The following is a 114,076-nucleotide window of genomic DNA, read 5'->3' as shown; positions in this document are numbered from 1 at the left end:
ATCCACGCGGCGAGGAAGAGCGCGAAACCGCCGTTGCCTGCCCGGGTCGACATCGCCGAGGCCATCATCAGCAGCAACGTCACCACCAGCACGATCAGCGCTCCGACCACGAAGGCCGTGGTCAGGTCGCCCCCGCGGCCGGACGGCCAGGGCAGCATGTTCATGCGATAGGTCACGAAGCCGGGCACCTTCCGGCTGTCGATGCTCGAGTGCTCCTTCAGGATCTGGTAGGCGCCGAACGAGGTGGCCACGGCGAGCAGGGTCGCGACCACCGCTGCGATGATCGCTGCCGGGAAGCCACCGGAACCTCGATCCGTCGGGACCATCGGCGCGCCATACGACTGGGCCTGCGGGGGCGGCCGGTAACCGCCACCGGCCGGTGGATAGGCACCCGCCTGTTGCGGCGGACGACCCGGGTCCTGTGGACCGGGCGCCGGGCGCGCGCCCTGCGCAAAGGGACCGGCCGAGGGAGCACCACCTGCCGGTGCGTCGAAGACAGCGGTGTCGTCGCGCCCACCCCGACGGGGCTCCGGGCCGGCGGAGCCACCCTGGTCCGGGGACGAGTAACGGTCCCCGTCCCGGCGGATCTCCTGTGTGCGGTCGTTCTCGTCGTCGGTCATCGTTCGCCTTCCGCGTGTTCGGCGTCGTTCGGCTTCAGCTGGAAACGGGCCAGGGTCAAACCCATCAGGTGGGCCGCCACCGGCGCAACATGGTCGACGCCCCCGGGACTGCTGTCACTCCCGCCGGTCGGTGAGTTGCCACGCGTCCTCGCTGTCGCCGGTGTCGCCGTCCGCCGCGGCGTCATACGGCTGCTCCGCCGCAGGCGGGTCGTCGCCACGCAACAGCGCAAGCGTCGTCGGCAGGTCGTCGGGCTTGACCAGCACGTCGCGCGCCTTCGAGCCTTCGGACGGGCCGACGATGCCGCGGCTCTCCATCAGGTCCATCAGCCGGCCCGCCTTGGCGAAGCCGACTCGCAGCTTGCGCTGCAGCATCGACGTGGACCCGAACTGGCTGTTGACAACGAGCTCGGCGGCCTGCAACAGCAGATCGAGGTCGTCGCCGATGTCCTCGTCGATGTCCTTCTTCGGAGCCGTGACAGCCACGTCGTCGCGGTAGTTGGGCTTCAGCTGCCCCTTGACGTGGGCGACGACCTCCTGCACCTCGGTCTCGGTGACCCAGGCGCCCTGCACACGCATCGGCTTGGAAGCACCCATCGGCAGGAACAGCGCGTCCCCCTGGCCGATCAGCTTCTCGGCACCGGGCTGGTCGAGCACGACCCGGGAGTCGGCCAGCGACGAGGTCGCGAACGCCAGCCGGCTGGGCACGTTGGCCTTGATCAGACCGGTGACGACGTCCACCGAGGGTCGCTGCGTGGCCAGCACCAGGTGGATGCCGGCGGCTCGGGCGAGCTGGGTGATGCGCACGATCGATTCCTCGACGTCGCGCGGCGCGACCATCATCAGGTCGGCGAGCTCGTCGACGATCACCAGCAGGTAGGGGTAGGTCTGCATGACCCGCTCCGAACCCGGAGGCGGTGTCACCTTGCCGGCGCGCACCGCTTTGTTGAAGTCGTCGACGTGCTTGAAGCCGAAGGCGGCCAGGTCGTCATACCGGGTGTCCATCTCACGGACGACCCACTGCAAGGCCTCCGCGGCCTTCTTCGGGTTGGTGATGATCGGCGTGATCAGGTGCGGAATGCCTTCGTAGCCGGTCAGTTCGACGCGCTTGGGGTCGACCAGCACCATCCGCACCTCATCCGGTGTGGACCGCATCATGATCGAGGTGATCATCGAGTTGACGAAGGACGACTTGCCGGCGCCGGTCGCACCGGCCACCAGCAGGTGCGGCATCTTGGCCAGGTTGGCGACGACGTAACCGCCCTCGACGTCCTTGCCGACGCCCATCACCATCGGATGCTCGTTGCCACGCGCCGCACCGCTGCGCAGCACGTCGCCCAGGCTGACCTTCTCGCGGTCGGTGTTGGGGATCTCGATACCGATCGCCGACTTGCCCGGGATCGGCGACAGGATGCGCACATCGGCCGACGCGACGGCATACGCGATGTTCTTGGACAGTGCGGTGACCCGCTCGACCTTGGTGCCCTGGCCGAGCTCCACCTCGTAGCGCGTGACCGTCGGGCCACGGCTGAATCCGGTCACCTGGGCGTCGACGCCGAAGGAGTTCATGGTGTCGGTGAGTGCTTCGACGACCCGGTCGTTGGCGGCCGACCGCGCCTTCGGCGGCGTGCCCGGCTTCAGCAACTCGTTGCCCGGCAGTGTGTAGGTGACGTCGCCCGCCAGCTGGAGTTGCTCGACCCGCTGCGGCAGCGGTGTGGTCGGCGGCGCCTGCAGGCCCGGCGCGACGGCGATCGACTCCGGTGGCGTGCCGGTCGTGCCGGGCAGCGGCATCGCGGACGTGTCGCCCGGTGTGCCGCGGCTCTTCGTGGCGTTCGCCGACGAGTCGCCCGCGCCGTCCGCGTTGACGTCGTAGACCTTTCCGTCGCTCGGACCGTCCTTGCTCGGGTCTTTCTCACCGGGGCGCAAGACGCGTCCGCCCTTGGTCCGACGCGGCACGACCGTCGCCGCCTGCTCGAAGGGCTCGTCGCCGTCCAGGGCCGGATCGTTGCTGTCGTCCTTGGTGGCCTTGCGGCGGCGCTTGCGCTTGCCACCGTCGATCTGGTCGCCGTGCAGGTCCTGCGCGACGGCGTCGACGGTGTCGTCGTCCTCGTCATACGACCCGCCGTGCTCGAAGAGCCGGACACGCAGCATCGCCAGGCGCTCGGGGATCATCGTCACTGGCGTCGCGGTCATCACCAACACGCTGAAGAAGCCCAGGATCAGCAGCAGAGCCATCGCACCGATGGTGTGCACCGCAGCGACCAACGGGCTGCTGGCCAGGAAGCCGATGATGCCGCCGGCACCGCGCAGCGCGTCGGTGTCGCTCGGCTGGGGTATGTCCTTGGCGATGCTCGTGACGCCGCAGACCGCGATCGCGAAGAGCGCGAGCCCGACCATCACCCGGTTGGTCCCCTGGTCGCCGCGCGGCGAGCGCATCAGGTGCACCCCGATCAGGACGAGCACCAGCGGGAGCACGAGAGCGCCGAGACCGAACGTGCCGGCGACGATCGCGTGTATGACGTCACCCGCCGTCCCGGTCAGCCCCCACCATTCACGGGCGGCGATGACGACTGCTGCGGCGATCAGTGCGAAGCCGAGACCGTCGCGACGCAACTCCGGCTCGAGGTCCCGGGCGGAGTGCCCGACCCGGCGGGCGGCACCACCCGCGACGTGCGCGACACCCATCCAGGTGCCGCGAGCGGCACGCAGCGGGAACGGCAGCCCGCCACCGGCCGGCTTGCCGCCGGCCCGCGCCTTCGCACCCGTCGCCTTTTTGGCGGGCGGGCGGGTCGAGGTGCGCCCGGACGCGGGACGGGAGCGCGAACCGGTCGCCTTCGTCCCGGTCTTGCTCCGGGACGCGCGCGCGGTCGTTGTCGACGTAGACGGACGGGTAGCCACGAAAACACCGTACGCGAGAGTCACTCCAGCCCCAGGTGAAACACGCCGCCGGCGCCGCGACACGCCGGTCGGCGACGTTCCAGAAAGCGGACGGTGCTGGCCCACGGCTGCGAGGTTCCGTTACGCTTGCGGGCAGGTCATGAGTCTCAGCGACAAGCCCCGGCTTGCTGAGCGGCAACCCTCCACCGCGGTGGGGTGCTCCGGGTGACGACCGGGCCGTCGCGACAACGCGTCGGCAAGCGCGGATCGGCTCAGCACGTGCCCTCGTCGATCCCTGATCGGCCAAGGAGCGCCAGTTGAGCACCATCAGCATCGACACTCAGATCGACTCCCCGCAGGACAACACACGCACCCGGCGGCGCATCGTGCCCACAGTCGCAGGCAGCCACCGTCGCACCACAACGGACGGCCTGCCGACCACGGTCTCCGCGGACCTCGGCGTGCCGACCGTGCACCGCACGGTCACCGACTACGCGAACTTCGACCACGGCGCGACCACCCCGGCGCTGACCGCCGTCGCGGAGGCGGCCGAGCGCGCCCAGCGTCGCTACGGTTCCGTGCATCGTGGTGCGGGCTACGCCAGCCGCGTCACCACCGGCTGGTTCGAGGCCGCGCGGGACGAGGTCGCGAATTTCGTCGGTGCGCGCCCCGACGACGAGGTCATCTTCACCCGCAACACCACGGACGCGCTGCGGCTGCTGGCGCATTGTCTGCCGGAAGGCACCCAGGTCTTCGCCTGGGAGTCGGCGCACCACGCCGCCCTCCTCCCCTGGCGCGACGCCGGCACCACCCGGCTCCCGGTGCCGAACAGCGCACAACACGCCATCGAGTTGCTGCGCAGCGCTCTCGCGCAGTCCCCCGCAGGCGACCGGCTGGTCGTCATCACCGGTGCATGCAACGTCACCGGCGAGATCTGGCCGGTGGCCGAGCTCGTCGCCGTGGCGAAGGAGTTCGGGGCACGAACGGTCCTGGACGGCGCTCAGTACGCGCCGCACGTGGCGATCGACCTCGCAGCACTCGACGTCGACTGGATCGCGTTCTCCGGACACAAGCTCTATGCCCCGTATGGCGCAGGAGTGCTCGCCGGACGCAGCGACTGGCTGGATGCTGCCGGTCCCTACCTGCCGGCGGGTGGCGCCACAGCCCGGGTCTCGCACGACGGCACCCGGTGGCAGACCGGCCCGGCGCGCCACGAGGGCGGCACACCGAACGCGGTGGGCGCGATCGCGATCGCTGCGGCCTGCGCCACGCTGCGGGCGTACCGCGCGAGCATCGGTGCGCACGAGTCACACCTCTACTCGAGGTTGAGGTCCGGCCTGGCCGCGATCGACGGCGTACGGGTCGTCGAGGTCCTCGGCGACCGGCCGAACGTCGGTGTCGTCACGTTCACGGTCGATGGCTATGACCCGTCGCTGGTCTCGCAGGTACTCGCCGACGAGGACGCCATCGCCGTCCGGGACGGTCGCTTCTGCGCGCACCTGCTGTGCGACGCGGCGGTCGGGGTCGGCGCGTCCGCGGTACGTGCGAGCCTCGGCCTGGCGACCACGGGCGAGCACGTCGACCGTCTCGTCGCCGCCGTACGACGGCTCGTCGAGCACGGCCCGGCGCTGTCCTACGTGCACACCGACGAGGGCTGGTCCGCCCCCGCCGATCCGCGGGACCTCAGCGAACCACTCCCCTGGTGACTGCTGGCTTCCATTTCCTGCTTCCAACTTCTCGCTTTCAAATCCTGGCTCCGCGTCCTCGCTCCGCGCTACTCGGCCCGCTGCATCCGCAGCCGCGCCCAGTAGCCGAGGTGATCGGTGCCCGCGATGGGCACCGTCCCGTCGGCGACCACGGCGAACCCGCGGCTCAACACGTGGTCCAGCTGCACGAACGGTGGCAACCAGGTGCCGTGCGGCCAGGTGCGCTGCCAGCCGGACCCGGTCGCCCGGCTGCTGTCGGTCAGTCCGTCGGCGAGTTTCCGGTAGCCGGGCATCGCCGATGACGCGTTGAAGTCGCCGGCCAGCACCAGTCGCTGATCGTCAGGAAGTCGATCGCGCCAGGCAGTCAGCGACCGCAGCGCGGACCGCCAGTCGCCGACGATGTCCGGCAACGGCGCCGGCGTGTGCACGGCACGCAGCCGATAGTCGCCCTGCGCAGTCACCACCTGTATGTCGGGACTGCCGGCGAACCGGCCGGCCGAGTGCTCCGCCACGAGCCGGACCCGATGAGTGCTGCGCACCAGTGTCCCCGTGAGGCCCGGTCCCGCGCTGCCCGCCTGGTGCGGCAGCAGGTCGTCCAGTCCGTGCCGGCGCAGCGCCCGCAACTCGCTCGGTGTGCACTCCTCGAGCACCAGCGTGTCGACCCGGCGCTCGCGGGCGGCCGCGACGACCCGTGCCGGGTCGGCGTGTCCGTACTCGAGGTTGATCGTCATCACGACCTCGTCGTGCGGCCCGGCCGCCACGGTGTCACTGTGCAGCGACGTCATACCGAGCACGAGGGGTGGGACGGCCACGAGCAGCGCGCAGAGTCCCAGCACGCGATAGCGCAGCGCCGCGACCAGCACGAACATAGCCACCGCCGCCATACCGATGACGGGGAAGAACGCCTGCACGATAGGCACCTGCCAGGTCGCGTCCAGCCACCGCACCGCCACGCCCAGACCGATCAATACCTGCAGCACGACGAGCACCCACCAGGTCGCAGTCCTCGCCTCGATCCGCCGGCGGAGGCGTCTGTCTGAACGGTCTTGTGGCACAGGCGCATTCTCACCTACGCCGCCGGTGCGACGACCACGCGATCGGCGTGACTGGTGTGACGCAAGCAACACGATTTCGTGTGACCCTCGCGACACTTCCAAAAAAAGTCACGAAATGGTCACGTTCGACTTGGAAATCGCGTCCGGACCACGTACCTTCGACGTTCGGTGGTTGAAATTTCGTCCCCCTGGCGAAGAACCTTCCATCAACGAAAACGCGCAACCCAGCACGTTTTCGCCTGCCTGTGGACCGCTGCGCACAACCTCGTTGGGCGGCCACCAAGATCCGGGATGGTCCCGGAGGCACAACGAGGATGGGGAACCCATTTCGGTCGCGACAGCGGCCTTGGGGTGAGAGCAGGCCAAAAACGGCTTGCCGGGCACCTGACAGCCCGACCCGACAGCTAACCCCGTATGCGCACGTCAGGAGAGGAATCAATGGACCTCAGCAAGAACACTCAGACCAAGACCCGCATCGTCGGCATCGGGGTTGCCGCCGCTGCAGCTCTGGCCGCTGCCGGCGTCGCCACCGCTGGTGACGCACACGCCGCGTCGGTTTCCACCTGGGACCGCGTCGCCGCCTGCGAGAGCGGTGGCAACTGGGCGATCAACACCGGTAACGGTTTCTACGGTGGCCTGCAGTTCACCCACTCGACCTGGATCGCTTACGGCGGTGGCGCTTACGCCTCGAACGCCAACCTGGCGAGCAAGTCGGCCCAGATCTCGGTCGCCGAGAAGGTGCTCGCTTCGCAGGGCCCCGGCGCTTGGCCGGTCTGCTCGGTGCGTGCGGGTCTGACCCGCGGTGGCGGTTCGCCGAACGTGAACCCGGCCCCGGCCCCCAAGCCGGCCCCGCAGAAGACCTACCAGGCTCCGAAGAAGACCTACACCGCGCCGAAGGTGTCGCGTTCCAACGAGCGCGCGCAGGCGCCCAAGCAGACCTACACCGCTCCGAAGAAGACCTACACGGCGCCCAAGAAGGTCTACACCGCGCCGAAGGTCGCCCTCTCGGGCAAGACCGTCACCGTCAAGTCCGGTGACACCCTGAGCGAGCTCGCCCAGACCTACCAGGTCAAGGGCGGCTGGCAGGCGCTGTTCGCGGCCAACAAGGGCACCGTGAACAACGCCAACCTGATCTTCGTCGGCCAGCACCTGAACCTGCCGGCCTGATCTGATCGTCCGTCAGCAGCCTCACGGCGCTGACAACCCCGGAAGCCCCGGTCCACCATCTGGTGGGCCGGGGCTTCCGTCATACCCGCCGAGATATGAGTTGTTGTCGCCTCCGGTGCGTCAGAACGGCAGCGACTCACATCTCGGCGATGCTGCTCGTATGACGAAGTCCGCTCCTCCGAGAATCGAGATGTTGTGGGAGCCGGACAACCCGGGGACGGTGCTGGCCGAGCGGTTCGACTTCGCCGACGCCGCAGCCGCGGCCGACTGGGTGTCCCGCACCGTCGAACAACACTGGGGCATCCAGGCCGGGCCCTGCGAGCGCATCACCATGAGCTTCAACAACGCACTGGTCTGGTTCCACACGCCGCACGGGCGCCGGGTCGCCAAGTGGTCGATCGCGACGCATCGATTCGACCGCCTTGCCGCACTCGCGGAGATGACCGCGTGGCTGGATCGGCGCGGACAGCCCGTCTCCGCACCGGCCCAAACGCTCGACGGTCGACATCAGGTTGAGGTCGACGGCGTCTCGCTCGGCCTGCAACGGGAGATCGACGGAGAGTTGCTGGACGTCACGTCGCCGGACCAGGTACGAGCCGCCGGAGCCGTGCTCGCCCGGTTGCACGAGGCGCTGTCGTCATACCCCGACGGTCAACGTCTCACGGAGCTCACGCCCCCGGCGGAGACGTTGGACAAACAGATCAGCGACTGGCTCGGGTCGGACCACCCGCGGGCACCCCGGAAGGCAGTTGACGTCCTACGGCAACGGCTGGCGGTCGCGCCCGCGGATCCGCTTCCGACCCAGCTCGTGCACGGCGACTTCCGCGCAGCGAACGTCCTGGTCACCGGATCGACGGTAACCGCCGTCCTGGACTTCGAGGAGGCGTGCCCCGAGCACCGCATCGCGGAGCTTGCCCGCTCGGCGGTGCTGTTGGGTACGAAGTTCGACGACTGGGGCCCGGTCACGGCCGAGGTGCGCGCCGAGTTCCTCGCCGGCTATCAGTCGGTATGTCGCCTGACGCCGGCCGAAGCCGCCTGGTGGGACACGCTCGTGCTGTGGATCTCGCTCGCGATGATCCCGGACGGCGACGACCCCACCGGCTGGGGCGACGCGGCACGGCAGGCGCTGGAATTGCCAGCCGTCACGACCGGCGCCGAATAGATCCCTACTGTCGTCACTATGTCGCCGGAAACGGCCGATTCGAGCGAGAAAGTGACGACAGTAGCGAGGTGTTCGCCGTCCTTACGCGTCGATGACGATGGGGATGATCATCGGCCGGCGACGCAACTTGCCGCCGACGAAGCCACCGACGGCACGCCGGATCACCTGTTGCAGCTGGTAGGTGTCGCTGATGCCCTTCTCGCGGGCCTCCTCGAGCGCCGCCTCCAGCTTGGGGCGCACCTTGTCGAAGACCTCGTCGTCCTCGGCGAAGCCACGGGTCTGGATCTCCGGGCCACTGACAATCTTGCCGGTGTCGGCGTCGCGGACCACGATGATCGTCACGAAGCCCTCGTCGCGCAGGATCCGGCGGTCCTTGAGCATCGTCTCGTCGGTGGTGCCGACGAGGGACCCGTCGACATACACATAGCCGCACGGCACTGCACCGACGATGCGGGCGCGTCCGTCGACCAGGTCGACCACGACGCCGTCCTCGGCGAGCAGCACCCGCTCGGCGGGCACGCCGGTCGCCACCGCGAGATCGCCGTTGGCGACCAGGTGACGCCATTCGCCGTGGATCGGCATGACGTTGCGCGGCCGCACGATGTTGTAGCAGTAGAGCAACTCGCCGGCGCTGGCGTGCCCGGAGACGTGCACCAGCGCGTTCCCCTTGTGTATGACGCTCGCGCCGCGCCGCATCAGGCCGTTGATGACCCGATAGACGGCGTTCTCGTTGCCCGGGATGAGGGACGACGCCATCAGCACCGTGTCGCCCGGACCGATCTCGATGGTGTTGTGATCGCCGGCCGCCATACGGGACAGCGCAGCCATCGGCTCACCCTGCGAGCCGGTCGACACCAGCACGATCTGGTTGTCTGCGAACTTGTCGATCTTCTTCAGATCGACGAGGACCCGGTCGGGCACGTGCAGGTAGCCCAGCTCGGCTGCTATGCCCATGTTGCGCAGCATCGAGCGGCCGACGAACGCGACCTTGCGGCCGTGCGCTGCGGCGGCGTCCAGCACCTGCTGCACGCGGTGCACGTGCGAGGAGAAGCAGGCCACGATGATCCGGCGCTCGGCCTGCTGGAAGACCCGCTCGATCGCCGGTGCGATGTTGCGCTCCGGTGTGGTGAAACCAGGGACCTCGGCGTTGGTGGAGTCGGTGAGGAAGAGGTCGACGCCCTCCTCCCCCGCCTTGGCGAAGGCACGCAGGTCGGTGATCCGGCCGTCCAGCGGCAGCTGGTCCATCTTGAAGTCGCCGGTGATCAGCAGGTTGCCGCCACCGGTCTTGACGAAGACCGCGAGCGCGTCCGGGATGGAGTGGTTGACAGCGATGAAGTCACAGTCGAACGCCCCGAGCTTCTCGTTGCCGCCCTCCTTCACCGCCAGGGTGTAGGGCTTGATCCGGTGTTCCTTGAGTTTGGCCTCGATCAGCGCAAGCGTCAGGGTGGATCCGACCAGTGGGATGTCCGGCTTCAGGCGCAGCAGGTAGGGCACGGCGCCGATGTGGTCCTCGTGGCCGTGCGTCAGCACGATCGCCTCGATGTCGTCGAGGCGATCGGCGATGTAGTCGAAGTCGGGCAGGATCAGGTCGACGCCCGGGTGGTCCTCGGGGAAGAGCACGCCGCAGTCGACGACGAGCAGTCTCCCGTCATACTCCACGACCGTCATGTTGCGGCCGACCTCGCCGAGCCCGCCCAGCGGGACTACCCGCACACCGCCCTTGGGCAGTGCCGGGGGCTCTTCGAGTTCGGGATGGGGATGGCTCACATCAGTCCTTGCGTCGTCAGTGCATCGCGCAGGATCGCGCGGTGCTCTTCGGGTGCCGGCACCAATGGGAGCCGGCAGAAGTCGGAGTCGATCACGCCCATGAGGCGCAGTGCGGCCTTGGCCTGGATGGTGCCCTGGGTGACGTTCATGACGGCGGCGACCAGCGGCGCCAGCTCGTGGTTGATCGCCCGGGCAGCCGGCAGGTCGGCGGCGGTCACGGCCTTCAGCAGCGCGACGAGCTTGGCGCTGGCCACGTTGCCCACGGTGCTGACCATGCCGGTCGCACCGAGGGCCAGCCAGGGCAGGTTGAGGGCGTCGTCGCCGGAATACCAGAGCAGTCCGGTCTCGAGGATCAGTGGTGCGCTCATCGCCAGGTCGCCCTTGGCGTCCTTGAGCGCCTTGATGTTGGGCACCTCGGCCAGCGCGCGGATGGTGTCGGGGGCCAGCGCGGTGGCGGTGCGTCCGGGTATGTCGTAGGCCATCGCCGGCAGGTCCGTGGCTGCGGCGACGGTGCGGTAGTGCTCGAGCACTCCGGCCTGCGGCGGCTTGTTGTAGTAGGGGGTGACGATGAGCGCGGCCTGCGCGCCGGCGGCGGCCATGTTGCGCGCCGCTGCGACGGAGTGCGCGGTGTCGTTGGTGCCGACGCCCGCCATCACGACCGCGCGGTCCCCCACCGCTTCGGCGACCGCGCGCACCAGGTCGTTGTTCTCCTGGTCGGTCGTGGTCGCGGACTCACCGGTCGTGCCGTTGACGAGGATGCCGTCGTTCCCCTGGTCAACGAGGTGCGTCGCGAGCTTCTGGGCACCGTCCAGGTCGAGCGAGCCGTCGTCATGCATCGGCGTGACCATCGCCGTGATCATCGTGCCGAAGGGGTTGCCGGAGGGGTGCGTCATGTCGTCAAGGCTAGCGGCGTGCAGGGGTCGCGTGCGGGGGCCTTCCGTGTGGCGATCACTCGCGGCGTACCGGCGGCATCCGGCCCGGAAATGAGTAATCGCGTCGTCACCCGCTCGGGGGTCCGGGTGACGACGCGATCAACGGTTACATCGTGCTTCCCGGGAAAGTGTTACAACCGTCCAATGTGATCTGGATCACATTCTGTAACGACCGTCCACGTGGTAACTCCTGCAGGTCGTGACAGGCGGCCACAGCCGCGTCATCACGGGGCCGTTCGGCGCTCGCCGTCGGAGCCCGCTGATAGCGTCTGACGGTGTGAAGCAGTACCTCGACCTCCTCGACCGGGTCATCGCCGAAGGCACTCGCAAGGACGACCGCACGGGCACCGGCACGTTGTCGGTCTTCGGGCACCAGATGCGCTTCGACCTGACCGCCGGCTTCCCGGCGCTGACCACCAAGAAGCTGCACCTGCGCTCGATAATCGGTGAGTTGCTGTGGTTCCTGCGCGGCGACACCAACGTGCAGTGGCTGCACGACCGCAAGATCTCCATCTGGGACGAGTGGGCCGACGACAACGGCGACCTCGGTCCGGTCTACGGCCACCAGTGGCGGTCGTGGCCCACGCCGGACGGCGGGTCCATCGACCAGATCACCCGGCTCGTCGATGGTCTGCGCACCAATCCCGATTCCCGGCGCCACATCGTCTCCGCCTGGAACGTCGCGGACGTCGACGACATGGCGTTGCCGCCCTGCCACACGATGTTCCAGTTCTACGTCGGCGCCGAGACCGCGGACGGGCGCCGGTCGCTGTCCTGCCAGCTCTACCAGCGGTCGGCCGACATCTTCCTCGGTGTGCCGTTCAACATCGCGTCCTACGCGCTGCTGACCGCGATGGTCGCGCAGGTGACCGATCTGGTGCCCGGTGAGTTCGTGCACACCATGGGCGACGCGCATCTCTATCTCAATCACCTCGACCAGGCGCGGCTGCAGCTGACCCGGGAGCCGGGACCGCTGCCGACGCTGCGGCTCAACCCGCAGATCCGCGACCTCGACGCCTTCGACCTGCCGGACATCAGGCTCGAGGACTACGTGGCAGCTCCCTCCATCAAGGCGCCGATCGCCGTATGAGCACCCCACGAAGTTTCTCTCCCGCTCCGGCACCCCGCGAAGTTCCTCCCCCGCTCCGCTCCTCCGGATACTTCGTGGGGACCCGGCCGCTCCTCCGAATACTTCGCGGGGACCGCGCATGACGATTTCTTTCATCGCCGCCGTCGCGCGCAACGGCGTCGTCGGTCGGGACGGGAAGATGCCGTGGCGGGTTCCGGGCGAGCAGAAGGGTTTCAAGGCGGCGACCATGGGCCACCCGATGGTGATGGGCCGCCGCACCTTCGAGTCGCACGGCCTGCTGCCCGGGCGTCGGCACATCGTGCTGACCCGCGACCCGGACTGGTCCGCCGACGGCGTGGAGGTCGCGCGCTCGGTCGACGAGACGCTCTTCCTGGTCGGTGATCAGGACTTCTTCGTCACCGGTGGCGCTCAGGTGTGGGCGCTCTTCGCGCCATACGCCGACCGGATGGTGCTGTCGGAGATCCCGCTGGAGCCCGAGGGTGACACCTACTTCCCGGGCTGGCCGCTCACCGACTCCCCCACCTGGCGGGAGGCGGCACGCGAGCCGCACGACGGCTGGACGGTGCTGACCTACGAGCGGCGCAAGCCGCGTGCGCAGGTCGAGGTCGGTCCGCGCATCGCCGGGTCCGCCGAGGCAGGCGCGACCGAGATCAAGGCCGGCGCCAGCTGCGCCATCGGCGACGGCGAGCGGCTGTTGCTGACCCGCCGCGAGGACAACGGGCTGTGGTGCCTGCCCGGCGGCGGCGCGGAGGTCGGTGAGACGTGGTCCGAGGCCGCCGTCCGCGAGGCGCGTGAGGAGACCGGCCTGCAGGTCGCCGTCGACTCGGTCCTGTCGGCATACAGCAATCCGGACGTCGTGATCGTCTACCCCGACGGGCGCCGGCGGGCGATCTTCGGAGTGTGCTTCCGGGCCCACGTCATCGACGGCACTGCGGGCACGTCCGACGAGGTCACCGAGTCCGCGTGGTTCACCAAGGTCGAGGCCGCCCGGTTGCCGATCATTCCGGCGCACCGGCCGCTGGTGCGGGCGTTTTTCGAAAACGACTCCGCTACAACGATTTTCGACTAGCTGCCGGGCGCCTGGACGGGCATCGACTCCTGGAAGAACTCCTCGTGGTGCACCGTCGCCGGGTCGGCGCCGTCCGCGACCACGGCCGCGCGCACGTCATGCACCATGCCGATCGGGCCGCACAGGAACCACTCGTCCACCTCGGACACCGCGACCCCGGAGCGCCGCAGGATCTGCCGCACCTTCGCGCCGTCGATCCTGCCGTTGAGCAGCGGATCCGTCGCCGAGGTGGCACGGGAGAACACCTCGATCAGGTCGAAGCGCGCCGAGCAGTTGTCGGCGAGCCACTCCAGTTCCTTGCGGAACATCGTGGTCTCCGCGGTGCGGTTGCCGAAGATGAGCGTGACCTGGGAGCCCGGCTCCTCCTCGAGCACGGTGCGCACCAGCGAGATGACCGGTGTGATGCCGGAGCCGGCGGCGATCGCGACCAGCTCGCGCTCGGTGTCCACGGTCGGGCAGGTGAAGTCGCCCAGCGGTGCCAGCACCTCGATCCGGTCGCCGGGCTGCACCACGCGGTTGAGCCAGACCGACATCGCGCCGCCGTCGACCTCGTTCGAGGCGATCCGCAGTTGGCCGCTCGCTGCGGCTTGGGCGCGCGACATACAGATGGAGTAGGAGCGGCGCACGTCCACCCCGTCGATCTCGGCACGCAACGTCAGGTGCTGGCCCGGCTCGAAGCGGAAGGTGTCGCGCAGTTCCTCCGGGATGTCGAAGGTGATCGCGACGGCACGCTCGGTCAGCCGCTGGATGCCGGCGACGGTCAGCGGATGGAACTGCGGGCGGCGATGCCGCTCTCCGGAGGACTTCAACAGACTCACAACGAGGGAAGCCTCTCAGATCGAACGGGTATGCCGGTCAGGCACCCACCGTAGGGCCGCCGCGGCCCGGTCCGGCGAGGATGAAAAGCTGACCGGATGAACTCCCCCACCAGCGATGCCGGGGTGCGCACCGCCCGACCGAACGACGTCCCCGCCGTGGCGCACGTCCAGGCGGCTGTATGGCGTGCCACCTACGGACCGCTGGTCGACAGCGAGGTCCGCGACGCCTTCAAACCGGCGGCGTTCGAGCCCGCCTGGCGGCAGTCGCTGCGCAATCCGCCGACGCCGTTGCACCGGCTGCTCGTGGCGACCGAGGGCGACACCGTCGTCGGTTTCGCGGCCATCGGTCCCTGCGAGAGTGCCGAGGAGCCCGCCGAGGCGTCCGAGCCGTCAGAGCCGACGACCCGCACCGGCGAGATCTTCACCTTCGGGGTCAGCCCGGATCGGCGTGGCGCGGGCAACGGCTCGCGGCTGCTCAATGCCGCCGTCGACACCCTCCGTGCCGGTGACTTCGCGGCCGTGACGATGTGGGTGCTCGCCGACGACGAGCAGACTCGAACTTTCGTCGCGGCAGCCGGACTGCAACCCGATGGCGCCTGGCGTGACCGCGTCGTCGCAGCCGACGGACGCACCGCACGCGAGGTGCGGCTGGCAGCGTCGCTGACCGACCCGGACGCCGCCACGGCTCCATGACAGATGAGGCCGCTCGCCAGGCCGACGACATACCGCCGACCCCCGGCCAGCAGTCGAAAGCCGTTGCCCGTAAAGGGATCTGGGTCGGCATCGCTACTGGCGCCTACGGCATCAGTTATGGCGCGCTCGCGGTCGCTGCCGGGCTCAGCTTCTGGCAGGCGGTCGCGCTGTCGCTGCTGCTGTTCAGCGGCGGCTCGCAGTTCGCACTCGTCGGTGTGCTCGGTGCGGGCGGATCCGGGGCCAGTGCGATCGGCACGTCGACGCTGCTCGGCCTGCGCAACGGCTTCTACGGACTGCAGGTCAGCAAGCTGCTGCAGGTGACCGGCTGGCGACGCGCAGCCGCGGCCCACTTGACGATCGACGAGTCCACCGCCGTGTCGATCACGCAGCCCGATCGCGCGCTGTCACGGGTGGGGTTCTGGTGGACCGGACTGTCGGTCTTCGTCCTGTGGGGCCTGATGTCCGCGGTCGGCGCCGCGCTCGGCAATGCCATGGGCGACCCGGCGCGGTTCGGTCTGGACGCCGCGGCCCCCGCGGCTTTCTGTGCGCTGGTGTGGTCCCGGTTGCAGACCCGTCGCTCCCAACTCGTCGCGGTCGCCGCCGGACTCATCGCACTGGCCGTCGCGCCGCACACGGCCTCCGGCATACCCGTGCTGGTGGCCGCCCTCGCGGCCGTCGTCGCGGGTTTCCTGCCGGACCGCAACGTCACCACCGCCGAGGAAATCTAGATGAGTCTCTGGACCACGGTGCTGCTGGCCAGCGCGCTCTCCTTCGCCACCAAGTTCGCCGGGTATGTCGTGCCGCAGTCCGTGCTGGACCATCCGCTGACCGACCGGGTGATGCACTACCTGCCCGTCGCGCTGCTGGCGGCTCTCATCGCGGTGCAGACGTTCACCGCGGACCACGGCTCGCTCATCCTGGACGCACGGGCGGCCGGGCTCGCCGTCGCCATCGGCTGCCTCCTGCTGCGGGCCCCGTTCCTGGTCGTCGTCGTGGCCGCCGCTGCCACTGCGGCACTGCTGCGAGCAGCCGGCATCGGCTGACGTTCTACGGTGGAGGCGTGACGAACCACTCGGAGACGCAGCCCGCCTGGATCGACCTCGACGGAGTCGCGAACATGCGCGATCTCGGCGGCCTGCCGGCAGCGGACGGCCACGAGGTGCAGCCGTGCAGGTTGGTGCGTTCGGACAATCTGCAGGATCTCACCGAGGCCGACATACAGGCTCTCGTGCACGAGCACGGCGTCACCGACATCGTCGACCTGCGCAGCGACGTCGAGTTGCGCATCACCGGGCCCGGCCCGCTCCGGGAGATCGACACCGTTACGCATCACCACCACTCGCTCTTCCCCGACGACAAGGACATCGACGCGCGCGACGTGCTGGTGCTGCCCTGGCACAACGCCGAGGAGCCCGAGCGCAACGAGAACCCCCGGGCCAGCCACTACCTCGGCTATCTCGACCGGCGTCCGGACTCGGTGGCCGCCGCACTGGACGTCATCGCGACCAGCGAGGGCGCGACCGTGGTGCACTGCGCGGCGGGCAAGGACCGGACCGGCACGGTCGTCGCGATGGCGTTGTCGGTGGCCGGCGTGCCGCGCGAGGCGATCATCGCCGACTACGCCGCCAGCACCGAGCGCACCGAGCGGATCGTCCGGCGACTGGAGCAACTGCCCGGCTATTCCGACAACCTGCGCGGTGTCCCCATGACCGCGCACCACTCCCGCCCGGAGACGATCGCCCGGGTGCTCGAGGCGATCGACGCCGACTACGGTTCGGTGGCCGGCTGGCTGCGATCCGTCGGCTGGTCGGAGAGCCGGATCAAGGGACTTCGCGCCAAACTCGTCGACTGAATCCTGCCCGCTGCGCGTCACCGAGGCGCGCGAGGAGTCCTGACGACGTCCAGGAACCGGCCGAAGAACGCGCGCCACGTGCTCTCCAGTTCGTCACCGTGCTGTTGCGCGGTCCGCTTCACGTCCGCCGCGTCGAAGCCGAGGTCACGCAGTTTGTCGTCGTTCCACGTGCCGACGCGCTCGGCGCTGGACTCGGGATGCCACTGGGTCGCCCAGGCCCGGTCCCCGAGCCGGAACGCCTGATTGCGGCACCGCTCGCTCGACATCAGCAGCCGCGCGCCGTCGGGCAATGCGGTGATCTGGTCGCGGTGGCTCTCGATGCCGAACGTCGGTGCGGAGAACTCCCGGAAGAGCTCGTCGTCCGCCGCGTCCGGCTGCGGCACGAGTTCGGTGACGCCCTTCTCCGGCATACCGAAGTCGCCTTCGACACGTCCTCCGCCGACGTGGGCGAGGAGCTGGGCGCCCAGGCAGATGCCGAGCACCGGCACCTGACGGTCGATGCAGTCGCGCACGAGCGCCCGCTCGGCAGGCAACCACGGCTTCTCCTCGTCGACGTCCGGCAGGAAGCCGCCGCCAAGCATCACCACGGCATCCAATTGGTCTACGGCAGAAGGGATCTGGTCGCCCTCGTCGGCCTTGATCAGGTCGATCTCGACGCCCTCGCTCGCGGCCCAGTCGAGGATCCGGCCCGGCCCGCTGTCGGGATCGTTGCGGATGACGGTCAGGGTCACGGACTCGCTCGAGGTCGTCATACGACCAGCCAAGCACAGTGTGCGGGAGGATTCAGTCCAGGCCCAGGAAGTGCTCGAGTCCGATGGTCAGGCCTGGGTGTTCGGGTATGGCGCGCACGCCCGCCAACACGCCGGGCATGAAGCTGACGCGGTCGAAGGAATCGTGCCGGATCGTCAGCGCCTCACCTGTTGCGCCGAACGACACCTCCTGGTGCGCGACGCGTCCGGGCAGCCGCTGTGCATGCACGCGGATGCCACCGACCTCGGCGCCTCGTGCTCCGTCCGGGTCGCTGGTCGTGGCATCCGGGACGGGACCGAGACCGGCCGCTGCCCGTGCGGCGGCGATGATCTCGGCGGTGCGCGCCGCGGTGCCTGAGGGTGCATCGACCTTGCCGGGGTGGTGGGTCTCCACGATCTCGACCGACTCGTAGAAACGCGCTGCCTGCCGGGCGAACGACATCATCAGCAGGGCGCCGATCGCGAAGTTGGGCGCGATGAGCACACCGACCGAATCATGTGCGGCCAGAGTGTCTTTGAGCGTCTCGAGCCGTTCAGCGGTCCAGCCCGTGGTGCCGACCACGGCGTGCACGCCCCGCTCGACGCAGTGTGCGACGTTGGCCGGCGAGGAGTCCGGCACGGTGAAGTCCACCGCCACCTGCGCTCCCCCCAGGTCCCCGAGGTCGTCGCCGGCGTCATACCGCCCGACGAGGGTGAGGTCGGGCGCATCCTCGATCGCGGCGCACGTGGTGGCGCCCATACGACCGGCAGCTCCGATGACGGCGACGGCAAGCGATGTGGTCACGCGGCCAGGGTAGACGCCTCCTCGAGCGTCCGTCCGGACCTGTCCATGCAGCGATCAGCGACGGTGACCATCTTGCATACCGCTGCTATGTTGTTAGTTACCTCGGCTAATGACTTCGGGCCGAGGGATGAACCGACCGCATCGAAATCCACCCGAAAGCCCGTATCCGACGTGACCGAAGCTTCCACCCCTGACCAGGGCACGCAGCGCACCCGCGGCCCACGCCGCCGGTTCGAGGCCGACCATCCCCGCTACAAGTGGGTCGCGCTGTCCAACACGACGCTCGGCGTGCTGATGGCGACGATCAACTCCTCGATCGTGATCATCTCGTTGCCCGCGATCTTCCGCGGGATCGACCTGGATCCCCTCGGCGCCGGGAACATCAGCTACCTGCTCTGGACCCTGATGGGCTACCTCGTGGTGTCGGCGGTGCTCGTCGTCACGCTCGGACGGCTGGGTGACATGTTCGGCCGGGTCAAGATCTACAACCTCGGTTTCGTGGTCTTCACCGTCGCCTCGATCCTGCTGTCGCTCGATCCGGCCGACGGCGGGACCGGTGCGATGTGGATCATCATCTGGCGCATCGTGCAAGGAGTGGGCGGCGCGATGCTGATGGCCAACTCGACCGCGATCCTGACCGACGCCTTCCCTGCCACCCAGCGCGGTATGGCGCTCGGCATCAACCAGGTCTCGGCGATCGCCGGCTCGTTCCTGGGGCTGATCATCGGCGGCGTGCTGTCCGAGTGGCACTGGCGGGCGATCTTCTGGGTGAGCGTGCCGATCGGGCTACTGGGCACGGTCTGGGCATACAAGTCGTTGCACGAGCTCGGCACCAAACGCGGCGGCCGCCTCGACCTGCCGGGCAACATCTCCTTCGCCGTCGGGGTGACCGCGATCCTCGTGGCGATCACCTACGGCATCCAGCCGTATGGCGGGCACACCATGGGCTGGACCTCCCCATGGGTCCTCGCCGGTCTCATCGGCGGCACGGTCGTGCTGATCGCGTTCTGCATCATCGAGACCAAGGTCGCCGAGCCGATGTTCGCGATGCGCCTCTTCCGGATCAAGGCGTTCAGCGCGGGCAACTTCGCCGGACTGCTGGCGTCCATCGGCCGCGGCGGCATGCAGTTCATGCTGATCATCTGGCTGCAGGGCATCTGGCTCCCCCTGCACGGTTACCGCTACGAGTCGACGCCGCTGTGGGCGGGCATCTTCCTGGTGCCGCTGACGATCGGTTTCCTGATCGCCGGCCCGGTCTGTGGCTTCCTGTCCGACCGCTTCGGCGCCCGCGCCTTCGCCAGCGGCGGACTGCTGATCACGGCCGCGACATTCGTCGGGTTCCTGCTGATACCAGTCAATTTCGACTACTGGATCTTCGCCGTGCTGCTCTTCGTCAATGGCGTCGGTTCGGGGATGTTCTCCGCGCCGAACACGACAGCCATCATGAACTCCGTGCCCGCGAACGAGCGCGGCGCCGCCTCAGGTATGCGCGCCACGTTCTTCAACTCCGGCACGTCGCTGTCGATCGGCATCTTCTTCTCACTGATGATCGCCGGACTCGCGCAGAACCTGCCCGACGCGATGCGGTCCGGCCTGATCTCCCAGCAGGTGCCGACCGGTGTCGCCGGCCAGGTCGCCGGCCTGCCGCCGGTGGGCTCCATGTTCGCCGCGTTCCTCGGTTACAACCCGATCGAGAGCCTGCTCGGTCCGACCGGCACGTTGGACAAGATCCCGGCCTCCAACGCCTCGACGCTGACCGGCAAGGAGTTCTTCCCGCACCTGCTGTCGGGGCCGTTCCACGACGGCCTGGTGGTGGTGTTCACCGCCGCCGCAGCCATGATGGTCGTCGCAGCGGTCGCCAGCGTGATGCGTGGCAGCAAGTACATCCACGACGACCTCGCCGAGCAGGCATCAGAAGACTCCGGATCTTCAGCTGACGTTGCGGTTACCCGGTGATACTTCTCAGGTGACCGGTCTCGCCCCTGAACCCTTCGGCGTCTCACGCTGGTTGATGGCGTGGCGCTTCGACATCGTCGGTGTCCTGATCGCGCTGCTGTTGCTCGGCGGCTACCTATGGTTGCTGGTCGCGGCTCGACAGCGGGGCGTGCGCTGGCCGTGGTGGCGGGTGGCGGCATACCTCGTGATGGGCGTGGGGACGCTCGTCTACGTGACCTGCGGCGTCGTCGGGGTCTATCGGCAGACGTTCCTGTGGATGTTCGCCGCCCAGGTCGCAGTGCTCGGCACGGTCACGCCGATGGGTCTCGCGCTCGGCGATCCGCTACGCCTGCTCACCGCCGCGCGCGGAACCGACACCGTCGTCCATCGCGCGATCCGAACCCGGGTCGTCCGGGTGCTCACGTTCCCGGTGGTCAGCTTCCTGCTCGACCTCGTCGGCATCCTCGCGGTCTTCTTCACTCCGTATGGCGCCCACGCCGTCCGCTCCCAACTGATCGGCACCCTGCTGATCCTGCAGCTGCTCATCGTCGGGCTCCTCTACGTGCTGCCCACCCTCGGCGACGATCTGCTGCCGGCGTGGGCCACTCCCCCGGTCCGTGCCTTCCTGGCGTTCCTCGACGGCGTCGCCGACGCCGTCCCGGGCGTCCTCGTCATGACCGCGAACTCCCTTCTGCTGCCCCACTTTCCGGGCTTCTCCCACGCGGCTGACGCGTTGCGCGGCGGGTTGAGTCACACGATGGACCAGAAGTATGCCGGTGGTGCGTTGCTGGCCGTCGCGGAGTCGATCGGCATACCGATGATCGCGGCCGTCTTCATCGAGTGGTTGCGCAGTGACGCGGCCGAGGCACGAGCCACCGATGCCGAGTTGGACCGGGCGGAGGCATTGCGAGCGACCGGCGCCGGTGCCGGCCAGGAGTCGGCTCCCGCAGCGCCCGACAGCGGACCTCCGGACGGTGCCGCCACCGAGAAGCCGTGGTGGCTCACCGATCCCCGGCTGGCGGACCGCTTCGGCAACCGCGACGATTGAGGTATGCCGGACGCTGAACTGCTCGACACCTGGATCGCCGACGTGGCCGCCCTCGCGCCGACCGCGGACCGTGAGCAGGTGCGCCGCGAGGGCAGCGCCCTGCTGGCCAGATGGAGTGAACCGCACCGGAGCTACCACACCGCGCAGCACCTGCGCGAGATGCTGTCCGCGGTGGACCGGCTCGGTGCCACGGCCGGCGTCGCCGAGCGAGACCGTCGTGTCGCCCACGTCGCTGCCTGGCTGCACGACGCGGTGTATGACGTGCAGGCTCCGCCCGGGGACAGCGAACGCGAGAGTGCGCAGTTGGCGCGAGACCTGTTGGCATCGTTTGGCGTTGACGGCAACGCCATACGGACTGTCGTCGAGCTGATCCTGTTGACCATCGAGCACGGTACCGATGTGCCGGGACCGCTGGCCGACGCCTTCACCGATGCCGACCTGGCGATCCTCGCCGCGCCGGCGGGGCGGTTCGACGAATACTGCGCGCAGGTGCGCGCCGAGTACGCGCACGTGCCCGATGCCGCATACGCGACCGGGCGCAGCGATATCCTCACCGTGTTCGTCGACCGCGCCGAGGTCTACCGCACAGCGTTCGCGCGCGACGCGTGGACCGCAGCGGCGCGCGCGAACATCCGGCGCGAGATCGACCGGTTGGCGCGGTGATTCAGTGCTTGGGCGGGATCAGGTAGCCGCCGCCGACACCGAGCCGGTGGTGAGCGCATCGACAACGAGTGGGACCGCGTTGGCTGCAGACTGACGTTGTGCTTTCGCCAGGGCAGGCGCACTCTTGCTCTCAGCGGGGAGCCTTTCGGAGTCGATGGCACCGATGCTCGCGTCCAGACACCAGCCCTGCGCACTCTTCACGAAGACCGATGCGGTCGCTTGTGGGTCCTTCGCCTGCTTCGTCGCCGTGCCCTTGTTGACCGCAAGCAGCCACGGGCCGGTGCCATCCGAGCTCTTGACCGGGTTTCCATATGCCCGAAGCACTTTGGAACTCTTTGTCGGCTGTTCTTTGACTCTCGACTTGTTGAATGCCGCCTTCTTCGTGCCGTAGATCTCACCCGCCAACACCGGTCCCGAGTCGACGGGTGTCCCGGGCACACCTACGTCGATGCCGAGCGGGAGGTATGGCTCCGCTCGGCATCGGCGAAACGTCAGATCAGCCGGCGGTGTGCTGATCCGCCACGTCCAGTGCGGCGTCGATGATGTCCAAACCGGCGGTCAACTCGTCCTCGCTGATCGTGCAGGGCGGAACGACGTGCGTCCGATTCATGTGCGTGAACGGCCACAGGCCTTCCTTCTTGCACGCGGCCGCGAACGCACCCATCGGCGCTGCTGCCTCGCCGGAGGCATTGAACGGCACGAGCGGCTCACGGGTCTGCCTGTCCTTCACCAGCTCGATCGCCCAGAACATGCCGAGGCCACGCACCTCACCGACACTCGCGTGCTTGTCCTTGAGCTGCTGCAATCGCGGCTCGACGACGGTCTCGCCGAGCTTGCGGACGTTGTCCAGGATGCCTTCGTCCTCGAACGCCTTCATCGAGGCGACCGCGGCCGCACAACCGAGTGGGTGACCGGAGTAAGTGAGCCCGCCCGGGTAGGGCCGGTCGGCGAACCGCTCGTAGGTGCGCGGACCGAGGATCACCCCACCGAGCGGGACGTAACCGGAGTTGACGCCCTTGGCGAAGGTGATCAGGTCCGGCACGACGTCCCAGTGCTGTATGGCGAACCACTCACCACATCGACCGAAGCCCGCCATCACCTCGTCGGCGATGAGCAATATGCCGTATTCATCACACAATTCACGCACGCCCTGCAGGTAGCCCGGCGGCGGGACGAGGATGCCGTTGGTGCCGACCACCGACTCCTGGATGATGGCGGCGATCGTGTCCGGCCCCTGCAACTGCACGACGTCGCGCAGGTGCTGCAAGGCACGCTCGGACTCCTGCTCCTCGGAGTCGCTGTGGAACGCCGAGCGATAGGCGTAAGGACCGAAGAAATGCGCCACCGACTGTCCGGTGGACTCGTTCGCCCAACGACGCGGGTCGCCGGTGAGCGCGATCGCGCCGCCGGTCGCGCCGTGGTAACTGCGGTATGCCGACAGCACGGTCGGCCGACCGGTCTGCAGGCGCGCCATCCGGATGGCGTGCTCGTTGGCGTCGGCGCCGCCGTTGGTGAAGAACACCCGATCGAGGTCACCGGGCGCGCGCTCGGCGATCATCCGCGCGGCCTCGCCGCGGACGTCGCTGCCCAGCGCGGGGGCGATCGTGGCCAGTCGGGCCGCCTGCTCCTGGATCGCCTGCACGACCTTGGGATGCCCGTGCCCGATATTCAGGTTGACCAGCTGCGAGGAGAAGTCCAGATAGCGTTTGCCCTCATAATCCCAGAAGTACGAACCGGATCCGCCGGCGATCGGGATCGCATCGACGTGAGCCTGCGCGCTCCAGGAGTGGAAGACATGCGCGCGGTCGTCCGCGCGGACCTGATCGGCCGCTGCTGTGTCGAGGTCGCCAGCCATCTCAGTGGTCCGAGTTGGTCGGGAAGCCGAGGTCGATCTTAGAGCTGCCCGGGTCGGGCCAGCGGCTGGTGACGACCTTGCGACGGGTGCAGAAGTTGATCCCTTCCGGGCCGTACATGTGGGTGTCGCCGAAGAGCGAGGCCTTCCACCCGCCGAAGGAGTAGTAACCGACCGGCACCGGGATCGGCACGTTGACCCCGATCATGCCGACCTGCACATCGCGCTGGAAGCTGCGCACCGCACCGCCGTCACGGGTGAAAATGGCTGTGCCATTTGCGAATTTGTGACTGTTGATCAGGTCGAGGCCTTGGTCGAAGGTGTCCACCCGCACGATCGCCAGCACCGGGCCGAAGATCTCGTCCGTGTAGGCGACGTTCTCCGGACTCACGTCGTCCAGCAGTGTGCAACCGAGGAAGAAGCCATCCTCGCTACGGCCGGTCCGGCCGTCAACGACGACCTTCGCGCCCTCCTTCTCACCGCGGTCGATGTAGTCGATCACCTTGTCGCGGTGTGCCGCGGTGATCAGCGGGCCCATCTCTGAGCCCTCCTTGTCACCCGGACCGATCTGCAGGGAGGGGAGCCGCTCCTTGATCGCGTCGATCAACGGATCGGCGACGGCGCCGACGGCGACGATGACCGAGATCGCCATACAGCGCTCGCCCGCAGCGCCGTATGCCGCTGAAACCGCTGCATCCGCAGCGACATCCAGGTCCGCGTCGGGCAGGACCATCATGTGGTTCTTGGCGCCGCCAAGCGCCTGGACGCGCTTGCCGGCCTTGGTGCCGGTCTCGTAGATGTACTGCGCGATCGGCGTCGAGCCGACGAAGCTGATCGCATCGACCTGGGGGTGCTGCAGCAGACCGTCGACCGCGACCTTGTCACCCTGCAGCACGGTGAAGACACCGTCCGGCAAGCCGGCCTGACGCCACAGGTCGGCGAGCAGGAGCGAGACCGACGGGTCCTTCTCGCTCGGCTTGAGGATGAAGGCGTTGCCGCAGGCGATGGCGTTGGAGCACATCCACAACGGCACCATCAGCGGGAAGTTGAAGGGGGTGATGCCGGCGATGACGCCGACCGGCTGGCGGATCGAGTAGACGTCGACGCCGGTGGACGCCTGCTCCGAGAATTCGCCCTTCATCAAATTCGCTACACCACAGGCGTATTCGACGTTTTCCAGGCCGCGGGCAACCTCACCGGCGGCGTCGGAGAGAACCTTGCCGTGCTCGGAGGTGACGAGGGCCGCCAACTCGTCGGTGTGGGCGGCGAGCAGTTCGCGGAAGGCGAAGAGCACCTTGGTCCGAGCGGCGAGAGAGGTGTGACTCCAGGAGTCGGCCGCTGCGCGCGCCGAAGCGACGGCCGCATCGACATCGGCGGGAGTCGCGAGCGCCAGCTCAGCGGTCTGCTCTCCCGTGGCGGGGTTGAAGACGGGTGCGGTCTTGGTCGAGGCCCCGGCCGTGAGGCCGCCCTCGATCCAGTGCTGTACGTGTGCCATGCGTCGCACATTACGTGCCAGACATTGCCCAGACAATAGTGATTATGTAATGTCACATAAGTGATCAACGAGCTGGCGCAACGACTGTCCGAACCGACTGCTCGCGGGTTGGCGGACGCCGTGGCGCGAGCCGTCGCGGCCGGATCACTGGACCCGGGCATGCGGCTACCACCGATCCGTTCGGTCGCCGAGGGGCTGCAGCTCTCGCCGACCACCGTCAGCTCGGCGTGGGCGACGTTGCGGCGAGCCGGGACGATCCGCACCGAGGGACGGCACGGCTCGTTCATCGCCGAACCGTCCGGCCCGCTCTCGAGCGGCCGCTACCGTCGGGCGATCGGCCGTCCCGTCGACTTCGCCCTCGACCTGTCGACCGGTGTCCCGGATCCGCACCTGCTCCCCTCGTGGGGCGATTCGTTGCGCGCCCTCGGCGACAGTTCTTCGCCGCACAGTTACCTGGACGACCCGGTGGTGCCGGAGCTGGCGGACGTCATACGCACCACGTGGCCGGGCTTGCCGGAACGGCTGACGATCGTCGACGGTGCGACCGATGCCATGGCCGCGATCCTGCAACTGCTCGGCAGCTACGGCACCCGCGTTGCCATCGAAAACCCCGCATTTCCACCGTTCCTCGACCTTCTGGAGAGCGGCGGCATGCATCCGGTGCCAGTGGCGCTCGACGAGCACGGGCTGGTCCCGCAGAGCCTCGCGGCCGCACTGGCCGGCGGAGCTGAACTGGTGGTGTTGCAGCCGCGCGGGCAGAACCCGACCGGGGTGTCGCTCGGCCCTCAGCGCGCTCAGGAGCTCGCCGCGGTCATCGCCCCGACGACCGTACTGGTCGTCGAGGACGACTCGTTGGACGGCATCGCCGGCTCCGATCTGGTCAGCCTGAGCAGCCTGCTGCCGGATCGCGTGCTGCACATCCGCAGCTTCTCCAAGGCCTACGGCCCCGACCTCCGGCTCGCCGCCGTCGGCGGTCCGGAGCGACTGATCCGGGCGCTGGAGGAGCGTCGGCAACTGGGTCAGGGCTGGTCCAGCCGGTTGTTGCAGCGGTTGCTGCTGGCACTGCTCACCGACCCGTCGTGCCAGCAGGAGGTCGGGGCTGCTCGGGCGGCATACACCTCACGGCGCAGCCGGCTGGCCGACGCACTGCGGTCACACGACGTGGTCGTCGGCGGCGACGACGGCATCAACATCTGGGTGCCGGTCCTCAACGAGGTCTCGGCGCTGCAGAGTCTGGCGGCCAGTGGCATCGGCGCCGCGCCGGGCTCGCCCTTCCAACTGGGGATCGACCCGGCCCGACCCGCTCCGCACATCCGGGTCACGGCCGGTCTGGTGGCCGACGAGCTCGAGCACGTCGCGAACGCGCTGGCCGTCGCGGCACATGTCGGCGGATCGATCGGCCGCTAAACCCCACGAAGTTTCTCCCCCGCTGCGCACCTGCACCCACCGAAGTTCTCCTCCGCTTCGCTCCCCCGATACTTCGTCGGGGCCCGCTCCTCCGAATACTTCGCGGGGACCCCGAGCATCACGTCAGGATGTCGCTGGCATGCCTCAGCCGCGGATCCGGTCCCGGCTGCGATCCCGGCGCCAGCCCGCCGCGGCCACCAGCGACGCGGCCATCGCCCACGCGAGAACCACGGCGAGGTCGAGCAGCGGCCGCCCTGGATCGCGGACACCGAAGTCGGCCGCCTGTGCCGGCGTCGCGATGGCGCCCCAGGCGAGATTGCCCCAGTGCGAGGTGGGCAGGTAGGTCGAGAGCGCGGCGACCGGACCGGGCAACGCATCGACCGGTGTCATGAACCCGGAGGTGTAGGACAACGGCAGGAAGACCAGGTTGCCGATGACCCCGGCGGCGCCCGGTCGCACCCAGTAGGCGAGCGCGAAGCCGAAGGGTGCGAGGCACAACGTCCCGAGGAGGATGACCAGCCACAGCCTGAGCAGGTGGGTCATCGGCACGCCGGCCCCGACGATGCGCGCGATGATCGAGTTGCCGACCAACACCGCTGTGGCAGCTGCGCATCCGAGCAACACCTTGCCCCCGAAGAAGGACCACAACGGCATAGCCGATGCACGCAGCCTGCGGATCCAACCCATTCCGCGCTGCTCGGCCGCCGCGACCCCGACGGCGAAGATGGACAGGTTGACCACTCCGAAACAGGTGAAGGACGCCATCAGCATCGCCGCGACCGGGACGCCGCCGTCGAGGTCACCCCGGATGGTCGTGCCGAAGAGCACGAACAGCACCATCGGCATCGTGATGAGCGCGATGAACCAACCGCTGCGCCAGCCGCCGCGCCACTCCGCGCGGAAGATCGCGAAGGCTGCGGAGAAGCCCAGCGGCATACGGGGCTCGACGATGGTGGGCTCCGGTTTCGTGGAGATGCTCATGCTGCGGGCTCCTGAGTGAGGGTGAGGAAGGCCGACTCGAGGTCGGCGTCCGCCACGGTGAGGTCTCGTACCTGGTGGCCTGCGGAGAAGAGTGCACCGAGCAACCCTTCGGCATCAGCGGTCAGTAGCTCGAGCCGGCCGTCCGACGAGGACGAAACCTCCGTGACACCAAGGAAGTTCGCCACCCACGCGGCTGGGGCGTCGGTAGTCAGCTGCATCCTGCTGACACCGACGCGGCGAACGATCTCCTGCGTCGACGCATCGGCGATCTTGCGTCCGTGGTGCAGGACCACGACTCGGTCGGCCACTTCCTGCGCCTCACGCAGATCATGGGTCGCCAGCACGATCGCCCGATCCTGCGCTGCCAGGTCGCGGATGGTCCGCAACAGTCGGCGGCGCCCGGCCACGTCGAGAGCCGCCGTCGGCTCGTCGAGGACGAGGAGATCCGGTGAGCCGGTCAGCGCGAGAGCCAGCGAAAGTCGTTGTCGCTCACCGCCGGACAGCTCCCCCACCCTCCGACCGGCCTTGTCGCTGAGCTCGACCAGAGCGAGCAGTTCAGCGAGCGGGGTGGCCTGTGGGTAGAGGTGCTGGGTCAGCTGGACGGTCTCGGCGACGGTGAGGCCGACCGGGCCAGTAGTGTCCTGCAGCATCGCGCCCATCCGGGCTCGAGCGCGGCGCGCCGTCGGCGGCATACCGAACGCACGAACCGTGCCGGCGGAGGGATCGCGCAGGCCGAGCAGCATGTCCAGCAAGGTCGACTTGCCGGCGCCGTTCGGACCGAGCAACGCGACGATCTCGCCGGGTCGCAGGATCAGGTCAACGGAATCCACAGCGACCGTGCCGCGGAACGTGCGTGTCACGTCGGTGAATCGAGCGATTTCTTCCATAGCACCGAGCGTGCTGTGGTGCGCCCGTCGTCGGCAGTGTCAGCAGGCATGACCGTGACCCATGACCTTCGGCACGGTTACCCCATACGCCGAAAGGACAGGCGATGACCGAGGGGACAGGCGATCTGGGCCGAATTCGGCCCAGATCGCCTGTCCTCTCGACAAACGGATGTCCTCTCGGCGAAGGGGTGCCGTGAAGGAGATCAGATGACGCCTTGGGCGACCATCGCGTCCGCGACCTTGATGTATGCCGCGAGGTTGGCGCCTGTCACGTAATCGCCCGGGCGACCGACCGCCTCCGCCTGCGTCACGCATGTCTCGTGGATGCTGCGCATGATCTCCTGCAGCCGCTCCTCGGTCTGGGCGAAGCTCCAGGAGTCGCGGCTGGCGTTCTGCTGCATCTCCAGGGCACTTGTCGCCACACCGCCGGCGTTGGCGGCCTTGCCCGGCGCGAAGAGCACACCGGCATCCCGCAGGATCGCTGTGCCCGCGGGGGTCGTCGGCATGTTGGCGCCCTCGGCGACGAGTCGAACACCGTTTGCCACCAACGATTTCGCACCGGCTTCGTCGAGTTCGTTCTGCGTCGCGCAGGGCAGTGCCACGTCGCACGGAACGTCCCAGATCGACCCGTTGGAGACGAACCGTGCCCGGTCGCCCATCTTGTCGACATACTCCGAGACCCGCCCGCGGCGGACCTCCTTGATCTCCTGCAGGACCTCGAGGTCGACGCCCTGCTCGTCGACGACATACCCGCTGGAGTCGGAGACGGCGACGACCTTGCCGCCGAGCTGATGGACCTTCTCGACCGCGTAGAGCGCGACGTTGCCGGTGCCCGAGACGACGACCCGCATGCCGTCGAGCGACGAGCCCTCCGCGGCGAGCATCTCCTGGGCGAAGAAGACCGTGCCGTAACCGGTGGCCTCGGTCCGTACCTGCGAACCGCCCCAGGACAGCCCCTTGCCGGTGAGCACACCGGACTCGTAGCGGTTGGTGATGCGCTTGTACTGCCCGAAGAGGTAGCCGATCTCGCGGCCACCGACGCCGATGTCACCGGCCGGCACGTCGGTGTATTCACCCACGTGCCGGTAGAGCTCGGTCATGAACGACTGGCAGAAGCGCATGACCTCGACGTCGCTGCAGCCCTTCGGGTCGAAGTCCGAGCCGCCTTTGCCGCCGCCGATCGGCATACCGGTCAGGGCGTTCTTGAAGATCTGCTCGAAGCCGAGGAATTTCACGATCGACAGGTTGACGCTGGGGTGGAAACGCAGCCCGCCCTTGTAGGGGCCGAGCGCCGAGTTGAACTCGACGCGGAAGCCGCGGTTGACCCGCACCTCGCCGCTGTCGTCGACCCATGGCACGCGGAAGATGATCTGCCGCTCCGGCTCGCAGATGCGCTGCAGGATCGACCACTGCGTGTAGTGCGAGTGCTTGTCGGCGAGCGGCGTGAGGCTCTCCATGACCTCGTGCACGGCCTGCTGGAACTCCGCCTCGCCAGCGTTGCGGGCGAGCACGTCGTCGAACATCGGCTTGAAGGAAGGATGCAAGGAACTCACGGGACCGCACTCTAGAACTTCCCAGGAACATGTGCTGGTGGTGTCCACCAGCCGTCATCGTGACCATCGGCACGGTTGCAGCGGTCCGGCGCACCCTAAGGTCGAGCTGTGCGCATGATCCAGCGACTGCAGTTCGTCAATGGCATGATCGCCATCGCGATCTTCGCGGTGGTGCCGCTCTTCCTGGGCGGTCTGCCGGCGCTCGCCGCACCGTTCCGGGTCGTCTACTGGACGTGCGTCGTGCTGGTCGTCGTGATCTTCGTCCTGGTGGCCGGCTCACCCATCGCCTTCGGGCGGACGCCCCGCACCTATCTGCTGGTCGGTGCGTTCGTCGTGGCGGCATACGTCGGCGCGGCGCTCGGCTCGACATACGGCTTCAGCCTCATGCTGCTGGCCGTCGCGACCGCCGTCTGGGCCAATTTCGTGCCGCTGCGCGTCTCGATCGCGACGATCGCGGTGCTGCTGCCGGCCAGCACGGCCCTGATGGCGCTGGTCAACGGGCAGGCCTCGCTCCTTGCCTGCACCTGGTATGCCGTGCTCACCCTCATCGTCGACGCGTTCGTGCTGATCGGCGTCGAACAGACCGCGGTCGTCCAACGCGCCAACCTGGAGGCCGAGCGCGCCAACCGGGCGCTGCGCGAAGCCCAGGCGCGACTGCGCGAGCAGAGCGCCGCCGAGGAGCGGCTGCGCATCGCACGGGAGTTGCACGACGTCGTCGGTCACCAACTCGCCGGTCTCACGCTCACCCTCGAGACCGCCCGGCACCTGCCCGCGGAACAGGCGCAGCCCTATCTGGACAACGCACAACGCACCGGCAAGGAGTTGCTGGCCCAGGTGCGCAGCGTCGTGAGCGAGCTGCGCGACGGCGGGTCGAGCGGGGCAGCCTCGCCGAGGGCGTTGGCCGACAACTGGCCGGGCATGCAGGTGGAGGTCAGCGACGACGCCGTTCTGGACCACGTGCCCGACGCGCTGCGCCATGCGTGTGTGCGGCTGGTGCAGGAGTCACTCACCAACGCCGCCAGACACGGGGCGGCCACCCAGGCATGGGTTGCCTTGGAGCGGGCCGACGGCGCCTTGTCCGTCGTGGTCCGTGACAACGGTCGAGGCGCCGACACCACGGTGGAGGGCAACGGATTGCGTGGCATGCGAGAGCGTTTCACCGCACTTGGCGGTTCGGTCGTATGGCGCGGCGTGCCCGGTGGCGGATTCGTCGTGCAGGCGTCGGCTCCGGTGGGAGACAATGCGGCGTCCGGCGAACGCGCGATCGAGGAGCAGGTATGACGACAGCCGATCGCATCCGGGTGCTCGTGGTGGACGACCAGACCATCGTCCGCGACGGCATCGTCGGGCTGCTCCGGTTGAGCGAACGGATCGACGTGATCGGTTCGGCGGCGGACGGCCGGAAAGCGTTGGACGCACTGGATATCGAGCGCCCTGACGTCATATTGCTGGACCTGCGGATGCCGGTGCTGGACGGCATCGCGGTGCTGCGCGAGTTGGGCCTTCGCGAGGATCCGCCGCCGTGTCTGGTGCTGACGACGTTCCAGGACGACGAGCAGGTGTTGCAGGCGCTGCGGGCCGGGGCGCGCGGCTATCTGCTCAAGGACGTGTCGCTGGACGACCTCGTCGCGGCAGTCGAGATCGTCGCCGCCGGGGGATCGATGGTGGCGTCCTCGGTGACCCAGCGACTGCTGGACCGGCTCGGGTCGGCGGACACAGCCGTTGCGCCGGTCGATCTGCCGGTGCACATCGAACTCACGACCCGGGAGCGCGAGGTGCTGCGCATGCTGGTCGGCGGTTTCTCCAACAAGGAGATCGCCTCCGCCATGCACCTCGCGCCCGGCACCGTCAAGAACCACGTGTCAACGGTGCTGGCCAAGCTGGGCGTGCGTGACCGCACCCGGGCGGTGCTGCGCGCGCTCGAGTTGGACCTGGTGTGAGCGCGATACAGCCGGCGGTGAAGGATGTCGAGCGGCTCGCGCGTTCCGCGGCTGACTGGCTTCTCACCGCAGTGCCCGGTGACCACGCGGATCTGTCGCTGTACCAAGGGGTTTCGGGTGTCGTGCTCGCCTTGCACGAAGCTCGCACCCACTTCGGCGACGATCGGTATGACGCGGCGGTGGAACGTGGTCTCGACGAGCTGGCCGTCGCAGTCGACTCGGTCGACGATGCGTCCCTCTACTTCGGGCTCGCCGGTATGGCGTTCTGCCTACATCGGCTCGGCCGTATCGGCACAGCCGGTCGTGCGTTGGCGCGGATCCGTGCGTCCTTCGACGGAGAGCGCTGGAACACGATGTTCGAGCTGCTGATGGGCAACGCCGGGATCGGCCTGGGTGCGCTGCAGGCCGGAGACTACGAGCTTGCGGTGCAGGCGGTGCTCCCCTATGTCAACAGTGCGGACCGCACCCCCCATGGCGTCAACTGGGCGGTCCGGCCGACACCACCGCGCTCGCACCACATGGCGCACGGCACTCTTGGCATCGCGTTCGCGCTGGCGTCGATCGGAAGCGCGTCGGGACGGCCGGATCTCGTCGAACTCGCCGTGCTGGCCGCCGAGGACGTCGTCTCGCGCAACACGGCAAGCACCGCGGATCTCCTTGTCCCACAATCCGATCCGCCACACCGACCGGACATCATCGAGCGCTACAGCTACGGCTGGTGCAACGGCCCGGCCGGCGACGCGCAGCTTTTCCGGCTGCTCGGACACCTGACCGGTGAGTCCCGATGGACCGACCTGCAGGATCGCTGCTGGACCACCGTCGTCGGATCCGGCCTTCCAGCACGGCTGCGACGCGGCTTCTGGGACAACAACGGACACTGCTGTGGGACAGCGGGTGTGCTCGCGACAGCGTGTGATCGCATTGTCGAACGCGGTGACGACTTCCGCTTCGCGGACTCCCTCGTTGCCGACCTGCTCACGCGGGCGACCGTCGACGACACTGGCGCCCGATGGTCCAACTACGAGTACCGCGCCGATCCACCGGACCTCGCGCCACTGCCCGGTTGGGCGATGGGCAACGCCGGCATACTGCGTGAGCTGCTGCGGTATGTGCGGTTACGCCGCGGGGGCGGCACCGACTACGCCATACAGTGGCCGGGCCAAGCGACCGCGAAACCTCTTGCTCCTCAAGGCCGTTCAGCTGCATCATGAGAAACCTCTCCCCAGGTCAACGTGGCGGTCACCGTGAGGGTGAGTAGTCCCCTGTCGTCGGTGATCGGACGCACGACGTCGAGCACCTCCGCGTCGAAGGCGACGTTGTCCTCGAGCGCCATGACGGCCCGGGCCAGGCTGGACGTCGACCGCAGGGAGGTCAGGTAGTTCTCCGGACTCTGCCGGAACTCTCGCGCCGGGGTGAGTTGGCCGCGTGGCGTCCACAGTCCCCGCGCCGTCAGGTCGTCGGAGACGTCGTATGCCGGGTCGTAGTTCTCCGCAGTGGAGAAGCGCTGGATCACCTCGATGATCTCGGGCATCCGGCCGTGCCGGGTCGATCGATCGACCAACGCGAGCGGAGCGCTCGGGTGGAGAACGTCGCGCAGTCTGCCGATGACGGCCGGCAGGTCGAACCAGTGCATCGCCTCGCCCACCACCGCAAGGTCGAACGGACCTGTGGCGGTGAACGTTTCGGCTGGCTCGCAATGCCAGGCCACGGCCGACCCACCAGGTAGCGCGCGGCCGACCTCGATCATCGGAGCCGACCGTTCAACCGCCACGACCGAGGAAACCCGACCGACAAGCCGACGCGCGATCGACCCCTCACCAGCGCCCAGGTCGAGGACCCGACCGCAGCTGGCCAGGTCGACGAGCCGGTCGATCACTTCCTGGGGGTATGGCGGCCGGGCGCGATAGGCCTCGGCCACTCCTGGAAGCAGAAAGGTGTCGGCCCGGCGGGCGGACGGTTGCGGCATACGAACTCCTCGGCATCGGACCCTCCGTTCTCCAAACGTCTCGCAGCGCCCGACAGTTTCGCCCGAATGCCGTGGCGCCCTTGGATTGAGCGGCACACCAACGTAACGAGCGGCACAGCAAATGTGCCCGCTTTGCGGTGCCGGTCAATGCATTGGTGTGCCGTTCAATCAGAGGACTTTGTCCAGTTCGCGGCGGAGATTCTCGGCCCAACGGGCACGAGTCGCCTGAATGGTGGGCAGACCGGGCGGTGGCTCGTCCATCGCCCGCGCGGCGAAGGTCATTGCGGCGGCCGCCATCAGGGAGGTCAGATCGGACGGGTCACGGTCGGCCAAGACAGGTTCCTCGGCGAAGAAGTCGGCCGCCGCGGACACGGTGCTGCCGCTCATCGCACAGTCCATCGCCAGCAGGGCTGGATCCATCCACTCCGCGCCGCGTCGTACCTGACCCCAGTCGACGAGCACGTCACGGTCGGTGCCGAAGATCAGGTTGTCGGCCCGAACGTCCCAGTGCAGCAACGCATCTCCGTCGATCAAAGCGACAGCACGCTCTGCATGTGACGCGAGCTCGTCGTGATGCTTCGCCCACCAAGGATCGACCTGATCAAGTCGATCCGCCAGCAACTTCCAGCCGTCGGCGAAGATCGGGCTCTCGATGGCCAACGGCACCCAGTTCGACGCGACACGGCCGAGAACCGGGCGCACCGCTGACAGGACGTCACTCGCACGACGCAGGTCGTCTGCCGACCACGGCACGTCGGGCACCCCGCCGGGCAGGTCCTCGATAAGCAACGCGACCCAATCGCCGTCGTCATACACATCGAGTAGCCGAGGCAGGTTCGGGTGTGCAGGAAGCACCGCGAGGATCCGTGCTTCGTCCCGTAGCAACTCCGGCGTGATCGGATTGAGTTCAGGGCCGCATGTTTTGACGAACGCCGTTGCGCCCGCTGACGATCCGATCCGCGCGGCCGGCCCGGGCGACATACCGCCGACGCAGTCGGTCACCGCGATCAGCTCGCCGCCGATCTGCCGACCAGCCCATGTGCGAACGCGGTCCGGCGCCTCGGCGAAGCCGAGCCGGACACCCTGCGCATGCTGGTGCCGACTCATGCACGGCCCTTCTTCTTCGGACGGCGACTCCGCCGCACGATGTATGCCGTGGGTGTGACCCCGTTGTAGCGGATCACCCGCTCCCCCGACACCTTCAAACCCCGTGCGTGCGCGACGGATTCGGTGAAAACGCGTTTGTCGTCGGACAACAGCACACAACGTCCGTCGGCGGTGAGCACGCGCTCGACCTCGCGAAGGATCGCCGGGTAGAGCGTCTTGTTGAGCTCGTTGCTGCCGATGCGCTTGCCGAAGGGCAGGTCACTGACCACCCGATCGACACTGCCGTCACCGAGCGGAAGGTCGGTCGCGTCCGCTTCGAGGACTGAAACCGACTGCTGCACTGACAGATTCGCTGCATTCTCGATGGCGAGCCGGGTCGCTTGCGGATCCTGCTCGATGCTGTATGCCGGTCCCCCACGCAGCAGCGCGTCCACGATCGGCACTGTGCCGACACCGGCGCACGGGTCGAGCAACTGGTCTCCGACACGCAGTTTCGCCAGGCGCAACAGTCCGGCAGCGACCGGACCCGGCGTCGTCGCGGGCAGCCGCTGCAGATGGCCGATGCGTCGTGACCAGTGCCATGGTCCGAGGTCGATCCTCCCGGCCTCGACGTCGATGTTGAGCATCCACTCGCCGGGCGCGTTGACCCATCCGAGTGCCTCGACGCGCGCGATCCATTCCGACCGCAAGCTCGGGTCTTTCGCCTGCACCCGGAACGCCGGTGTCTCGAGACCGATGAGCGCGGCTGCGCTGATCACGGATGCGACGTCGGCCAGCGGCACGCCCACCCGTTCGACCATCGCGGGCAACTGCTCACGTTCGACACCTGACTCGCACCGGATGGCTCCCGGCTCCAGCAGCTCGGATCGCACATCGTCCCGATCCCGCAGGTCACCGCGCACGAGATCCTCCAACCCCACCGGGCAGGTCAGCAGCAACGGGATCGTCATACGGCGAAGCCTATGCGAGTGACCAGTGCCGACCGATCCGCTGCGTCGTACACAACGCGCGTCATACCGCGCGACATGTCTGACGGAACCGCAGCAGACGCGGAACGGCCCGGCCGCACACGAGGTGCGACCGGGCCGTTCAGCGATTGCCTACCGGAGGATCAGTCCTCCACGGCGACCGACTCGGAGTCGTTCGACCCCTCGGCGCCGTCCTTGCCACGACCGCGACCGCCGCGACGGCGGTTGCGCTTGCGGGGCTCGCGGTCCGACTTCTCGTCGCCACCCTCGGCGTCCACCGGTGCTGTGGCGTCAGCGTCCGACTCAAGGTCAGCCGGAGCAGCAGCCGGTGCGTCGTCGGCGACGTCCTCGTCGGACGCGGCCTCGGAAGCGGACTCGTCGTTCGCCTGGACGACAGCCAGCGACAGCTTGCCGCGCGGGTCGACCTCCTTGAGCTCGACCTGGACCTTCTGGCCGATCTTCAGCACGTCCTCGACGGCATCGATCCGCTTGCCGCCGACCAGCTTGCGCACCTCGGAGATGTGCAGCAGGCCGTCCTTGCCCGGAAGCAGCGACACGAACGCGCCGAAGGTCGTCGTCTTCACGACGGTGCCCAGGAAGCGCTCGCCCACCTCGGGCATCTGCGGGTTGGCGATCGCGTTGACCGCGGCGCGCGCGGCCTCGGCGGACGGACCGTCGGTGGCACCGATGTAGACGGTGCCGTCGTCCTCGATGGACAGGTCGGCGCCGGTGTCCTCCTGGATCTGGTTGATCATCTTGCCCTTCGGGCCGATGACCTCACCGATCTTGTCGACCGGGATCTTCACCGCGATGACACGCGGGGCGAAGGGTGACATCTCATCGGGAGCGTCGATCGCCTCGTGCATCACGTCCAGGATGTGCAGGCGCGCGTCGCGGGCCTGGGTCAGCGCACCGGCCAGCACGTCGGCGGGGATGCCGGCGAGCTTGGTGTCCAGCTGGATGGCCGTGACGAACTCACGGGTGCCTGCGACCTTGAAGTCCATGTCACCGAAGGCGTCCTCGGCTCCCAGGATGTCGGTCATCGCCGCGAACTCGGTCTTACCGTCGACCTCGGCCGACACCAGACCCATCGCGATGCCGGCGACCGGCGCGCGCAGCGGCACACCGGCGTTGAGCAGCGCCAACGTGGACGCGCAGACCGAACCCATCGAGGTGGAACCGTTGGAGCTCAACGCTTCCGACACCTGACGGATCGCGTAGGGGAACTCCTCACGCGTCGGCAGGACCGGCATCAGCGCACGCTCGGCGAGCGCTCCGTGGCCGATCTCGCGACGCTTCGGCGAACCGACGCGGCCGGTCTCACCTGTGGAGTAGGGCGGGAAGTTGTAGTTGTGCATGTAGCGCTTGCGCGACACCGGCGACAACGTGTCCAGCTGCTGCTCCATGCGCAGCATGTTCAGCGTGGTGACGCCCATGATCTGGGTCTCGCCGCGCTCGAAGAGTGCCGAACCGTGCACCCTCGGGAGCACCTCGACCTCGGCCGACAGCGCACGGATGTCCGCGAGCCCACGACCGTCGATGCGGACCTTCTCGCGCAGGATGCGCTCGCGGACGAGCTGCTTCTGCACCGAGCGGTACGCCGCGGAAATCTCCTTGTCGCGGCCCTCGAACTCCTTGCCCTCGCCGGCGAGCTCAGTCTTGAGCTCCTCCTTGTAGGCGTCCAGCTGCGACTCACGGTCCTGCTTGTCCGCGATGGACAGCAGGCCGCGCAGCTTCTCGGTCGAAGCGGCCTCGACGGCGTTCAGCGCGTCGTCCTCGTAGTCGAGGAAGAGCGGGAACTCCTGGACCGGCTTGGCGGCCTTCTCGGCAACCTTGTCCTGCGCCTCGCACAACACACGGATGAAGGACTTGGCGGCCTCCAGGCCCTGCGCGACGATCTCCTCGGTCGGCGCCTGCTTCCCCTGGTCCTTGACAAGGCCCCAGGTCGCCTCGTTGGACTCCGCCTCGACCATCATGATCGCGACGTCATCTTCGACCACGCGGCCGGCGACGACCATGTCGAAGACCGAGTTCTCCTGGTCGGAGTAGGTCGGGAACGCGACCCACTGGCCGTCGATCAGCGACACGCGGGTGGCACCGATCGGACCGGAGAAGGGCAGACCCGAGATCTGCGTCGACGCCGAAGCGGCGTTGATCGCCAGCACGTCGTACTGGTGGTCGGGGTTCTGCGCGAGGACGGTGATGACGACCTGGACCTCGTTGCGCAGGCCCTTGACGAAGGCGGGACGCAGCGGACGGTCGATCAGCCGGCAGGTGAGGATCGCGTCGGTCGAGGGGCGACCCTCACGACGGAAGAAGCTGCCCGGGATCTTGCCCGCGGCATACATCCGCTCCTCCACGTCGACCGTCAGCGGGAAGAAGTCGAAATGGTCCTTGGGGTGCTTGCCTGCGGCCGTGGTCGACAGCAGCGTCGTCTCGTCGTCCAGATAGGCGACGACCGCGCCGGCTGCCTGCTTGGCCAACCGTCCGGTCTCGAAACGGACCGTGCGCGTGCCGAACTTGCCGTTGTCGATAACGGCTTCGGCGAAAGTGATTTCTGGACCCTCCATTGGGTCCTCCTGTTCTCTTGCTTCTGACCACGCATCGTCGTTGTGCGTGGTGCTCTCCTTCATTACGGGTGTATGCCGCGAGTCGGCCGCATCCTTGTCGGGCCGGTGGGCAGCACCCGCCTACGACAACAAGGCGGCTACCGGATGGGTAACCGCCTTGTCGGCATAAGTCTTGGTGGTCAAGCGACCCTGTTCAGCGTCGCAGACCGAGGCGCTTGATCAGCGCACGGTAGCGCTCGATGTCAACGTCCTCGAGGTAACGCAGCATGCGCTTGCGCTTGCCGACCAGGAGCAGCAGACCGCGCCGGCTGTGGTGGTCGTGCGGGTGCTGACGCGAGTGCTCGGTCAGGTCGGTGATGCGCTGCGTGAGCATCGCGATCTGGACCTCGGGCGAACCGGTGTCGCCCTCTTTGGTCGCGTAGTCGGTCATGATCTGCGCCTTGGTGGCGGTGTCCAGAGGCATGAGTGGGCGATCTCCGTTCGTCTCTTGGTTGCGCGGTGCTCCTGGGCATTTCCACCAGGGCGCTCTTGGTCCGCGGCCGGTTTCACGGCGATGCAAGGTTATCAGCACGAGAGCGCGCGCCCCTAATCGAAGCGGCCCGCGCGAGGGCGTGCACCGCGCAGCGGTCGTCATACGCTCTAATGGAGCCTGATGAACCGGACTGCCAAGAGCGAGCGAAGCCGCTACGAGACCGAAGTCGCCGCGTATGTCGAGGCGGGCGGTAACGAGCAGGTGCAGCGCGTCATCACGGCGGTGCACGGCCTGCATCGCCGGTTGTCGCAGTGGTACACCCAGAACCTCTCCGACCTCGACCTCACCGCGGGCGAATGGGCGGTGATCCGGCATCTCGCCGCCGAGGCCGACGACCACATCTCCACACCGTCCCAGCTCGCCGACACCGCTGCGGTCGCGCCGTCGTCGATGACGCACCGCCTGGACCGGATGGCCGAGCGTGGACTGATCGAGCGCGAGCCCGACCAGGAGAACCGCACCCGCATCCTGGTGCACCTGACCCGCGACGGCTGGGAGATGTTCCGCCAGGTGATCCGGCACTCCGACATGGTCGAGTCCGACGTGCTGTCCCACGTGCCGGCCGGCCAGCGCGACAAGCTCGCGCAGTTGCTCGAGCTGGCCATCGCCGGGCTCGACGACGAGATGAAATAGCGCGCCGGGGCCCCTTCCCCACGACGGTCGCGAACTGCTTACCGAGCGGATAGCAAACGCACCGAGAGGACAGGCAATCCGGTCGTAATCGGCCGGAATTACCTGTCCTCTCAGTGTTTTCCTGTCCTGTCGGCGCGAGTGGCTCAGTCCTCGGAGCGCAGTCGGCGACGCAGGCCCGCACCGGCGAGCGCGGCTCCACCGAGGGCCGCGGCACCTGCGAGCAGCACGCCGTGATTGCCACCGGCGGCGGGCCCGTCGGTGATGATCGGCGGGCCGGTGGTCGTCGACGTGGCGGTCGCGGTCGAGCTCGGCGCGGTGGTCGCGCAGGACAGTGCCGGAGCCGTGGCCGCGCCACCGGCGCTGACCTCGAGGTAGGGCTGCGGGTTCACGGCGAGCATCGCCTGTGTGCTGGCGCGCAACTCCTTGTCACCAGCGGTCGCCTTGCTGCCCTTGGCCGATTGCGCGTCGAACGACTTCTGGTCGAACGCGTAGCCGCCACGCAGTGCTGCTGGCGCGCTGCACCCGAACTGCAGGCCACTGACGAAGGACTTGGCCTTCGCCGCTTCCGACGTCTTGCCGGCCAGCGTGAAGGCGACCGCAGCGAGTCCCGTGCTGTTGGTGTTGGGGGCGGCCTGGGCGGCCGGCTCGACGACTCCGCCGCTCCCCTGCTGGTTGCCGGCGATGAAGTTGACGGCCTTGCCGATCGCCGCGTCGTGGCCACCTGCGGCGCTCAATGCCTGCACCGCGAGAGAAGTCGCGTCGGTGTCACCGGTGCACGAGCCGTCGAACGTCATCCGGAAGCCGCCGTCGTTGCACTGCTGCTTGGCCAGGAAGTCGACAGCCTTGGCATCCGGCTTGCCGGCGCGCGTCAGGCCGATGATCGCCAGTGACTGGCCGATGGTGTTGGAGTAGTCGCCATATGCCGACTTGTCCTTGAACTGGCCGGTGCTCTGCTCCAGGGTCTTCAGATCGTTGAGGTAGGTGTCGCCGGGCAGCCCCTGGGCCTGCGCGAAGACCAGCAACTTGGCAGTCGCACCGGCATACAGCTCCTTCGTGTCGCCACCGGTCCGGTAGGCCGCCGCGTTCTTGGTGATGTATGACGCCGCGCGCGTCGCCGCGGACTGGCCGTTCTTGGCGGCGTCGAGGCCGAGGACCGCGTCGATCGTCAGTCCGTAGTCGGGGAAGCTGCTGCCCCCGGAGCTGACCGAGAGGTGGTCGCCACCGGCCGCGAGCTCGGACGCCAGGAAGTGTGCGCCGGTGGCGCCGTCCGGCGTGGCGGCGGTCGCCGGTGCCGCGACGGCGAGGCTGGTGAGGCCGGCGCAAGTCAGGGCGAGTGCGCCCGTGATACCCGCACGGGTGCGAAGAGAGGTGGTCATTGAGATGCCTTCCACGAGATCGCGCGGCCCGCGGAGGTGAATCGGGGCGTTCTCGCGGGGCCGCGACGAGATCGCCCGTGGACGCACAGGTGCTCCGGCTCGCCGCCGGCGTATGACGCCAGGTCGGCACACGGTTGCGGGTCAGCGCCGGATTCGCACCGGCTTCCCCTGCAGGGATCGCGTCCAGTGCGGAGCTTACCGTGAACTCAGGCCGGGCCGGCGTACCGCTCCAGACGCGCAGCGATCTCAGCGACTCCCGCCAAGGCATCGGTGGCGATGTCGACGATGAGGTCGAATTTCTCATCATCGCTCGCCACGAATCGATAGTCGTTGAGCGCGTAGAACAACCGCACCGACACGAGGGCAAGCCGAGTCTCAGGGTTGGGCCCGGCCGAAGGACGGCACGTCAAGCACAGGTGAGCACAACACCGAGACGAGGAACGAGTCTCAGCGTTGGGCCCGGCCGAAGGACGGCACGTCAAGCACAGGTGAGCACAACACCGAGACGAGGAACGAGTCTCAGGGTTGGGCCCGGCCGAAGGACGGCACGTCAAGCACAGGTGAGCACAACGCCGAGACGAGGAACGAGTCTCAGGGTTGGGCCCGGCCGAAGGACGGCACGTCAAGCACAGGTGAGCACAACGCCGAGACGAGGAACGAGTCTCAGCGTTGGGCGAACCAGATGCCGATCTCGCGCTCGGCCGACTCCGGGGAGTCCGAGCCGTGCACGATGTTCTGCTGCACCGCAAGGCCCCAGTCGCGACCGAGGTCGCCACGGATGCTGCCCGGTGCGGCGGCGGTCGGGTCGGTGGCGCCGGCGATCGCGCGGAAGCCCTCGATCACTCGGTGCCCGCTGACGATCGCGAACGTCGCGGGTCCACTGGCCATGAAGTCGACCAGCGGCTGGTAGAACGGCTTGCCCTCGTGCTCGGCGTAGTGCTGCGCGAGCCGGTCGCGGTCCGCGGTCATGATCTGCAGAGTGTCCAGGGTGTAGCCCTTGGCCTCGATGCGGCGCAGGACTTCACCGGTGAGGCCACGGGCGAATCCGTCGGGTTTGACGATGACGAGGGTGCGTTCCATGGCTCACATTCAATCGGACGGCCGGTATGGCGTCACTCGTGGGGTTTCTCGCACGGGCCAAAGGCGCCACGAACAACTGGCTACTGTCGTTACTTTCTCGCCGTACAGAGCGGTTTATGCGAGAAAGTAACGACAGTAGCGAGAAACCGGCTGGAGCGAACCAAATCGCTACGCCGCGACCTTGCCCAGGACGAGCAGTCCGAAGAGGAAGACCGCCAGCGCGATCCGGTAGTAGACGAACGGCCGGAAGTTGTGGTGCGAGATGTAGCGCATGAACCACGCGACCACGGCATACCCGACGACGAACGCCAGCAGCGTCGCCACCGCGATCTGGCCCCAGCCGTCACCGTCGCTGCCGTGCAGGTCCTTCAGCTCGAACAGGCCGGAGATCACCACGGCCGGTATGGCGAGCAGGAAGGAGTAACGCGCCGCGGCACTGCGGGTGTAACCCATCAACAGACCACCGGAAATCGTTCCGCCGGAGCGGGATACGCCAGGGATGAGCGCCAGCGCCTGCCACAGCCCGAATCGGATGCCGTCCTTAACGGTGAGGTCGTCGAGCGTCTTGCCGTGCTCCACTTCTTCGCCGTCGGCAGCCAGGCCCGTGCCGTCGACCGTGTCCCCGGAGGCGGTGCCGGCAGGCACGGGCACCTGTCGCTCGGAGGAGGAATGGGTCCTCGCGTCGACCGTGCTGTCGGCCACGGCGATGACGATCGCGAAGATCAGCAGCATGCTCGCGGTGACCCACAGATTGCGCAGGTCGCCCTCGATGAAGTCCTTGAGGACCAGGCCGAGGATGCCGATCGGGATGGTGCCGACGATGACCAGCCAGCCCATCCGGGCGTCAGGGTCGGTGCGCGGCACCTTGCCCGTGACCGAGAGCGCCCACTGCTTGATGATCCGCACGATGTCGCGCCAGAAGTAGACGATGACCGCGGTCTCGGTGCCGAGCTGGTTGACGGCGGTGAAGGCGGACCCGCCACCGTCGTTGTCCCAGAAGAGGCGGCCGACGATGAGTTGGTGCGCCGAGGAGGAGATCGGCAGGAACTCGGTGAGTCCTTGCACGATCCCCAACACGATCGCTTCGATCCAGGTCATCCGGAAGTCTCCTCGTGGTGGGCGGTCAGGTCGTCCATCTTGCGGCCCTGGACGAGGGCGGTGACCCACAGGGCGATGAACATCACGCCGACGACGAACATCATCGGCAGCACGAAGCCGGCCAGCAGCGTCGCACATTGGACGACCCAGCCGAGGGTGACACCCCAGGGACGCCGCAGTGTCCCGGCCGCGACGATGCACAGGACGGCGAGCACCAGCCCGATCACGAGGTATGACGTGTGGGCCGTGTCGTGTTGCGCCTTGGCGATCGCCCAGGCGACGAGCGCGCCGAGGAAGACCACCACGGTCTGCGAACCGACCACGAGGCCGGCGAACCGGCGCGTCATACGGTCACCGACCCCATGGACCAGGAGGTTGCCGATCATGCTTATGCCTCGGTCACGCCGAGCAGCGCACGCACGTCCGCGGCCGTCGTGATCGACCCGGTCGCGAGCACGCCGCCGGCGACACCGCCCTCGTCGGCGAGCTCGGCGGCGCGGTCAATGGCGTCGGCCATGCCCGGCACGACGTCGACACGGTCCTCGCCGAAGATCTCGACCGCAATGGCACCGAGCTCCTCGGCTCGCATGCTGCGATGTGACGAATTGCGAGTGATGACAACGTGATCCAGCACCGGCTCGAGCGTGGACAGCATGTCGTCGGCGTTCTTGTCGGCGAAGATCGCCAGCACTCCGACCAGTCGGACGAAGGTGAACGAGTCGCTCAACGCGTCGCGCAGGGCGCGCACGCCGGATGCGTTGTGCGCCGCGTCGACCAGCACGGTCGGCGAGCGCCGCACGATCTCCAGCCGGCCCGGCGAGTCCAGATCGGCCAGCGCGGTGCGCAGCACGTCGATGTCGAGGGCTTGCTCTCCCCCGCCGAGGAACGCCTCGGCCGCGGCGATCGCGGTCGCAACGTTGTGTGCCTGGTGATCACCGAAGAGCGGTAGGTAGAGGTCGCGGTAGACCGCGGCCAGACCCTGGACGGTCAACTGTTGGCCGCCGACGGCCTGATCGCGTTCGAGCACCTCGAAGTCGACGCCCTCGCGCTTGGCCGCGCCACCGACCTCGGCCACCCGCTCGGCGATCAGCTCGTCGACCGCCGGGTCCTGGTCACCGACGACGGTGATCGCGCCGGGCTTGATGATGCCGCGCTTCTCCAGGGTGATCTCCTCGACGGTCGAGCCGAGCAGCCGCGTGTGGTCCAGCGACACCGGCGTGATGACCGCGACGTCACCGTCGGCGACGTTGGTGGCGTCCCACTCGCCGCCCAGGCCGACCTCGACGATCGCGACGTCGACGGGAGCGTCCGCGAACGCGGCGTAGGCCATCACGACCAGGATCTCGAAGTAGGTCGTCGTCGGCTCCCCCGCCGCGCGTGCCTCGTTGTCGATCAGCTCGACGTAGGGCAGCACGTCGTCGTATGTCGCGATGAAGCGTTCCGGGTCGATCTGCCTGCCGTTCAAGGCGATCCGCTCACGCACGTTGTGCAGGTGCGGCGAGGTGAACCGGCCGGTGGCGAGGCCCGTCTCCCGCAGGATGCGCTCGATCGCCCGTGTGGTGGTCGTCTTGCCGTTGGTGCCGGTCAGGTGCACCACCGGGAACGACCGCTGCGGGTCACCCAGCAGCTCCATGATACGGCGCACCCGCTCGAGCGACGGCTCCGGACTGGACTCCGGGGTGCGGGCGAGGATCGCGTCCTCGACCTCGCGCAGCCGCTTGCGGATCTCGAGGTTACGTGCGGCCTCGCGTTGCGCGGCATCGGGTCGACCACTAGCCATGTGCACCATCCAAGGTTGCGTCCTCCGGGTCCCCGCCGAGTGGCAGGTGGATCCATATCGAGTCGGGCACACCGCCGCCGGTGCTCTCGCGTCCGGTCTCGGTGAAGCCGTAGTGCTCGTAGAACGAGCGCGCGTTGTCGTTGCCGTCCAGGTAGGACAACACGATCTCGTCATACTCGTCGGCCTTGGCCTTGGCGATGGCGGCGCGCATCAGCATGCCGCCGATGCCGGCGCTGTGGAACTCGGGCAGCACGTAGAGCTTCCACAACGCGAGGTGACCGTCCAGCGGCCCGACGGACGTCATACCGACGATCTCGCCGTCGTATTCGGCGACCGTCACCCGTCCGGCTCGGATGGCGGGGATCGTCGCATCTGCGGTCCACCACTTGGCCAAGCCCATCGCGACGTAGTCCTTGCCCGCGATGGGACCGTAGGTGGCCGGCCAGGTCTGCTGGCCCACCTCGATGACACCCTGCAGGTCGTCCCCGGTCGCCGCACGCAGCAGCACACCGCTGGCAATCTTCATCGTGCGGTCCTCTTCATCGCGCCGTCCCCTCTGTCGCCGACTCGACACGCTTGACCGCGATCGACACGTGCTTGCCGCCGCCGAGATCCGCGTCGACGGCACCGGGCAGCTCGTGACCCGCGCCGGCGGAGCCGAACTGCACCGCCAGCGTCTCACGCATGATCAGCTGCTGGTGGGTGACCGTGGCCTGCCAGGCGTCGTCGTCTCCGGTGACGCCCAGGCTGATCCGGTCGCTGACCTCCAGGCCGGCATCACGGCGGGCCTGCTGGACCGCACGGATGATGTCGCGGGCCAGGCCTTCGATGCGCAACTCGTCGGTGACGTCGGTGTCGAGCACCACGAAGCCACCACCGGGCAGCATCGCGGCGACCTGGTGCGCCTGGGCCTGGTCGGTCACGACCGACTCGAGGCTGAATTCGCTCTCCTGCAGGGCTAATCCGCCACTGGTGACGGTGCCGTCCTCGGCCACCGACCAGTCCCCGGACTTGCTGCCCTTGATCGCGCGTTGCACGTCCTTGCCCAGTCGAGGGCCGGCTGCGCGGGCATTCACGGTCAGCTTCTGCTCGATGCCGAAGTCGGACTCGCTGGCCTCGGCCAGGTCGACGAGGCGCACCTCTCGGACGTTGACCTCATCGGCGATGAGAGCGCTGAAGTCGGCCAGTGCTGCCGCGTCCTTGACCACCACGGTCAGCGTCGCCAGCGGCAGCCGCACGCGCAACTGCTGGGCCTTGCGGACCGAGAGCGTCGTGGAGCAGACCGCGCGGGCACGGTCCATCGCCGTGACGAGCTGCTCATCGGCGGGCAGATCGGTGGAGTCCGGCCAGTCGGTCAGGTGCACCGAGCGACCACCGGTCAGCCCGCGCCATACCTGCTCGGTGACGAACGGCAGCAGCGGAGCAGCTACCCGGCATACGGTCTCCAGCACGGTGTAGAGGGTGTCGAAGGCAGCCTGTGCGTCCCCGTCGGCGCCGTTCGTTCCCCAAAAGCGCTCGCGGGAGCGGCGGATGTACCAGTTGGTGAGCACGTCGAGGAAGCTCTGCACCGCGTCGCACGCGCCGGCGACGTTGAACTCGTCGAGGTCCATGCGGACGGTCTCGACCAACTCGCGGGTCTTGGCCAGCACGTAGCGGTCCATGACGTTCGTGGACTCGGTCGACCAATGTCCCTCGGTCCCAGCAGCATTCGCGTAGAGGCTGAAGAAGTACCAGCTGCTCCACAACGGCAGCAGCACCTGCCGCACACCGTCGCGGATGCCCTGCTCGGTGACGATGAGGTTGCCGCCGCGCAGGATCGGGCTGCTCATCAGGAACCAACGCATGGCGTCCGCGCCGTCGCGGTTGAAGACCTCTGAGACGTCGGGGTAGTTGGAGAGGGACTTGGACATCTTCTGCCCGTCGCTGCCGAGCACGATGCCGTGGCAGATGACGTTCTTGAAGGCCGGCTTGTCGAAGAGCGCGGTCGACAGGATGTGCAGCATGTAGAACCAGCCGCGAGTCTGGCCGATGTATTCGACGATGAAGTCGGCCGGGAAGTGGTGCTCGAACCAGTCGGCGTTCTCGAAGGGGTAGTGCACCTGGCCGTAGGGCATCGACCCGGAGTCGAACCATACGTCGAGGACGTCCTCGACGCGGCGCATCGTCGAATTCCCGCTTGGATCATCGGGATTCGGGCGGGTCAACTGATCGATGCCTGGCCGGTGCAGGTCGTCGACCTTGACTCCGAAGTCGCGCTCGAGCTCCTCGAACGACCCGTAGACGTCGACTCGCGGGAACTCCGGGTTGTCGGACTTCCACACCGGCACCGGGCTGCCCCAGAAGCGGTTGCGGGTGATCGACCAGTCGCGGGCGTTGGCCAGCCACGTGCCGAACTGCCCGTCCTTGACGTTGCCGGGCACCCAATTGATCTCCTGGTTGTGTGCCAGCATCCGGTCCTTGAACGACGTGACGCTGACGAACCAGGAGCTGACTGCCTTGTAGATCAACGGGTTTCGGCACCGCCAGCAGTGCGGGTAGGAGTGCTCGTAGGTCTCGCGACGCAGCAGCACGGTGCCCCCGGTGACCTCACCCCACGAAGTTTCTCCCCCGCTTCCCTGCACCCGACGAAGTTCTCCCCCGCTACGCTCCTCCGATACTTCGTCGGGGCCCGCAGCCTCCGAATACTTCGCGGGGGCCCCGAGTCCTTCGATACGGCCGTCCCGCAAGGCATTCGTCGCTGCCTTCAGGTCGTCGATGATGTGCGGGTTCGCGTCGAAGACCAGCATGCCTTCGTACTCGGAGACCGGGTAGGTGAAACGGCCGTCGGGGCCGACCGGCATGACCGGCACGATGCCCTCGCGGTCGGTGACGACCATGTCGTCCTCACCGAAAGCGCCTGCGGTGTGGACCAATCCGGTGCCGTCGGTGGTCGTGACGAAGTCGGCGGGTACGACGCGGAAGGCCTTCTCGTGGCCTTCGTAGTAACCGAACGGCGGCGCGTAGACCGACTCGAGCAGGTCGTTGCCGGAGAGGCGCGCGACGACATACGGCTCCGGGTCGGCCTTGGCATCGCCGAAGAGTTCCTTGGCGTATGCCGCCAGCCGCGCGTGCGCGATCACGTATCGCTGGGTGGTGCCGGTCGGCACATCGGTCTCGACCACGACGTAGTCGATGTCCGGCCCGACCATGACCGCGAGGTTGGCCGGCAGGGTCCACGGCGTGGTGGTCCACACCAGGAAGAGCGTATCCTTCAGAACATCCAATGTGCTGCTGGTGCAACGGAATCCGACGGTCACCGCCGGGTCCTGCCGCATCTGGTAGACGTCGTCGTCCATCCGCAGCTCGTGGTTGGACAGCGGCGTCTCGTCGTTCCAGCAGTAGGGCAACACGCGGAAGCCCTCGTAGATCAGCCCCTTGTCGAAGAGCTGCTTGAAGGCCCAGATGACCGACTCCATGAAGTCGGGGTTCAGCGTCTTGTAGTCGTTGTCGAAGTCGACCCAGCGGCCCATCCGCTCGACATACTCACGCCACTCGCCGGTGTAGCGCAGCACCGAGGCCCGTGCGGCGTCGTTGAACTTGTCGACGCCCATCTCGAGGATCTCGTCCTTGGTCTTCAGCCCGAGCTGCTTCATCGCCTCGAGCTCGGCAGGCAGCCCGTGGGTGTCCCAGCCGAAGCGGCGCTCGACGCGCTTGCCGCGCATCGTCTGGTAGCGCGGGATGAGGTCCTTGACGTAGCCGGTCAGCAGGTGGCCGTAGTGCGGGAGACCGTTGGCGAAGGGCGGGCCGTCGTAGAAGACGAACTCGTTGGTGCCGTCCTTGCCCGCATCGCGCTGCTCAACGGACGCACGGAAGGTGTCATCGGCGTCCCAATACTTGCGTACGGCCTGCTCGATCGCCGGGAAGTCCGCGGAGGATGCGACGGCATTGACGTCGCCGGTCTGCGATGCGGTCAGGTCGACCTTCGGATAGGTCATGCGGTGCGTCTCTCTCACGGTCGTCTCGTCCTGCTCGAGGACGACGCTGCCCGCTTCTGCCGGGCCGCTCCGCGGTACCACCTCGCTTGTCGTATGGCGAAGGGGTTCGTCATACGACCGCTCTTGCATGAGCTGTGACGGGCTCGTCCCGTCCGGTTCTAGTGGGCGCGTGACCGCGCTGTTCTTCCGGAAGCTCGCCGCTGATGACGGCTCGAACGCTGCTGCAGCCAAGTGTATTCGCCCGCCACGCCGGCCTCCAACTCGATAGGGACGGAGGCCACCTTCCGTTGGACCGGGCAGCATTTGGTGCACTGATGTTATGATGCTGCCATGCGCACCACCCTCGATCTGGACCCCGCAGTGCTCAGTGCAGCTCGGGCCAAGGCGAACGCAGACCACATCTCACTCGGCAAGGCCGTCTCCGAGCTCGCTCTCGCCGGCATCACGGCACCCCGTTCGCGGCGGTCGCGCGCATCGGGCTTCCCGGTGATGACGGGAGTGCCCGGGCATCCGGTGACGGACGAGGCAGTGGTCTTGCACCGCGACGACGAGCCCGAGCCCGACCATGCTTCTTGACGTCAATGTGCTGCTCGCGCTGACCTGGGACCAGCACATCCATCATGCGGTAGCGCATGAGCGATTTGCCGAGCTCGATGAGTGGAGCACGTGTCCGGTCACGGAGTCGGGTTTGGTTCGGTTACTGCTGACCGAGCAGGTCGTCGGACGAAGGGTCAGCGGCAGCGAGGCGCTGGGGCAGTTGAGCGCCATACGCCAGGTGCCGGGATGGGAGTACCTTCCCGACTCATGCTCGCTCGCCGATCCCGTCATCGACACCCGCGTACTCATGGGCCGCAGGCAGGTCACCGATCTTCAACTCGTCAACCTTGCTGCGTCGAAAAACACGGCACTCGTAACATTCGACGCGTCACTCCGCGCGTCGCTCATGCCCTCGGACCAGCGCTGGGTCAGTGTCTGGACAGGATGAGTGCGTGAGCATCCGGCCGAGATCGACGTAGGTCGATCCGCGGTGACCGATCTTCACCGCGACCACGAGCGTCACGCCAGCCAGCACTGCAGGAGGGCAGCAGTCCGTCCGAACAACGGTGCATACCGCACCACCGTTCGGCTACGGCTGGTCGGACGCCTGCGCACGCTTCGACCAGCACGCTGACGGCGGGAGCAACACGCCTCTCACCTGACGTTCCGCGGGCTACCACCTCGCCAGCCGATTCTCCCAAGCTGCGGGTCAGGTCGGACGATGGGGGGTCAGGCTACACACAGGGTTAGGGAGTAAGCCGAAACAACACCAGGATTCTGGCTTCGGGTGAGAACGGGGCGCGAGTGCCCATGATGAGAGTGAAAGCATCCGGTTTCACTGTCCTAGTCGTATCGGGCTTCCTGGCCACCGGCGGGACACCTTCCAACGCAGCTGCCTCGGCTACTCCGCTTCACCGAACACACAGCCGATGCGGGTCAGACCTTACCGTTGTCTCGCCAAGCAGCGGGAGAGAACTAACCGCGCAAGACGTCGGTGCGCCAGCGAGATCGGCCTTCTTCGCTCGTGCCGCCGCACACCACGTCCACTGGTTGCCGACGATGAGTTGCAAGGCACGAGTTGATCACACCACCCCTCTCACGTTAGCGGCCTCGAGCAACTGGTCTGGCTACATCAAGACGACCAGTGCACCAAACTATGCAGACGCCGAATGGCATGTCCCCACCGTTTCAGGCGGTGGACACGCCGCGTATTCAGCAATCTGGCCGGGTATCGGTGGCACGACGTCCACTGGCAAGCTAATTCACGATGGCACCGAGCAGGATGTGTCTGCCGGTGGCACCCAAACCGACTACTTCTGGTTCGAGATTGTCCCGGGCGAGTCGGAGCAGGAAGTCACGAATCTCGTGCCCAAGATCGGCGACGATGTCGCGACCGACGTCTTTTGGAGCACGACAACTGGTGCAGAGTTCGGCCTGTGCGACTACACAAAGGCAACATGCGTCACCGGGTCGCAGTCTTCGACCGCCCCGGGCAACTCGGCGGAATGGATTGTCGAGCGGCCGACCATCGGAACATCACTACCGCGTCTCGCCGACTTCAAATCAGTGAAAATGTTCAACGGCGGATACGACGAGTCGCCGCAGGGCAGTCGCGAATACAACATCTCAGGTTCGCCGGAAACGATGGTTGGGAGTTCGGGAGACGATCTTTCGGTCCCTGGCACGATTAGCGGAGATGCCTTCACCACAACATGGAAGGCCTATTCGTAGAATAGGACACCCGATTCCCACACCCCGTGGGGCATCGGCAGCACGGTGTGCTGCCGCCGTCGTTTTCGTCTGTCTCGTCGCATCCGGGTGTACGACGACGGGCACCGGTGGCTCAGCAACGGATCCGACCAGTCGGTCCAGTGATGCACTGGTGTCGACACCGGTCGTAAGTGCGTCACGAGGACCGCTCATGGTCTGCGGCGTGCAGATCTCCGCCGGCGAAAAGTGGCCGGTGATCACTCGCCTGACGGCGAAACGGGCACGCTTCGCCAAAGGCGAACAGCTGGTGGTGATCACCGCACCGCCATGCCACGCCATCGACCAGAAGGTCTCCACCACGGGAGGTGTGCGCCCGACCCGCCAGTTTCGGCACAGCGAAACGACCGTCGCAGTCGAGGTAGTGCTGCGGTCGAGCGGCACCGTGACCGTTCGATCGACGACCGGAACCCGCATTCTCCAGCTGTTGACCCGTTGATCGGTCATCGACACCGTGTAACACCGCCGCACATTCTCGTGACAGCTTGGGCGGCTCTGGGACTCACTCGCACGATTAGCGTCCACCTCATCACCGACGAAGCCGACCGAGGGAGGCCACCCATGACCACCGTCAAAGCCGCTCTGTTCCAGACCCACTGGCGCGGGGACAAGGACAAGATGCTCGACGCCCACGAGGAGATCGCGCACGAGGCGGCCCGGCAGGGCAGCGAGGTGCTGTGTTTCCAGGAGCTGTTCATGGGACCGTTCTTCGCGCAGGTCCAGGACAAGGCCTGGTACGAGTATGCCGAGGCGATCCCGGACGGCCCGATCGTGCAGCGCTTCAGCTCGATCGCCAAAGAGACCGGCCAGGTGATGATCCTGCCGATCTACGAGGAAGTGCAGCCCGGCGTGCTCTTCAATGCCGCCGCCGTCATCGACGCCGACGGCACCTACCTCGGCAAGTACCGCAAGACGCACATCCCGCAGCTGCACGGGTTCTGGGAGAAGTTCTACTTCCGCCCGGGCGCGAATGACGGCTGGCCGATCTTCGAGACGGCGATCGGCAAAGTTGGTGTCTACATCTGCTACGACCGGCACTTCCCCGAGGGCTGGCGCGGGCTCGGCCTGGCCGGCGCCGAGATCGTCTTCAACCCCTCGGCCACTTCTCGTGGGTTGTCCAATCACCTGTGGAAGCTGGAGCAGACGGCTGCTGCGGCGGCGAACATGTACTACGTCGGCGCGCTCAACCGGGTCGGCATCGAGCCGCTGGGCGACGACGACTTCTACGGCACGTCATACTTCGCCGACCCGCGCGGCGCGTTCGTCGGCGACGTCGCCTCCGACCAGGTCGAGGAGCTCGTCGTGCGCGACCTGGACTTCGACGCGATCCGCGAGCAGCGCGCCACCTGGGCGTTCTACCGCGACCGTCGCCCCGACACCTACACCTCGATCACCGAGCGCTGAGTTGTATGGCGGGGTCTCGATACGGACTCGCCTAGCGGCTCGCCCTACTCGACCACCTTGGTGGGGCTATTCGACCCGCTATAGGGGTCACTGGCCACGGGCGCGTAGCGCGAGCAGTGCCACGTGCAGGCCCGCAACCGCACGTACGTCGTCCAGGTCGATGCCGAGCCGCTCGGTGATCTGCTCCAGCCGGCGATAGACCGCCGGCCGGGACAGGTGGTGCGCCTGCGCGGTCGACGACTTGTTCAGACCGTTGGCGATGAAGGTCTCCAACAGGTCGACGAGGTCCGGGCTGTCCAGCAGCGGCCCGAGTTCCCGGTCAACGAAGTCCTGCACGTCGTGACTGGCCGCGAGCGCCTCGACCAGGCCGGGCAACCGCAGATCGGCGAGCCGGACCACGACGCTGTCCCGCCAGTCGAGGCGCGCGGCCGCCCGTAGGGTCTGCCGGGCCCGGGCGAACGAGCGCCCGAGCCCGCTCAGCCCGTCGACGACGGGTCCGGCCGCGGCCAGTTCGATCCGGCAGTCGGACTCGACGGCGAGCTGCTCGGCGAATTCGTCGACCCTGCGGATCGGGTCGTCGGACTGACTGCTCGAGACGAGCATCCGCACGGTGCCGTGCTCGACCGGGCCGAGCAGGGCGCCGACGCCGCAACGGCCCGCGACGGACCGGACCTGTTCCAGCAACATCGCGCATTCGCGCTCGTTCCTGCCCAACCGGATCACCAGCGGTGTCAACCGGCAGTGCCGCACCCGGAACCCCGATGCCCGGGCTCGCAGCTCCAACAGGTCGGCGCCGCCGTGCCCGCCGAGTAGATCGGTCAGCAGCACCTCCTGTGCCTCGCGCTGCCAGTCGCCACCGCTGGGCGCGACGAGCTTGTGCAGGTTGAGCGCTTCGACTCCGCGGCGGGCCACGACCTCCGAGCGTTCGGCGGGCTCACCGTGGGCGAACAGGATCAACGTGCCCCACGGTCGTCCTTCCTGCGTCAGGGGCGCCGCGACGATCCCGTCGGGCGTGATGTGCACGTCGTCGTCCCCAGCGAAGCGAGACACGTACTGCGACAAGCGGGTCCAGTCCCGCAGCACCTCGCGCAGGCCCGCCTCGCCGGCGGCCAGCTGCACCTGACGGGCGGTGTTCTCCACGACCACCGGGCACCCGGCAAGTCCGGCCAGCTCGTCGACCAGCGATTGCATCGGAGCACGTTGAATCGTCAACCGGTGCAACGTGTCCCGCACGTTCTCGGAGATGGTGGAGCGACTCGTCGTGCGAGCCAGGATGGTGGTCTGCACCTGCTCGGTGATCGTCACGAACGCGACCGGACGCCACATGACGATCAACGGCAGATCCGCCGAGCGGCAGGCCTTCAGCATGGCGCGTGGGACATCGTCGAAGGCACGACCGATGCCGAGGAAGACCGCGGTCGCGCCGGCCTCGGCGATCTTCTCGACATACTCGATCTGATCGCGTTCCTCGGCCAACATCACACCGGTCGTCAGCACCACTTCGCCGCCGGTGAGCATCGTGCCGATGTCCGGCACCTCGCCCACGTGACACCAGCGGACCGGATCCGAGAGGTGCTCGTGACCGTGCAGCACCTCCGGCTGGCCCTCACGGCTGGCCGCGAGCTCGATCACCTCGGCCAGGGTCATCAACTGCATCGGACCGCCTCTCTGACGGAACTGGTCATGGTCGCGCTGCGTCCGGAGAGCCGGTTCTCCCCATTACTCTCCCTGATCCGTCGCTCGCATGCAGCCGAAAGACGCCGATACAACACGCAACGCGGCAGCTGTGATGCGTGACACAGTGAACGAGTCCAGGCCCTGTGCGCGCCGATACTGTGACCGGCATTCTCGTCCGCCTTGAGGAGCCGCGCATGACCACAGATTCCGCATCCGCCGCCCGCGACGGTCAGCTCGAGTATCCCGACGGACGGGTCGAACTCACCGACAGCGGGGCTCTCACGGACCCGGGTCTGGCCAACGAGGACCTGGTCCCGGTGCCGGTCTCCCAACGCACGTGGCACACCTACAACTACACCGCCCTCTGGGTCGGGATGAGCCACAACATCCCCTCCTGGCTCCTGGCATCAGGGCTCGTCGCGGCCGGAATGTCTTGGCAACAGGCCGTTTTCATCATCCTGTTGGCGAACGTCATCGTGCTCATCCCGATCCTGCTGAACGGCCACGGCGGGACGAAGTACGGCATACCGTTCCCCGTGCTGGCCCGGTCCTCGTTCGGGGTGTTCGGCGCGAACCTGCCCGCACTCATCCGCGCGCTCGCCGCCACCTGCTGGTTCGGTGTGCAGACGTGGATCGGCGGTGAGGGGATCTTCCTGCTGGCCGGCAAGATGTTCGGCGACGGCTGGGCGGACGCCGGGCACATCGGCGACTTCCCGTGGACCCAGTGGTTGAGCTTCTTCGTCTTCTGGCTGATCGAGATCGCGATCATCGTCCGCGGCATCGACACGCTGAAGCACTTCGAGAACTGGGCCGCCCCCGTCGTCCTCGTGGCCGCGGTCGCCCTGCTGATCTACATGTGGATCAAGGCGGGCGGCGTCGGCGACATCCTCTCCCAGCCGGGCACGTTGCACGGGAAGGATTTCTGGAAGGTGTTCGGGCCGTCCCTGATGGGGATGATCGGCTTCTGGGCGACGCTGTCGCTGAACATCTCCGACTTCACCCGGTTCGGCGGCTCGCAGAAGAAGCAGATGCTCGGCCAGACCTACGGACTGCCCACCACCATGACGTTCTTCGCGCTGCTGTCGGTTTTCGTCACGTCCGCGTCGGAGAAGGTGTACGGCGAGGTCATCTGGGACCCCATCCAGCTGGCGGCGCGCATCGACAACTGGGTCGGCACACTGCTCGCGCTGGCGACCGTGATGGTCGCGACGTTGGCGGTCAACATCGCCGCCAACCTGGTGAGTCCGTCATACGACTTCGCCAACGCCGCCCCCAAGCACGTCAACTTCCGCCGCGGCGCACTCATCACCTGTGTGCTCTCGGTGCTGATCATGCCGTGGGAGCTGGTGTCCAACCCGGACATCTACATCTTCACCTGGCTGAACTTCGTCGGCGCGATCCTCGGGCCGGTGGCAGGGATCCTGTTGGCCGACTACTGGTTCGTGCGGCGCAGGACGCTGGTGATCCGGGACCTCTACAAGCGGGACGGCGGGCTCTACTGGTACCGCGGCGGCTGGAACTGGATCGCCGTCGTGTCCTTCGCCGTCGCCGCGATCCTCGCCGGTGGTGGCTCCCACTCGGGGATCAACGCCAAGGGCGTCAAGACCGGGCCCTTCCCCGTCGACGGAATCATTCCCTTCCTGAAGCCCCTGGCGGACTACGGTTGGATCATCGGTCTCGTCGCGGGCGCCCTTCTGCACACAGTGCTGATGAAACTGTTGAAAGCACCTGTCTCGTATGACGATTCGGCCGCCAACGTGGCCGAGGAGGACGAAGGAGTCACAGTATGACGACAACACTCATCACCGGCGGCAAGGTCGTCTCACCCCAGGGAGCCGCGTCCGCCGACGTACTGATCGACGGCGAGACCGTCTCGGCCGTGCTGGCACCCGGCACTGCGAACATCCTGGGCATCGAGGCCGACCGCACGATCGACGCCTCGGGCAAATACGTCCTGCCCGGCGGCATCGACGTGCACACCCACATGAACATGCCGTTCGGCGGCACGTTCAGCGTCGACGACTTCGAGACCGGCACCCGGGCGGCGGCCTGGGGCGGCACGACCACGATCGTCGACTTCCCGGTGCAGAAGAAGGGCGGTTCGCTGCAGGAAGCGGTGGACACCTGGCACGCCAAGGCGGAGGGCAGCGCCTGCATCGACTACGGGTTCCACGCCATCCTCGCCGACGTCAACGACTCCTCGCTGAAGGAGATGGACGTGCTGGTCGACCAGGGCGTCACCAGCTTCAAGCTGTTCATGGCCTACCCGGGCGTGTTCCTGTCGACCGACGACCAGATCATCCAGGCGATGTACCGCGCCAGCGACAACGGCGCGACGATCATGATGCACGCCGAGAACGGCACCGCGATCGACCAGATCGTCAGCCGGGCGATCGCCGCAGGACACACCGAGCCCAAGTGGCACGGGCTCACCCGGCCGATCGCGCTGGAGGCGGAAGCGGTCAACCGGGCCACCCAGATGGCCGATGTCACCGGTGCCCCGCTCTACTTCGTGCACCTGTCGAGCGGCGCCGCGGTCGACGTCGTGACGGAGGCTCGGGATGCCGGTCGCAACGTGTTCGGCGAGACCTGCCCGCAGTACCTCTTCCTGGACGAATCCGACCTGGCACGACCGGATTTCGAGGGTGCCAAATACGTCTGCACCCCGGCGCTACGGCCCCAGGAGGAGCAGGCGAAGCTCTGGCGCGGGCTGCGCACCAACGACCTGTCGGTCGTCGCGACCGATCACTGCCCGTTCTGTTTCGTCCCCGACAAACAGTTGGGCAAGGACGACTTCCGCGCCATACCCAACGGTCTGCCGGGCGTCGAGCACCGCATGGACCTGCTGCACATGGGTGTCACCAAGGGCGAGATCAGTCTGGCCCGCTGGGTGGAGATCTCGGCGGCGACGCCGGCGCGGATGTTCGGCATGTATCCCAAGAAGGGCGTCATCGCCCCGGGCTCGGACGCGGACATCGTGCTCTACGACCCGGAGGCCAAGCAGACCGTGTCGGCGCAGACCCACCACATGAATGTCGACTACTCGGTCTACGAGGGCTGGGAGTTCACCGGCAAGGTCGAGACGGTGCTCTCGCGCGGCGAAATCGTCCTGGACGCAGGCGAATTCAGCGGGTCGCCAGGCCGCGGTCAGTTCATCAAGCGCTCCCTGTCGCAGTACCTCGTCTGATGGACTTCGGCGTCGTCCTGCAGACCACTCCCCCGTCGGCGCGGGTGGTCGATCTGGCAGTGCAGGCCGACCGGCTCGGGTTCAGTCACGTGTGGACGTTCGACAGTCACATCCTGTGGCAGGACCCCTACCCGATCTACGGACAGATCCTGGACCGCACCCGTCGGGTCACGGTCGGGCCGATGGTCACCAACCCGACCACCCGCGACTGGACCGTCACGGCGTCGCTGTTCGCGACGCTCAACGAGATGTACGGCAACCGCACGGTGTGCGGCATCGGCCGTGGCGACTCGGCCGTGCGAGTGGAGGGCGGCCGGCCCAGCACCCTAGCCGCGCTGCGTGATGCGGTCGGCGTGATCCGGGGCATGGCGTCCGGGGACGCCGTCCCGTATGCGGGGTCGACCCTCCGGCTGCCGTGGGCGACCGCGTCGCAGCTCGAGGTCTGGGTCGCCGCCTACGGCCCGAAAGCGCTGAAACTGACCGGAGAGGTGGCCGACGGCTACATCCTGCAACTGGCCGACCCGCAGATCACCGCCTGGATGGTCGAGGCCGTGCGGGCCGCCGCATCCGAGGCCGGTCGCGACCCGGACGACATCACGATCTGCGTCGCCGCACCGGCATACGTCACGGACGGCAGCGCGGAGTCGGCGGAGCACGCGCGCGATCAGTGCCGCTGGTTCGGCGGCATGGTCGGCAACCACGTCGCGGACATCGTCAGCAGGTATGGCGAATCCTCAGGAGTACCAGCGGCGTTGACCGATTACATCGCCGAGAGGAAGGGCTACGACTACAACCAGCACGGGCGGGCGGGCAACACCCATACCCAGTTCGTGCCGGACGAGATCGTCGACCGGTTCTGCGTCATCGGCCCGCCCGAGGAGCACGTCAAGCGGATCGAGGAGCTGCGGGACCTGGGTGTCGACCAGTTCGCGGTCTACCTGCAGCATGACGACAAGGAGCACACGCTGGCGGCATACGCCGATCACGTGATGCCGCTGGTCAACGTGCAGCAGGACGCCCGCTCGTAGCCCTTCGCCGAGAGGACGCCCAATTGTCGAGAGGACAGGCGATTTCGGGCAAAGTCCGCCAAATCGCCTGTCCTCTCATTACAACGCCTGTCCCCTCGGCGAAGGGGGCAACCTTGTCGAGGTCAGTGCGCCACTGTCAGCTCGACACCGTCGGCGATCCGGTAGGGGCTGCCGTCAACAATCGCGCCGAGCGTGCGCCGGAGCCGCGATACCTCGGCGCGTGCGGCGACCGTGTGATCGCCGTCGCCGAACAGCGCCACGCTCAGGTCGTATGGCGTGAGCCCCTCGCGGCCCACGCCCGCCAGCTGCTGCAGGATCTGCGCGTGCCGCTGCGACAGCGCTGTCCGCCACGGCTGCGCATCGGCGTGGATCTCGATGACCGGCTTCCGGCCGAGCTGCAGGTGTGCAGTGATCCTCCGGTCGGTCGCGGCCGGCCGCACCAACCAGCCGAGGTCGAGGCGTTCCGGCATACACAATCCGAGGCCGGGGACGGCGATCGGCCGGTCCAGCTCGGGCACCGCGATGCGGTCGCGGACCGCGACGCCGGCGCTGTGCGCGACCCAGCCGGCGTCGTCGACGACCAGCGCGGGACTTCCGGCCGCTGACACGATCGGCTCGGCGACGAGGCGCAGCCGTTCGAGGGCCGCCTCATGGTGACGTCGGAGCAGGGACTCGGCGAGCAGCACAGCGGTCTCGACCAGCGCGCTGATCGCCGGGTGCAGCGTGAGCGCTGGGCCGCTGATGTCCACGATGCCCAGCAATCCGCCGCTGCGCGGGTCGTGGATGGGGAACGCCGTGCAGTACCAGGGGTGTTGAGCCTGCTCGAAATGCTCCCCCGAGAAGAGCTGGACGGGACTTCCTTCCTGCAGCGCGGTGCCGATCGCGTTGGTGCCGACCTCCGACTCGGTCCACCGAGCGCCCTCGCTGAAGCCCAGCTCGTCGGCGCGCCGCCGCACGCGCGTGTCGCCCCGGCGCCACAGGATGATGCCGTCGCCGTTCGTGACGACCATCAGGAAGTGGGATGCGTCCGCCACGCTCGAGATCACCCGGGCCAGGTCGTCGATCACCAGCCGCAGCGGCGACTCCGAGCGCAACTGCTCGAGCCGCTCCACGCCGAGGGGGTCGCGAGCGCCCGACCGGTCGGGCACGAGGCCCAGCCCGAGCACACGCCGCCAGGAGCGGGACACGACCGGCCGTGGCTGGATGGCTGCCCGGCCGCCGCCGATGACGGTGTCGTGCATCCGCATCAGCTCTCGCGCGTAGCGGGCCAGGTCGGTCCCGGGAGAGATCGCGTTGTAGTCGGTCACAACGGGCAACTCCTTAGGCGACGCCGCGAACGGCGTTGCAACGTGCTGCAACGCTTCCACCCAGCGTAGCCGCGGAGTGTGCTGTAGGTCACAGTCAATGGAAAGGACCTGCGATGACCGACACGTTGGACTCCCGGACCGTGGCACCGGACACGGCCACGACAGCCACTCCGCAGCAGCGGGCGCAGGCCTGGCTCGCCGATTTCGACGCAGCACTGCGAGCACGGGACGTGGAGGCCGCCGTCGGCCTCTTCGGCACCGAGAGTTTCTGGCGCGACCTGGTGTCGTTCACCTGGAACATCCGCACTGTGGAGGGCCGGGACGGCATACGCGACCTGCTGCAGCACACCCTCGACACGACCGACCCGAGCGACTGGCAACTCAGCGAGGAGGCCACCGAGGCAGGCGGCGTCATCGAGTGCTGGATTACCTTCGAGACCGCGGTCGGCCGGGCCAAGGGCCACCTGCGGCTGAAGGACGAGGACGGAGCCCCCCGCGGCTGGACCCTGCTGACCAGCCTGCGTGAGCTGAAGGGCCACGAGGAGGACCAGGGCGACCGCCGGCCGAAGGGAGTCGAGCACGAGCTCGCTCGCGGCCGTAAGTCGTGGCTGGAGAAGAAGCAGGACGAGGAGTCCGCACTCGGCCGGACCGCGCAGCCGTATGTCGTCGTCATCGGCGGCGGCCAGGGCGGCATCGCCCTCGGAGCTCGCCTGCGCCAGCTGAAGGTCCCCCACGTCGTGCTCGACAAACACGACCGGCCCGGGGACCAATGGCGCGGCCGCTACAAGAGCCTCTGCCTGCACGACCCCGTCTGGTACGACCATCTGCCATATCTCCAATTCCCTTCGAATTGGCCGGTATTCGCGCCCAAGGACAAGATCGGCGACTGGCTGGAGATGTACACGCGGGTCATGGACGTGCCCTACTGGTCACGCTCGTCGGTCACGTCGGCGACATACGACGAGGACAGCAAGACCTGGCGCGTGGTGGTCGACAGGGACGGCGAAGAGATCGTCCTGGAGCCGAAACAGTTGGTGTTCGCCACGGGTATGTCGGGCAAGCCCAACCTGCCGAGCTTCCCGGGCATGGACGTCTTCGAGGGCGAGCAGCAGCACTCCAGCCAGCACCCCGGCCCGGAGGCCTACACCGGCAAGAAGGTCGTCGTCATCGGCTCCAACAACTCCGCGCACGACATCTGCGGTGCGCTGTGGGAGCACGACGCCGACGTCACGATGGTGCAGCGGTCGTCGACCCACATCGTGAAGTCCGCGTCGCTGATGGACATCGGCCTCGGTGACCTCTACTCCGAGCGCGCGGTCGCGTCCGGTGTGACCACCGACAAGGCGGACATGATCTTCGCCTCGCTTCCCTACCGGATCATGCACGAGTTCCAGATCCCGCTCTACCAGCAGATGGCCGAGCGTGACAAGGACTTCTACGACCGGCTGGAAAAGGTTGGCTTCCAACACGATTGGGGCGACGACGGGTCGGGCCTGTTCATGAAGTACCTGCGGCGTGGCTCGGGCTACTACATCGACGTGGGCGCTGCCGAGCTGGTGTGTGACGGCAAGGTCAAGCTCGCACACGGCAATGTCGACCACCTGACGAAGAACTCCGTGGTCCTGGAGGACGGCACCGAACTGCCCGCGGACCTGGTCGTCTACGCCACCGGCTACGGCTCGATGAACGGCTGGGTCGCCGACATCATCGACCAGGAGACCGCGGACAAGGTCGGCAAGGTCTGGGGCCTCGGCTCCGACACCACCAAGGACCCCGGTCCGTGGGAGGGCGAGCAACGGAACATGTGGAAGCCGACCCAGCAAGAGGCGCTGTGGTTCCACGGCGGCAACCTGCACCAGTCACGGCACTACTCGCTCTATCTCGCGTTGCAACTGAAGGCGCGCTACGAAGGCATCCCGACGCACGTCTACGGGTTGCAGGAGGTCCACCACACGTCGTGACGGCGGCCCGAGCTCATCCTCGCTACTGTCGTCGGTTACTCGCCGTTACCAGCCAGTAAGGGCGAGTAACCGACGACAGTCGTCGGTTACTCGCCCTTAGTGTCAACGGCAGGTGTCGTCAGGCCTCAGTGTGGCTGGCGTGCCGCGATCTGCCGGTGTATGTCGCTCACGTGCTCCGGCCCGTTGCCCTTCTGCAGGTTGTCCAGGTTGACCTGCCCACCCAGCGCGAGGATCGGCTCGAAGTAGTAGATCTCGTCCTGCCCGAGCTCGCCCTGCGCCTCCCGGGCCGCCTTGTGCAGCTCGCGCAGGTCGGACAGGTGCGAGGTCGAGCCGGTGAGATGCCCGGTGAAGAAGTCGGCGCCGTCCTCGGCGACGACGGCGTTGTGCTGGAAGTGCGGGTCGAGGCACTGGATCCGGTCGCGGCCGCCGACCCGGTCGTAGTGATAGATGTGCCCGAAGCTCGTCACCGCGAACGGCGTGCTGGTCACACTCGAGCCGAACCACGTCTGCAGCACCGGCATCCAGGTGCCGGGGTCGACGAGTGCGACACGCCCGCCGCCATACCAACCGAGACCGTGGGCACGCCACAGACCGATCAGCGCGGACGGTAGTTGACCCTCGCCATACGTGATGAAGTCGGCGTCGGGGACGCGCACACCGGCATCGGGCGGGAAGGTGTCGATGAACGGCTGCACCGCGCTGACCTCTGGCATTACTCACTCCACAGTGTTCCGGTGGTCGGACATTCCACCCCGACGTTAGCGCCCGGCATGCCGAACATGCGGTATTGCCCTGACGTGCCGTGCCTCACGCCCGGTCGACCGCGACCCGCGGCGGCGCACGGAATCTCAATGCGTGGACGCGGCGACCGCCATAGGTTCGGGGTATGACGAAGTCCCAGGACGACCTGCGGTGGCCGACCCAGGCGCTGGTGTATGGCGCTGTCCGGTTACGTGCGTTCGAGGACCGTGACGTGGCGATGGTGCGCGACCTGGCGACCGATCCCTACGTGCCGACCATCGGCACGCTGCCCGCCGACGCCGACAACGACGAGGCCCGCGCCTACATCGACCGTCAGCGCGGTCGACTCGAGGAGGGCGCCGGCTTCTCGTTCTGTGTCGCCGACCGCGACACCGACGCGGCTCTCGGCGGTGCCGGCCTGTGGGTCCGCGAGTTGCAGCACGGCCGGGCCGGCGTCGGCTATTCGGTCGCGCCGAGCGCCCGGGGTCGTGGAGTCGCCGCCGATGCTCTGAAGGCGTTGGCCGGCTTCGCGTGGTCGATCAGCGGGCTGTGCCGGCCTCGAAGCACGGATCGAACCGTGGAACACCGCGTCGATCCGCACCGCGGAATCCGCCGGGTTCGCGCTCGAAGGACTCTTGCGCGCCCACGAGGAGATCGGCGGCCGCCGCGTCGACCTGCTGATGTACTCCAGGCTGCGACCGGACATCTACGCCATCGCGGACCACTGACCGCCCGGGTACTTCTCGGTAATATCTCGCGAGTGGCGCCGCGCCGTGACCCATGCGCACCGGCGTGGAAGTGTGCGAAGGTTCGGTCGACCCCGCAAAGGAGGCCACTGAAATGAGTCTTGGTTGGCGAGCACGCGACGCTCTCGATCGCGCGCTGCCCATGCCCGCACCGCCGCAGGAGGCGGACGAGCTCCTGCACGACCCGTGGTTCGCCGATCGGCTCAGCCGGGCCGCGGCGCAGGAGGGGCGGCCGGTGGACCAGGTCCGCGCCGAGGCCGCCGAGTACCTACGGGAGATGGCAGCAAGCCACGGGGCATTCACGACCAAGAACTGGAGCCGTGCCGGCGACTGGTTCCTGCGTGCGTATGACGTGCTGGTCGACGAGGAACAGATCGCGAAGCTGAAGAAGCTGGACCGCACCAACAGTCTCGCGCTCGCGTTCAGCCACCGTTCCTATCTCGACGGTGTGGCCGTGCCCAACGTGTTGCGTGCCCGACGCTTCAGCCCCACCTTCACCTTCGGCGGCGCGAACCTCGACCTGCCGGTCCTGGGTCAGATCGTCGCCCGCAGCGGCATGGTCTTCATCCGCCGTTCCACCGGCAACCTGCCGATCTACCGGCTGACGCTGAAGTCCTACGTCCGCCAGCTGGTCAAGAACCATCGCAACCTGGCGTGGTCCATCGAGGGTGGCCGGACCCGCACCGGCAAGCTGCGACCACCGGTGCACGGCATCCTCAAATACATCGTCAACGCGGTCGAGGGTGCCGACCAGATCGATGCGCAGGTCGTGCCGGTGTCGATCGTCTACGACCAGTTGCACGAGGTGGCCGGTATGACGGCAGAGGCGACCGGTGGTCGCAAGAAGCCCGAGAGCCTCGGCTTCGTGGTGCGGTTCGCTGCCGTGCAACGCGCCCGCATGGGCCGGGCCTACTTGACGATCGGTGAACCGTTCCCGTTGCGCAAACGTCTCGAAGCGCTGCACGCGGACGGCCTGACGACCTCGCAGGCGATCGAGCGGATCGCGCTCGACATCAGCCACCGGCTCAACCGGGCCACTCCGGTCACTGTCACCGCGATCGTGTGCCTCGCGCTGCTCGGGGAGGATCGGGCGCTCAACCTCGACGAAGTGCTGGAGACCGTGCATCCGCTCGCGTCATACATCGAGGCACGGAAGTGGCCGGTGGCCGGTGCGGCCAACCTGCGGGACCGCTCAACCGTGCGGCGGGCCTTGCAGGACCTCGTGATGGGCGGCGTGCTCACCGGCTACGACCGAGGCACCGAGCCCGTATGGCGGATTAGCCCCGACCAGCACCTGGTCGCCGCGTTCTATCGCAACACCGTCATCCACATCCTGGTGGACCGCGCCATTCTGGAGCTGGCGATGCTGACCGTCTCCGAGCTCGATCCGGAGACCAAGCTCCCCGAGGGCGGTCAGCTGCAGGTCGGCTGGGAGGAGGCCAAGCGGCTGCGTGACCTGCTGAAGTTCGAGTTCTTCTTCCCCGGCCGCGACCAGTTCGAGCAGGACCTGCGCGCCGAGCTGCGCATCACCGCCGGCGAGGAGATCGACCGGATCGACCCGGACGCCGCCGCGCGTCTGCTGGCTTCGGCCAGGCCACATGTCGCGCATCTGGTGTTGCGGCCGTTCCTCGACGCCTATCTCGTGCTGGCTGACCGACTCGCCGCCCAGGGCGACGCCGCCGTCGACGAGGACGACCTGCTCCAGGAGACTCTCGCGGTCGGCCAACAGTGGGCGCTGCAGCGACGGATCGCCTCGGCGGAGTCGGTGTCGCTCGAGCTCTACAAGACCGCGCTGGCGCTCGCGCGTCACCGCCACCTACTGGAAGCGGGAGACGACGTGGCTGCCCGACGTGAGACGTTCGCCGCCGAGATCGCCGACTCGGTACGCCGGGTCGCCCTGATCGGCGAGCTCGCCGGGCGACGCGTCGGCGCCACTCCGCCGGCATTCGCCGACCGGAGCGAGTTGCGTCGATGACCACTCCGAAGAGCGCTCTGTCCCAGCCGGTCCGGACGGCGATCGAGCGGATCGAGGCCGGCCCCCAGGGTCCGCAGGTCGGAGCGTTCTTCGACCTGGACGGCACCCTGGTCGCCGGTTACACCGGCACCACGTTCTTCGGCGATCAGCTGCGCAAGCGCGAGATCACGCCGATCGACCTGCTGCGCAGCATCGTCGACGTCGTCGACGGTGAGGTGCTCGGTGGCGATCCGACGAAGATCTCGCAACGGTTCTTCGCGTCTTTGCGTGGCCAGTCGGAGGAGGCTTACGTCGCAGCCGGCGAACGCCTGTTCCTGCGCAAGATCGCCGGAACGATCCGTGCCGAGTCCCGTGCACTCGTGCGAGCGCACCTCGCGGCCGGCCACACGGTGGCGGTCGCCTCGGCCGCCACGCTGTACCAGATCGCTCCGATCGCAACGGAACTCGGCATCGAGAACCTCGTCTGCACTCGGCTTGCCGTCGAGAACGGCGTGTTCACCGGGGAGACCGAAGGACCGATGCTGTGGGGTCGGCACAAGGCCGCAGCAGTGCGCGCCTTCGCCAAGGAGCACGGACTGGAGCTGACCCGGTCCTACGCCTACGGCAACGGCTACGAGGACGTCGCGTTCCTGTCGTCGGTCGGCTCCCCGGTCGCCCTCAACCCGCACCGTGGGCTGCGGGCGGCCGCGGAACGTCTCGGCTGGCCGATCCTGAACCTGCGCGACCCGGCCAAGGGATCGCTCACCTCGATCGCCCGCACGGCGGCCGCACTCGGCGGGCTCAACGCCGCCGCGTCGACCGGTATGACGATCGGGCTGCTCAGCGGGGACCGCCAGCGCGGGCTCAACGCCACGACCGGGCTCATCACCGGCCTGCCGCTGGCCATGGCCGGTGTTTCACTCGACGTGCTCGACGAGGAGCGGCTCTGGTCGCACCGCCCGGCGGTCTTCGTCGCCAACCACCAGAGCTCGCTGGACCCGGTCGTCGTGGGTGCATTGCTCAAGCGAGACTTCACCGTGGTCGCCAAGAAGGAAGCTCGGCTCGACCCCCGCGCGCTCGCCGGCAGCCTGCTGCTCGACCCGGTCTACATCGATCGGTCCAACTCGGCGGAGGCCCGCGCGGCACTGGAGCCGGTGGTCGAACGGATCCGCTCCGGGACCTCGCTGATGATCTTCCCGGAGGGGACCCGATCCGCCACGGGCGCGCTCGGCCGCTTCAAGAAGGGCGCCTTCCACCTGGCCGTTCAGGCGGGCGTGCCGATCGTGCCGATCGTGCTGCGCAACACCGGTGAACTGCTCGGCAAACACTCCTTCGTGCTCAAGCCGGGACGCGTCGACGTCGCGGTGCTGCCACCGGAGACCGACTGGACGGTGAAGACGATGGACAGACGAATCACCAAGCTCCACAAGGCATTCGAGCAGACCCTTGCCAACTGGCCGAGGCAGGAGGACTGATGGCGAGCGGGCACATCGACGACCGGACGGACCGCGAACGCTGGGCCGCTGCGGCCGCCTGGTCACACCGCCCGACCTTGGATCCGGTGGAAACCATCCTCTGGCGATCCGAGCGGCACCCGACCTTGTCCGCGACCAACTGTGTGGTGATCCTGCTCGACGAGGAGCCGGACTGGGAGCGTTTCCACGCCGCCTACGAGTGGGGCACGAAGCTGGTCCGCCGGTTGCGTCAACGGGTGATGGAGCCAGCTGTGCCGACGACCGCCCCGGTCTGGGTCGACGACGACGACTTCGACATCGACCGTCACGTCCATCGCCGCGACCTCGGCGGCGACGGCCGGACCGAGGACGTCATACAAGCAGCCGAGGCGATCGCGCTGGCGCCGATCGACCGCCACCGACCGCTGTGGGACGCCACGCTGTTCACCGGGATGACCCACGGGAGCGCGGCGTGCGTGCTGCGGATCCATCACACGTTCGCCGACACGCCCGGCACCGTGCAGCTGTTGTCAATGCTGTTGTCGCGCACCCGCGAGCACACCCCGGACAAGCCGACCGCGCCGAGCGCAGCACCTCAACCGGCACCGACCGACCCGATCCGGCTGAGCGCGATCGGTGGCTTCGGCAGCCTGGTCGGTGCACCGCGCCGCGCGCTGACCGCTGCGGGCCGCGGGTTCGCCGCCATCCGTGATCCGCTGGGCGCCGTGTCGGAGGGCATGCGGTATGCCGCGTCGGTGCGTCGCCTGACCGCTGGGGCTCCGGCCCTGCCGTCGCCGCTGCTCACCGACCGGGAGGGCACCGACTGGCAGTTCCTCACCTTGACGACGCCGCTCGACGGTCTGACCGCATCGGCGCGCGCCGTCGGCGGATCGCTGCAGGACGTGTTCATCGCGGCGGTGCTGGCCGGGCTGCGGCGTTATCACCAGGAGCACGGCGTCGAGCTCGAGGACCTGTCGATGAGCGTCCGTGTCTCGCTGAACCGCGCAGAGGACCCGAGCAGCGGCAACCGCTTCGCCGGCGCGATGATCGCGGCGCCGATCGGCATCGCCGACGCCGCCGACCGAATCGCTGCGGTGCGTGGCGAGGTGTTGTCCCTGCACACCGAGGAGGCGTTGGACGCGTTGCGTGCGGCCGCGCCGGTGACCGGCGTCCTGCCCTCGCAGTTGCTCGTCGCGCTGCAGCGGTCCGGGGCGGTGGCCGACGCGTCCATAGCCGTCAATGCCGGGCCGACCCGGACGTCATACATGGCGGGTGCAGAAGTTACCGGCATCTTCGCGTTCGGTCCCCTGCCCGGAGTGGCGATCTCGGCGTCCCTGCTCAGTTGCGTCGACACGGCGTGCATCGCGGTCAACGTCGACGGGCGGGCCGTGAAGGACCTGCCGCAGCTGCGCCGTTGCCTGCAGGAGGGTCTGGACGAGACGCTCTCCTTCACCGGTGAGTGACGGCTTCCTCGCCGACTGACGGTCGGATCACGCCGTCACTCGGCGAAGAAGCCGTCACTCGGCAGAAGAGAGCGGCGCCATACGCGAAACCGATTGGTCACTCCGCGCGCGTGGATGGGATCATGTGCGGCATGACTGACGCCGCCGGCAGGAACGCCCCCCAGATCCCCGACAAGCCGACCGTGGACGGCTTGGAGGACAAGTGGGCGGCTGTATGGCGCGAGCAAGACACCTACAAGTTCGACCGCGAGCGCGCACTGTCGCTCCCCCGCGACCAGGTGTTCTCGATCGACACGCCGCCGCCGACCGCGAGCGGCAGTCTGCACGTGGGCCACGTCTTCGGTTATACGCACACCGATGTGGTTGCCCGCTACCAGCGGATGCAGGGTAAAGAGGTCTTCTACCCGCTGGGCTGGGACGACAACGGGCTGCCGACCGAGCGGCGTGTGCAGAACTACTACGGCGTGCGCGGCGATCACTCCGCGGCATACGACCCCGACTTCACGCCGCCGTTGCGCGGCGCCGAGGGCAAGTCGGTCAAGGCCGCCGACCAGGTGCCGATCAGCCGCGCCAACTTCATCCCGCTGTGTGAGGAGCTGACCGCCGAGGACGAGGTGGCCTTCGAGTCGCTCTTCCGCCGGCTGGGCGCGTCGGTGGACTGGTCACAGACCTACCGCACGATCGACGACCGGTCCCGCGCTGTGGCGCAGCAGGCCTTCCTGCACAACCTGGAGCGCGGCGAGGTCTACCAGGCCGAGGCACCGGGCCTGTGGGACGTGACGTTCCAGTCAGCGGTGGCGCAGGCCGAGCTGGAGGCGCGTGACTACCCGGGTGCGTTCCACCGCGTGGCGTTCCACCGCGGCGACGAGAAGGTCTACATCGAGACCACCCGCCCCGAGCTGATCCCGGCATGTGTGGCGCTGATCGCCCACCCCGACGACGAGCGCTACCAGGCGCTCTTCGGATCCACCGTGATCTCACCGCTCTTCGGCGTCGAGATCCCGGTGCTCGCCCACCGCCTGGCCGAGCCGGACAAGGGGGCAGGCATCGCGATGTGCTGCACCTTCGGTGATCTGACCGACGTGACCTGGTGGCGCGAGCTGCAACTGCCGATGCGCTCGATCATCACCCGCAACGGCCGCCTGCAGGGCGAGACACCGGCCTGGGTTGCCGGCGGTCCCGGCGAGCAGTTGTATGCCGAGAGCATGGCCACCAAGACGGTCCACTCGGCCCGGATCGCGATCGTCGACGCACTGCGCGAGTCCGGAGACCTGGACGGCGAGCCGCAGAAGACCCAGCGCAAGGCCAACTTCTTCGAGAAGGGCGACAAGCCGCTGGAGATCGTCACCAGCCGCCAGTGGTACCTCACCAACGGAGGCCGGGACGCGGACCTGCGCAAGGCGCTCATCGCGCGCGGCGAGCAGATCGACTTCCACCCGGCCTTCATGCGCAGCCGCTACGCCAACTGGGTCGAAGGTCTCAACGGTGACTGGCTGATCAGCCGGCAGCGGTTCTTCGGTGTGCCGTTCCCGGTCTGGTATCCCCTCGATGCCGACGGCGAGATCGACCACGAGCACCCGATCCCGGCCGCGGCGGACACCCTGCCGATCGACCCCGCGACCGATGTGCCGCCGGGTTACACCGCCGAACAACGCGGCGTGCCAGGCGGATTCGCCGGCGACCCGGACATCATGGACACCTGGGCGACGTCCTCGCTGTCCCCGCAGATCGTGTCCGGCTGGCCGGTGGCAAGCAACGCCGGCGAGCGCAACGACGCAGAGCTCTTCGCCAAGATCTTCCCGATGGACATGCGCCCGCAGGGCCACGACATCATCCGCACCTGGCTCTTCGCGACCGTGGTGCGCAGCCACTTCGAGCACGACTCGGTGCCGTGGACCGACACCGCGATCAACGGCTGGATCCTCGACCCGGACCGCAAGAAGATGTCCAAGTCCAAGGGCAACGCGGTCACGCCGGAGGACGTGCTGACCCAGCACAGCGCCGACGCCGTGCGTTACTGGGCCGCGTCGGGACGCCTGGGCATGGACGCGGCATACGACGAGAGTCAGATGAAGGTCGGCCGTCGCCTCGCGATGAAACTGCTCAACGCCAGCAAGTTCGCCCTCGGCATGGGCGAGGTAGAGGGCGACCTCGCTGCCGCGGTCACTGAGTCGCTCGACCTGGCACTGCTGTCCGGGTTGCACACGCTGGTGGAGCAGGCGACCAAGCACTTCGAGTCGTGGGACTACACCCGCAGCCTGGAGCTGACCGAAGCGTTCTTCTGGACGTTCTGCGACGACTACATCGAGCTGATCAAGGACCGCGCCTACGGCAGCCAGGGCGACGCCGCCGCCGCTAGCGCCCGTGCGGCACTACGGATCGCGCTCGACGTGCAGCTGCGTCTCTTCGCGCCGTTCCTGCCCTACTCGACCGAGGAAGTCTGGTCCTGGTGGCACTCCGAGTCGGTCCACCGCGCGAGCTGGCCGACACCCGAGGAGTGCGGCCCCTCCACCGGCGACCCGACAGCGCTGCACGTGGTCGGCGAGGCACTGGCCGGCATCCGCAAGGCCAAGTCCGACGCCAAGCTCGGCATGCGCGCCGAGGTGACCGCACTGACGCTGGCCGCCCCGGCGGACCTGCAGGCGCTGGTGCGGGCGTCCGAGGCCGACCTGCGCGCGGCGGGCAAGCTGACCGGCTCGCTGAAGTATGACGCCGCCGACGCACTCGAGGTCCGAGACGTGCAACTGGTCCCGCCGCCGCCCCGCAAGAAGTGACGGTCCCCCGGGCGGACCGCGCCGCGAGGAACTGACGCCGGCCGAGGACTACTCGTAACGAAAGGGTTGCGTTCGACCACGCGTCGGACGATCGAGTCCTACGTTGGAGCGGTGAGTTCTGGGGAGGACCAACCGCCGAAGGGACGGGACCGTCGCCTGCTGCTCGTCGCAGCAGGCACGGCCCTGTCCCTCATCGTGTTGATCGTCATCACCACGGCGCGGAACACACCGATCCTGCACGCCCCGGAGCGCGATCCGAACATCCACATCCGGTACGGCACCTACACACCGCCGACTCCTCCAGGCGGCACCAGGAGCTACCAGACTCGACCGTCCCGCCAGCACGGCTCGAGTGCCCTCGGCACAGTTCTGACCGACGTCATGTTGGGCCTCCTTCTACTGGGCCTGCTGTGGGTGCTGGCCGCCGTCGTCGTCTCCCTGATCCGCCGGTGGCGGCACCGGCGTCACGTCCAGCACGCGGGTCCGCTGCCCGACGTCGACGACGCCGTGCTCGATGCCGTCACCGAAGCGACGCACCGGCAGCGGCAGCGGTTGCACGAGGGCACGCCGTCGAACGCGATCATCGCCTGTTGGGTCGATCTCGAGCAGTCGGTCGCGGCCGCCGGTGTCCGACGGCGCCCCAGCGAGACCTCGGCCGAGCTGACCATCCGGGTGCTGGACGCGCTGGACATCGACCGTCCTTCCCTGCGCACGCTCGGCGCGCTCTACCGGGAGGCTCGCTACTCCCAGCACCCGGTGTCCGAGACCGACCGTGCGGCCGCACTCAAGGCGCTGCACACCCTGCAGCGCTCCCTGCCCACCACCCAGGAGCGGGTATGACGTCACCGCACGACGACCCCGGGGCGGGGCGCCGACGTCAATGGGTGCGTCGGGTCGCGATCTTCGTGGCCTGCTGGCTCGGGCTGTGGATCTTCACCTCGTGGCTGCAGTTGCGTCCCGACCCACTCGGCCTGTTGGCCGCGGTCGGCGCCTTCTTCGCGATCTGCTGGTGGGCGGGCGACCGCCGGGTCGAGTGGGATCCCACCGAGTGGGAGGGCGACCCGATCGGGCGACGGATGCGCACCAGCCCGGACTCCCGCATCAGCTACTTGCGACGGCTGATCGACGACGCCGCCGTCAGCAAGGACAACGGCGCACCCAACGCGAGCGCCGCGGGACTCCAGGGCATCCTGCGTGACGTCTCGCTGGACCGACTACGGATGCGCGCCGCGGAGAGCGGCGCGGCGCATGTCCCGGGCGACGCCGAGCTGCTCGCCGGCACCGACCCCGTGCTGGCCGAGTTCCTCGCCGCCCAACCAGCTCCGCCGGTGGGCCGCCAGACCGTGACCGACATCATCAACCGCATCGAGGCACTGTGACCGAGCAAACCACCGCCATACCGACCATCGCCGAGACCACCGCGCGTGCTGAGCAGATCCTGGACAGCATCGAGCTCGCCGTCGTCGGCAAGCGCCGCGCGCTCGAGCTCGTGCTGGCGACCGTCCTCGCCGGTGGTCACGTGCTGCTGGAGGACAACCCAGGCCTCGGCAAGACGCTGGCGGCCCGGTCGCTCGCGCAGACCCTCGGGCTGGACTTCGCACGGGCGCAGTTCACCCCGGACCTGCTGCCCGCCGACCTGACCGGATCCTTCATCTTCGACCAGCGGAATGCGACCTTCGACTTCCGCAAGGGACCGCTCTTCACCGGCCTGCTGCTGGCCGACGAGATCAACCGGACACCGCCCAAGACCCAGGCCGCGCTGCTGGAGGCGATGCAGGAGCGGCAGATCACCGTCGAAGGACAGACCTTCCACCTGCCCCATCCCTTCCACGTCATCGCGACCGCCAATCCCGTTGAGTACGAAGGCACCTACCCACTCCCCGAGGCACAACTGGATCGCTTCCTCTCCCGGGTCAGCTTCGGCTACCCCACCGAGGAGGAGGAGATCGACGTGCTGCAGCGGCGCATGCAGCGCCAGCAGGAGGACATCTCCCTCGACCCGGTCACCGACGCGGCCGGGTTACTCGGGATGCAGGCTGCGATCGAGCAGCTCCAGGTCGAGGACTCGGTCGTCGACTACTGCGTGCGCCTGGCAGCCGCGACCCGCGAACACGCCCAGGTGCTCATCGGTGCCTCCCCCCGTGGCTCGCTCGCGCTCCTGCTGGTCGGCCGCGCGCTCGCGGTGGTCCGTGGCCGCGACTTCGTCACCCCCGAGGACGTCAAAACTGTTGCCCTGGCGGTGCTTTCGCACCGCGTCACCATCAAACCGGAGCTCTGGATGAGCGGGGTGACCGCCTCCTCCGTCGTGCGCGGACTACTCGGCACGGTGCCGGCGCCGGTGACGGCGAAGGACTGATCGCTGCGATGGCATCGCGCACGGTTCGCCCGCAGACCGATCCTGGGTGGCACATCACCCCGGTGTTCCTGCGTGCTGCCACGCTGGGCGCGGTCCTGCTCGGTGCCGCCGTCGTATTCGGCCGGTCGGACCTGCTCGTGCTCGGCACACCCCTGCTCATCGTGACGGTGTGGACCCTGGCGACGCGCCCTCGCGCCATACCGTCGATCAGTGGCACGGTGTCGGCGACCTCGCCGCTGGAAGGCAGCACGGAGGCCTGGACGCTGCGCATCGACTGCGCCGACGCCGAGCAGTTCGCGGCGTATGTCGGTGACCGACGCATGCTCACCATGACCCCGGAGTCCGGAGCGGTCGCCGGCATGCTCGACAGCGGTCACGTCACCAGCACCCTGCGGTGGCGACCGAAACGGTGGGGTACCCGGGAGATCCTCGGCACGCGTGTCGCGGTGTTCGGGTCGTGGGGCGGCTTCCGCTACGGGACGGTACGGGTACCCGCGGTCCGGGTCACCACCCGGCCGGACACGGCGACCTTCGACAGCAAGCGCGCGTTGCCCCACCCCCAGGGCCTGATCGGCGTCAACCGCAGCAACACCAAGGCCGAGGGCACCGAATTCGCGGACATCCGACAGTTCCAGACCGGCGACCGGCTGCGCCGGATCCACTGGCCGGTCTCGGCCCGCACCGGCACCCTGCACGTGCGGACCTCGTTCGCCGAGCAGGACACCGAGGTGCTCGTGGTGCTCGACGCGTCCGCCGACTTCACCGCCGCCGATGCCGAGACCGAGCACGCGAGCTCGCTGGACCTCGGGGTGCGCGCATCCGCGGGCGTGGCGACGCACTTCCTCGGCCGTGGTGACCGGGTCGGCCTCGAAGTGGTCGGCGGGATGCAACCCGTGCGCCTACCCATGGGCATGGGCACACTGCACAGCCGACGGGTCGTCGACTGCCTCGCCGGCATCGAGCGCGGCGTAGGCACCGGTTTCCGCACGGCGTCCATCCGCACGCGCATCCGTCCCGGCGGTGTGCTGCTGCTGGTCAGTCCTCTACTCAGCCCGATGCCGCTCGCGCTGGCCGCGAAGCTGGCCCAGCGCGGTATGACCGTGCTGGTCATCGACTGCTTCCCCGGCGAGGTGCCGACCGATGACGCCGGGATGGCGATCGCCACTCGGCTGCGGCTGCTGGAGCGGGACCGCGAGATCCGCGCCATCCAGCGGCTCGGCGTGCCGGTCACCGCGTGGCGTGGCCCGGGAAGCCTTGATCCCGCACTGTCACGTCTGTCCGCCCGTCCGCAACCACGGGTGGTGCGGCGGTGAACTTCCTCCCCCGCATGGAGCGCATCGTCCAGCTGCACCGGGACCGCGTCAACGCCCTGGCTGCCGCGCTGCTCGCCGCGCTCGTGCTGCTCGTCATCACCGACGTCGCCGGCACCATGTCGTGGTACGGCCTCGCTGCGACGTTGGTCGCCGGAGTGGTCCTCCTCGGCAACAGCGACAGCTTCTCGGGACTGTTGCTGCTTGCCGCGATGATCCTGCAATGGCTCACCAGCGGGATGGACGCCGGGTCGTGGTGGGTGATCCCCGCGGCGTGGCTGCTGCTGGTCGCGCACGTGGCGGTCGCGCTGGTCGCCAGTGGACCGGATCAGGCACCTATCCCTCGCGCCATACTCGCCGTCTGGGTGCCCCGCACCATCCTGGTCGGCCTCGCGACGACGCTCGTCGCCGGCCTCACGCTGCTCATCGAGCCGACGAACAACGAGATCATGCCGTATGGCGCCACGGCCGCCCTCCTCGCGCTCATCGTCGCGATCCTGGTCATGATCCGCCTGACCGGCGGCGAGGACAAGGAGACGCCCGGCACCGATCGGTGATCGGTGCCGGGCGTCTCCGGAGCTGAGTCGGCTCCGTGTCAGGCGGATTCCTTGCGCTGCGTGCGCTTGCGGGCCGGAGCCGTCTCACGACGCACGATCGTCGGATTGACGTTGTCGAGCACGACCTCGCGGGTGACCACGACCCGGGCGATGTCGTCATCGCTGGGGACGTCGAACATGACCGGCTGCAGCACCTCCTCGAGGATGGCGCGCAGGCCACGGGCACCGGTGCCGCGCAACATCGCCTGCTCCGCGACCGCCTCGACGGCGTCCTCGGTGAACTCCAACTCGACGTTGTCGATGTCGAACATCTTCTCGTACTGCTTGACCAGTGCGTTGCGCGGCTCGGTCAGGATCGACACCAGACCCGCGCGGTCGAGCGGCTCGACCGACGTGATGACCGGCAGGCGGCCGATGAACTCCGGGATCAGCCCGAACTTCATCAGGTCCTCGGGCAGCACGTCCGAGAAGCTGGTCATCGGGTCCTTGGCCGACTTCAGGTCGGAACCGAATCCCAGGCCCTGGCGACCGGTGCGCGCCTCGATGATCTTCTCCAGGCCGGCGAACGCGCCGCCCACGATGAAGAGCACGTTGGTCGTGTCGATCTGGATGAACTCCTGGTGCGGGTGCTTGCGCCCGCCCTGCGGCGGCACGCTCGCCGTGGTGCCCTCGAGGATCTTCAGCAGCGCCTGCTGCACACCCTCTCCGGACACGTCGCGGGTGATCGACGGGTTCTCGCTCTTGCGAGCGACCTTGTCGATCTCGTCGATGTAGATGATGCCGGTCTCGGCCTTCTTGACGTCGAAGTCGGCAGCCTGGATCAGCTTGAGCAGGATGTTCTCGACGTCCTCGCCGACATAGCCGGCCTCCGTCAATGCGGTCGCGTCGGCGATCGCGAACGGCACGTTGAGCATCCTGGCCAGCGTCTGCGCCAGATAGGTCTTACCGCAGCCGGTCGGGCCGATCAGCAGGATGTTGGACTTGGCGATCTCGACCGGCGGGCCGTCCTTCTTGGTCGCCGCTGGCTGGTCGGCCGCCTGGATGCGCTTGTAGTGGTTGTAGACCGCCACGGACAGCGCCTTCTTCGCGTTGTCCTGGCCGATGACGTATTGCTCGAGGAAGTCGAAGATCTCGCGCGGCTTCGGCAACTGCTCGAGGCCGAGCTCGGAGGTCTCGGCGAGCTCCTCCTCGATGATCTCGTTGCACAGGTCGATGCACTCATCGCAGATATAGACGCCTGGTCCGGCGATCAGCTTCTTGACCTGCTTCTGGCTCTTGCCGCAGAAAGAGCACTTCAGCAGGTCGCCGCCTTCTCCGATGCGTGCCACGTGCCCTCCAGTCGTATGCCGTGCTGCGTATGTGGTGCTGCGTATGTCGTGCTGTCATCCGGGCGCGGATGACGATCCGTCGTGATCTGTGTCCGGCCGACGCTACCGTGCGCCGACCGATGCAGGTTCCATTGAAACCCGGTGTCGCACATCAAGTCACGCCTGTCCGCTCAGGGCGGAATGCTTGGCGCGGCCTCCGGCCACCGCACGGCGCCGGCGCGAACGCGAATGACGGCTCCCTCGCCGAGCGACGGCCCCTTGCAGACCGTCGCTCGCCGAAGAAGCCGTCATTCGGCACGACACCAGCGTGCCGTGCGAAACGTTGCGAACTACTGCGCCGAGGCCTTGCGGCTGCTCAGCACCTGGTCGATGAGGCCGTACTCCTTGGCCTCTTCGGCGGTCAGGATCTTGTCGCGCTCGATGTCCTGCTTGACCTGCTCCGGCGTGCGACCGGTGTGCTTGGCCCAGGTCGCTTCCAGCCACTCACGCATCCGGAAGACCTCGTTGGCGGTGATCTCCAGGTCCGATGCGGTGCCGCCGGCGCCCTCCATCGAGGGCTGGTGGATCAGGATGCGCGCGTTGGGCAGCGCGAACCGTTTGCCCGGTGAGCCCGCACCCAGCAGCACCGCGGCGGCCGAAGCCGCCTGACCGATGACGAACGTCTGCACGTCCGGCTGGATGTATTGCATCGTGTCGTAGATCGCGGTCAACGCGGTGAACGAGCCACCGGGAGAGTTGATGTACATCAGGATGTCCCGGTCCGGGTCCTGACTCTCCAACACGATCAGCTGGGCGATGATGTCGTCGGCGGATGCGTCGTCGACCTGCACGCCGAGGAAGATGATGCGGTCCTCGAACAGCTTGTTGTAGGGGTCCGAGCGCTTCATGCCGTAGGACGTGCGCTCCTCGAACTGCGGCAGGATGTAACGGCTGCTCGGTTGCGGGACACTCACCCCGGCATACGGCGAATTCATCTGTGCTCCAAAGCTGTTGATCATGAGTTACTCCGACCCGGTGCGTCGGTGGACCGCTCGAAGACGTGGTCGACGAAGCCGTAGTCCTTGGCCTCCTCCGCCGAGAACCAGCGGTCGCGGTCGGAGTCCTTCTCGATCTGCTCCACCGTCTGACCGGTGTGCTCGGCGATCAGCTCGGCCATCTGCTTCTTGATGAAGACCAGCTGCTCGGCCTGGATCTTGATGTCCGAGGCGGTGCCGCCGATGCCACCGGACGGCTGGTGCATCATCACCCGCGCGTGCGGCGTCGCGTAACGCTTGCCCTGTGTGCCGGCCGACAGCAGGAACTGGCCCATGCTGGCCGCCATACCCATCGCGACGGTGGCGACGTCGTTGGGGATCCAGTTCATGGTGTCGAAGATCGCCATACCCGCAGAGATCGAACCTCCGGGGCTGTTGATGTAGAGCCAGATGTCCTTCTCCGGGTCCTCCGCCGCGAGCAGCAACAACTGGGCGCAGATCGCGTTGGCGTTGTCGTCGCGGACGTCGGAGCCGAGGAAGATGATTCGTTCCTTGAGCAGCCGGTTGTAGATCTGATCGTCCAAGCCAACTTGTCCTTCGGTGGCCATGGACACCTCCTGTGCGTTGCTCACCGCGTCTCCATCATTTCGTTGATGTGTGATCTCACTGGACCTTAACGCCCGCACCACCGAACTAACTCCCCGGTTCGGGCCATGTTCGCCCACGGCGGAATTGTGGCCGGCTGCGGACGTGCGAAACCCCTCCCACGCCTGCGGTGCGGAAGGGGTTTCGTCATACAGCGGAGGTATGGCGGGTGACGCCTCAGACGGTAGCGTCGTCCTTCTTCTCGTCCGACGGCTCCTGCGAGCTGTCGTCCGCGGACTCGTCGGACTCGTCGGCCGCCTCGGCGGTCGCGCCCTCGGTGTCCTCGTCCTCGTCGTCGTCCAGCTCGCTCAGGTCGACGTCGTTGCCGTCGGTGTCGACGACCTTGATCTCGTCCAGGATCGATGCCAGCGCCTTGCGGCGGGCGACCTCGCCCATGATCGCCGGCACCTGACCCTGCTGGTCGAGCGTCTGTGCGAACTGGTTGGGGTCCATGCCGTACTGCGAGGCCGACATGACGATGTACTCGATCAGCTCTTCCTGCGACACCTGCACGTCGTCACGCTCGACGAGCTTGTCCAGGATCAGCTGGGTCTTGAGCGACTTGCGGGTCGACTCGTCGACCTCGGCGCGGTGCTCGTCGTCCTCGAGGCGGTCTTCGTTCTCCAGGTGCTGGTGCACCTCGCTCTCGATGACCTTCTCCGGCATTGGCAGGTCGAGGGTCTCCAGCAGGTGGTCCAGCGCCTTGTCGCGCGCCTGCACACCCTGCTCGAAACGCTTGGTGCGGGTGACCTGCTCGGTGACCTCGGCGCGCATCTCGTCGAGCGTGTCGTGCTCGGAAGCCATCTGCGCGAAGTCGTCGTCGAGCTCGGGCAGCTGGCGCTCCTTGACGGCCTGCACCGTCACGGTGATGTCGGCGTCCCGGCCCTGGTGCTCGCCACCGGCGAGCGGTGCCTTGAACGTCTTGGTGTCGCCGGCGGACAGGCCCGCGAGCGCCTCGTCCATTCCCTCGAGCATGTTGCCCGAACCGATCACGTAGTTGATGCCGGAGACGTCGTCGATGTCCTCGTCGTCGATCGTCGCCTTCAGGTCGATGGTTACCGAGTCACCGTCGGCAGCCGCGCGGTCGACGCCGGCCAGCGTGCCGAAGCGCTCACGCAGCGCGTCGAACTCCTTGTCGACGTCCTCGTCGGCGACCTCGAACGGGTCGACCTCGACGGTGATCTGCGAGAAGTCGGGCAGGTCGAACTCCGGCGCGGTGTCCAGCTCCGCGTCGAACTTCAGCGGCTGCTCGTCGTCGACTGGCACCTCGGTGACCTCGACCTCCGGCTGGCCCATCGGGCGCAGCTCGTTCTCGACCAGGGCCTGGCTGTAGAACGTCGGCAGTGCCTCGTTGATGGCCTCCTGCAGCACTGCGGGGCGGCCGATGCGCTGGTCGATGATCCGAGCCGGCACCTTGCCCTTGCGGAAGCCTGGCACCTGGATCTGGGAGCCGATGGCCTTGTACGCCTCGTCGACGCTCGGCTTCAGCTCCTCGTAAGGGACCTCCACGGAAAGCTTGACGCGGGTCGGACCCAACTTCTCGACGGCACTCTTCACTGCAGGGACTCCAAATTGGTGGTGGTTCGGCTCCGGCGCACGAAGCCCGATCTACTACGACGACACGCGCCGCACTAACAGGTAATGCTAGCTGTCGGGGTAGCCGGATTCGAACCGGCGGCCTTCCGCTCCCAAAGCGGACGCGCTACCAAGCTGCGCCATACCCCGTCATACGCCGCACGCGGAGCCGGTTTGGCGCACTTGCGGGCGGGCAGTAGGCTAACGCCTCGGTTAGCGCGACCGCACATCGGCGGTCGTTTCAACCACGCGGGCGTAGCTCAATGGTAGAGCCTCAGTCTTCCAAACTGATTACGCGAGTTCGATTCTCGTCGCCCGCTCGACAGAAGAAGGAGGTCCCAGGCGCGATCGCGCCTGGGACCTCCTTCTTCTGTCGAGCGGCTGTTTCCTTGGGCTGCGCTCCTCCTCCCCCGGCGCTCGCAGGCTCGCGCCGCCGGCATCGTCGCTGCGCCATTGTTCTTCGTTACCGACTCGGCCCGATCGGCAGCGTCTCTTCGCCGTCGTCTCGGTGTGGTCCTTCGTTTCCGGCCCCGTCGCCGTTGATTCACTGGCCCGCGAGCGCTACTTACCAATCAGTAGAAATCGTCGTTGCGGGTATCGACTCTCGCCGGGAAAATGTGCGAGGGTGCAAGGGTCAGGACGTCGGCGATCGGCCGGCGGTAATTCGAAGGAGATATCCAATGGGTCTTTTCGACAGCGCCAAGGACAAGATTTCCGACCTCGCCGGGGACAACCAGGACAAGATCGAGGACGGCGTCGACCAGGCCGGGGACGCCATCGACGACAAGACCGGTGGCAAGTACTCCGACAAGATCGACAGTGGCCAGGACGCCGCCAAGGACAAGCTCGGCGACCTCTGATCCACCGCAAGCAACACTGAAGGGCCCGGGTTTCACACCCGGGCCCTTCAACGTTGTCCTGACGGGGAGTCGAGCAGCGCGATCACTCGCGCCAGATCACCACGACCGCGCGGTCGTCGGCCAGTCCCCCACTGCCCATGGTGCAGATCCGGGTCGCCGCACCCCGAGCGCCGACGGCGAGCGCGCGGTCGGCGTGACCGAGCATCCGGTCAACGCCCTGCATCATGTCCATACCCGGCTGCTCGATGACACCGTCGGTGAAGAGCAACAGGGCGTCGCCGCGCTCGAGGCGACCCGTCACACGCACGAAGTCGTCGGCCGACTGCCGGTCCAGGATCCCGAGCGCGACACCGGACGCACCATCGATCGGTGCGAAGCGACCGGAGCCTGCATGGAAGTGCATGGCCGGCGGATGCCCGGCGGAGCCGAGGCTGTAGTTGCCGCTGGTCAGATCGACCGAGGCATGCACCGCGGTCGCGAAGCCTTCGGACCAGCCCTGCCGCATCAGGTAGTCGTTGGCGGCGGGCAGGAACCTGTCGGGCTCCATCGCGCCGAGCAGGCCGGCGAAGGCGCCGCCCAGGAGCAGCGACCGGGTGCCGGCGGTCCACCCCTTGCCCGAGACGTCCACCAGCGCCAGGTCGAAGCGATCACGCGTCGGACTGTTGCCGACCACGAAGTCCCCCGAGAACGAGTCGCCGTAGGCCGGCTGCACGCTGGCCTCGACGTTCCAGCCCTTCGGCAGGATCGGCAGCTGCCCCTGCACCCGCAGGCGCTCACGCAGGTCCATCAGCATCGAGCCACCGACGGCGGTGGTCACCCCGGCACGTGTATGGCGCCGGTCGACGACCGATACGACGCCCATCGTGGCGGCCAGGACCAACCCGAGCGCGAAAGACTCCGGCCGGCCACTGTCGATCGCGCTGATCAGGTAGACGGCCCCGACCGCGCCGAACACCAACGCGGTGCGACGACTCGACAGCACCATGCGCGCGGCGACCGCGAGCGGGATGAACAACGCGAAGGTGACATCGCTCGGCCAGGCAACCGTGGCGAGCCCCACGAGCATGACGAGGCACACGAGTGCGCCGGTCGCGGCATCAGATCCGGGTCGAACGGTCGCCGCAGACGGACGGGCGAGCCGTCGCGGAGCAAGCGAGAGATCGATGGCCATGCGGTGATCCTGACGCCCGACTGGCACCGAGATCGATAGAATTTACCGACTTCTTACCCATCCCAAACCAAATCCATGGGATAAGGTTCGCGGTCACCGCTCAGGGGGCAGCTGACCGGCCTTCTCGTAGTCCTCGACCATGTCGATCCGGCGCTGGTGACGGTCCGCTCCGGAGAACGGCGTCTCCAGGAACACCCGCACCATTTCCTTGGCCTCATCGACGGTGTTGAACCGGCCGCCGATGGAGATGACCTGCGCGTTGTTGTGCTGTCGCGCGAGCTGCGCCAGCTCCGCGTTGTAGCACAGCGCGGCGCGGATGCCCTCGACCTTGTTGGCGGCCATCTGCTCGCCATTGCCGGAGCCGCCGAGCACGACGCCCAGCGAGCCCGCGTCGGCCGCGACGCCCTCGGCCGCGCGCAGCACGAAGACCGGATAGTCGTCGAGCTCGTCATACTCCTTGGCCCCATGGTCGACCACGTCGTGGCCCTCCTCGGTCAGCCAACCCACCAGCGCCCGCTGCAGTTCGTATGCCGCGTGGTCGCCACCGATGTGCACTCGCATCGTTGCTGCTCCTCAGCTGAAGTCCGGACCCGCGGTACGGGTGCGCTTGATCTCGTAGAAACCCGGGGTGCCCGCAACGAGCAGGCAGCCGTCCCACAATTTGCCGGCAGCCTCGCCCTTGGGGGCCGGCGTCACCACCGGGCCGAAGAACGCGATGTCGCCGAACGACACGACCGGGGTGCCGACGTCCTCGCCGACCAGGCTGATGCCGCGTTCGTGGGACGCCCGCAGCTCCTTGTCGATCTCGTCGCCAGGGACGTTGTCGTAGAAGTCGATCAACTCGGCCGGCAGTCCTACCTCTTCCAAGGACTCGACGACCGCCTTGCGCTGGCCCTCGTCCGTGCCGCCCATCTCACCAGGGTGCAGGCGGGTGCCGATGGCGTCATACAGCTTCTTCTTGTATTCGTCGCCGTGCTCACGCGCCGCGGCGATGACGACCCGGACCGGGCCCCAGCCGCGGTCGAGCAGTTCGCGGTAGCTCTCGGGCAGGTCGTCCTTGCCCTCATTGAGGACCGAGAGGCTCATCACGCTCCACGTGACCTCGATCGGGCGGACCTTCTCAACCTCCATCAGCCATCGCGACGTCATCCACGCCCAAGGGCACAACGGGTCGAAGAACATCTCTGCGGGCTGGCGCTGCTGCGCATCGTCTTTCGTCACGGTCCAATCCTGCCACCCACCACCGAGTGCGCTCATCCGGAGCGACGTTCGGGCTGTGGACGACAGCCGTCGCCTCGGCGACTGCGATGCAGATGTGCGACGAGCGGTGCGTCGAGGCACGCGAACGGCACCGGAACACGAGCCCGCGGCGACCCCTGTACGCCCGACTGCGCCCCGGATAGGTTCCGACGAGTTACTGTCTCGCCGCCGTCACCTGGCGAATCGGGACGAGACCGAGCTGAGCTGAGGGCGGACCACCATGACATCGATCCTGATCTTCCTGGCGGGTGCGGTACTGCTGGTCTACAGCGCCGAGAAGTTGATCGGCTACCTGGTCGGGGTCGCACGGGGGCTGCGCGTGTCGCTGTTCCTGCTCGCCGTCGTCTTCACGGGCATCGAGTTCGACGACGTGATCTTCGGCGTTGCCCTCAACATGGAGGATCTCGACGGCGTCGCGGTGGGCGTGGTGTTCGGCACCGCGCTCTCCATGATCGGGCTGGTGCTCGCACTGGCGGCGATCCTCACACCGTGCAAGGTCAGCATTCCCCGCAACTACCTCTTCTGCTTCGCCCTCACGCCCTTGGTGATGCTCGGGTTCTCGCTGGCCGCCCCGCTCAGCGTGGTTCATGGCGTGCTGTTGATCGCGGCGTATGCGGTATTTCTGGCCTACGTCGTGGTCCAGGAGTCCCGGGCGGACCGTCCGGTCTTCCGGGACGCCGAGTTGCACGAGGCCTTCGTTCTGCAGGAAGCAGGCGCCGCCGGCGCAGGCGGAACGATGGTCGCGGAGCGTACCGGGGGCAACGCCGTTGCCGACACCGCGCGACGAGATGGAGCGGGCTCGAACGGCGACCTCTCCGAGAAACTGCCCTTCGCGAGCGTGATCGGTGGCTGGCCCGGCCTCGGGCTGGCGCTCCTGGCTCTCGTCGGGCTGATCGCTGGGGCCTCCCTGCTCGGGATCGGCACCGAGGGCATCCTGGAGCAGTTCGATCTCGAGGAGACCGTCTTCGGCGCCACGATCGCCACCGCGGTGCTCACGATCGAAGACATCTTCTTGACCGTCGAGCCCATCCGGAAGGGTGCCCCGGAGGTCGGGGTCGCCAACATCGTCGGCAGTGTGATCTTCGCGGCGACCGGCAAGCTGGGCGTGATCGCGCTGGCAGGCAGCCTCGTGGTCGGGACTGACGTGTTGAAGTGGCATCTCCCGGCACTGGCGGTGTTCACCTGGCTCGCTGCCGCCTTCATCTCGACAGGTCGGCTGCAGCGCTGGCACGGTGTCGTGCTGATGGCCCTCTACGTCGTCTATTGGATCGGCAGCCTGCAGGTGTTCGGGACCGTCCCGGTGGAGATGGACTGACCTTCGGGCCTGCCGCGGCACCAGCAGCAGAACCACTTCGAGCGTCGGCGCGCCGACCGTCGTGCGAGGATGACGCACATCCCATGAGGCATATCCTGCGTTGTGCTGCTGGGCAGCAAGCCGCCCAGCAGCACAACTCAGTTCACGCCTCCTGTTTCTTGTCCTGATCAACTTCCCCATCCTTGATGACGGAGCTTTCGTAGTGCCCAACACCAACCTCACTCGTGAGGAAGCGCAGCGTCGCGCGTCCTCACTCGCCGTCGAGTCGTATGACGTCGTACTGGACCTCACCACCGGTCCCGAGACGTTCCGCACCACATCCCGCGTGCGGTTCACCGCGACCGACACCCAGCCGACGTTCATCGACTTCCTCGGCCCGTCCGTCGAGTCGATCACGCTGAATGGCGAAACCATCGACCCCGCAACGGCTTTCGACGGTGCGCGGATCAGCCTCCCCGAGCTGGCGGAGGCCAACGACCTCACCGTCGTGGCCACCGGCGCCTACATGAACACCGGCGAGGGGCTGCATCGTTTCGTCGATCCCACCGACAACGAGGTCTACCTCTACACGCAGTTCGAGGTCGCCGACAGCAGGCGCGTCTTCGCCGTCTTCGAGCAGCCGAGCCTGAAGGCCACCTTCGCCTTCACCGTCACCGCGCCGGCGCGCTGGCAGCTGATCTCCAACCAGCCGACCCCCGAGCCGGAGGCCGCCGCGCAGACCTACACCGGGCCGAGCGGCGAGGCCGAGCCCGCCGCCACCTGGCGCTTCGAGCCGACGCCGCGCCTGTCGTCATACGTGACGGCACTCGTGGCCGGCCCGTACGACGTCGTCCGCGACGAGGTGCAGGCGACCGGCCGCACCGTGCCGCTCGCGGTCTACTGCCGCAAGTCCTTGCGCGAGCACCTGGACGCCGACAACCTCTTCGCGGTCACCAAGAAGGGTTTCGCGTTCTTCGAGGAGCAGTTCGGTGAGCCCTACCCGTTCGCGAAGTACGACCAGATCTTCACGCCGGAGTACAACGCCGGCGCGATGGAGAACGCCGGTTGCGTCACCATCACCGAGACCTACGTCTTCCGCACCCAGGTGTCGGACGCGCTGATCGAGCGGCGCGCGCTGACCGTGCTGCACGAGCTCGCCCACATGTGGTTCGGCGACCTGGTCACGATGCAGTGGTGGGACGACCTGTGGCTCAACGAGTCCTTCGCCGAGTGGGCCTCCACCTGGTGCCAGGCCGAGGTGACCGAGTGGGACACCGCCTGGACCACCTTCTCCAGCTCCGAGAAGACCTGGGCCTACAAGCAGGACCAGCTGTCGTCCACGCACCCGGTCTACGCCAACATGCGCCACCTGGAGGACGTCGAGGCCAACTTCGACGGCATCACCTACGCCAAGGGCGCGTCCGTCCTCAAGCAGCTGGTCGCGTATGTCGGTGTCGAGCCCTTCGTTTCCGGATTGCGTTCGTACTTCGCGAAGTTCAAGTGGGGCAACACCACCTTCGACGACCTGCTGGGCGAGCTCGAGGCGACCTCGGGCCGCGACCTGTCGACGTGGCGTGAGCTGTGGCTGAAGACCTCCGGCGCCAACATCCTGCGCCCGATCGTCGAGGTCGACGACGCCGGCATCATCACCAGACTGCAGGTCCAGCAGACCGCACCGGAGGGTTACCCGACGCTGCGCCCGCACCGACTGGCGATCGGCAGCTACACCCTCGCCGACGGGGCCCTGACCGCCCAGGAGTCGGTGGAGGTCGACGTCGACGGCGAGCTGACCGACGTCGCGAAGCTGGTCGGCAAGCCGATGCCCGACCTGCTGCTGGTCAACGACCAGGACCTCACCTACGCGAAGGTACGCCTCGACCCGCACTCGCTGGAGACCGCGCTGGCCAACCCGACGGCCATCACCGACTCGCTGGCGCGCGCCGTCATCTTCGGCGCGTTGTGGGACATGACCCGAGACGGTGAACTGCCGCCGCGGCAGTACATCCGCTACGGCGTCGACGCGCTGGCCACCGAGACCGACTCCACGCTCCGGCAGACGATGATCACGCAGGTCACCGGTGCGACGACCGCGTTCCTGACGTCCGGTGCTTTCGGGCACACCACATCGTTCCTGCGCCCCGAGCACCGCGCAGAGGCCGCGGACGAGATCGCAACAGGCTTCCGCAAGCTGATGTCCGGCGCCGAGCCGGGCAGCGACGCGCAGTTGCAGCTGACGCAGGCGTTCGCCCGCCTCGCGCGCCACGACGCCGATGTCGCCCACGTTCGTGGCCTGCTCGAGGGGACCGAGGTTCTCGAGGGCCTGCGGTTGGACACCGACATGAAGTGGACCCTGCTGACCTCGCTGGCTGCCGCCGGCGCCGCCACCGACGCGGAGGTCGACGCGCAGCTGGCTGCCGACAACACCGCGACCGGCATCGCGCGTGCCGCCGGCGCCCGTGCGGCATACCCGACCGCGGAGGCCAAGGCGAAGGCCTGGCACGAGCTGGTCGAGACCGACACGTTGCCCAACGAGACCGCACGGGCAGTCGCTCTCGGCTTCGGCCGCGTGCACGACACCACACTCCTCGAGCCGTATGTCGAGCGCTATCACGCGGCGCTGCGTGAGGTCTGGGACGCGCGCACCTACGCGATGGCGTCCAACTATGTCACCGTGCTCTACCCGATCGCGCTGTCCAGCCAGGAGCTGATCGACGCGACCGAGCAGTGGCTCGCGGACAACCAGGACGCCCCGGCCGGACTGGTCCGGCTGGTCGCCGAGAACCGCGACATCGTCCGGGTGGCCCTCACCGCCCAGTCTCACGACGGCTGAGTCTTTGCTCTCCGCTCCTCGCAGATCGGGTGGTGGCACAGCTCACGAGTTCGCTCGTGCCACCGCCTGATCTGGTCGTCGCTGCGCGGGCGTCGGCTTGTCGTCACGGTGCGTTGGCCTTGCCTGGCACACACCCCGACGGACAACGACGGGCCGGTCGAGTTCGACTCGCACCACGAGCAATTCGCTGCCCAGCACTTGCACCTGCACCGCGTTGAGAGCGCGCAGCGGGTGCCACGCGGCGAGCCGTCGCTGCACCGCGATCGGGTCGAGATCGGGGCGGATCGACGCGATGCCTTCGACCCAACGGAAGCGCAGACCGAGCCGCATCCGGATCCGTACCCTGGGGTCGCTCGCGATGTTGCGCACGTAGCCCGCCCGCCGACCGTGCTCGGCGACGATCCAGAAGACCTCCCCCTGCCGGCCGTTGCCGACCGGGGTGCGCCGCGGTTTGCCCGTCCTGCGGCCGCGTGTCTCCAGCAGCGCGTAGCCCATCGGCATCGCCCCCAGGTGCAGCAGTAACCGCACCGGCGGGTTGACGACCCACCGCTGCACGAAGCGCACCACGGTTGCCTTGCCGCTCGGAAACGTCAGTGTCAGAACGATGTTCAGCGGCAGCACCACGGCATACACCCACGCCGTGGTCGCTCCGTTCCAGCCGAGTGCGACCTGCGCGACCTGGATGGCGAGCAGGACCGCGGATGCGATCCCCATCGCCCCGATCCGCCATGCCATACGCTTGTATTGGTCCATACGTCTGTATGGTAGCCCTCATGTCCGAGACGTCAAGAGCGACACCTGCTACCCGACTGGTGGAGACCATGTGCTCGATCATCGCGACGGACGGCCTCGACGCGGTCACCGTGCGCGAGGTCGCCCGCGCCGCCGGAGTGTCCATCGGCGCGGTGCAGCATCACTTCCGCAGCAAGGAGGACATGCTGATGGCGGCCTTCCGCCATGTGGTCGAGACCACCGAAATGCGAGTGGCCGCAGTCGAACTCGGCGCCGAGGTGCGCCAGAACCTGTCCGCCATACTCCGCGAGCTACTCCCCCTGGACGCCACCAGGACGCGGGAGGCGAAGGTGTATGTCGCATTCGCCGCGCGTGCTGCGACATCGGAAGAGCTGGCCGAGGTGCAGCGCGGCACGCTCGAGCACATCACCACCCAGCTGGCCGACGCCTTCGCGCTTGCCGCAGAACACACCGGAACCCGACCGTCGAGGGCCGATCTGCACCGGGAAGCGCAGCTCCTGCTCGCGCTGACGGACGGGCTCACCCTCGACGCGGTCAGTCGTGGCAGGCGGCCGGACCCGAGCCGGTTGGGCGCGCTGCTGGACGTCTACCTGGGCAGAGTGCTGCCCGACTGACCGCTGTCAGCTGTCGCCACGGCGAGTCACCGCGCGGATCAAGCGTTTTGCGCGCCGGGAGACCATCAGGTCGTCCAGGGTGGTCGGCTTCCGGTCGGGTCCGCTCATCGGCAACCGCCAGTTGGGATATTCCTCGTCGGTGCCGGGCTGATTGATGGTGCGCACGTCGCCGGCGAGGTCGTTGACCGACACTCCGAGCAATTTGCTGGGTGACCAGGTGAGGAACTTGTGCAGCGCGTCGACCTGGTCGTCGACCGAGGTACCCGGACGCAACAGTCCCCGTGAGCGCAACTCGGCCAGCACCGCTTCCCGCTGCTCGGCGTCGATCTTCTGCTCCTCGGCGAGGGGCCGGGTCAGCAGTCCGAGCTCGCCGCGGACGGTGATGTGCTCGCCCTGCAGGTAACCGGCAGTGGGCGGCAGGTCGTGCGTGGTGACGCTGGCCAATGCCAGGGTCCGATAGGCCTCGGGCGGACGCGGCCCACCGTCATCCGTGCGCTCGAACCACAGCACTGAGGTACCGAGAACCCCACGGTCGGCCAGGTAGTCACGCACCCAGTCCTCCGTGGTGCCGAGGTCCTCGCCGATCACCACTGCGTCTGCCCGGTGCGCCTCCAACGCCAAGATGCCGACCATCGCCTCGTGGTCGTAGCGCACGTAGGTGCCCTCGAGTGGTTTCTTGCCCTCCGGCACCCACCACAGGCGGAACAGGCCGAGAATGTGGTCGACCCGCAGGCCGCCCGACATCCGCAGGCTCGTGCGCAGCAGGTCACGGTAGGCCTGGTAACCGCTCTCGGCGAGCCGGTCCGGTCGCCACGGCGGCTGGCTCCAGCTCTGTCCGAGCTGGTTGTAGTCGTCCGGCGGCGCGCCCACCGACATCCCTTGGGCGAGCACGTCGCCCAGCGCCCAGGCGTCTGCGCCGCGCGGGTGCACGCCGACGGCAAGATCCTGGATGACGCCGAGTGACATTCCGGCAGAACGCAGTTCGCGTTGTGCGTCGAGGAACTGCGACTGCACGACCCACTGCATCCAGCAGTAGAAGTCGACGTCCTCCGCCAACCGCTGCCGCTCCGCCGCGACCGCGTCACTGCGCGGGTCCTGGAGCTTGGCGGGCCAGTCCGGCCACTCGGTCCCCCGCTCGGCAGTGATGGCGCACCAAGTGGCGAAGTCGACCAGCGGCTGTCCCTCGCGCTCGATGAAGCTCTCCAGGTCACGCCGCCGACGGTGGGTGCTCTCGGTCCGGAAGATCATCCGCAACGCGGCCTGCTTGGACTGCCAACTGCCGTCCCGGTCCAGGTGATCCAGCTTGTTGAGCCGGCGCGCGTCGTCGCTGTGCCACTCGACCAGCTGGTGCTGCGCGGCCGACAAGTAGCCCAGCTCGGGGACCTCCTCGACGCGGATGTAGAGCGGATTGACGAAGCGCCTGCTCGTCGGCAGGTATGGCGACGGCTCCATCGGCGAGACGGGTTCGGCGGCGTGTACCGGGTTGATCAGCACGAAGTCGGCACCCTGGCGGACCGCCCAGGTGCCGAGCTCGGCCAGGTCAGCGACATCGCCGAGACCCCAAGAACGTTCGGAGCGAACGGAATACAGCTGCGTGGTCAGTCCCCACGCGCGGTCATGCGCGAGGGCTGCGGGCAACTCCAACCGCTCCGGGGTGACGATGACCGTCGCCTGTGTGTCGCGCCCTGCGCCATACGTGATCTGCAACTGGTGGTAGCCGAGTGGCAGATCGCCGGGCAACTCGACGGTGACCTCACTGGTCGGCAGCCCGTCGATCTCCCGCGTCTCACCCGGCTCCATCGCTTGGAGCTCGCGGATAGTGCCGTCTTCCAAGGTGATTCGCGCCTCGACGGCGTCACCTTCGGGCACGTGCACCGGCACCCAAGGCGTCCAACTCTCCCGCATGACGATGACGGGTGGCAGGACCCGGCGCCAGGCCTCGAGATCCTTGTCGGCGAGGGCTTGTTCGGTCGCGGCACCATCGGCCGCGTCGATGTCGAGTGCTGCGAGCACCGCGCGAATGGTGTCGGTTGCGACGGTGACGTGGTTGCCACGCCAGTCCCAGTATTCGGTCGCGACGCCGTGAGCGCGGGCGAGACGAGCGAGTGCTTCGGAGGGGGCTTCGGGCATGGGAGCAGTCTGTCAGAGGGGATTTGCCAAGCTGTGACGGCTGGCCCCAATGTGGGGCCATGCCGTTCCGATTTGCTGCCGCCGACAAGCAATCGACCCTCGAGTGGGCTGTGGGCGCTCCGCTGATGATCCTGTGCATCATCGTCGGGGCGATCGCGCTGCGCTGGATCGTCGTCCGGGCGATCGACCGCGCGGTCCGCGCCATGGAGAACCGGTCGCGGCCGGAGCGCACCGGCCGCACGGGCCGGATGCTGCGTCAGGCCGCCGGCCTCGACAACCAGCGCCGCAAGCAGCGCGCCGCCACGATGGGTTCGGTGCTGCGTTCGGTGGCGACGATCATCATCTTCGGCGTCGCCGCGCTCACCGTGATGGCGCGGCTCGGCGTGCCGCTCGCGCCCCTGCTGGCCTCCGCCGGGGTCGGTGGCGTCGCACTCGGTTTCGGTGCGCAGAGCCTGGTCAAGGACTTCCTGTCCGGCATCTTCATGATCATGGAGGACCAGTACGGCGTCGGTGACGTCGTCGACACCGGCGGAACCATCGGCACCGTCGAGGAGGTGACGCTGCGGGTCACCCGCATCCGCGACTTCGAGGGTGTGGTCTGGTACATCCGCAACGGCGAGATCCTGCGCATCGGCAACAAGTCACAGGGCTACGCCACGACCTTCGTCGACATACCGATCGGCGTCGACCAGTCGGTCGAGAAGGCGCTGCAGGTCCTGCGTCGGGTCGCCGCCGAGGTGGACGATGAGTCCCCCTGGAAGGAGCGGCTGCTGGAGGAGCCGATGGTCGCCGGTGTGCAGGAGATGAGCAGCGGGTCGGTCACGCTGCGCATCATCGCCACCTGCGTGCCGAACGAGCAGTACGGCGTCGCCCGGGAGATCCGTGAGCGCGCCAAGATGGCCCTCGACGAGGCCGGCGTGCGTGGGCCGCACCTGCCGCCATACGGGCCCTCGATCGGCACCTGAGAGGATCTGGACGTGAGTTTTTACGACGAGGTCGGCGGGCACGAGACGTTTCGGAAGCTGGTGCACGAGTTCTACCTCGGCGTGGCCAAGGACGAGCCGCTCAAGGCGATCTACCCCGAGGACGATCTCGGTCCCGCCGAGGACCGGCTGCGGATGTTCCTCGAGCAGTACTGGGGCGGCCCGACGACCTACAGCGAGCAGCGCGGCCACCCACGGCTGCGGATGCGGCACGTCCCGTATGCCGTCACCCCCGCCCAGCGCGACCGCTGGTTGCTGCACATGCTGAACGCCGTCGACACGCTCGAGCTCGACGCCACCCACGACGCCATGCTGCGCGACTACCTCACCCGCGCCGCGTATTCGATGGTCAACAGCTGGGACGAGTGACCTCGGCTCGATTTTCGAGATCGGCCATCGGTCGTCACACTTGACCGGGTGACCGTTCCGACCACGCCTTCCCAGCACCTCGTACACGCCGCCCACCCAGACGGCGAGTGGTGGCGCAGCGCAGTGATCTACCAGATCTACCCGCGTTCCTGGGCCGATGCCGACGGCAACGGCGTCGGCGACCTGCCGGGGATCACCGCTCGATTGCCCTACCTACGGGCGCTCGGGGTGGACGCGGTCTGGCTGTCGCCCTTCTACACCTCGCCGCAGGCGGACGCCGGGTATGACGTCGCGGACTACCGCAACATCGACCCTCTCTTCGGCACCCTCGCCGACGCCGACGAACTGGTGCGTGTCGCACACGACAACGAGCTGCGGGTCATTGTCGATCTCGTGCCGAACCACACCTCCGACGAGCACGCGTGGTTCCGGGCCGCGCTGGCCGCGGCGCCGGGCTCCCCGGAACGCGAGCGGTACGTCTTCCGGGACGGTCGCGGCGCGGCCGGTGAGCAGCCGCCGAACGACTGGCAGAGCGTCTTCGGCGGTGACGCGTGGACCCGCATCACCGGGTCCGACGGCGCACCCGGTCAGTGGTATCTGCACCTCTTCGACCGCAAGCAGCCCGACCTCAATTGGGAAAACCCCGTCGTACGAAGCGAATTCGAGGACATCCTGCGCTTCTGGCTGGACCGCGGCGTCGACGGTTACCGGGTCGATGTCGCGCACGGCCTGGTGAAGGCTCCGGGGCTACCGGACTGGGACGGGCCGATGAACATGCTCGACATGACCGAGGACCACACACCTCCACCGATGTGGGACCAGGACGGTGTCCACGAGATCTACCGCGGCTGGCGTAAGGTGCTGGACTCCTACCCCGGCGAACGCGCGATGTGCGCGGAGGCCTGGGTCGAGCCGCCGGAGCGCCTCGCCCACTACGTGCGCCCGGACGAGTTCCAGCAGGCTTTCAACTTCGACTTCCTGATCACCCCGTGGCGAGCGGCCGACCTCACCGAGGCCATCGCGCGGTCCTACCGGGCGAACGACCAGGTCGGCGCGCCCACAACCTGGGTGCTGTCCAACCACGACGTCGTGCGGCACGCGACCCGGCTGGCGCTGCCGGTCGGCCAGCCCCGCCCCAACGGGATCTTCGCGACCGATCCGCAACCGGACGCCGAGCGCGGGCTGCGACGTGCTCGAGCTGCCACGACACTGATGCTCGCACTGCCCGGCGGCGCCTACGTCTACTACGGCGAGGAGCTTGGCCTCCCCGAGCACACGACCCTGCCCGACGAGGTGCGCCAGGACCCGACCTACCAGCGCACCGGCCACCGGGAAGCCGGGCGCGACGGTTGCCGCATCCCGATGCCCTGGGAGAAGGACTCCACTTCCTACGGATTCGGACCGGGCGGTCACCCGTGGCTACCGCAACCGGAGTCGTATGGCGCCCTAGCTGTCGACCAGCAGGACGGCGTGTCGGGGTCCACACTGGAGCTCTACCGCACGCTGCTGCGGTTGCGCCGGGAGTTGCGGCTCGGTGAGGGCTCCGCGACCCAGGTCGACCTCGGTGCGGATGTCGTCGCCTACGACGTCACCAGCGGTGCCTCCACGGTGCGGGTGATCCTCAACCTCGGTCTGGACCCGGTCGAATTGCCTTCCAGCAGTGAGGTTCTCGTGACCAGCTCCCCAACATTGGGTGGCCGAGCTCGTCCTGAGGAGCTCGTGAGGGACGAGCGAGCGTCACGAAGGCGAGTCAGGGACGCGTCGTATCGAGTAGCCGGCGAGGAACGAGCGGCGTATCGAGATGAGCGTCTCGAGGTCCACACCGACACCGCGGTGTGGCTGGCCATGCCGGTCGAGTAGCGACGAAGGAGCCTATCGAGACCTAGCGGACGAGCACGTGCCCGGCAGGCGTGGTGACGCGATGCCAGTGGCCGGCGGCATACACCTGGGCAGTGGGGCCGACCGCGAAACCCAGCGCGTATGACGCGAAGGCGACCGCTGCCGGCATACCCTCCACGTCACCCGCGGTGGGCATCGGCCGCGACCAGACCGCCCGCCGCAACGCGTCAACCGCATGCGCACCGGACCCCTCCGGCGCACCTGCCGCGATCTCGGCGATCCCTTGGGCCGCAACGTCATTCAGCGCCTGGACGGGAATTTCGCCGACCCGCTGCCAGCCCCCTTGCGGCGGTGACACCGCTGCCCAGTCGGCCCGTACCTCTGTCGGCGGCACCGGCAGCTCGGTGCCCTGCGGCTCGCGCGCGAACCGATCGGACAGTCCGGCGAGTGGGACGACCACGTCGAGCTGAGCGGGCTCCGCCAGCGGCAGTGCCCGCAATCCGAGGGTTGTGCCGGCGCGCGTCAGCCCCTGGCCGGACAGCACGCCGACCCAGGCCGCGAGCACGCCGCCCATCGCCTGCAGCCGCATCGCACCGCTGTCGTCGAGCTGGCGTGCACGGCCGACATACGTGACCAGATCCGCACGGCTCTCCGCGTCCGCCAGCCGCAGGATCACGCTCGCCCCTTCGGGCGGCGCCGCATCTGCACCGGCGGGCCCGCGTGCGCCTGCAGCAACGGGCGATGCTCGTCGGCGATGCGCACCGGGCGTTGGGTCTCCATGTCGAAGACCACCTGGGTCGTCTCACCGACGGCGTAGACGTCGGCATCGTCTTCCCGTGAGGAGCGCACCTCGTAACTGGTGTCGAACGACGCACCCGCCAGCTGGGACACCCACACCGCGACCACGATCGGCTCCTTACGCCAGTGCAACTGGCGCAGGTATTCGACCTCGGCGCGTGCGATCAGCAGCGGCGGACGGCCGTCGGGACCCGTCTCGACGCCGGAGAACCACTGCGCGAAGGCGATCACGCGCGCTTCCTCCAGCAGCCGGAGGAACTGCACGTTGTTGACGTGACCGAGCGCGTCCATGTCGGACCAGCGAAGTGGGACATCGACGTAATAGGGGCGAGGACGGGCAGCCATGCCGACATCGTCCCAGGTGGATCGATACGCTCCCCCGGTGACCTCCGACGACACCACGACCCCTCAGCTGCCGCCCGTCGAGGACCTGCTCGACGCCCTCGACCTGCGGTCGGTGGGCGAAGCGCGTTCCAACTCGGTCATCACCGCCCCGGACGGCGCGCCCGAGATGGACCTGAGCGAGCGCTCGTTGCAACTCTTCTCCGGACGCAGCCAGGTGACGCCCCACGGGCGCGCCTTCGGCGGCCAGGTGCTGGCGCAGAGCGTCATCGCGGCCGGCCGGACCGTGGCCGATGCAGGGTTCACCACCCGCCCCATCCACTCGCTGCACGCCTACTTCATCCGGCCTGGCGACTCGACGCACCCGATCGAGTTCGGGGTGGAGAACCTGCGCGACGGCAATTCCTTCTCGGTCCGACGCGTCTACGCGATGCAGTACGGCAAGACGCTGCTGTCGGCGACACTCTCCTTCCAGGAGCCGGCCGAAGGGCTGGACCACCAGGCGGCGATGCCCTCGGTACCCGACCCGGATCGGGTGCGCACGACCGCCGAGGAACTCGAAGGCATCGACCACCCGGCGGTCGAGCATTGGAAGCGTCGCGCGCTCGACGTGCGCACCGTCGAGGGCGCGATCTACCTGGTGCCCGGGCGCCAGCACGCCGCACACCAGAACGTCTGGATGAAGGCCGTCGACTCGCTGCCGGACGACCCGTTGCTGCACGCGGCGGTGCTGGCCTACGCCTCCGACTACTCGTTGCTGGAGTCGGTGCTGCGCCGCCATGGCCTGGTCTGGGCCGATCCTCGGCTGCGTCCGGCGAGCCTGGACCACGCCATGTGGTTCCACCGCCCGGGTCGGATCGACGACTGGGTGCTCTACGAGCAGGAGTCGCCGTCGGCATCCGGTGGGCGCGGCCTGGGTCTCGGCAAGATCTTCTCGCTGGACGGCAAACTGATCTGCTCGGTGGCGCAGGAGGGCATGGTCCGGGTCAAGGAGTGACCGGACGATGAACAGCGACGCAGAGCTGCTGGCCGCCTGGGCCGCCGAGGAGCGGGCCCAGCCCGAGGGCTGGGACTTCAGCTCGCTCGACGGCCGGATGTCCGAGAGCAGCGAGCCCTGGGATCTGGCCGCTGTATGGCGCACCGCGCTCGCCTCCGCCACGCGCGTGCTCGACATGGGCACCGCCGGTGGGGAGTTCCTGGCCCGCTTCGCCGACGTCCTGCCCGCGCACACGGTCGCATCGGAGGGCTGGCTGCCCAATCTGGGCGTCGCCCGGCGCGGGCTGGCGCCATACGACGTGGGTGTGGTGGGGTCGGACCCCGACGAGCACGGCAGCCACCTGCCGTTCGCGGCCGGCAGTTTCGACTTGGTCCTCAACCGGCACGAGGCCTACGAACCCGCCGACGTATGGCGGATCCTCTCCCCCGGTGGTGTCTTCGTCACCCAGCAGGTCGGCGGGGACGAACTCGGTGAAGTACGAAGCGCGTTCGGCATGTCACCCAGCGCGCCCGAAGTCACCTACGACCGGTTCCGGGCGGGCCTGGCCGATGCCGGCTTCGACGTCGTCGACGGCGCGGAGTCGGTCGGGCACTACGTCTTCGCCGACATCGCGGCGCTCGTCGCATACGTGCAACTCGTGCCGTGGGACGTGCCCGAGGACTTCACCGTCGAGCGGTATGCCGACGAGTTGCTCCACCTGCATCAACGGGGCCCGATCTCCGGGCAACCCTTCCGCGCCACCCGCAAGCGCTTCTGGCTGGAGGGTCGCAAGCCTGCGGCCTGAGGCCGATTTCGGCTCGCCGGGCGAGACATCCGCGCGTTCGCGGGCCGTGCGGCCTACCCTCGTGGAATGGGGGAACGAACCCGTTGGCGCCAGGACCAGGTATTCGTGCGCCGCAGGCGGATCGCATTCGCACTCGCGGCGTGCATGTGCATGGTGCTCACAGTCTCGGTGATCGCACTGTGGGAGACATTCCGACCGGGTGATGCCCAGGCGGAGGGCCGGGCGACAACCGTGCACCCGATCGGCGGGAAGACCACACGGAGTCATCAGTCGCCGACGCCTGAGGTGACTCAGCGCATGGCGTCCTCGGCCACCCGGTTGCGACAGATCGACCGATTCACCGGCGGCATCACCCCGAAGTCGGTCGACGCGAGCGGGCACGGCCTGGTGTTGGCCAACAACATGATCTACAGCCACTCGATCACCGTCTACGACAGCACCAGCCACAAGCTCGTCAAGCGACTGCCGGACTCCCTCGACCTGTCGAAGTTCGGTTTCACCAAGCACAAGGGCGTCGCCCAGGGCGGCCCGGTGGAGGCAGCCTGGACCAAGGACGCCAAGTACGCCTACGTCTCCAACTATGTGATGAGTGGCCCCGGATTCAAGGGGTTCGCCAAGGATGAGTGCTCTCCCAAGAGCGGCTTCGACAACGGCTTCGTCTACCGCTTCAACGCCAGGACGATGGCTTGGGACCAGGCGATCGAAGTCGGCGCGGTGCCGAAATTCGTCGCGATCACCCCCGACCAGAAGAAGGTCGTGATCAGCAACTGGTGTGACTTCACCATCAGCATCATCGACCGGGCGACCGCCAAGCAGACCAAGGTGATCAAGCTGGCTGCGCAGCCGCGCGGCATCGTGATCATGCCCGACAACAAGACGGCATACGTCGCGGCGATGTACGGCAACAAGGTCTTCCGGGTCAACATGGAGACCGGCGAGCACCACGTGATCATGGACGTCAACCGCCCCCGGCACCTCGTGCTGTCACCGGACAGCAAGACGCTCTACCTGGCCGCGAGCGGCACCAACCGCGTCTACAAGATCGACACAGCCACGGACAAGGTTGTCGCCGAAGTGGTTTCGGGACCGGAACCACGCAGCATGACGATGTCGCAGGACGGCACGGCGCTGTATGTCGTCAACTACTTCGGCAAGTCCGCGAGCAAGATCACCACTGCCGACATGAAGGTCGTCCAGCAGGTGCCGACCGACGCTTCCCCCATCGGCATCACTTATGACGACGTCACGCATCAGGTCTGGGTCGCGTGCTACGGCGGCAGCATGCTCGTGTTCGACGACAGCAAGAAGGCGCCGGCTTCGGGCGCTCCGACCGGCAGTGAGCCGGCACCCCAGGTCGATTCGACGGCGACCGCCACCGCGAAGTGATCCACTAACCGCCGCTCTGCCCGAGCACGCGGGAGATCTCGCCGACCGCTGCGGCGGCCGCCGTCTCCGGCAACTGCGCGTATCCCAGCAACAGCCCGTTGGGTCGGTGCCGTATCCCGTATGTCGACAGCGCGGACGTCATCAGACCCCGCCGGCCCAGCCCCGCGACGACATCGGTGTCCACCGGTCCGTCATTCCAGCGCGCGGCCAGGTGCATCCCGCTGTCTGCGCCACTGATCCGCAACTGCGGCAGTTGCTCCTCCAGCGCGGCCACCAGACGACGCCGGCGAGCGGCATACGTCCGCTGTGTGCGGGCCAAATGCCTTGCCATCGCACCGGATTCGATGAAACTCGCCAGCGCGCGGGCGGTCACGCCGCATGAGTCGCTGCGTCGCCGACGCGCGGCGTCACGGACCGCTGCGCTCAGCTGCGGCGGGAGCACGGCCCACGCGAGCCGCAGCTGAGGAGTCAGCGTCTTGGACGCTGTCCCGATGTAAACCACGGACTCGTCGGCGCCCGTCATGGCTCGTAACGGCCCGAGCGGTGCGGCGTCGTGGCGGAACTCGCCGTCGAAGTCGTCCTCGATCACGATCGCTTGGTGTTCCCGCGCCCACTGCAGCAGATCGTGCCGACGACCGACGGGCATCCGGGCACCGAGCGGATACTGATGTGCCGGCGTGACGTAGACGAGTTGATGCGTGGGTCGCAGCAACTCGACGCGCAGTCCCTGATCGTCGACCTCGATCAGCTCGAGGTCGACACCACTGTCCTGCAACGGTGCTCGGGCCCAGCTGTAACCCGGGTCCTCCATGGCCGCCCGGGTCAGAGGCATCGCGCCCGCCATCGCATCCAGGACTGCCGTGAGCGCGGCGGTGACACCCGGGAAGACCACGATGTCTGCCTCGTCGGCGACGACGCCTCGAACCTGCCGGAGATGGTGCCGCAGGGCAGTCACGAGTTCAGGGTGCTCGTTCGGGCGGTACCTGTCGACCTCCGGCACCTCACGACTCGCGACCCGCCAGGCACGCCGCCAGTCGCGCCGGTCGATCAGGGACGTGTCGGGTGCACCGGGCATCAGGTTGAACCGCGGCCGCTGCCCACCTGCCGCCGTCCGCTTCACCGTCGAGGTGCCGGTGGATCGGCGCGGCGCGCCCGCGGCGCTCTCGGCCGCCGCGGCGTCCGCCGCGACGACCGCGCCGGATCCCGCCTTGATGCGCACGAACCCTCCCGCGCCCAGTAACTCGTATGCCGCAACGATCCGGGACCTCGGAACGCCCGAGGCCTGTGCCAGGGCCCGCGTGGACGGAAGTCGGTCCCCGGGAGCGAGGCGACCGGCGCCGATCATCCGCACCAACCGGGCCGCGACGGTCTCCGCGGTCCGGAGATCCTGCTTCGGGAGGTGCAAGGTGGTCGGTGGCGCAACACGTGGCATGTTGCCAGAATACTGGCCTGCGGAAAGAGCAGATTCTGGTCTATCTTACTACTCCGGAATGTGATGGCCTGCTCCCATGACGATTTCCCTCCCGCTCACCCCGGTGACCCTCGAAGGACGCCTTGTCCGTCTCGAGCCCCTGCAGCACGACCATCACGACGGTCTCGTCGAGGCCGCGTCCGACGGTGAACTCTGGGACCGGTGGTACACCTCCGTGCCTGAACCGGACGGCATGCCTGCCGAGATCGACCGACGGCTCGCGCTGCAGGAAGCCGGCACGATGATGCCGTTCACCACGATCCGGGTTTCGGACGACGCCGTCATCGGGATGACGACATTCATGGACATCGTGCCGTCCGTCCCGCGACTGGAGATCGGCTCGACCTGGAACCGCGAGTCGGTCCACGGCACCGGCACCAACCCCGAGAGCAAACTCCTGATGATGACGCACGCGTTCGAGACCTGGGACGTGGAGGCGGTGCGTTATCGCACGCACAAGATGAACCTGCAGTCGCGGACCGCGATCGAACGGCTCGGCGCCGAACTCGAAGGCATCCTGCGTGCCGACTCGATGGATGCTTATGGCGTGGTGCGTGACACCGCGCAGTACAGCATCGTCGCGCGCACCTGGCCGATGGTGAAGGCGAACCTGCAGCACCGGCTGCGGCATCGGTGAGCTGAGGCGCCACGCTCGGCAGTCCCTGGGCAGCTCCACCTGTCGGCGAGCGCGGCTGACCTGCCCGTGAGTGGTCACTTGTTGTCGCGAGCACGCCATCTCGCAGCAACAACTGTCCGCTCGACGGGTCGAGTCGTGCTCAATGGCAGGTCCGGCCGCGAAATCTCGGTTGCTGATGCCGATCGCCCACGTCACGATGGCCCGTATGACTTCACGAGCCGCGAACTTCTGTTTCGACGCAGCCGACCCCTACGCCCAAATGATGTGGTGGAGCCAGGTCCTCGGTGACTATCACCTCGAGGAGAACGACCCGTCCCGCCCGGGGGACGAGGAGGCGGGGCTCATCGGACCGAACAACACCTTCCTGCTCTTCCTCAAGGTGCCGGAAGAGAAGACGATCAAGAACCGAGTGCACTTCTGTCTGCGGTCCACGGACCTCAGCCGTGACGAAGAGGTCGATCGGATCCTCGGTCTCGGCGCCACCATGGTCGACGACCGACGGCAACCCGATCGCGGCTGGGCCGTTCTGGCCGATCCCGAGGGCAACGAGTTCTGCGTGCTGCTGTCGGACCAGGAGCTCGCCGCGCGCGAAAACGCCTGACCCCAACCCCGCCGAGAGGACAGCCGTTTGCCGAGGGGACAGTGGATTCGGCCCTCGAATGACCGGAATTGCCTGTCCGCTCGGCCATCCGGTGTCCTCTCGGCGAAATGGATCGCCCGGGTTGGGTGGGTGGACGCACCGGAGACAGCGCCGAAGGGGCCGGGTCCACCGAGTTGCTCGGTGGACCCGGCCCGTTCTGTGCGAGGGTCGAAGCGGGCGCTCAGTCGCGGGTGAGGCGACGGTGCGTCACGCGGTGGGGACGCGCCGCGTCGGCACCGAGGCGCTCGACCTTGTTGTCCTCGTATGACGCGAAGTTACCCTCGAACCAGTACCAGCTGGCGGGGTTCTCGTCGGTGCCCTCGTAAGCCAGGATGTGCGTGGCGACCCGGTCCAGGAACCACCGGTCGTGGCTGATGACCACGGCACAGCCCGGGAAGTCGAGCAGGGCGTTCTCCAGCGAACCCAGCGTCTCGACGTCCAGGTCGTTGGTCGGCTCGTCGAGCAGCAGCAGGTTGCCGCCCTGCTTGAGGGTCAGGGCCAGGTTGAGGCGGTTGCGCTCACCACCGGAGAGCACACCGGCCTTCTTCTGCTGGTCGGGACCCTTGAACCCGAACTGCGAAACGTAGGCACGAGAAGGGATTTCGACCTGGCCGACCTGGATGTGGTCCAGGCCGTCGGACACGACCTCCCAGACGTTCTTCTCCGAGTCGATGCCACCACGGCCCTGGTCGACATACGAGATGTCGACGGTCTCGCCGACCTTGACCACGCCGTCGTCCGGCTCCTCGAAGCCGACGATCGTCTTGAACAAGGTGGTCTTGCCAACACCGTTGGGACCGATGACGCCGACGATGCCGTTGCGCGGGAGCGTGAAGGAGAGCCCGTCGATGAGAACGCGGTCGCCGAAGCCCTTCTTGAGGTCCTTGACCTCGATGACCTGAGCACCCAGCCGAGGGCCCGGCGGGATCTGGATCTCCTCGAAGTCCAGTTTGCGGGTGCGCTCGGCCTCCGCCGCCATCTCCTCATAACGCGCCAGCCGCGACTTGCTCTTGGTCTGACGGGCCTTGGCGTTGGACCGGACCCACTCCAGCTCGGAGCGCAGCCGCTTGGCCAGCTTCGCGTCCTTCTTACCCTGGACCTGCAGGCGCTCCTGCTTCTTCTCCAGGTAGGTGGAGTAGTTGCCCTCGTAGGGGTAGAGCCGGCCGCGGTCGACCTCACAGATCCAACCGGCGACGTGGTCGAGGAAGTAGCGATCGTGCGTCACGGCGAGCACAGCGCCGGGGTACGCCGCCAGATGCTGCTCGAGCCAGTTGACCGACTCGGCGTCGAGGTGGTTGGTCGGCTCGTCGAGCAGTAGCAGGTCCGGCTTGGACAGCAGCAGCTTGCAGAGTGCGACGCGGCGGCGCTCACCACCGGACAACACGGTGACGTCGGCGTCGCCGGGCGGGCACTGCAGCGCGTCCATCGCCTGCTCCAACTGGGAATCCAGGTCCCAGGCGTCGGCAGCGTCGATCTTCTCCTGCAGCTTGCCCATCTCGGCCATCAGCGCGTCGAAGTCTGCGTCCGGCTGCGCCATCTCCTCGGAGATCTCGTTGAACCGGTCGAGGTCTGCCTTGATCTGCCCGAGGCCCTCCTCGACGTTGCCGCGCACGTCCTTCTCGTCATTCAGCGGCGGCTCCTGCAGCAGGATGCCGACGCTGTAGCCGGGCGACAGCCGGGCCTCACCGTTGGACGGTTGGTCGAGGCCGGCCATGATCTTCAGGATCGTGGACTTACCGGCGCCGTTGGGCCCCACGACGCCGATCTTCGCGCCTGGGTAGAAGGACATGCTGACGTCATCGAGGATCAGTTTGTCCCCGACAGCCTTGCGCGCCTTGGTCATGGTGTAGATGAACTCGGGCATGCGGATCAGGCTATCGGGGCAGGGCCCCGCCACCGAAATCGTGGTGGGCGCGACGGTCAGCTCGCCTGCTGCTCGACGAGCGGACCCGACGACGGCATCGGCTCCTCCTCGGCCGCGTCGCCCGTCAGGTCAGCCACCGCGGACTCCGGTGCAGCCTCCGCCGATGCATTGCCCCAGGGGTCGGTCGTGGGGTTTCCGTCACGTCGCCAGCTCGGCTGCTCGGACCCGCCGCCGCGCTGGTTCTGCCCGGGCACCTTCTGGTAGGTCGCGATGCCGTAGCGCAGGTCGGGCCCGACGTTGATGGCCTCGATCTCCGGCGCGGAGCGGGTCTCGCCGTTGGAGGTCTGCCACTGGCTCATCCGCAGGATGCCGTGGACCAGCACGGGCATGCCCTTCTTCAGGGACTGCTGGACGTTGGAGCCGACGGCTCGGAACGCCACCACCTTGTAGAAGGAGCTGCGGCCGTCGACATAGCCGCCGCCGACCTGGTCCCGGTAGAACTCGTTGACCGCGACCCGGAACGTGCTGAAGTCACCCTTGGCGCTGGAGATCCGGTCCGGCTCGGCCACCAGGTTGCCGCGGATGGTCACGTGTGTTTCGTTCATGTCGAACCCCTTGGTCGATGCGACGCAGCCCTCCGCATGCGTCGCCGTGGACCTCCAGCCTCACGTCGGGTCGGACTCGTCGCGACACCTGCACCACCAAGCTGTGGACGACGGTGACGGCGACGCCGGGATGTGGATCAGGGGTCAGCGGGCCGCCGCGGTGAGCGACTCGCGGGTTTCCCGGTGCGCTTGGAGGACCCGCCCGACGGGCTCGACGATCTGCTCCGACCCGACGGCGGCGATCGACGTCCGCAACCGCGCACGTACCCGTTCGGCGCGCCGACGCGCGCCCCGCGCCGCGGCCCACCGCGAGATCAGCGCGAGCAGCACGCCGGCGAGCAACCCGAAGATGAGCATCAGCAACGGGATCGGCAGGCCGAGCCACTTCGGCGACGAGGCGTCGACGTTCGCCATACCGAGTGCGACCAACAGCCCGAACCAGACGAGTCCGACCAGAGCGACCGCAGCGAAGAGCCACTGCAAACCGGACACGACCGACCACCACATCGGACGCTTCTCGTGCAGATCGGTGCCGATGACAGCTTGGTCCAACGTGTCGTGCAGATGCTCGTCGCCCGGGGTCGCGGCTTCCTGCGCCGCGTCCGCCCACAATGCGGGCAGGCCCTGCGCCGCGTGCCGACCGAGCTTGCGCGTGGCCACGTCGACCGCTGCCCGCGCCGCGGGCCCGGGAGGCGGCAACGACGAGCGGCCCAGCGCGAGCTTGGCGCCCGACCGGTTCATCGTGTGCGCCTCGTCCAGCCGCAGGCGCTTCAACGGCTCCGGGCGGAGCCGGTGCACCCATCGGGTGAACGGCCAGCCGCCATGGTGCTCGGCCTGACGTTGGTAGTCACGGCGCACGGCGTCGACGACGGCCGGGACCCCGGCCGCCCGACTGAGCGCGTCGGTGAGTTCGGTGTCGTCCTGCTCGCGCAGGTCGACCTCGGTCGGCGCGACGCCGGCGCTCAAAGTCCGGGCAGCGCGGCGCACGTCGGCCAGCAGCCGCTGCTCGGCTGCGTTGCGCTCGGCCACGACCGAGCCGATCGTGCCGGCGAGATCGTCGACACCGAACCCGCGCACCGCCGACGTCGGCAGAATCGGCACGCCGGCCAACCCGTCCGCGGCGAGCAGCCGGTGCAGGTCGTCGACGCACTCGGAGATCTGCGCCCGGTCGAGTCGGTCGATCTGGTTGAGCACCACGAGCGACACAGTGTTGTGGCCGGACAGCCGCTTGATGTAGTCGTCGTGCAGCACGGCGTCGGCATACTTCTGCGGGTCAGTGACCCAGATGAAGACGTCCGCCAGCTCGATCACCCGATCGGCCTCCGCACGGTGTTGCGCGACCCGAGAGTCGAAGTCCGGCAGGTCCAGCAACACCAACCCGTCGAGGGTTTCCGCGCGCCGGGCGCTGCGCGGGACCTGATGCCGGGTGCCGACGCCGAGCCAGTCGAGCAACTCGCCACTCGGCTCGCTCCCCCACATCGCCGCGGTCGGCACCGATGTGGTCGGGCGCCGGGCGCCGATCCGCGAAACCGGCTCTGCCACAAGGGCGTTGAAGAGGCTCGATTTGCCGCTACCGGTCGCGCCGGCGAGCACCACAACGGTCCGACCGCCGACGATCCCCTGCCGGGCGGGAATCTTGCGCAGGACCTGTTGTGCGTGCGCGACGTCCTCGGAGGGAAGTTGCTCGCCGCCGGTGCGCAGTGCATCGCCGAGGGCGTCGGCATGTGCGGTGACGTCGGCCCAGCCGACCTTCTGCTGCTCGGCCCGCGCCGTGTCGTTCCTGCTCATCGCGCCACCCGGACCTGGTCGATGGCCGCGCGCAACGTGGGCGCGGAGGCGCCGGTCGCGGTGGTCTCGGTGAGCACGTCCTCGAAGCGGGTGCGCTCGGCGTCATACAGCTCCTCGGTGCGGGTCATCAGCCGGCTGCGGGCTTTGTTGGCCAAGGTGCGGACGGCTTGGTCTCCGAAAACCGCCTCCAGCAGCCGCTGCGCGAGGATCGCCGACCCACCCGCGATGCCGACCTCCGCGCCGGTGAGTCCGGCAGTCGCGGAGAACACGACGAGCATCAGCAGCACCGCGATGCCGTTGACCCCGAAGGCGAGGAAGCGCGCGGTCGTGCGTTTGCCGCCGGCCTCCTCGCGCACCATCGCCAGCACGTCGTCCTGCCAGGACCGGACCAACTTCTCCGCCTCCGCCGCGAATCCATCAGAAACAGAAGACAATTCGGGGTGCGCCTGCACCAACTCCGCTCCCCCGGGTGTATGGCGCCACTGCCGCGCCACGGTGATCGCCGCGGTCTCGCCATGCGCGTGCAAGAGTGCCGCGACCCCCGTCTGCAGCGCTGCGCCCAGATCGTCGGCCGGTTGCTGGCGTGACCTCGTCCGCAGCGCGGCGCCGACCCGGTCACGCAGTCGGCTGACGCCTGCCTCGAGCTGCCGGAACACCTCACCGGTGCCGACGAACTCCTGCCAACGGGCGAGCACTTCGCCGCGCAGCAACGTGCCGTCCTGCATGCCTTCGGCCACGCCGTCCAGTGCGGCGGCATAGCCGTCGCGGGCGGCCGTGCTCAATTCGTCGCGGGCGGCGTCCTGCCGCTCCAGTGCGGCCTGCAGGGCTGCGGCGCGGTCGTCGAGCGAGTCGAGTGCACCTTGCAGCGTGCGCCGTATGACGATGCTGCGCGCGTGCTGGTCGGCGGCCAGGGATGCGAGCCAGCCGTTGATGCGCTCCACCTCGACGCCGGGCAGCAGACCGCCCGGCTCGAGCTCGGATTCGGCGATCGCGAAGACGGGAGACTGGCCCAGGCCCTGCTCCATCAGCATCGACGCGAAGTCGGCGCGCACCTCTTCCATCGCGTCCAGCGGGACGCGGTCGAGGACGACGGCCACGGATGTGCCGCGCCGGATCGCCTGCTGCAGCAGATCCCACGGCACCGCGTCGGCATACCGCATGGCAGTGGTCACGAAGATCCACAGATCGGCCGCGGACAGCAACTGTCGGGCGAGATCCCGATTGGCCGACACGACCGAGTCGATGTCCGGCGCATCGAGCAGCGCGAGGCCCTGGGGGACGTTGCCGGCGACCAGTCGCAGCGTGCCGGGATCGCCGTCCTCGGGCTGGTCGCCGGTGAGCCGCGCGAGGCCCGGCAGGACACGGGTGCCGGTGAACCACTTGGCGTCTGCGGGGTGGTGGATCAGCGTCGACGCACGGGTCGTCGGCCGCAGCACTCCGCTCTTCGTGACGGTCTCGCCGACCAGCGAGTTGACCAGGGTCGATTTCCCGGCACCGGTCGATCCCCCGACGACGGCGAGCAGTGGCGCGTCGAGTGCCGCAGCTCGCGGAAGGATGTAGTCGTCGAGTTGGGCGAGCAGCTCACCGCGCTCGCGCCGTGCTCCCTCGACATCACTCAGCTGCAGCGGGTATGCCGTCGCGTCGACCCCCCGTCGCAGAGACTGCAACGCGGCCAGCAATCGCGCACCCTCGACGTCCTCCGACACACGGGACATGATCCAGGGTCGGAGACCGCGACTCAACTTGGCCCGCCGCACGCTCCGTGAATCTCTTGATGTAACAGCACTCACACCTGCCGCAGGAGTTCCTGCGCGGACGTCAGGGACAGCAGCAAGCTGCTGGCGTTTCGCACCCCCGGCAGGACTCGAACCTGCGACCTAGACATTAGAAGTGACTTGCTCTATCCAACTGAGCTACGGGGGCAAACGTTGGCAGATTACCGGACTGCGTTCCGGGGAGCCGACTGTCAGTGGCCAGAACTACCGTCCTGCCATGGCAGCCCATCACACTAAGGACAAGGGAGACCTCGGCACTGCGAAAGCCTATGCCGATCTCGTCGCGTCCGGGTTCACAGTGCTGTTCCCGGCCACCGAACACGCGCCGTTCGACCTTGTCGCATATGGGTCGGGTCAGTTCCATCGCATCCAGGTGAAATACCGGTCGTCACGTTCCGGAGCCATCTCAGTCAATTTTCGCTCGGTCTGGGCGGATCGACACGGCACCCACACAAAACGAGTCGATATATCGGAAATCGATTACGTCTGCATCTACTGCCCCGAGACTGACCAGTGCTACTACATCCGACCAGCCGATCACCGCCAGTCGGTCACTCTGCGCGTGCAGCCGAGCCGGAACGCTCAGGAGAAAGGAGTGCTGGAAACGTCACGGTTTCGCTTGTTCCCGACGACTGCTGCACCTCCGGTCGCTCTGACTACCGCAGACACCACATCGGGCGCTGGCTGAGCGACCTACGGGATCACGAGTGCGCGCCCAACAATCGTCGCACCTCGTCGTTGGAGGTCTGCCCGAATTTGCGGTATGCCGCACCCACCGCCGCGAAATCCCGCGGCTGCCACGGGCAGACCAACTCATCGACCTCCTCCGCGAGCGCCGCACACACGTCGGGCGGGCCGACGGGAGCGACGGCGACCGAGAGCGCCACCCCTTGCTGTTGTATGACGCGAACGGCCACTCGCATCGTCGCGCCCGTCGCCAGGCCGTCGTCGACCAGCAGCACCACGCAGTCCCGCAACGGCACCGGCGACCGCGACCCGCGGTAGAGCTCCTCCCGCCGTCGCAACTCCGCGACCTCCTCGTCGCGGACCCGCGCGAACTCCTCGTCCGGCACGTGCGATTGATCGAGCACCCCTACGTTGTGGACGGTTTCGAGTCCGTCCGCGGTGCCGGCGACCGCGCCCATCGCGACCTCCGGATGACGTGGGAGCCCGAGTTTGCGAACGACCAGCACATCCAATGGGGCACCGAGTCGGTCGGCGACGACCGCCGCGACCGGTACGCCGCCCCGCGGCAGCCCCAGCACCACTACGTCGGACCTCGCGGCATACCTGCTCAACTGCTCGGCGAGCGCGGCACCGGCCGCCGCGCGGTCGGCATACGGCCGTCGTGCTCGCGTGGACCACAGCGCCATGACGACCTCGCTAGTGCGGTGTGGGCAACTGCCCTATTTCTGATTCACTGCATTTGGGACCGTGATCTCCCGGTCCTCGTAATAACGGTAGAGCGCGGTCCCGAGGAAACGCACGCGCAGCTGCGAGACGAGTTCGAGCAACTGGTGCTCGGACCGCACGACCGGTGGACTGCTGTCGCCCCGGTCCAGCCGGGCACGCACCATCGCCAGCTCGCTCGCGGCGTCCTGCAACTCGCGCATCTCCGCGACCGCCTCGTCGCCGCCGTGCCGTTCCGCCCAGGCGAGCGCGTAGCGGCGCTCTTTGATCGAGGACAACATCACGACCTCGGGCCCGGAGAGCCAGCCCGCGTCGACATACGTGCCCAATTCACGGGAGATGAGCTTCGCCTCGTGCTGGCGGGCGAGCACGATCAGCGTGACGAAGGCGACGAAGAGCGGCAGCTGCAGGACCAGGTAGAACAGCAGCCAGCCGTCGTCGGAGAGGACGGCACCGATGTTCCACAGGCAGTGCAGGGCGACCGCGCAGCACCAGCCGGTCAGCGGCGCGGTCAACCGTTGCCACCAGTGCGGGCTCGTCGCCGCAATGCCGATACCGATGCCGGTGCAGACGGTGAACATCGGATGGGCGAACGGGCTCATCACCACTCGCACGAGGAACGTCGAGAAGAGACCTTGGTCTCCGGCGTTGGCGTAACCGGCCGCCAGATAGACGACGTCCTCGACCGCGGCGAAGCCGGCGGCAGCGAGCCCGGCATACACCATGCCGTCCAGCACACCGTCGATCTCGCGACGCTTGAAGAACAACAGCAGGAGCGGGCCGAGCCCCTTCATCGACTCCTCGATCACCGGCGCGAGCCACACCGCGGCCGAACTGTGATGCGACTGCATCGGATCGAGCAGGATGGAGCCGAGGTTGTTGAGCACCGACGCACTGAAGGTTGCGATGCACGCGCCCCATAGGAGGGCGAAGACGAGCATGCCGGTCGGCTCGCGCTCGAAGCGGTCCAACCACAGGAAGACCGGCACCACGATGCCGACGACGACCAAAGACAGCACGATTCCGAACGCAGTGGCGACCAGCCCCGACTGGTCGTCGATCAGCAGGAGCATGCTGAGACCGCCCGAAGCGAAGCCGATGGTGACCAGCGCGACCAGCAGCCACCTGCGCAGCGCAGGGCGCCGATCGGGGCGTGGTGGCGGCAGCACGCAGGCAGGGTATGACGCCACGGCGCATCACACCCCCGCAACCTCGCGCACCGATGCGCGCTTGTGATCCCTGAGGTGCCTGTTTTGAATCGACTTCCCTACAGTGATCGGGTGAGCGAAGACAAGGCACGCACCGACCGGATCGTCTGGATCGACTGCGAAATGACTGGATTGAGTCTGACCGACGATGCGCTGATCGAGGTAGCTGCGCTGGTCACCGACTTCGAGCTGACCCAGCTCGGCGAAGGTGTGGACGTCATCATCAAGCCCCCGCAGGCGGCGCTGGAGCAGATGAACGAGTTCGTGCGAACCATGCACACCACGAGCGGTCTGCTGGAAGAACTCGCCTCCGGCGTGACGATGGAAGAAGCCGAGCAGCAGGTCCTGGATTACGTGCGGGAGTTCGCGTCCGAGGAGGCGAAGTGGCCGCTCGGCGGCAACACCGTTGCCACCGACCGCGGCTTCCTCGCTCGGGACATGCCGCGGTTGGAAGGACACCTGCACTACCGGATCATCGACGTCTCGTCGATCAAGGAGCTGTCCCGCCGGTGGTACCCGCGGGCCTACTTCAACGCTCCGGCCAAGAACGGCGGGCACCGGGCGCTCGCCGACATCCGTGAATCCATCGAAGAACTGCGCTATTACCGGGAGGCCGTTTTCGTCCCGCAGCCCGGCCCGGACAGCGACACCGCCAAGAAGATCGCGGCGAAGTTCACCGCCGAGAGCTGACTCGCGAGGGTTGGTAACGACCACCCCTTCGCAGCAGGTACGATGGTCCGCGCTGCTTCCGTTCGGGAGCAGTCATGGTGGGTGTAGCTCAGCTGGTAGAGCGTCGCGTTGTGGTCGCGAATGTCGCGGGTTCAAGTCCCGTCACTCACCCCACTGGCAGAGCCCCCGGCCCGTCGAGGCCGGGGGCTTCTTGCGTCTTCCGAGTCAGACGGCTCCCAGCCTGCGGTCGGACTTCCCGAGGGAAACGCCCAGCCACTCCTCACACGATGACGGCATGCGATCCATGTCCCGCTGGGAGTTCACCCTGCTCCTGGCGGCAGCCGCCTTCCTGGCCGCCTACGCGGTGCCGATCCTCGACACCGGTCTGGCACCGGCGGAGCGGCACCTGTGCAACGCGGTCGAGTGGCTGACCTGGGGACTGTTCGTCTTCGACTACGTCGTCGAGTTCCGCAAGTCGAACAACAAGCGCAAGTGGATGATCCGGCACATCGTCGACTTCGCCGCGCTGATCCTGCCGATGCTGCGGCCCCTGCGACTGTTGCGGATCGTGCCGATGCTGCGGGTGCTCAACCGGATGACCGTGGCGTCGCTGCGTGGCCGCGTGGCGGCATACATCGTGGCGACGACGTTCCTGGTCGGCTTCACCGCGTCCCTGACGTGCCTGGACGTGGAGCGCTATGCACCGGGCAGCAACATCCACACCTTCGGCGACTCGGCATGGTGGACGATCGCCACCATGACGACCGTCGGGTATGGCGACCACTACCCCGTGACGACGGAAGGGCGGTTCATCGGCGCTGCGCTGATGATCTCCGGCATCGCGCTGCTCGGCACGGTCACCGCCACCCTCGCCTCGTGGATCACCGAGCAGGTCGAGCGCGATGACGACCGGTTGCTGTCCGAGATCCGGTCACTTCGTCAAGACATCGCGAAACTACAGCGACAGCAGGCGAATTCGCGATGATCCGTCAGCTCTCGGGCTCGCGCTGGATCGTCAGCGCGACGGTCTCGTAGGCGAGGCCGTGCGTCTCCGCCGGTGCCAGGCAGGTCAGCTGTGCCGCGGGCAGCGCGAGAGCGCGCAACTCCACCTGCACCCGCTCCGGCAGCGGCGCACGACACTCGAGGGTGACCGACCAGCGGTCGCCGGCACGCACCGCGGCGAGGACCTGTATGTCGTGACGGCCCGCCGGCCCGTAGCGCCGCAACACCTCGGCGACGGCATACTGCGGGCCGGGCCCGAGTTCGGCATAACCACGCAGGTGCTCGGCCGAGACGATGCCGGCGCGCAACTGCTCCAGCGCGGTCACCGCCGAGGTAGCGGTGACGCCCCCGAAGCAGACCCCATCCGGAGCGACCAGAACGTTTGCGGCATAACGGTCCCCGCCGACGTGGCTGCACTCCCATGTCTGCTCGGGCCACGCGTCACTGAGCGCACGCGCCACTGGCCGACCCCGTATGGCGCAACACGCGTCGTGTATGCCGTGTGTGCAGACCAGGTAGACCGGCGGCAGCCCCACCCGTCCACGGCGTTCGATCGCCGGGATGACGTCGGCCAGGTCGGCCTCCTCGGTCCAGTTGCCCCACTCCTGACGGTGGTCGCCGCGGGCGTCATACCGCAGCACAGCCCAGGCCCGCGCTCCGTCACGCGACTGGCGACCATGCCTGCGGATCAACAGGATTCGCATCCCGGCGGCGAGTGCGGCCTGTCGCAGCGCGTGCTGGAGGTCGGTGTCGATGTCGAGCTCTGCGAAGCCGGCGAACGGCCACGGCCCCGGATGCTCGATGAGCACCCAACCGTGTGCTTGCGCCGCCGTCCCTGCCAGTTGATCGCCGCGACGACGGGCCTCTGCCGCGCAGCGGAAGCTCGCCGAGCGGCTCACGGCTGAGCAGGCAGAACGACCCCGGCACGCAGCAGCCGACGCGCCAACTCGAGGCCCAGATCCGCTGCGACACAAGGCTGTTCGCCGAGAAGGCCCATCATGCGAGGCAGCTCTTCGGCCTCGAAGTCGAGCCAGCCGACCCGCGTGTGCAGCCGGTTGCCATCGAGGCGTGCGGCCAGGCCGCCGCGCAACCGGACCAGCGAAGACTCGTCGAGCGCGTCACAGGCGGTCTGCTGGGCGAGCGGACCGAGCGGCGCGGGCCGGCTCTGACCGTTGCGACTGCGCGCGAACGCGGGTGCCGCGTCGGCCTGCTCGAGGGCCGTGCGCAACTGCTCACGCACTGCTTCGACGACGTCGTCCGGCCCCGTCACGCCCACGGGCAGGGATCGGCGCGCGGCAGGGTCGTTCCGGAGGCGCGCGAGCGCGTCATTCATGAGTTGCTCGGCGACGGCGTAGCGGGTCCACACGTGCACGCCGAGCGTCAGATGGATCGAGATCTCGTCCTGCGCCTCGGCGGCGTGCAGCCACCCGCGCGGCAGGTACAAGCAGTCCCCCGGATGCAACACGGTGTCGATGACCGGATCGCGCTGAGCCGCCGCTGCGACGTCGGACCGATGATCGGTCCAGGGCTGGTCCCGCAACGGGTCCGGATGCACCGGCTCGTGGATGATCCAGCGTTTGGTGCCCTCGATCTGCAGCACGAAGACGTCGTGGACGTCGTAGTGGTCGTCGAATCCACGGTTGGCACGGGGCGTGATGTAGGCGTTCGCCTGCACCGGATGTCCGAGTTCGGTCGCCAGCTGCGAGGTGAAAGCGCCGATCGGGTCCCAGGTGCGATGCAGCGCCTGCAGGACGATCGTCGCGCCGTCGGCGAACTGTCGCCAGACAGCCGTGTCGTCGAGTTGATCGGCGATCGTCGCGCCCACCCCGGCGGGTGCGGTGAAGCCGGCGTCGGCCAGCGTGGCGCCGTTCTTCGCCATCCGCAGGAACGGCGTGCGCAGCCCACGGCGCGAGAGGAGCTCGTCAACTGCCGAGGCGGAGAAGAGATCGGAGTAGTCGTCCGCACCGCGGGTCAGCAGCGCGCGCTTCGCCCATACGCCCGTCGCGAATTCGGATGGCGGGACGTCGAGCAGCCTGGCCTGGGCGACCCCGGCACCGAAATCGGTGCCGGGGTCGCCCGACTCAGCGTGCAATGCGCTCAATTGTTGAAGCCTGCTCCACCGTCGGCGCCGCCATCCTGCACACCCTGGGTGCCACCGGCACCACCATCAGCCGGGCCCTCCTGACCCGCACCGCCATCGGCGCCGCCATCCTGCACACCCTGGGTGCCACCGGCACCACCATCAGCCGGGCCCTCCTGACCCGCACCGCCATCGGCGCCGCCATCCTGCACACCCTGGGTGCCACCGGCCACCATCAGCCGGGCCCTCCTGACCCGCACCGCCATCGGCGCCGCCATCGGCGCCGCCATCCTGCACACCCTGGGTGCCACCGGCACCACCATCAGCCGGGCCCTCCTGACCCGCACCGCCATCGGCGCCGCCATCCTGCACACCAGGCGAACCGGCAGCACCACCGTCGGCGGGGCCTTCCTGGCCGAAAGAATCCTGCGTGGAATCAGTCATGAGTCCTCCTGCGAATCTCGCGGCCCGTCATCGGGCCGTGTGCTTGCGAGCGGCAGCTCGCGACGACGCCCGGTGGCGCCGCCACCACTTGTCTACCCCACCGGGCCGGGGACAAAAAGGGATAACGGTCAGGGATTTCAGCCCA

The 114,076-nt window shown here is 67.9% G+C and carries 102 protein-coding genes, 4 tRNA genes and 3 riboswitches (2 of these 109 cut by a window edge); of the genes, 53 read left to right on the top strand and 53 right to left on the bottom strand.

Annotated features, from left to right (window positions below; translation table 11 throughout):
- Positions 1-620: the 5' portion of a hypothetical protein gene (locus tag IEX71_RS01870; RefSeq protein ID WP_188835256.1), read on the bottom strand. Its footprint begins 199 nt before the window's first position; the window shows 620 of its 819 coding nt (coding positions 1-620); its start codon is at positions 618-620; the stop codon falls past the left edge of the window.
- 114 nt (positions 621-734) lie between these two features.
- A complete protein-coding gene (locus IEX71_RS01865) occupies positions 735-3,515 on the bottom strand; it encodes an FtsK/SpoIIIE family DNA translocase (RefSeq protein ID WP_444542662.1) in 2,781 nt (926 codons plus the stop codon).
- 135 nt (positions 3,516-3,650) lie between these two features.
- A riboswitch (SAM riboswitch) is annotated at positions 3,651-3,763 on the top strand.
- 48 nt (positions 3,764-3,811) lie between these two features.
- Between IEX71_RS01865 and IEX71_RS01860 the strand changes: the two genes are divergently transcribed.
- Positions 3,812-5,200: an aminotransferase class V-fold PLP-dependent enzyme gene (locus tag IEX71_RS01860; RefSeq protein WP_229749379.1), complete on the top strand. Its 1,389-nt coding sequence runs from the start codon at positions 3,812-3,814 to the stop codon at positions 5,198-5,200.
- A gap of 68 nt (positions 5,201-5,268) precedes the next feature.
- On the opposite strand, the gene IEX71_RS01855 is transcribed toward IEX71_RS01860, so the two are convergent.
- Positions 5,269-6,180: an endonuclease/exonuclease/phosphatase family protein gene (locus IEX71_RS01855; protein WP_188835255.1), complete on the bottom strand. Its 912-nt coding sequence runs from the start codon at positions 6,178-6,180 to the stop codon at positions 5,269-5,271.
- A gap of 367 nt (positions 6,181-6,547) precedes the next feature.
- Positions 6,548-6,689, top strand: a riboswitch (cyclic di-AMP (ydaO/yuaA leader).
- A 4-nt stretch (positions 6,690-6,693) separates the two neighbouring features.
- Here IEX71_RS01855 and IEX71_RS01850 point away from each other — a divergent pair.
- On the top strand, positions 6,694-7,422 hold the full coding sequence (locus IEX71_RS01850) for a LysM peptidoglycan-binding domain-containing protein (protein WP_188835254.1): 729 nt from the start codon (positions 6,694-6,696) through the stop codon (positions 7,420-7,422).
- Between the two features lie 160 nt (positions 7,423-7,582).
- Positions 7,583-8,584 carry a phosphotransferase enzyme family protein gene (locus IEX71_RS01845; protein WP_188835253.1) on the top strand — a complete coding sequence of 334 codons (1,002 nt, stop codon included), beginning with the start codon at positions 7,583-7,585 and terminating at the stop codon, positions 8,582-8,584.
- Between the two features lie 81 nt (positions 8,585-8,665).
- On the opposite strand, the gene IEX71_RS01840 is transcribed toward IEX71_RS01845, so the two are convergent.
- Positions 8,666-10,351, bottom strand: coding sequence for a ribonuclease J (locus tag IEX71_RS01840; RefSeq protein WP_188835252.1), 1,686 nt, complete (start codon positions 10,349-10,351; stop codon positions 8,666-8,668).
- Complete coding sequence (dapA, locus tag IEX71_RS01835) at positions 10,348-11,244, bottom strand: 4-hydroxy-tetrahydrodipicolinate synthase (protein ID WP_188835251.1); 897 nt, start codon at positions 11,242-11,244, stop codon at positions 10,348-10,350. The genes IEX71_RS01840 and dapA overlap by 4 nt, the downstream gene beginning before the upstream one ends.
- 316 nt (positions 11,245-11,560) lie before the next feature.
- Between dapA and IEX71_RS01830 the strand changes: the two genes are divergently transcribed.
- Positions 11,561-12,373: a thymidylate synthase gene (locus tag IEX71_RS01830; RefSeq protein ID WP_188835250.1), complete on the top strand. Its 813-nt coding sequence runs from the start codon at positions 11,561-11,563 to the stop codon at positions 12,371-12,373.
- 118 nt (positions 12,374-12,491) lie between these two features.
- Positions 12,492-13,442 (top strand): dihydrofolate reductase, encoded by a 951-nt coding sequence (locus tag IEX71_RS22360; protein WP_229749378.1) that lies wholly within the window; start codon positions 12,492-12,494, stop codon positions 13,440-13,442.
- Here IEX71_RS22360 and IEX71_RS01815 read toward each other — a convergent pair.
- Complete coding sequence (locus IEX71_RS01815) at positions 13,439-14,260, bottom strand: FAD-binding oxidoreductase (protein ID WP_188835249.1); 822 nt, start codon at positions 14,258-14,260, stop codon at positions 13,439-13,441. The two genes, IEX71_RS22360 and IEX71_RS01815, sit on opposite strands and share 4 nt — an antisense overlap.
- A 96-nt stretch (positions 14,261-14,356) precedes the next feature.
- Here IEX71_RS01815 and IEX71_RS01810 point away from each other — a divergent pair, with 96 nt between their 5' ends.
- The 4 genes from IEX71_RS01810 to IEX71_RS01795 are packed head-to-tail and all read left to right on the top strand — an operon-like array spanning position 14,357 to position 16,805.
- Entirely contained in the window at positions 14,357-14,953 is a 597-nt protein-coding gene (locus IEX71_RS01810; RefSeq protein WP_188835248.1) for a GNAT family N-acetyltransferase, read from the top strand.
- Positions 14,950-15,681, top strand: coding sequence for an AzlC family ABC transporter permease (locus IEX71_RS01805; RefSeq protein ID WP_188835247.1), 732 nt, complete (start codon positions 14,950-14,952; stop codon positions 15,679-15,681). Before IEX71_RS01810 ends, IEX71_RS01805 begins: the two co-directional genes overlap by 4 nt.
- The gene (locus IEX71_RS01800) at positions 15,682-15,996 is read left to right on the top strand and encodes an AzlD domain-containing protein (RefSeq protein ID WP_188835246.1); all 315 of its coding nucleotides are present in this window, start codon (positions 15,682-15,684) and stop codon (positions 15,994-15,996) included.
- A gap of 17 nt (positions 15,997-16,013) precedes the next feature.
- Positions 16,014-16,805: a tyrosine-protein phosphatase gene (locus IEX71_RS01795; protein WP_229749377.1), complete on the top strand. Its 792-nt coding sequence runs from the start codon at positions 16,014-16,016 to the stop codon at positions 16,803-16,805.
- Positions 16,806-16,822: 17 nt separating this feature from the next.
- Here IEX71_RS01795 and IEX71_RS01790 read toward each other — a convergent pair whose 3' ends face one another.
- Positions 16,823-17,557 (bottom strand): type 1 glutamine amidotransferase, encoded by a 735-nt coding sequence (locus IEX71_RS01790; RefSeq protein WP_188835245.1) that lies wholly within the window; start codon positions 17,555-17,557, stop codon positions 16,823-16,825.
- Positions 17,558-17,588: 31 nt separating this feature from the next.
- On the bottom strand, positions 17,589-18,338 hold the full coding sequence (gene dapB / locus IEX71_RS01785; RefSeq protein WP_188835244.1) for a 4-hydroxy-tetrahydrodipicolinate reductase: 750 nt from the start codon (positions 18,336-18,338) through the stop codon (positions 17,589-17,591).
- A 171-nt stretch (positions 18,339-18,509) separates the two neighbouring features.
- Here dapB and IEX71_RS01780 point away from each other — a divergent pair, with 171 nt between their 5' ends.
- Genes IEX71_RS01780 through IEX71_RS01770 form a run of 3 tightly spaced genes read left to right on the top strand, consistent with a single transcriptional unit; the run spans position 18,510 to position 21,984 of the window.
- A complete protein-coding gene (locus tag IEX71_RS01780) occupies positions 18,510-20,294 on the top strand; it encodes an MFS transporter (RefSeq protein WP_229749376.1) in 1,785 nt (594 codons plus the stop codon).
- Between the two features lie 10 nt (positions 20,295-20,304).
- Positions 20,305-21,321: a cytochrome c oxidase assembly protein gene (locus tag IEX71_RS01775; protein ID WP_188835242.1), complete on the top strand. Its 1,017-nt coding sequence runs from the start codon at positions 20,305-20,307 to the stop codon at positions 21,319-21,321.
- A gap of 3 nt (positions 21,322-21,324) precedes the next feature.
- Positions 21,325-21,984, top strand: a complete 660-nt coding sequence (locus IEX71_RS01770) for an HD domain-containing protein (protein ID WP_188835241.1) — start codon at positions 21,325-21,327, stop codon at positions 21,982-21,984.
- A gap of 18 nt (positions 21,985-22,002) precedes the next feature.
- Here IEX71_RS01770 and IEX71_RS01765 read toward each other — a convergent pair whose 3' ends face one another.
- The 3 genes from IEX71_RS01765 to IEX71_RS01755 all read right to left on the bottom strand — a co-directional run bounded on the left by IEX71_RS01765 (position 22,003) and on the right by IEX71_RS01755 (position 25,331).
- Positions 22,003-22,389: a hypothetical protein gene (locus tag IEX71_RS01765; protein WP_188835240.1), complete on the bottom strand. Its 387-nt coding sequence runs from the start codon at positions 22,387-22,389 to the stop codon at positions 22,003-22,005.
- A 91-nt stretch (positions 22,390-22,480) separates the two neighbouring features.
- Complete coding sequence (locus tag IEX71_RS01760) at positions 22,481-23,839, bottom strand: aspartate aminotransferase family protein (protein WP_188835239.1); 1,359 nt, start codon at positions 23,837-23,839, stop codon at positions 22,481-22,483.
- A gap of 1 nt (position 23,840) precedes the next feature.
- Complete coding sequence (locus IEX71_RS01755; RefSeq protein WP_188835238.1) at positions 23,841-25,331, bottom strand: CoA-acylating methylmalonate-semialdehyde dehydrogenase; 1,491 nt, start codon at positions 25,329-25,331, stop codon at positions 23,841-23,843.
- A gap of 60 nt (positions 25,332-25,391) precedes the next feature.
- Between IEX71_RS01755 and IEX71_RS01750 the strand changes: the two genes are divergently transcribed.
- Complete coding sequence (locus IEX71_RS01750) at positions 25,392-26,738, top strand: aminotransferase class I/II-fold pyridoxal phosphate-dependent enzyme (RefSeq protein ID WP_229749375.1); 1,347 nt, start codon at positions 25,392-25,394, stop codon at positions 26,736-26,738.
- Between the two features lie 144 nt (positions 26,739-26,882).
- Here the strand turns inward: IEX71_RS01750 and IEX71_RS01745 are convergent, their stop codons facing one another.
- The 3 genes from IEX71_RS01745 to gdhA form a co-directional block, all read right to left on the bottom strand.
- A complete protein-coding gene (locus IEX71_RS01745) occupies positions 26,883-27,719 on the bottom strand; it encodes an ABC transporter permease (protein ID WP_188835237.1) in 837 nt (278 codons plus the stop codon).
- Complete coding sequence (locus tag IEX71_RS01740; RefSeq protein ID WP_188835236.1) at positions 27,716-28,606, bottom strand: ABC transporter ATP-binding protein; 891 nt, start codon at positions 28,604-28,606, stop codon at positions 27,716-27,718. The genes IEX71_RS01745 and IEX71_RS01740 overlap by 4 nt, the downstream gene beginning before the upstream one ends.
- A gap of 203 nt (positions 28,607-28,809) precedes the next feature.
- Positions 28,810-30,129 (bottom strand): NADP-specific glutamate dehydrogenase, encoded by a 1,320-nt coding sequence (gdhA, locus tag IEX71_RS01735; RefSeq protein WP_229749472.1) that lies wholly within the window; start codon positions 30,127-30,129, stop codon positions 28,810-28,812.
- Between the two features lie 144 nt (positions 30,130-30,273).
- On the opposite strand from gdhA, the gene IEX71_RS01730 reads away from it, so the two are divergent.
- Genes IEX71_RS01730 through IEX71_RS01720 form a run of 3 tightly spaced genes read left to right on the top strand, consistent with a single transcriptional unit; the run spans position 30,274 to position 33,310 of the window.
- Positions 30,274-31,440, top strand: coding sequence for a sensor histidine kinase (locus tag IEX71_RS01730; RefSeq protein WP_188835235.1), 1,167 nt, complete (start codon positions 30,274-30,276; stop codon positions 31,438-31,440).
- Positions 31,437-32,099, top strand: a complete 663-nt coding sequence (locus IEX71_RS01725; protein ID WP_188835234.1) for a response regulator — start codon at positions 31,437-31,439, stop codon at positions 32,097-32,099. The genes IEX71_RS01730 and IEX71_RS01725 overlap by 4 nt, the downstream gene beginning before the upstream one ends.
- Positions 32,096-33,310 (top strand): lanthionine synthetase LanC family protein, encoded by a 1,215-nt coding sequence (locus IEX71_RS01720; protein ID WP_188835233.1) that lies wholly within the window; start codon positions 32,096-32,098, stop codon positions 33,308-33,310. The genes IEX71_RS01725 and IEX71_RS01720 overlap by 4 nt, the downstream gene beginning before the upstream one ends.
- Here the strand turns inward: IEX71_RS01720 and IEX71_RS01715 are convergent.
- From IEX71_RS01715 to rpsO, 5 genes are all read right to left on the bottom strand, one after another.
- Positions 33,286-34,065, bottom strand: a complete 780-nt coding sequence (locus tag IEX71_RS01715; protein ID WP_188835232.1) for a class I SAM-dependent methyltransferase — start codon at positions 34,063-34,065, stop codon at positions 33,286-33,288. The genes IEX71_RS01720 and IEX71_RS01715 overlap by 25 nt on opposite strands.
- A 168-nt stretch (positions 34,066-34,233) precedes the next feature.
- Positions 34,234-35,172: a protein kinase family protein gene (locus IEX71_RS01710; RefSeq protein ID WP_188835231.1), complete on the bottom strand. Its 939-nt coding sequence runs from the start codon at positions 35,170-35,172 to the stop codon at positions 34,234-34,236.
- Complete coding sequence (locus tag IEX71_RS01705; RefSeq protein ID WP_188835230.1) at positions 35,169-36,122, bottom strand: methyltransferase domain-containing protein; 954 nt, start codon at positions 36,120-36,122, stop codon at positions 35,169-35,171. Before IEX71_RS01705 ends, IEX71_RS01710 begins: the two co-directional genes overlap by 4 nt.
- Before the next feature lie 161 nt (positions 36,123-36,283).
- Entirely contained in the window at positions 36,284-38,710 is a 2,427-nt protein-coding gene (locus IEX71_RS01700; protein ID WP_188835229.1) for a polyribonucleotide nucleotidyltransferase, read from the bottom strand.
- A gap of 193 nt (positions 38,711-38,903) precedes the next feature.
- Positions 38,904-39,173: a 30S ribosomal protein S15 gene (gene rpsO, locus IEX71_RS01695; RefSeq protein WP_188835228.1), complete on the bottom strand. Its 270-nt coding sequence runs from the start codon at positions 39,171-39,173 to the stop codon at positions 38,904-38,906.
- Between the two features lie 189 nt (positions 39,174-39,362).
- Here rpsO and IEX71_RS01690 point away from each other — a divergent pair, with 189 nt between their 5' ends.
- Entirely contained in the window at positions 39,363-39,875 is a 513-nt protein-coding gene (locus IEX71_RS01690) for a MarR family winged helix-turn-helix transcriptional regulator (RefSeq protein WP_188835227.1), read from the top strand.
- 143 nt (positions 39,876-40,018) lie between these two features.
- Here IEX71_RS01690 and IEX71_RS01685 read toward each other — a convergent pair whose 3' ends face one another.
- The 7 genes from IEX71_RS01685 to ileS all read right to left on the bottom strand — a co-directional run bounded on the left by IEX71_RS01685 (position 40,019) and on the right by ileS (position 49,183).
- Positions 40,019-41,251, bottom strand: a complete 1,233-nt coding sequence (locus tag IEX71_RS01685; RefSeq protein WP_188835226.1) for a prenyltransferase/squalene oxidase repeat-containing protein — start codon at positions 41,249-41,251, stop codon at positions 40,019-40,021.
- 88 nt (positions 41,252-41,339) lie between these two features.
- Positions 41,340-41,419: riboswitch (cobalamin riboswitch) on the bottom strand.
- A gap of 495 nt (positions 41,420-41,914) precedes the next feature.
- On the bottom strand, positions 41,915-42,331 hold the full coding sequence (ndk, locus tag IEX71_RS01680) for a nucleoside-diphosphate kinase (protein WP_188835225.1): 417 nt from the start codon (positions 42,329-42,331) through the stop codon (positions 41,915-41,917).
- A gap of 168 nt (positions 42,332-42,499) precedes the next feature.
- Entirely contained in the window at positions 42,500-43,429 is a 930-nt protein-coding gene (locus tag IEX71_RS01675) for an undecaprenyl-diphosphate phosphatase (protein ID WP_188835224.1), read from the bottom strand.
- A complete protein-coding gene (locus tag IEX71_RS01670; protein WP_188835223.1) occupies positions 43,426-43,815 on the bottom strand; it encodes a DUF4233 domain-containing protein in 390 nt (129 codons plus the stop codon). The genes IEX71_RS01675 and IEX71_RS01670 overlap by 4 nt, the downstream gene beginning before the upstream one ends.
- Before the next feature lie 2 nt (positions 43,816-43,817).
- Positions 43,818-45,209, bottom strand: a complete 1,392-nt coding sequence (locus IEX71_RS01665; RefSeq protein WP_188835222.1) for a bifunctional folylpolyglutamate synthase/dihydrofolate synthase — start codon at positions 45,207-45,209, stop codon at positions 43,818-43,820.
- Entirely contained in the window at positions 45,202-45,735 is a 534-nt protein-coding gene (locus IEX71_RS01660) for a GNAT family N-acetyltransferase (RefSeq protein ID WP_188835221.1), read from the bottom strand. Before IEX71_RS01660 ends, IEX71_RS01665 begins: the two co-directional genes overlap by 8 nt.
- Positions 45,736-45,748: 13 nt before the next feature.
- Positions 45,749-49,183 (bottom strand): isoleucine--tRNA ligase, encoded by a 3,435-nt coding sequence (ileS, locus tag IEX71_RS01655; protein WP_188835220.1) that lies wholly within the window; start codon positions 49,181-49,183, stop codon positions 45,749-45,751.
- Between the two features lie 330 nt (positions 49,184-49,513).
- On the opposite strand from ileS, the gene IEX71_RS01650 reads away from it, so the two are divergent.
- The 5 genes from IEX71_RS01650 (at position 49,514) to IEX71_RS01630 (ending at position 52,891) form a co-directional block, all read left to right on the top strand.
- Positions 49,514-49,759 (top strand): hypothetical protein, encoded by a 246-nt coding sequence (locus IEX71_RS01650; RefSeq protein ID WP_188835219.1) that lies wholly within the window; start codon positions 49,514-49,516, stop codon positions 49,757-49,759.
- Positions 49,749-50,168 (top strand): TA system VapC family ribonuclease toxin, encoded by a 420-nt coding sequence (locus IEX71_RS01645; protein WP_188835218.1) that lies wholly within the window; start codon positions 49,749-49,751, stop codon positions 50,166-50,168. The genes IEX71_RS01650 and IEX71_RS01645 overlap by 11 nt, the downstream gene beginning before the upstream one ends.
- A gap of 611 nt (positions 50,169-50,779) precedes the next feature.
- Positions 50,780-51,451 (top strand): G1 family glutamic endopeptidase, encoded by a 672-nt coding sequence (locus IEX71_RS01640; RefSeq protein ID WP_188835217.1) that lies wholly within the window; start codon positions 50,780-50,782, stop codon positions 51,449-51,451.
- A 202-nt stretch (positions 51,452-51,653) separates the two neighbouring features.
- Positions 51,654-51,926, top strand: coding sequence for a hypothetical protein (locus tag IEX71_RS01635; RefSeq protein WP_188835216.1), 273 nt, complete (start codon positions 51,654-51,656; stop codon positions 51,924-51,926).
- A 122-nt stretch (positions 51,927-52,048) separates the two neighbouring features.
- The gene (locus IEX71_RS01630; RefSeq protein ID WP_188835215.1) at positions 52,049-52,891 is read left to right on the top strand and encodes a nitrilase-related carbon-nitrogen hydrolase; all 843 of its coding nucleotides are present in this window, start codon (positions 52,049-52,051) and stop codon (positions 52,889-52,891) included.
- An 87-nt stretch (positions 52,892-52,978) separates the two neighbouring features.
- Here IEX71_RS01630 and IEX71_RS01625 read toward each other — a convergent pair whose 3' ends face one another.
- Complete coding sequence (locus IEX71_RS01625) at positions 52,979-54,547, bottom strand: PucR family transcriptional regulator (protein ID WP_188835214.1); 1,569 nt, start codon at positions 54,545-54,547, stop codon at positions 52,979-52,981.
- 215 nt (positions 54,548-54,762) lie between these two features.
- On the opposite strand from IEX71_RS01625, the gene IEX71_RS01620 reads away from it, so the two are divergent.
- Genes IEX71_RS01620 through IEX71_RS01610 form a run of 3 tightly spaced genes read left to right on the top strand, consistent with a single transcriptional unit; the run spans position 54,763 to position 58,783 of the window.
- Positions 54,763-56,358 carry an NCS1 family nucleobase:cation symporter-1 gene (locus IEX71_RS01620; RefSeq protein WP_188835213.1) on the top strand — a complete coding sequence of 532 codons (1,596 nt, stop codon included), beginning with the start codon at positions 54,763-54,765 and terminating at the stop codon, positions 56,356-56,358.
- On the top strand, positions 56,355-57,755 hold the full coding sequence (gene hydA / locus IEX71_RS01615; RefSeq protein ID WP_188835212.1) for a dihydropyrimidinase: 1,401 nt from the start codon (positions 56,355-56,357) through the stop codon (positions 57,753-57,755). The genes IEX71_RS01620 and hydA overlap by 4 nt, the downstream gene beginning before the upstream one ends.
- Positions 57,755-58,783, top strand: a complete 1,029-nt coding sequence (locus IEX71_RS01610; RefSeq protein WP_188835211.1) for a TIGR03842 family LLM class F420-dependent oxidoreductase — start codon at positions 57,755-57,757, stop codon at positions 58,781-58,783. Before hydA ends, IEX71_RS01610 begins: the two co-directional genes overlap by 1 nt.
- A 122-nt stretch (positions 58,784-58,905) precedes the next feature.
- Here IEX71_RS01610 and IEX71_RS01605 read toward each other — a convergent pair whose 3' ends face one another.
- Entirely contained in the window at positions 58,906-60,090 is a 1,185-nt protein-coding gene (locus IEX71_RS01605; RefSeq protein ID WP_188835210.1) for a sigma-54-dependent transcriptional regulator family protein, read from the bottom strand.
- Between the two features lie 113 nt (positions 60,091-60,203).
- Between IEX71_RS01605 and IEX71_RS01600 the strand changes: the two genes are divergently transcribed.
- Complete coding sequence (locus IEX71_RS01600; protein ID WP_188835209.1) at positions 60,204-62,051, top strand: NAD(P)-binding domain-containing protein; 1,848 nt, start codon at positions 60,204-60,206, stop codon at positions 62,049-62,051.
- A 125-nt stretch (positions 62,052-62,176) separates the two neighbouring features.
- On the opposite strand, the gene IEX71_RS01595 is transcribed toward IEX71_RS01600, so the two are convergent.
- Positions 62,177-62,764: a T6SS immunity protein Tdi1 domain-containing protein gene (locus IEX71_RS01595; protein WP_188835208.1), complete on the bottom strand. Its 588-nt coding sequence runs from the start codon at positions 62,762-62,764 to the stop codon at positions 62,177-62,179.
- Positions 62,765-62,937: 173 nt separating this feature from the next.
- On the opposite strand from IEX71_RS01595, the gene IEX71_RS01590 reads away from it, so the two are divergent.
- The 10 genes from IEX71_RS01590 to IEX71_RS01545 all read left to right on the top strand — a co-directional run bounded on the left by IEX71_RS01590 (position 62,938) and on the right by IEX71_RS01545 (position 75,406).
- The gene (locus IEX71_RS01590) at positions 62,938-63,636 is read left to right on the top strand and encodes a GNAT family N-acetyltransferase (RefSeq protein ID WP_229749374.1); all 699 of its coding nucleotides are present in this window, start codon (positions 62,938-62,940) and stop codon (positions 63,634-63,636) included.
- Positions 63,633-65,513, top strand: coding sequence for a lysophospholipid acyltransferase (locus tag IEX71_RS01585; protein WP_229749373.1), 1,881 nt, complete (start codon positions 63,633-63,635; stop codon positions 65,511-65,513). Before IEX71_RS01590 ends, IEX71_RS01585 begins: the two co-directional genes overlap by 4 nt.
- A complete protein-coding gene (locus IEX71_RS01580) occupies positions 65,510-66,967 on the top strand; it encodes an HAD-IB family hydrolase (protein ID WP_188835206.1) in 1,458 nt (485 codons plus the stop codon). The genes IEX71_RS01585 and IEX71_RS01580 overlap by 4 nt, the downstream gene beginning before the upstream one ends.
- Positions 66,967-68,409 carry a wax ester/triacylglycerol synthase domain-containing protein gene (locus IEX71_RS01575; protein ID WP_188835205.1) on the top strand — a complete coding sequence of 481 codons (1,443 nt, stop codon included), beginning with the start codon at positions 66,967-66,969 and terminating at the stop codon, positions 68,407-68,409. The genes IEX71_RS01580 and IEX71_RS01575 overlap by 1 nt, the downstream gene beginning before the upstream one ends.
- A gap of 131 nt (positions 68,410-68,540) precedes the next feature.
- A complete protein-coding gene (gene valS, locus IEX71_RS01570) occupies positions 68,541-71,183 on the top strand; it encodes a valine--tRNA ligase (RefSeq protein ID WP_188835204.1) in 2,643 nt (880 codons plus the stop codon).
- A 111-nt stretch (positions 71,184-71,294) separates the two neighbouring features.
- The gene (locus IEX71_RS01565) at positions 71,295-72,023 is read left to right on the top strand and encodes a DUF4129 domain-containing protein (protein WP_188835203.1); all 729 of its coding nucleotides are present in this window, start codon (positions 71,295-71,297) and stop codon (positions 72,021-72,023) included.
- Positions 72,020-72,562 carry a hypothetical protein gene (locus tag IEX71_RS01560; protein ID WP_188835202.1) on the top strand — a complete coding sequence of 181 codons (543 nt, stop codon included), beginning with the start codon at positions 72,020-72,022 and terminating at the stop codon, positions 72,560-72,562. Before IEX71_RS01565 ends, IEX71_RS01560 begins: the two co-directional genes overlap by 4 nt.
- Positions 72,559-73,539, top strand: coding sequence for an AAA family ATPase (locus IEX71_RS01555; RefSeq protein ID WP_229749372.1), 981 nt, complete (start codon positions 72,559-72,561; stop codon positions 73,537-73,539). Before IEX71_RS01560 ends, IEX71_RS01555 begins: the two co-directional genes overlap by 4 nt.
- A gap of 8 nt (positions 73,540-73,547) precedes the next feature.
- On the top strand, positions 73,548-74,852 hold the full coding sequence (locus IEX71_RS01550; protein WP_188835201.1) for a DUF58 domain-containing protein: 1,305 nt from the start codon (positions 73,548-73,550) through the stop codon (positions 74,850-74,852).
- A complete protein-coding gene (locus tag IEX71_RS01545) occupies positions 74,849-75,406 on the top strand; it encodes a hypothetical protein (protein WP_188835200.1) in 558 nt (185 codons plus the stop codon). The genes IEX71_RS01550 and IEX71_RS01545 overlap by 4 nt, the downstream gene beginning before the upstream one ends.
- A 38-nt stretch (positions 75,407-75,444) precedes the next feature.
- Here the strand turns inward: IEX71_RS01545 and clpX are convergent, their stop codons facing one another.
- The 5 genes from clpX to IEX71_RS01520 form a co-directional block, all read right to left on the bottom strand.
- Positions 75,445-76,734 (bottom strand): ATP-dependent Clp protease ATP-binding subunit ClpX, encoded by a 1,290-nt coding sequence (gene clpX / locus IEX71_RS01540; protein WP_188835199.1) that lies wholly within the window; start codon positions 76,732-76,734, stop codon positions 75,445-75,447.
- Between the two features lie 329 nt (positions 76,735-77,063).
- Positions 77,064-77,732 (bottom strand): ATP-dependent Clp protease proteolytic subunit, encoded by a 669-nt coding sequence (locus IEX71_RS01535; RefSeq protein ID WP_308420945.1) that lies wholly within the window; start codon positions 77,730-77,732, stop codon positions 77,064-77,066.
- Positions 77,729-78,316 carry an ATP-dependent Clp protease proteolytic subunit gene (locus IEX71_RS01530; protein ID WP_188835827.1) on the bottom strand — a complete coding sequence of 196 codons (588 nt, stop codon included), beginning with the start codon at positions 78,314-78,316 and terminating at the stop codon, positions 77,729-77,731. Before IEX71_RS01530 ends, IEX71_RS01535 begins: the two co-directional genes overlap by 4 nt.
- Before the next feature lie 214 nt (positions 78,317-78,530).
- A complete protein-coding gene (gene tig, locus IEX71_RS01525) occupies positions 78,531-79,910 on the bottom strand; it encodes a trigger factor (protein ID WP_188835198.1) in 1,380 nt (459 codons plus the stop codon).
- A gap of 94 nt (positions 79,911-80,004) precedes the next feature.
- Positions 80,005-80,078: transfer RNA gene (locus IEX71_RS01520), tRNA-Pro, on the bottom strand.
- 99 nt (positions 80,079-80,177) lie between these two features.
- Here IEX71_RS01520 and IEX71_RS01515 point away from each other — a divergent pair.
- Positions 80,178-80,248: transfer RNA gene (locus IEX71_RS01515), tRNA-Gly, on the top strand.
- A 360-nt stretch (positions 80,249-80,608) separates the two neighbouring features.
- Positions 80,609-80,788 (top strand): antitoxin, encoded by a 180-nt coding sequence (locus IEX71_RS01510; protein ID WP_188835197.1) that lies wholly within the window; start codon positions 80,609-80,611, stop codon positions 80,786-80,788.
- An 82-nt stretch (positions 80,789-80,870) separates the two neighbouring features.
- Here IEX71_RS01510 and IEX71_RS01505 read toward each other — a convergent pair whose 3' ends face one another.
- The 3 genes from IEX71_RS01505 to IEX71_RS01495 all read right to left on the bottom strand — a co-directional run bounded on the left by IEX71_RS01505 (position 80,871) and on the right by IEX71_RS01495 (position 83,141).
- Complete coding sequence (locus IEX71_RS01505) at positions 80,871-81,959, bottom strand: PP2C family protein-serine/threonine phosphatase (protein WP_188835196.1); 1,089 nt, start codon at positions 81,957-81,959, stop codon at positions 80,871-80,873.
- A 93-nt stretch (positions 81,960-82,052) separates the two neighbouring features.
- Positions 82,053-82,520, bottom strand: coding sequence for a ribose-5-phosphate isomerase (locus IEX71_RS01500; RefSeq protein WP_188835195.1), 468 nt, complete (start codon positions 82,518-82,520; stop codon positions 82,053-82,055).
- A gap of 12 nt (positions 82,521-82,532) precedes the next feature.
- Positions 82,533-83,141 (bottom strand): mycothiol-dependent nitroreductase Rv2466c family protein, encoded by a 609-nt coding sequence (locus tag IEX71_RS01495; protein ID WP_188835826.1) that lies wholly within the window; start codon positions 83,139-83,141, stop codon positions 82,533-82,535.
- 298 nt (positions 83,142-83,439) lie between these two features.
- Between IEX71_RS01495 and IEX71_RS01490 the strand changes: the two genes are divergently transcribed.
- A complete protein-coding gene (locus tag IEX71_RS01490; protein WP_188835194.1) occupies positions 83,440-84,534 on the top strand; it encodes a sodium:calcium antiporter in 1,095 nt (364 codons plus the stop codon).
- Between the two features lie 202 nt (positions 84,535-84,736).
- Entirely contained in the window at positions 84,737-87,343 is a 2,607-nt protein-coding gene (gene pepN / locus IEX71_RS01485; RefSeq protein WP_188835193.1) for an aminopeptidase N, read from the top strand.
- Between the two features lie 42 nt (positions 87,344-87,385).
- On the opposite strand, the gene IEX71_RS22355 is transcribed toward pepN, so the two are convergent.
- The gene (locus tag IEX71_RS22355; protein ID WP_229749371.1) at positions 87,386-88,096 is read right to left on the bottom strand and encodes a nitroreductase/quinone reductase family protein; all 711 of its coding nucleotides are present in this window, start codon (positions 88,094-88,096) and stop codon (positions 87,386-87,388) included.
- A gap of 20 nt (positions 88,097-88,116) precedes the next feature.
- Between IEX71_RS22355 and IEX71_RS01475 the strand changes: the two genes are divergently transcribed.
- Positions 88,117-88,710, top strand: a complete 594-nt coding sequence (locus IEX71_RS01475; protein ID WP_188835192.1) for a TetR/AcrR family transcriptional regulator — start codon at positions 88,117-88,119, stop codon at positions 88,708-88,710.
- 6 nt (positions 88,711-88,716) lie between these two features.
- On the opposite strand, the gene malQ is transcribed toward IEX71_RS01475, so the two are convergent.
- Positions 88,717-90,840, bottom strand: coding sequence for a 4-alpha-glucanotransferase (gene malQ / locus IEX71_RS01470; protein WP_188835191.1), 2,124 nt, complete (start codon positions 90,838-90,840; stop codon positions 88,717-88,719).
- Between the two features lie 59 nt (positions 90,841-90,899).
- On the opposite strand from malQ, the gene IEX71_RS01465 reads away from it, so the two are divergent.
- From IEX71_RS01465 to IEX71_RS01455, 3 genes are read left to right on the top strand one after another with little or no spacing between them, the layout of a single operon-like run.
- Positions 90,900-91,805, top strand: coding sequence for a mechanosensitive ion channel family protein (locus IEX71_RS01465; RefSeq protein ID WP_188835190.1), 906 nt, complete (start codon positions 90,900-90,902; stop codon positions 91,803-91,805).
- A gap of 12 nt (positions 91,806-91,817) precedes the next feature.
- Positions 91,818-92,192, top strand: coding sequence for a globin (locus IEX71_RS01460; RefSeq protein ID WP_308420944.1), 375 nt, complete (start codon positions 91,818-91,820; stop codon positions 92,190-92,192).
- A gap of 48 nt (positions 92,193-92,240) precedes the next feature.
- On the top strand, positions 92,241-94,052 hold the full coding sequence (locus tag IEX71_RS01455) for a glycoside hydrolase family 13 protein (protein WP_188835189.1): 1,812 nt from the start codon (positions 92,241-92,243) through the stop codon (positions 94,050-94,052).
- A 22-nt stretch (positions 94,053-94,074) separates the two neighbouring features.
- Here IEX71_RS01455 and IEX71_RS01450 read toward each other — a convergent pair whose 3' ends face one another.
- Positions 94,075-94,707, bottom strand: coding sequence for a DUF8185 domain-containing protein (locus IEX71_RS01450; RefSeq protein WP_188835188.1), 633 nt, complete (start codon positions 94,705-94,707; stop codon positions 94,075-94,077).
- On the bottom strand, positions 94,704-95,174 hold the full coding sequence (locus IEX71_RS01445) for an acyl-CoA thioesterase (RefSeq protein ID WP_188835187.1): 471 nt from the start codon (positions 95,172-95,174) through the stop codon (positions 94,704-94,706). Before IEX71_RS01445 ends, IEX71_RS01450 begins: the two co-directional genes overlap by 4 nt.
- A gap of 37 nt (positions 95,175-95,211) precedes the next feature.
- Between IEX71_RS01445 and IEX71_RS01440 the strand changes: the two genes are divergently transcribed.
- The 3 genes from IEX71_RS01440 to IEX71_RS01430 all read left to right on the top strand — a co-directional run bounded on the left by IEX71_RS01440 (position 95,212) and on the right by IEX71_RS01430 (position 98,338).
- The gene (locus IEX71_RS01440; RefSeq protein ID WP_229749370.1) at positions 95,212-96,168 is read left to right on the top strand and encodes an acyl-CoA thioesterase; all 957 of its coding nucleotides are present in this window, start codon (positions 95,212-95,214) and stop codon (positions 96,166-96,168) included.
- A gap of 7 nt (positions 96,169-96,175) precedes the next feature.
- Positions 96,176-96,952, top strand: a complete 777-nt coding sequence (locus IEX71_RS01435) for a class I SAM-dependent methyltransferase (protein WP_188835185.1) — start codon at positions 96,176-96,178, stop codon at positions 96,950-96,952.
- Between the two features lie 297 nt (positions 96,953-97,249).
- On the top strand, positions 97,250-98,338 hold the full coding sequence (locus tag IEX71_RS01430) for a YncE family protein (protein WP_188835184.1): 1,089 nt from the start codon (positions 97,250-97,252) through the stop codon (positions 98,336-98,338).
- A gap of 4 nt (positions 98,339-98,342) precedes the next feature.
- Here the strand turns inward: IEX71_RS01430 and pdxR are convergent, their stop codons facing one another.
- Positions 98,343-99,770: a MocR-like pyridoxine biosynthesis transcription factor PdxR gene (gene pdxR / locus IEX71_RS01425; RefSeq protein WP_188835183.1), complete on the bottom strand. Its 1,428-nt coding sequence runs from the start codon at positions 99,768-99,770 to the stop codon at positions 98,343-98,345.
- Positions 99,771-99,846: 76 nt separating this feature from the next.
- On the opposite strand from pdxR, the gene IEX71_RS01420 reads away from it, so the two are divergent.
- Together IEX71_RS01420 and IEX71_RS01415 are read left to right on the top strand one after the other, a co-directional pair.
- Complete coding sequence (locus tag IEX71_RS01420) at positions 99,847-100,446, top strand: GNAT family N-acetyltransferase (RefSeq protein ID WP_188835182.1); 600 nt, start codon at positions 99,847-99,849, stop codon at positions 100,444-100,446.
- A gap of 205 nt (positions 100,447-100,651) precedes the next feature.
- The gene (locus tag IEX71_RS01415; protein WP_188835181.1) at positions 100,652-101,047 is read left to right on the top strand and encodes a VOC family protein; all 396 of its coding nucleotides are present in this window, start codon (positions 100,652-100,654) and stop codon (positions 101,045-101,047) included.
- 220 nt (positions 101,048-101,267) lie between these two features.
- Here the strand turns inward: IEX71_RS01415 and ettA are convergent, their stop codons facing one another.
- The 5 genes from ettA to IEX71_RS01390 form a co-directional block, all read right to left on the bottom strand.
- Positions 101,268-102,950 carry an energy-dependent translational throttle protein EttA gene (ettA, locus tag IEX71_RS01410; protein WP_188835180.1) on the bottom strand — a complete coding sequence of 561 codons (1,683 nt, stop codon included), beginning with the start codon at positions 102,948-102,950 and terminating at the stop codon, positions 101,268-101,270.
- A gap of 56 nt (positions 102,951-103,006) precedes the next feature.
- A complete protein-coding gene (locus tag IEX71_RS01405; RefSeq protein ID WP_188835179.1) occupies positions 103,007-103,555 on the bottom strand; it encodes a single-stranded DNA-binding protein in 549 nt (182 codons plus the stop codon).
- Positions 103,556-103,699: 144 nt separating this feature from the next.
- The gene (locus IEX71_RS01400; RefSeq protein ID WP_188835178.1) at positions 103,700-105,343 is read right to left on the bottom strand and encodes a GTPase; all 1,644 of its coding nucleotides are present in this window, start codon (positions 105,341-105,343) and stop codon (positions 103,700-103,702) included.
- On the bottom strand, positions 105,340-107,058 hold the full coding sequence (locus IEX71_RS01395; protein ID WP_229749369.1) for a GTPase family protein: 1,719 nt from the start codon (positions 107,056-107,058) through the stop codon (positions 105,340-105,342). The genes IEX71_RS01400 and IEX71_RS01395 overlap by 4 nt, the downstream gene beginning before the upstream one ends.
- Positions 107,059-107,192: 134 nt before the next feature.
- Positions 107,193-107,266 (bottom strand) — tRNA-Arg (locus tag IEX71_RS01390).
- A 69-nt stretch (positions 107,267-107,335) separates the two neighbouring features.
- Here IEX71_RS01390 and IEX71_RS01385 point away from each other — a divergent pair.
- Positions 107,336-107,806: a group I intron-associated PD-(D/E)XK endonuclease gene (locus tag IEX71_RS01385; protein ID WP_188835176.1), complete on the top strand. Its 471-nt coding sequence runs from the start codon at positions 107,336-107,338 to the stop codon at positions 107,804-107,806.
- A 13-nt stretch (positions 107,807-107,819) separates the two neighbouring features.
- Here the strand turns inward: IEX71_RS01385 and IEX71_RS01380 are convergent, their stop codons facing one another.
- Positions 107,820-108,491, bottom strand: a complete 672-nt coding sequence (locus IEX71_RS01380; protein ID WP_188835175.1) for a phosphoribosyltransferase — start codon at positions 108,489-108,491, stop codon at positions 107,820-107,822.
- A 33-nt stretch (positions 108,492-108,524) separates the two neighbouring features.
- The gene (locus IEX71_RS01375; protein ID WP_188835174.1) at positions 108,525-109,697 is read right to left on the bottom strand and encodes a PrsW family intramembrane metalloprotease; all 1,173 of its coding nucleotides are present in this window, start codon (positions 109,695-109,697) and stop codon (positions 108,525-108,527) included.
- 111 nt (positions 109,698-109,808) lie between these two features.
- Here IEX71_RS01375 and orn point away from each other — a divergent pair, with 111 nt between their 5' ends.
- From orn to IEX71_RS01360, 3 genes are all read left to right on the top strand, one after another.
- Positions 109,809-110,426 carry an oligoribonuclease gene (gene orn / locus IEX71_RS01370; RefSeq protein ID WP_268235898.1) on the top strand — a complete coding sequence of 206 codons (618 nt, stop codon included), beginning with the start codon at positions 109,809-109,811 and terminating at the stop codon, positions 110,424-110,426.
- A 77-nt stretch (positions 110,427-110,503) separates the two neighbouring features.
- Positions 110,504-110,579 (top strand) — tRNA-His (locus IEX71_RS01365).
- Positions 110,580-110,700: 121 nt separating this feature from the next.
- Positions 110,701-111,390 (top strand): potassium channel family protein, encoded by a 690-nt coding sequence (locus tag IEX71_RS01360; RefSeq protein WP_188835173.1) that lies wholly within the window; start codon positions 110,701-110,703, stop codon positions 111,388-111,390.
- Between the two features lie 4 nt (positions 111,391-111,394).
- Here IEX71_RS01360 and IEX71_RS01355 read toward each other — a convergent pair whose 3' ends face one another.
- The 4 genes from IEX71_RS01355 to IEX71_RS01340 form a co-directional block, all read right to left on the bottom strand.
- Positions 111,395-112,306 (bottom strand): ferredoxin family protein, encoded by a 912-nt coding sequence (locus tag IEX71_RS01355; protein ID WP_188835172.1) that lies wholly within the window; start codon positions 112,304-112,306, stop codon positions 111,395-111,397.
- The gene (locus IEX71_RS01350; RefSeq protein ID WP_188835171.1) at positions 112,303-113,508 is read right to left on the bottom strand and encodes a cupin domain-containing protein; all 1,206 of its coding nucleotides are present in this window, start codon (positions 113,506-113,508) and stop codon (positions 112,303-112,305) included. The genes IEX71_RS01355 and IEX71_RS01350 overlap by 4 nt, the downstream gene beginning before the upstream one ends.
- A complete protein-coding gene (locus tag IEX71_RS22350) occupies positions 113,505-113,777 on the bottom strand; it encodes a hypothetical protein (protein ID WP_229749368.1) in 273 nt (90 codons plus the stop codon). The genes IEX71_RS01350 and IEX71_RS22350 overlap by 4 nt, the downstream gene beginning before the upstream one ends.
- A 291-nt stretch (positions 113,778-114,068) precedes the next feature.
- Positions 114,069-114,076, bottom strand: partial view of a YihY/virulence factor BrkB family protein gene (locus IEX71_RS01340; RefSeq protein WP_188835170.1) — the final stretch only. 1,708 nt of this gene lie beyond the right edge of the window; only the last 8 of its 1,716 coding nucleotides appear in the window; its start codon lies beyond the right edge, outside the window; it ends in the stop codon at positions 114,069-114,071.

This window comes from Flexivirga endophytica (assembly GCF_014640635.1).
GTDB classification, from domain to species: domain Bacteria; phylum Actinomycetota; class Actinomycetes; order Actinomycetales; family Dermatophilaceae; genus Flexivirga; species Flexivirga endophytica.
Note: the sequence above shows the minus strand (reverse complement) of the source record. Positions and strands in the feature narration are given on the sequence as shown.

What these genes read in the sequence shown, in the direction of transcription:
- IEX71_RS01645 (WP_188835218.1), top strand. Translation starts at nt 49,749, where the DNA reads ATGCTTCTTGACGTCAATGTGCTGCTCGCGCTGACCTGGGACCAGCAC.
- IEX71_RS01420 (WP_188835182.1), top strand. Translation starts at nt 99,847, where the DNA reads ATGACGATTTCCCTCCCGCTCACCCCGGTGACCCTCGAAGGACGCCTT.
- IEX71_RS01640 (WP_188835217.1), top strand. Translation starts at nt 50,780, where the DNA reads ATGAGTTGCAAGGCACGAGTTGATCACACCACCCCTCTCACGTTAGCG.
- pdxR (WP_188835183.1), bottom strand. Translation starts at nt 99,770, where the DNA reads ATGCCACGTGTTGCGCCACCGACCACCTTGCACCTCCCGAAGCAGGAT.
- IEX71_RS01625 (WP_188835214.1), bottom strand. Translation starts at nt 54,547, where the DNA reads ATGCAGTTGATGACCCTGGCCGAGGTGATCGAGCTCGCGGCCAGCCGT.
- IEX71_RS01560 (WP_188835202.1), top strand. Translation starts at nt 72,020, where the DNA reads ATGACGTCACCGCACGACGACCCCGGGGCGGGGCGCCGACGTCAATGG.
- IEX71_RS01760 (WP_188835239.1), bottom strand. Translation starts at nt 23,839, where the DNA reads ATGGCTGGCGACCTCGACACAGCAGCGGCCGATCAGGTCCGCGCGGAC.
- IEX71_RS01660 (WP_188835221.1), bottom strand. Translation starts at nt 45,735, where the DNA reads ATGAAGATTGCCAGCGGTGTGCTGCTGCGTGCGGCGACCGGGGACGAC.
- IEX71_RS01705 (WP_188835230.1), bottom strand. Translation starts at nt 36,122, where the DNA reads ATGACGATCCCGTTGCTGCTGACCTGCCCGGTGGGGTTGGAGGATCTC.
- IEX71_RS01755 (WP_188835238.1), bottom strand. Translation starts at nt 25,331, where the DNA reads ATGGCACACGTACAGCACTGGATCGAGGGCGGCCTCACGGCCGGGGCC.
- IEX71_RS01530 (WP_188835827.1), bottom strand. Translation starts at nt 78,316, where the DNA reads ATGGCCACCGAAGGACAAGTTGGCTTGGACGATCAGATCTACAACCGG.
- IEX71_RS01665 (WP_188835222.1), bottom strand. Translation starts at nt 45,209, where the DNA reads ATGGCTAGTGGTCGACCCGATGCCGCGCAACGCGAGGCCGCACGTAAC.
- IEX71_RS01595 (WP_188835208.1), bottom strand. Translation starts at nt 62,764, where the DNA reads ATGCCAGAGGTCAGCGCGGTGCAGCCGTTCATCGACACCTTCCCGCCC.
- IEX71_RS01550 (WP_188835201.1), top strand. Translation starts at nt 73,548, where the DNA reads ATGGCATCGCGCACGGTTCGCCCGCAGACCGATCCTGGGTGGCACATC.
- IEX71_RS01845 (WP_188835253.1), top strand. Translation starts at nt 7,583, where the DNA reads ATGACGAAGTCCGCTCCTCCGAGAATCGAGATGTTGTGGGAGCCGGAC.
- IEX71_RS01445 (WP_188835187.1), bottom strand. Translation starts at nt 95,174, where the DNA reads ATGGCTGCCCGTCCTCGCCCCTATTACGTCGATGTCCCACTTCGCTGG.
- IEX71_RS01465 (WP_188835190.1), top strand. Translation starts at nt 90,900, where the DNA reads ATGCCGTTCCGATTTGCTGCCGCCGACAAGCAATCGACCCTCGAGTGG.
- IEX71_RS01620 (WP_188835213.1), top strand. Translation starts at nt 54,763, where the DNA reads ATGACCACAGATTCCGCATCCGCCGCCCGCGACGGTCAGCTCGAGTAT.
- IEX71_RS01495 (WP_188835826.1), bottom strand. Translation starts at nt 83,141, where the DNA reads ATGTTCTTCGACCCGTTGTGCCCTTGGGCGTGGATGACGTCGCGATGG.
- IEX71_RS01580 (WP_188835206.1), top strand. Translation starts at nt 65,510, where the DNA reads ATGACCACTCCGAAGAGCGCTCTGTCCCAGCCGGTCCGGACGGCGATC.
- IEX71_RS22355 (WP_229749371.1), bottom strand. Translation starts at nt 88,096, where the DNA reads ATGGACCAATACAAGCGTATGGCATGGCGGATCGGGGCGATGGGGATC.
- IEX71_RS01505 (WP_188835196.1), bottom strand. Translation starts at nt 81,959, where the DNA reads ATGGCCATCGATCTCTCGCTTGCTCCGCGACGGCTCGCCCGTCCGTCT.
- IEX71_RS01585 (WP_229749373.1), top strand. Translation starts at nt 63,633, where the DNA reads ATGAGTCTTGGTTGGCGAGCACGCGACGCTCTCGATCGCGCGCTGCCC.
- IEX71_RS01385 (WP_188835176.1), top strand. Translation starts at nt 107,336, where the DNA reads ATGGCAGCCCATCACACTAAGGACAAGGGAGACCTCGGCACTGCGAAA.
- IEX71_RS01600 (WP_188835209.1), top strand. Translation starts at nt 60,204, where the DNA reads ATGACCGACACGTTGGACTCCCGGACCGTGGCACCGGACACGGCCACG.
- IEX71_RS01630 (WP_188835215.1), top strand. Translation starts at nt 52,049, where the DNA reads ATGACCACCGTCAAAGCCGCTCTGTTCCAGACCCACTGGCGCGGGGAC.
- IEX71_RS01810 (WP_188835248.1), top strand. Translation starts at nt 14,357, where the DNA reads ATGAACTCCCCCACCAGCGATGCCGGGGTGCGCACCGCCCGACCGAAC.
- hydA (WP_188835212.1), top strand. Translation starts at nt 56,355, where the DNA reads ATGACGACAACACTCATCACCGGCGGCAAGGTCGTCTCACCCCAGGGA.
- IEX71_RS01675 (WP_188835224.1), bottom strand. Translation starts at nt 43,429, where the DNA reads ATGACCTGGATCGAAGCGATCGTGTTGGGGATCGTGCAAGGACTCACC.
- IEX71_RS01430 (WP_188835184.1), top strand. Translation starts at nt 97,250, where the DNA reads ATGGCGTCCTCGGCCACCCGGTTGCGACAGATCGACCGATTCACCGGC.
- IEX71_RS22360 (WP_229749378.1), top strand. Translation starts at nt 12,492, where the DNA reads ATGACGATTTCTTTCATCGCCGCCGTCGCGCGCAACGGCGTCGTCGGT.
- IEX71_RS01500 (WP_188835195.1), bottom strand. Translation starts at nt 82,520, where the DNA reads ATGCGAGTGCACATCGGTGGCGACCACGCGGCATACGAACTGCAGCGG.
- IEX71_RS01670 (WP_188835223.1), bottom strand. Translation starts at nt 43,815, where the DNA reads ATGATCGGCAACCTCCTGGTCCATGGGGTCGGTGACCGTATGACGCGC.
- valS (WP_188835204.1), top strand. Translation starts at nt 68,541, where the DNA reads ATGACTGACGCCGCCGGCAGGAACGCCCCCCAGATCCCCGACAAGCCG.
- IEX71_RS01725 (WP_188835234.1), top strand. Translation starts at nt 31,437, where the DNA reads ATGACGACAGCCGATCGCATCCGGGTGCTCGTGGTGGACGACCAGACC.
- IEX71_RS01850 (WP_188835254.1), top strand. Translation starts at nt 6,694, where the DNA reads ATGGACCTCAGCAAGAACACTCAGACCAAGACCCGCATCGTCGGCATC.
- IEX71_RS01745 (WP_188835237.1), bottom strand. Translation starts at nt 27,719, where the DNA reads ATGAGCATCTCCACGAAACCGGAGCCCACCATCGTCGAGCCCCGTATG.
- IEX71_RS01710 (WP_188835231.1), bottom strand. Translation starts at nt 35,172, where the DNA reads ATGAGTCGGCACCAGCATGCGCAGGGTGTCCGGCTCGGCTTCGCCGAG.
- IEX71_RS01380 (WP_188835175.1), bottom strand. Translation starts at nt 108,491, where the DNA reads ATGGCGCTGTGGTCCACGCGAGCACGACGGCCGTATGCCGACCGCGCG.
- gdhA (WP_229749472.1), bottom strand. Translation starts at nt 30,129, where the DNA reads ATGTTCGACGACGTGCTCGCCCGCAACGCTGGCGAGGCGGAGTTCCAG.
- IEX71_RS01535 (WP_308420945.1), bottom strand. Translation starts at nt 77,732, where the DNA reads ATGATCAACAGCTTTGGAGCACAGATGAATTCGCCGTATGCCGGGGTG.
- IEX71_RS01575 (WP_188835205.1), top strand. Translation starts at nt 66,967, where the DNA reads ATGGCGAGCGGGCACATCGACGACCGGACGGACCGCGAACGCTGGGCC.
- IEX71_RS01700 (WP_188835229.1), bottom strand. Translation starts at nt 38,710, where the DNA reads ATGGAGGGTCCAGAAATCACTTTCGCCGAAGCCGTTATCGACAACGGC.
- IEX71_RS01770 (WP_188835241.1), top strand. Translation starts at nt 21,325, where the DNA reads ATGCCGGACGCTGAACTGCTCGACACCTGGATCGCCGACGTGGCCGCC.
- IEX71_RS01400 (WP_188835178.1), bottom strand. Translation starts at nt 105,343, where the DNA reads ATGAGCAGGAACGACACGGCGCGGGCCGAGCAGCAGAAGGTCGGCTGG.
- malQ (WP_188835191.1), bottom strand. Translation starts at nt 90,840, where the DNA reads ATGCCCGAAGCCCCCTCCGAAGCACTCGCTCGTCTCGCCCGCGCTCAC.
- IEX71_RS01490 (WP_188835194.1), top strand. Translation starts at nt 83,440, where the DNA reads ATGACATCGATCCTGATCTTCCTGGCGGGTGCGGTACTGCTGGTCTAC.
- IEX71_RS01740 (WP_188835236.1), bottom strand. Translation starts at nt 28,606, where the DNA reads ATGGAAGAAATCGCTCGATTCACCGACGTGACACGCACGTTCCGCGGC.
- IEX71_RS01360 (WP_188835173.1), top strand. Translation starts at nt 110,701, where the DNA reads ATGCGATCCATGTCCCGCTGGGAGTTCACCCTGCTCCTGGCGGCAGCC.
- IEX71_RS01610 (WP_188835211.1), top strand. Translation starts at nt 57,755, where the DNA reads ATGGACTTCGGCGTCGTCCTGCAGACCACTCCCCCGTCGGCGCGGGTG.
- ettA (WP_188835180.1), bottom strand. Translation starts at nt 102,950, where the DNA reads ATGCCCGAGTTCATCTACACCATGACCAAGGCGCGCAAGGCTGTCGGG.
- IEX71_RS01650 (WP_188835219.1), top strand. Translation starts at nt 49,514, where the DNA reads ATGCGCACCACCCTCGATCTGGACCCCGCAGTGCTCAGTGCAGCTCGG.
- dapA (WP_188835251.1), bottom strand. Translation starts at nt 11,244, where the DNA reads ATGACGCACCCCTCCGGCAACCCCTTCGGCACGATGATCACGGCGATG.
- IEX71_RS01690 (WP_188835227.1), top strand. Translation starts at nt 39,363, where the DNA reads ATGAACCGGACTGCCAAGAGCGAGCGAAGCCGCTACGAGACCGAAGTC.
- IEX71_RS01685 (WP_188835226.1), bottom strand. Translation starts at nt 41,251, where the DNA reads ATGACCACCTCTCTTCGCACCCGTGCGGGTATCACGGGCGCACTCGCC.
- IEX71_RS01475 (WP_188835192.1), top strand. Translation starts at nt 88,117, where the DNA reads ATGTCCGAGACGTCAAGAGCGACACCTGCTACCCGACTGGTGGAGACC.
- IEX71_RS01590 (WP_229749374.1), top strand. Translation starts at nt 62,938, where the DNA reads ATGACGAAGTCCCAGGACGACCTGCGGTGGCCGACCCAGGCGCTGGTG.
- IEX71_RS01415 (WP_188835181.1), top strand. Translation starts at nt 100,652, where the DNA reads ATGACTTCACGAGCCGCGAACTTCTGTTTCGACGCAGCCGACCCCTAC.
- IEX71_RS01715 (WP_188835232.1), bottom strand. Translation starts at nt 34,065, where the DNA reads ATGCCGCAACCGTCCGCCCGCCGGGCCGACACCTTTCTGCTTCCAGGA.
- ileS (WP_188835220.1), bottom strand. Translation starts at nt 49,183, where the DNA reads ATGACCTATCCGAAGGTCGACCTGACCGCATCGCAGACCGGCGACGTC.
- IEX71_RS01805 (WP_188835247.1), top strand. Translation starts at nt 14,950, where the DNA reads ATGACAGATGAGGCCGCTCGCCAGGCCGACGACATACCGCCGACCCCC.
- IEX71_RS01435 (WP_188835185.1), top strand. Translation starts at nt 96,176, where the DNA reads ATGAACAGCGACGCAGAGCTGCTGGCCGCCTGGGCCGCCGAGGAGCGG.
- ndk (WP_188835225.1), bottom strand. Translation starts at nt 42,331, where the DNA reads ATGGAACGCACCCTCGTCATCGTCAAACCCGACGGATTCGCCCGTGGC.
- rpsO (WP_188835228.1), bottom strand. Translation starts at nt 39,173, where the DNA reads ATGCCTCTGGACACCGCCACCAAGGCGCAGATCATGACCGACTACGCG.
- IEX71_RS01800 (WP_188835246.1), top strand. Translation starts at nt 15,682, where the DNA reads ATGAGTCTCTGGACCACGGTGCTGCTGGCCAGCGCGCTCTCCTTCGCC.
- IEX71_RS01510 (WP_188835197.1), top strand. Translation starts at nt 80,609, where the DNA reads ATGGGTCTTTTCGACAGCGCCAAGGACAAGATTTCCGACCTCGCCGGG.
- IEX71_RS01405 (WP_188835179.1), bottom strand. Translation starts at nt 103,555, where the DNA reads ATGAACGAAACACACGTGACCATCCGCGGCAACCTGGTGGCCGAGCCG.
- IEX71_RS01790 (WP_188835245.1), bottom strand. Translation starts at nt 17,557, where the DNA reads ATGACGACCTCGAGCGAGTCCGTGACCCTGACCGTCATCCGCAACGAT.
- IEX71_RS01395 (WP_229749369.1), bottom strand. Translation starts at nt 107,058, where the DNA reads ATGTCCCGTGTGTCGGAGGACGTCGAGGGTGCGCGATTGCTGGCCGCG.
- IEX71_RS01730 (WP_188835235.1), top strand. Translation starts at nt 30,274, where the DNA reads ATGATCCAGCGACTGCAGTTCGTCAATGGCATGATCGCCATCGCGATC.
- IEX71_RS22350 (WP_229749368.1), bottom strand. Translation starts at nt 113,777, where the DNA reads ATGGCGGCGCCGATGGCGGCGCCGATGGCGGTGCGGGTCAGGAGGGCC.